The sequence below is a fragment of the Streptomyces sp. NPDC104371 genome, assembly GCF_055583785.1.
Genome location: NZ_JBVJNF010000001.1, coordinates 737,097 through 851,428, shown reverse-complemented (window position 1 = coordinate 851,428; position 114,332 = coordinate 737,097). Strand labels below are relative to the sequence as shown.

Sequence of the window (114,332 nt, the reverse complement as noted above, 5' to 3'; positions counted from 1 at the left end):
TCGACCCGGCACAGGACCCCGTGGTGGTCATGGGAGACAGGGAAGCCCTGATGTCCTAGGCCGGGCTCCGTTCCCCGTGGCCGCCGTGACGGCCATGATGACTCTCAGGGAGTGGCTCGCCGTCGAACAGGGTGTCGAGCAGGCCGCCGAGCGTCTCGCGCTGCTCGTCCGTCAGGGGAGCGAGGATCTCCTTGGCCGCGGACCTACGCGCTTCGTGCAGCGTGCGCAGCGCCTCGCGGCCCTCGTCCGTGACCTCGATCCGGATCACCCGGCGATTGGCGGGATCGGGCACCCGGCGCACCCGGCCGCTCGCCTCCAGGCCGTCGACCAGCGTGGTCACCGCCCGCGGCACCACCTCCAGCAGTTCGGCGAGATCCGCCATGCGGGGTGGTGAGCCCACGTGGGCGAGGGTGCGCAGCAGCCGGGACTGAGCCGGTGTGATGCCGAGGTCGCTCTGCGCGAGGTGGTGCTTCTGGATGCGATGCATGCGGCGGGTGAGTCGCAGAAGCTGCTCCGCGAGCAGGCCGTCGGGATCGCCAGTGGTCATACGGGACACCCTATCAGGACCCCGCTCATTGTGAGTATAGGTAACAATGAGCTAGGATCTGTATTCGGCCGTCCTGCCGTTGCCCGGCCGTCGTCGTACGGTCCGAAGTGTCGGCCGAACCGTCCTGCCCCTCCGCCGAGCCATTCCGGCAACTCCTGGACCGCCCCCCCGTCCCAGATCCGCTGAGCACCCCGTAGGAGCCCATGCATCCCGACCGATCCACGTGGACACCGCCACCTGACGGCTCGCCCGAGCAGCCGCGCCAGGTGCGCCGCATCCTGAAGCTCTTCAAGCCGTACACCGGCCGGCTCGCCGTCGTCGGCGTGCTCGTCGGCGCCTCGTCGCTGGTCTCCGTCGCCACGCCGTTCCTGCTGAAGGCGACCCTTGACGTGGCGATCCCGCAGGGCCGTACCGGACTGCTGAGCCTGCTCGCGCTCGGCATGATCCTGAGCGCCGTCGTCACGAGCGTCTTCGGCGTGCTCCAGACCCTGATCTCCACGACGGTCGGCCAGCGCGTCATGCACGATCTGCGCACCGCGGTGTACGACCGGCTCCAGAGCATGTCGCTCGCCTTCTTCACGCGCACGCGCACGGGCGAGGTCCAGTCCCGTATCGCCAACGACATCGGCGGTATGCAGGCGACCGTCACCTCCACCGCCACCTCGCTGGTCTCCAACCTCACCAGCGTGGTCGCCACCGTCGTCGCGATGGTCGCCCTCGACTGGCGGCTCACCGTCGTCTCGCTGCTCCTGCTGCCGCTGTTCGCCTGGATCAGCAGACGGGTCGGCAACGAACGCAAGAGGATCGCCACCCAGCGCCAGAAGCAGATGGCCGCGATGGCCGCCACAGTCACCGAGTCGCTCTCCGTCAGCGGCATCCTCCTCGGCCGCACCATGGGCCGCTCCGACTCCCTCACCCGGTCCTTCGCGGGCGAGTCGGAGAGCCTGGTCGCCCTCGAGGTGAAGTCGAACATGGCGGGGCGCTGGCGGATGTCCGTCATCAGCATCGTCATGGCCGCCATGCCCGCCGTCATCTACTGGGCCGCGGGCATCGCGCTCCAACTCGGCGGCCCGACCATCTCGATCGGTACGCTCGTCGCGTTCGTCTCGCTCCAGCAGGGCCTGTTCCGGCCGACGGTCAGCCTGCTGTCCACCGGGGTCCAGATCCAGACCTCGCTCGCGCTCTTCCAGCGCATCTTCGAATACCTCGACCTGCCCATCGACATCACCGAGCCCGACGCCCCGGTCCACCTCGACCAGGTCAAGGGTGAGATCCGCTTCGAGGGGGTCGAGTTCCACTACGACGACAAGAGCGGCCCGATCCTGGCGGACATCGACATCACCGTCCCGCCGGGCGGCAGCCTCGCCGTGGTCGGCCCCACCGGCTCGGGCAAGTCGACGCTCAGCTATCTGGTGCCGCGACTGTACGACGTGACGGCCGGGCGGGTCACGCTCGACGGCGTCGACGTGCGTGACCTGGACTTCGACACGCTCGCTCGCGCCATAGGGGTGGTCTCCCAGGAGACGTACCTCTTCCACGCCTCGGTCGCCGACAACCTCCGCTTCGCCAAGCCGGACGCCACCGACGAGGAACTGCGGACGGCGGCGCGGGCGGCCCAGATCCACGACCACATCGCGTCCCTGCCGGACGGGTACGACACGATCGTCGGCGAACGCGGCCACCGGTTCTCGGGCGGCGAGAAGCAGCGGCTCGCCATCGCCCGCACCATCCTGCGTGACCCGCCGGTCCTCATCCTCGACGAAGCCACCAGCGCGCTGGACACACGTACTGAGTACGCGGTCCAGGAGGCCATCGACGCCCTGTCGGCCGACCGCACCACGCTGACCATCGCCCACCGGCTGTCCACCGTGCGCGGTGCCGACCAGATCGTCGTGCTCGACTCCGGGCGCGTGGTCGAACGGGGCACGCACGAGGAGTTGCTGGAACTGGGGGGCCGGTACGCGGCCCTCGTCAGGCGGGACGCCCAACTGGAGTCGACAAGATGAAAATATGCCAGGTATGTCATGAATTGCGGGTTACCGTGCCCGCATGCAGACGAATACTCCACTGTGGAAACGCATTCGACTGACGCGCCGGAGCCGCATCGCCCTGGTCGCGACCGGAGCCGTCGTGGCGGTCGCCGGTGTGGCGGCGCCGCTCACGATCCTGCACAGGGACGAAGGGACCCGCGCGGCGCTCGTCATCCCGGAGGGCTGGCGCGCGCGCCAGGTCTACGCGGCGATCGACAAGGCCCTGAGGCTGCCGCCGGGTTCGACGAGGAAGTCCCTGACCAAGACCCATCTCGACCTGCCGGAGAGCGCGGAGGGCAATCCGGAGGGCTACCTCTTCCCGGCCACGTATCCGATCGGCGAGCGGACGACTCCGCAGTCCCTGCTGCGGTACATGGTGACCACCGCGAAGAAGAGGTTCAGCGGGGTCACGGTCGCCGCGGGTGCCCCGCGCAGCGCGATGAACGGCTACCGGACCGTCACCATCGCGAGCATCGTGCAGGCCGAGGCCGCGACCCCGGCCGACATGCGCAAGGTCGCCCGGGTCGTCTTCAACCGCCTGGAGCGCGGGATGCCGCTCCAGATGGACTCCACCCTCAACTACGCGATGAACCGCTTCACGCTGAACACCACGACCGCCGACACCCGTATCAACAGCCTCTACAACTCGTACCAGCGACTGGGCCTGCCGCCGACACCGATCGCCAACCCGGGCGAGGACGCGCTGCGCGCCGTGCTCAATCCGACACCGGGCGACTGGCTCTACTTCGTCACGGTCAAGCCGGGCGACACCCGGTTCACGGGAAGCTACGAGGAGCAGCAGCGGAACGTGGCCGAGTTCAACCGGCTGCGCGCCGGCAAGTCCCCGCCGCACTGAGCGCATGGGGCGGGGGACCGGGGCGGGGCCGCAAGACAGCCGATCGGTCAGGCATGGAAGGCACCGCATGGGCGAGGATGGAGTCATGTCCGACGTCTTCAGCACCCGTGTCCTGAACATCGCCTCCGGCTCGGCGGAGTCGGTCGTGGACCTCACCCGAGACTGCGAGGCCTTCCTCCGTGAGACGGCGCGCGGCCGGGACGGCCTCCTGAACGTCTTCGTGCCGCACGCCACGGCCGGCGTGGCGATCATCGAGACGGGCTCCGGCAGCGACGACGACCTCCTCGCGGCCCTGCACACGCTGCTCCCGGCGGACGACCGCTGGCAACACCACCACGGCAGCCCCGGCCACGGCCGCGACCACGTCCTCCCAGCCTTCGTCCCACCCCACGCAACCCTGCCGGTCCTCGACGGCCGTCTGCAACTGGGAACGTGGCAGTCGGTATGCCTGGTGGACACGAACAAGGACAACCCTGACCGTCAGGTGCGGCTGTCGTTCCTTGGGTAGCTCTGCGGTGGCCGCAACTGTTAGGAGCGATTTCCGGCTTAGCGGGTCGCGATGCCGTGGTAGTGCGCTGGTGGGCGGCCTCCTCGATGGCCCGTATCTCACCTTCGGCCGTTCCCTCGCGCTGTGATTCCGGATGCGTGCCGCCCGTGCGCGGGGCGTTTCCTTTGCCTGCCCTGGGTCCGGGTCTACACGCTCACGGCCGCGTGTCGCCGGTATCAGCCCCGGGCATGGGTGAGGTCGCGTCGAGGAGCTGTTGCAGGTCCAACGTGAGCAGGAGGGAGTACCTTCCGAGTGACGCCAGGCGAGTGTAGAGCTGGCGGGCAAGCGCCTCTTGCCTGAGGAGGTTCGAGTCGAAGTCCCGTACGGTGAAAAGGGATTCGTACCGCTCGAACGGCATCCCCTGGTCCTCCTCGTACTCGTGGGAGAACTCCACCTCGACTGCCGCATATCCCACGTTCACCGCGTAATCGATGAACTCGTCCTCGACCGGCCTCAGTCGGGCCCCACACGCCCACGACAGGTCCGAGACGAGCTGGTCGCGGGGCTGACCGGGACTGACAAAGACGTAGTGGTATTCACTCATGAGCGTTCCTAAGGCCAAGTGCAGACGTCGGCTCAAGTCCGCGGTCCTAAGGTCCTGTTGGCATGCCTACAAGCATGCCTTCCGGGCCCGGTCCGGCACGCCTCCTTCAAGGGCAACCCTCACCGTCAGGTGCGGTTGAGCTTCCTGGGCTGATCAGGAGCCGTCCGCGTGGCCGGTCAGGTGTAGGGGAGGCGAGGGAAGTCCGAAGTGGGTGGTGAGGATGCGGATGGTGTGGTGGCCGTCGGCGTTGAAGTCCGGGTTCTCGGCGTAGCCGTGTGCGTCGCGGCCGACTAGGCCTGCCGTCAGCAACTCCCGGGTCAGCAGGTCGCTTTGCGTGCCGCCTCGGCTGGACTCGCGGCGGGAGCCGAGGTTGAAGTAGAGCTGTTCCCAGCCGGCCTTGAAGTACGCGAACTGTATGGGGTGTTCGGGGCAGTGCGGGACCCGGACGTGCTGGCCGTGCGGGCAGGCGCACGCGGGCGTGGAGGCCAGGAACACGGTCTCCACGGGCGCGGCGCCCATCCGTCGGTAGCCGGACAGGGTGCGCGCCAGTCGCCAGGGGTCCTGGCCGCCGCGGCCCTCCGCGACATACGCCTCATGAGCGATCCACGACCAGCCGTCGGGCTGTTCACCGCTGTCCCGGAAGGGCTTCGCGCCTTGTTCGGCGCAGGCGGTACGGAGCGCGGGCAGCGGCAGGCCCTTGCAGAACGTGAAGTAGGTGTCGACCGCGAGTCCGCTCACCGCGTCGTCACCGCCACGACCTCGGGGGAGAGCGGCGGCGTGGGGAAGCCGAAGTAGGCCGCGAGGGTTCTCGCGAGACGTTCCTCGTCGTCGTAGTGGTGGTCCCAGCAGTCATGGTCGGCCTCCGCGGGGCAGGCGGCCTCGCTTCCTATGAGCCCGGCATCCAGCAACTCAGGTGACAGATAGTCCGGATCAGCACCGATCCGTTGCCCCAGATCCTCGAAGCTGAAGCCGAGAACCAGCCGTCCGTCGCGGTAGTAGTCGAACCACGGTGCGTGTGCCTTCGCGCTGCAGGGCTCGGTCACGAACACCACCAGCTCGGCGCCGGGCGGGCACAGGGGGCGGTAGTCCATCTCGTCGCAGTCCGGTGCGACGAGCATGTCGTGGACGGCCCATACCCATCCGGCGGACTCCCCGGTCTCCAGCGGCTCGCGCCGGGCCGCGCGAAGCCCTGCGGTGAGCGCGTCGAGATCGGTTCCACGCGCCAGTACGACGTTCACCTCATGGTCAGGATGGGAACCCCGGAATCTGATCCAACTTCGCATGGGGCGAACCCTAGTTGGGGGCACTGACATTCGATCGGTGGGGCGTTTCGACGGCACTCTCGGCGCGCCGAACGGGCTTGTCTCAGGCCGACTTGCGCCATACCGAGATGTGCTTCGCCCAGTCCTGAGTGAACGGCGTTCCGTCCCAGTCCGCCACTCGCCGCTCCAGCTCCAGCCCCGCGATCCGGGCCATCAGGTCGAGTTCCGCCGGCCACACGAACCGGTGGCGGGAGGCGTCGCGGCGGTAGCGGCCGTCGTCGCCGTCGCGGGTGAGGTGGTGCGAGACGAGGATCTGCTCGACCAAGTCGAAGGTGTCGAAGCCGAGATGGTGATCCGAGACATCGAACGGCACCGCCACCTGCCCCGGCGGCAGGAACCGCAGCGGCGGCACGCCCACCTCGATGACGAACCGGCCGCCGGGCGCGAGATGACGCGCGGCGTTGCGGAAGCACTCGACCTGCTCGTCCTGGGTGAGCAGGTTCGAGATGGTGTTGTAGACGAGATAGACCAGGCCGAACTCGCCGGGGACGACGGTCGTGGCCATGTCCCCGAGCGTGACCGGAAGCGTGTCCTCGTCGACCTTGCGTCGGAGGACCGCGGCCATGTGCGGGGAGAGTTCGATCCCGGCTACGGGTACGCCGCGTCGCCGCAACGGAACGCCCACCCGTCCGGTTCCGATGGCGAACTCCAACGCCCGGCCGTCTCCGGCGAGTTCGGCGAGGAAGTCGAGAGTCGGTCCGAGTACGGCGGCCGAGGACATCTCGTTCTCCTCGGCGTCATAGCGCTCGGCACTCGCACGGGTCCACAGCTCACTGCTCGTCACGGTCGTCCACTGTGCAGAGCGCGGCGGGAGCTGTCCACGTATTTACCTCCGGGCGTTCACCGCCCACGCGCTCCCACCCGCAGCCCGTCCATGACGAGGTCGAGGAGGCGATTCGCGCGGGGCTGCCAGTCGCCGCAGGGGTCGATCTGCCAGAGGCCGGCGATGGCGAGCAGGAAGTCGTCCGCCGTCACTCCCGGGCGGATGGTGCCCGCCTCCTCGTTGGCGCGGAGCAGGAGTTCGGCCGCGGAGGTCAGCGGCGCGTGACCCGGTTTCGCCGGGCCGCCCGGTGCGCAGGTGGCCTGGCGGAGGGCGTCCGCGAGGCCTGCCTTGGCCATGGCGAACCCGGCGAGGCGGTCCATCCACTCCCGCAGGGCGCGGTCGGGCGCCCGGCTCTCCAGCAGCTCGGCCGCGCTGTCGGCGACCTGCCGCATCTCATGGCGGTAGACCTCGAGGACGAGCGCCTCGCGATGGGGGAAGTTGCGGTAGAAGGTGCCCTGCCCGACGCCCGCCTTCCTGGCGATCACGCTCAGCGGGGCGTTCGCGGAGCAGGTCAGCTCGGCCAGCGCCACCTCCAGGATGCGCTCACGGTTTCGCTGCGCGTCCGAGCGCTGAGGCGCGTCCTTCCTCGGCTGCACCCGTCCTCCTCGTAGGCTCGTGGCCGAACCTCGGTCTTGCTGAGCGGACAACTGTCCGGTAGCTTCCCCAGTACCGGACAGTTGTCCAATTTGCTCCACCATAGCGGTGGTTGCGGCCGATGGGGACACCCTGTGGCCGTCGACCTCGGCGTTCCTTCCCCGCGCCTCGCGGGTTCCCGAAGCACTATCGCTCCGTACCCACCACTGCTTCGTACAGCACCATCGCTTCGTTCCGCACCATCACTCCGTACAGCACGCACCATCGCTTCGTACCGCACCGTCACTTCCGTACAGCGCCATCTCCTTGTCTCGTGATTCGTCTGTCTGCCGGACCGCCCCTCGCGAGGGGTTCCGGATATGCGAAGGAAGGCTGATCGTGGCCCCACCCGTGTCCAGCGCCATCACCTTGACCATCAACGGCGAGAAGCACACGCTGTCCGTCGACCACCGCACCACACTGCTCGACGCCTTGCGTGAGCGTCTCGATCTGACCGGTACCAAGAAGGGCTGTGACCAGGGGCAGTGCGGTGCCTGCACCGTCCTGCTCGACGGGCGCCGGGCCGTTTCCTGCCTCCAGCTCGCGGTGGCCGCCGAGGGGCGTGACATCACCACCGTCGAAGGCGTCGCCGAAGGCGAGCGGCTGCACCCGGTGCAGCAGGCGTTCCTCGACCTCGACGGCTACCAGTGCGGGTACTGCACCCCCGGGCAGATCTGTTCCGCCGTCGCGATGATCGAGGAACACGCGGCGGGCTGGCCGAGCGCCGTCACCGACGACGTCCGCCCCGAAGCCGGGCCGCCGCCCTTGAGCGCCGAGGAGATCCGGGAGCGTATGAGCGGCAACCTGTGCCGCTGCGGCGCGTACGTGTCGATCGTCCAGGCGGTCGCGCGCGCGGCGGCCGGGGCGGCGGCCGAGACCGAGGCCACGGAGGCGGTGGCATGAGGGAGTTCGGCTATCAGCGGGCGTCCGATGTCGCGGGCGCGGTCGCGCTCCTCGGTGCCGACCCGGACGCACGCTTCCTCGGCGGCGGCACCAACCTCGTCGACCTGATGAAGACCGGCGTCGAGCGGCCCGCCCGGCTCGTCGACGTACGTGAACTCCCCCTGGACGGCATCGAGTCGACGCAGGACGGCGGTCTGCGCATCGGCGCGACCGTCACCAACAGCGACCTCGCCGCCCACCCCGAAGTCCGCCGCCGCTACCCGGCGTTGACGCAGGCGGTCCTGTCCGGCGCCTCCGGGCAACTGCGCAACATGGCCACGGTCGGCGGGAATCTGCTCCAGCGCACGCGCTGCGGCTACTTCGCCGACGTGACCAAGCCGTGCAACAAGCGGGTCCCCGGCAGCGGTTGCCCCGCCATCGAGGGCGACCACCACAACCACGCGATCCTGGGCGCCTCCCAGCACTGCGTGGCCGTCCACCCCTCGGACATGGGCGTCGCGCTGGCGGCCTTCGACGCCGTCGTCTCGTACGAAACCACCGACGGGCCGGGCGAGTTGGCGCTCGCCGACTTCTATCTGCCGGTGGGCGACACCCCGCACCGGGAGACCGCCCTGCCGCCGGGGGCGCTGATCACGGGTGTCACCCTGCCGCCCGCCCCGGTCGCCGCCCGCTCGCGCTACCGCAAGGTGCGCGAGCGCGCCTCCTACGCGTTCGCGATCGGCTCGGTCGCCGCCGCGCTCGATGTGCGGGACGGCGTCGTACACGAGGCGCGTCTGGCCCTCGGGGCGGTCGCGTCGCGGCCGTGGCGGGCCCGGACGGCCGAGCGGGAACTGACCGGGGCACGGGCCGACGGCGAGAGCTTCGCCGCCGCCGCGGACGCCGAACTCGCCGCGGCGAAGCCGCTGTCGCACAACGGATACAAGGTGACACTGATGCGCAACCTCATCGTGGCCGTCCTGTCCGAACTCGTCGAGGAGGCCTCCCGATGACCACCGCCACCGCCGGAACCACAACGGCGCAGGGCTCCGTCGGCACCGCGCACAGCCGTGTGGAGGGGCGGGAGAAGGTCACCGGGACGGCCCGCTACGCGGGAGACCTCCCCTTCGCCGAACTCGCCTACGGCTGGCTGGTGTTGTCCACCGTGGCCCGTGGCCGTATCCGCACGATGGAGACCGGTCCCGTCCTCGCGATGCCGGGCGTCCTCACCGTCCTGCACCATCAGAACGCGCCGCGGATCGACAGCGACTACATCGGGCGGCTGGGCGTTCCGCCGGACCCGAGCGCGGCCCTCTTCCAGCATGACCGGGTGCCGCACCTGGGCTGGCCGGTGGCGCTGGTCGTCGCCGAGACCTCCGAGCAGGCCAGGGAGGCCGCCGAAGCGCTGGTGGTGCACTACGAGGAGGAGCCGCACGACATCGCCTTCGACGGCGAACGCCCGGACGCGCCCGCGCAGGACGCGGAGGAGAAGGGCGACCTGGAGGCCGAACTCGCCGCGTCCGCCGTCGTTGTGGACGCGCGGTACACCACCCCGGAAGAGCACCACCACCCGATGGAACCCCATGCGGCGACCGCCCGTTGGGAGGGCGGCCGACTCGAGATCGTCGACTCCAACCAGGGCACCCCGTGGGTCGCGGAGGAACTCGCCAGGCTCTTCTCGCTCGAGCCGAGCGCGGTACGGGTACGGTCCGAACACGTCGGCGGCGCCTTCGGGAGCAAGGGGGCCCGCGCGCACCAGGTGGCCGCCGTGATGGCCGCCACCGCCCTCCAGCGCCCGGTCCGCGTCGTCCTGACGCGCCGTCAGATGTTCTCGCTCACCGGCTACCGCAGCCCCACGTCGCAGCGGATCAGGCTGGGCGCCGACGCCGACGGGCGACTGCGCGCGCTGGAGCACCGCTCCGTGAACCTCACCTCGACCGTGTTCGAGTTCGTGGAGCCCTGCGCCGGGGTGTCACGGGTGATGTACGACGCCGCCGCCCACCACACGTCCAACGAGGTGGTACGGCTCGATGTGCCGACCCCGACGTGGATGCGCGCTCCGGGCGAGGCGCCGGGGTCGTTCGCGCTGGAGTCGGCGCTCGACGAACTCGCCGAGCGGTGCGGCATCGACCCGATCGAGCTGCGCCTGCGCAACGAGCCCGAGCTGGGCCCCGTATCCGGCCTGCCGTTCAGCACCCGCCGGCTGCCCGACTGCTTCCGGGAGGGCGCCCGCAGGTTCGGCTGGGCCGAGCGGGACCCGCGCCCCGGCCTGCGCCGTGAAGGACGCTGGCTGCTCGGCACCGGCACGGCGGCGGCGAGCTTCCCCTCCGGGGCCGCGCCCTCCACGGCGGCCGTGACGGCGCAGCCGGACGGCACCTTCACCGTGCGGATCGCCGCGGCGGACATCGGCACCGGGGCCCGTACCGCGCTCACCCTGGTCGCCGCCGACGCGCTGGAGGTGGCACCGGACCGCGTACGGGTGCGGATCGGGGACAGCGACTTCGGGCCGGCGATGATCGCGGGCGGTTCGATGGGCACCCGCTCCTGGTCCTGGGCGGTCGCGGTGGCGGCCCGGGAACTGCGCGAGCGGCTCGCCCTGGGCGGCGCCGTACCGCCGGAGGGCGTGACGGTGCGCTCCGACACCTCCGACGCCGTCCGCGCCCTCGCCCAGAAGGAGCGGCACTCCTTCGGGGCGCAGTTCGCCGAGGTCGCCGTGGACGTCACCACCGGCGAGGTGCGCGTGCGGCGCATGCTCGGCATCTTCGCGGCCGGTCGCATCGTCAACCCGCTGACGGCGCGCGGTCAGTTCGTCGGCGGGATGATCTGGGGCATCTCCATGGCCCTGCACGAGGAGGCGGTCCGGGACCGGGCCTCGGGCGGCCATGTCGGCGCCGACCTCGTGGGCTATCACGTCGCCACGAACGCCGACGTACCGCTCGTCGAGGCGGACTGGGTGGACGACCCGGACCCGGACGACCCGGTCGGGATCAAGGGCGTCGGGGAGATCGGCATCGTGGGCGCCGCGGCGGCGATCGCCAACGCGGTCTGGCACGCGACCGGCGTCCGGCACCGCAGCCTGCCCATCCGGCCCGACCGCGTCCTGGCCGCGGCCGAGGGAGCACCGGATGCTTGACATCGCCGCGGAGTTGCACCGCTGGGCCGAGGAGGGCAGGGCCTTCGCCGTGGCCACCGTCGTGGCCGTCGGCGGCAGCGCGCCCCGCGGCCCCGGTGCCGCCCTCGCCGTCGACAGCGACGGCACGGTCATCGGCTCGGTCTCCGGTGGCTGTGTGGAAGGAGCGGTGTACGACCTGTGCGTCCAGGCGCTCGAGGACGGGGAGACCGTCCTCGAGCGGTTCGGCTACAGCGACGAGGACGCCTTCGCCGTCGGGCTGACCTGCGGCGGAGTCATCGACATCCTGATCACACCGGTCGCCGTGAACGCCCCCGGCACCCCCGGCACCCCCGGTAACTCCGACACCCACGCCGGTCCGGTGTTCCGCTCCGCCCTGTCGGCCGCCGTCCGGTCCGAGCCGGTGGCCCTGGTCCGGGTGCTTCAGGGCCCCGCCGACCTCCTCGGCAGAGCCCTGCTGGTCCGCCCCGACGGCACGTACGAGGGCGGCCTCGGCGGGCACCCGCGGCTGGAGCGGACGGCGGCGGCCGAAGCCCGGTCGCTGCTGGAGACGGGCCGCACGGGCACGGTCGCCGTGTCCGAGGACGGCTCCCACTGCCCCGGTGGTCTGACCCTGTTCGTCGAGTCGAACGTGCCACCGCCCCGGATGGTCGTCTTCGGCGCGATCGACTTCGCGGCGGCGCTCGTACGGGTGGGCAGGTTCCTCGGCTATCACGTGACGGTGTGCGACGCCCGCCCCGTCTTCGCCACCCGGGCCCGCTTCCCCGAGGCCGACGACATCGTGGTCGACTGGCCGCACCGTTACCTCGAGCGCACCGCGACCGACGCGCGCACGGTCCTGTGCGTGCTCACCCACGACGCCAAGTTCGACATACCCCTGCTGACGGCGGCCCTGCGGATGCCCCTCGCGTTCGTCGGCGCGATGGGCTCGCGCCGCACCCATGAGGACCGGGTCCGGCGGCTGCGCGAAGTCGGCCTGAGCGAGCGGGAGTTGTCCCGGCTGAGGTCGCCGATCGGCCTCGACCTCGGCGCCCGGACACCCGAGGAGACCGCCCTGTCGATCGCGGCGGAGATCGTCGCGGCCCGCAGAGGAGGCACGGGCGTGCCGCTGACCGACTCCCGGACACCCATCCACCACGACCGGGGAGAGGAGGCCGTCGTCGCGGCCGCCTGACGCCACCTCGTAGTGGGAGGGCGTGCCGGGCGTCGCGCCGGGGCGAACATCGTCTGTCGGGGCACCGGCCCATCCGAACGGGTGCACCGGCCTGGGCGCGCGGGTGTTTCGCCGGGCCGGGGCACTCGGTCGGCGGCCCGGCGGCAATCCATGGCGAGGGGGCGTCGAGCGAGAACCGGCAGAAGGAGGCGTTCCATGGCCCGGACCCCGGACCGGACCCGAGGGGAACGACCCGTCGGCCGTGGCACGGGCGCCCCGTGAACGCGCGGCGCCGCCTGCCGGCTCTCCCCTCCCGCAGGGCGGGAGCCGGGCGCGCCGGGGAGCGGCTGGCCGACGCGGCGGACGGGCGGCTGCCCGTGCTGGACGGCGGCGGGCCACTGCTCCGCAAGGCCTTCCCCGACCACTGGTCCTTCCTGCTCGGCGAGATCGCGCTGTACAGCCTGGTCGTCCTCGTCCTGACCGGAGTGTGGCTGACGTTCTTCTTCACGCCGGGGATGGGCGACGTCGTCTACGACGGGCGGTACGCGCCCCTGCGCGGCGTCCTCATGTCCCAGGCGTTCGACTCGACCCTGCACGTCAGCTTCGACGTACGCGGCGGACTGCTCGTACGGCAGATGCACCACTGGGCCGCACTGGTGTTCGTCGCCGCGATCGGGGTGCATCTGCTGCGGATCTTCCTGACCGGCGCGTTCCGCAGGCCCCGGGAGATGAACTGGACCATCGGCGTCACGCTGTTCGTGCTCGCTCTGGCCGAGGGCTTCGCGGGCTACTCGCTCCCCGACGACCTGCTCTCCGGCACGGGGCTGCGCATCGCCCAGGGCATCATGCTCTCCCTGCCGATCATCGGGACGTATGTGAGCCTGTTCGTGTTCGGGTCCGCCTTCCCCGGGCACGACATCGTGTCCCGCCTGTACGGCGTCCACATCCTGCTGCTGCCGGGCGCGTTGGTCGCCCTCGTCACCGTGCACCTCATCCTGGTCGTCTACCTCAAGCACACCCAGTGGCGCGGTCCGGGCCGAACCAACCGGAACGTCGTGGGCAAGCCGCTCTTCCCGCAGTTCATGGCCTCCTCGACAGGGCTCTCGCTCATCGTCTTCGGTGTGCTCGCCCTGCTCGGCGCCCTCGCCCAGATCAACCCCGTGTGGACCTACGGCCCTTACCGGCCGGACCATGTGTCGACCGGCTCGCAGCCCGACTGGTACGTCGGCTTCCTGGAAGGCGCGCTCCGGCTCATGCCGCCCTGGGAGACGAACATCGCCGGGCACACGATCATGTGGAACGTCCTGCTCCCCGCGGTCGTCCTGCCCGCCCTGCTCTTCCTCGTCCTGTACGCCTACCCCTTCGTCGAACAGCGGCTGACGGACGAGCGGCACGAGGAGCACCACCTCTGCGACCGGCCCCGCGAACGCCCCGTCCGCACCGGCCTCTGCGCCGCCGGAGTCACCTTCTACGGCGTCCTGCTGCTGGCCGGCGCCAACGACATCATGGCGGCGAGCTTCCACCTCTCACTCAACGCCCTCACCTGGTTCCTGCGCGCGGCCCTGGTCGTGGCCCCGGTCCTCGCCTTCCTCCTCGCCCGACGCGTGTGCCACGCCCTGCTGGAGGCCGAGCAGAAGCGCCTGACCGAAGGGGAGGAGACCGGGGAGGTACGCCAGACCGTGGAAGGGGGCTACGAGAGCGGCCACGAACCCGTCACGCGGTTCCGGCCGGGCGCCCCCATGAAGCCGCTCAGTCCCGACGAGTCGCGTACTGGAAGGCCAGCCCGAAGACCCCCCGCGCCAGCACCGCGACGCCGATGAGGAACAGCCACAGCCCGTAGACCACCCCGGCGGCGGCGACGGCGAAGCCCAGCGCCGTGACCACGGGCCAGGGGCTGTGGGCGGGGAAGAACTCCAACGGGCCCGCCCCGTCCGCCACTTCGGCCTCCATACGGTCCTGTGGGCGGCGGCCCCGGCGCCGGTACTGCACCGCGCAGAAGAACGAGATCACACCGGCCATGCCGAAGGCGACGATCAGCACCGCCATCCCGGCGGGATCGTGCGACCACACGCCGTACAGCGCGGCGGCGCCGCCGAAGAACAGGGCGACGACGCCGAACAACTGGGCCTCGGCCTTCATCGCCGTCCCTCCTGGAGTTGCGGCCGGACGGCCTCGGGATGGTGCAGGTCGAAGGCGGGCGACTCGGACCGGATCCGAGGCAGGGCCAGGAAGTTGTGCCGCGGCGGCGGGCAGGAGGTCGCCCACTCGAGCGCGCGGCCGTACCCCCAGGGGTCGTCCGAGGTGACCCGCTCGCCGTGCCGGGCGGTGCGCCAGACGTTGTACAGGAACGGCAGGGTGGAGACACCGAGCAGGAACGCCCCGGCGGAGGAGAGGGTGTTGAGCAGGGCGAAGCCGTCGGAGGGCAGATAGTCGGCGTAGCGGCGGGGCATGCCCCGCGAACCGAGCCAGTGCTGCACCAGGAAGGTCAGTTGGAAGCCCGGGAACAGCAGCCAGAAGTGCAGCTTGCCCAGCCGCTCGTCCAGCATCCGCCCGGTGAGCTTGGGCCACCAGAAGTAGAAGCCCGCGAACATCGCGAAGACCACGGTGCCGAAGAGCACGTAGTGCAGATGCGCCACGATGAAGTACGAGTCGGTGACATGGAAGTCGAGCGGCGGGGAGGCGATGAGCACCCCGCTCAACCCGCCCAGCAGGAACGTGAAGAGGAACCCGAGCGCCCACAGCATCGGCGTCTCGAACGACAGGGAACCCCGGTGCAGGGTGCCGATCCACGCGAAGAACTTGATGCCGGTGGGCACCGCGATCAGGAACGACATCATGGAGAAGAACGGCAGCAGCACGGCACCGGTGGCGAACATGTGGTGCGCCCACACGACCGCGGACAACATGGTGATCGCGATCGTCGCCCCGATCATCGGCAGATAGCCGAACATCGGCTTGCGCGAGAACACCGGGAAGATCTCCGAGACGATCCCGAAGAACGGCAACGCGACGATGTAGACCTCGGGGTGGCCGAAGAACCAGAACAGGTGCTGCCACAGCACGGCGCCGCCGTTCGTCGCGTCGAAGACGTGCGAGCCGAACTTCCGGTCCGACTCCAGGGCCAGCAGCGCGGCGGTGAACGCGGGGAACGAGGGCAGCACCAGGATCGAGGTGAACAGGATGTTCCAGGTGAAGATCGGCATCCGGAACATCGTCATCCCCGGCGCGCGCAGCGACAGGATCGTGGAGATGAAGTTGACGGCGCCGAGCGTCGTCGAGACACCCGTCACCACCAGGCCCATCACCCACAGGTCCCCGCCCGCGCCGGGGGAGTGGTACGCGCTGTTCAGCGGGGCGTAGGCGAACCAGCCGAACGACGCGGCGCCGCCGGGCACCAGGAAGCCCGACATGACCAGCAGCCCGCCGAAGAGGTACATCCAGTACGACAGGGCGTTCAGCCGCGGGAAGGCCACGTCCGGGGCGCCGATCTGCAAGGGCATCACCGCGTTGGCGAACCCGGCGAACATGGGGGTCGCGAAGAGCAGCATCATCACCGTGCCGTGCACCGTGAAGAGCTGGTTGTAGACGCCCTCGGACATGAACTGAAGCCCGGGGCGCGCGAGTTCGGCCCGCATCCCCATCGCCAGCAGGCCCGCCAGGAGGAAGAAGCAGAAGGCGGTGACCATGTACAGGCTGCCGATCACCTTGTGATCGGTGGTCGTGGCCCAGCGCAGCAGCGCCCGGCCGAGCGAGGACGTGGTGGTCGTACGCCGGGCAGCGGCGACGCGGTCCGACAGTTCCGTCATCGTCCTCCTCCACGGGCCCGCGCCCGGCGGCATCACGCCCGCCGGGGCCCGCGGAACCAGCGCCGGCGCGGATCGTGATCGTGCGCCGTGACGCTATCGCCGCGCCCCCGAGGAGGCGATCACGCCACGCCCGTCGCGCCGGGGTCGCAGCCAGGAAGGAGGATCAGGAAGGGAGGTCGAGAAGGACCAGGACCGGAGGTCAGGCGCGCGGGTCGCGCTGCTCGTCGGCCTGTTCGGCCTGCTTCTGCTTGACGCGTACCGCTTCCTTGCGGACCTCGGCCTGCGTGGCGCGCTCCTTCTCCAGCCACTCGGGCCGGGCGTCCTTCAGCGCGTCGATCTGCTCGGTGGTGAGCGGCTCGACGATCCCGCCGCGCGCGAGGCCCGAGATGGAGACGCCCAGCTTCGCCGCGACCACCGGGCGGGGGTGCGGGCCGTTGCGTCGCAGGTCCCGCAGCCACTCGGGCGGGTTCGCCTGGAGTTCGTTCAGCTCGGCGCGCGAGATGACACCGGCCTGGAACGTGTCGGGGGTGGCGGGGAGGTACACACCCAGCTTCTTCGCCGCGGTCGCGGGCTTCATCGTCTGGGCGGTCTGGTGCGACTTCATGATGTCAAGACTATCGGCCGTGTACGGGGTCTCCGACCACGCCCGGTGACCTGGCGGCGACCACGCCCGGTAACCTGGCGGAGTGACAGGCACGGAAGCACCCCCCTCGTTCCGGCTCGCGTACGTCCCCGGGGCGACGCCCGCCAAATGGGCCCGGATCTGGAACGAGCGCCTGCCCGATGTCCCGCTGACCCTCGTCCAGGTGTCGGCCGCCGAAGCAGCCGACGCGCTGCGCGGCGGAGCGGCGGACGCGGGGCTCGTACGGCTCCCGGTCGACCGCACGGTGTTCAGCGCGATCCCCCTCTACACCGAGGCGACCGTGGTCGTGGTCCCCAAGGACCACGTCGTGACGGCGGCCGACGAGGTGTCCCTGGCGGACCTCGCCGACGAGGTGGTCTTCCATCCCCTCGACGACGTCCTCGGCTGGGAGCAGCCCCCGGGCCTGCCCGCGTTCGAGCGGCCCTCCACGACGGCCGACGCCGTCGAACTCGTGGCGGCGGGCGTGGGCGTGCTCCTCGTCCCGCAGTCACTGGCGCGCCTGCACCACCGCCGGGACCTCACGTACCGCCCGGTGGTGGACGCCCCTCAGTCGAGCGTCGCGCTGTCGTGGCCCGAGGACGCGACCACCGATCTGGTCGAGGAGTTCATCGGGATCGTCCGCGGGCGAACGGTCAACAGTTGGCGGGGCCGTACCCCGGCCCAGACCGCGGCGGGATCGGAGCGCGGACGCTCCGACACGGGCGGCGCCCGACGGAAGCCGACGGCCGGGAAGCCCGCGTCCGGGAAGACCACCGCGGGGAAGTCCGCGGGCCGAAGCCAACGGAGTGCTCCCAAGGCACCCAAGGGCGGCAAGCGCGGCAAGCCCCGGCGCCGGTCCTAGCCGCCCGTACGACGTGCTCAGCCCGCGGCGGTGCGGGCGATCGACTCCACCAGCGGCAGCAGCCGGTGCGGGACGCGCTCGCGCAGCGCGACCTCCGTACGGGTGCGGACGACCCCGGGCATGTTGATCAGCTTCTGGATCACGTCCTCCAGATGCGCGTTGTCCCGCGCCACCACGCGGGTCATCAGATCGCCGCCCCCGGTGATCGAGAACGCCTCGACGATCTCCGGTACGGCCGCGAGGGCGTCGCCGATCTCGTCCAGATGCCCCTGGGTGACCTCGATGTGGACGAACGCGAGCACGGGATGCCCGAGCGCCGCGGGGGACAGGGCGGGACCCATGCCGGTGATCACCCCGTCGCGCTCCAACCGGTCCAGCCGGGCCTGGAGCGTGCCGCGCGCGATGCCCAGGATGCGCGCGTACTCACGCACGCTGGTGCGCGGCTGTTCGAGCAGCAGTCGCAGGATGCGGGTGTCGAGTGCGTCCACGGCCATGGACCGATGGCCTCCCTGTTCGTATCGGTGGATCTCCCTGACTGTACCAATGGCTCAGTGAAGAGCGTGCAGGTTGAGCCATCAGTGCCTATCCGCTTACCTTGTCTGTGTCAATGGCGCCGCGTAGCGCAGGACCGGCAACGAAGCCGGAATCCGTGCCCGTGGCGCCTTTCCATGTCCTGACACGGCACCGAACACGAGACGGGGGCGGGTTGCCGACGGTGAAGAAGATGTTCACGGCTCCGGATCCGGGGCTGTTCCGGCTGCGCGTCTCCCTGCGCGCGGTGCTCGGTATCGGCCTCGCGGTGACGGTGTGCGAGCTGGCCGGACTGTCCCGGCCCGCCTCGATCACCGGTGGGCTGGCCGCCCTCCTCGCGCTGTTCACGGTGACCGACCCGACCGTGCGGCGCCAGGCGGCGACCACCGCGCTGCTGCCCGTCGTCGGCCTGCCCGTGCTCGCGCTCGCCTCCACCCTGCACGGGGCGCCGGTGCTGCGGGACGCGGCCTGGCTGGCCGTGGTCTTCGCCGGTGTGTACGCGCGCCGCTGGGGCCCGCGCGGCCATGCGCTCGGCGTCTTCGCGTTCATGGCCTTCTTCATCGCGCTGCTTCTGCACGTCGTTCCCGGTGGGCTTGCGGAACTGTGTGCCGCCGTGATGCTGTCGCTGGTCACCGCCGCGGCGGTGCGGTTCGGCGCGTGGTGCGTCGAGCGTCGTACGCCGCCGCCCGCCGCGCCCGCCCCGCTCGACGGGCGCGGACTCGCCCGCCCCGCCACCCGCCAGGCGTTCCAGGCCGTGGCCGCCTGCGCCGTCGCCATCGCCGTGGGCGAGGCCGTGTCGCACGAGCGCTGGTACTGGGCCGTGGCCACGGTCTGGTGGATCTTCGTGAACACCGCCTCGCGCGGCGAGACGCTGGTACGCGGCTTCCGGCGCGTCGTCGGCACGGTCACCGGGATCGCCGCCGGAGTGCTGGTCGCCCTGCCGCTGCACGGAGACCCGGCACTCTCGGCCGTGCTCGCCGCCCTCTGTGTCTTCGGGATCTTCTACACGGCGGCGCTGTCCTACAGTTGGATGATCTTCTTCGTGCTGTCAAGGGAGGCGCAGTGTGGCAACCCCGGCATGCCTGGGTTTCTCCCAGGCCAGCGGCCCCTTCAGAGGGCTCTCCTCATTCCCAAGTTTCAGCAGGTTCGATCACCTGTGATCGGACTCATGCTGACGCGATGCTGACTCTCCTGATATGCCGTCAGGTTCGTTCGAGGGGGCGCTGGCGGACCTTCGCAAGTTCTTGCGTGCCGAACTGACGGTTGCGAGTGCCCGCCAGCCACTTTGCGGCAGAGCGAGGTGTCGTGCGGCAGAGTTCTCCCCCGGGCCGGGCGCACACCTGGCGCACTCGGCTGCCCGCGCAGCCGCGCTCCGCACCATTGTGAAAATGGGCTGGCTGGCGTAGCGCCTGATGGCGCAGACCGCCGATGGCGCGCTTACTGAGGGCTTCCTGCTGGACTGTGCGCGACGAGTCGCGTGAACGGGGGGCCACCCGTCGCCGTGGCCGAGCGCGCCTGGGGCTGCCGGCCTGGCCAGGATTTCAGGGGCTTTCGTGGCCGGGGCCCGCACGTCCTCGCGGGCGAGGGCCGCGACGGTGCCTCCGGCCAGGATGGTGAGACGGCGGCCGTCGCTGAGGTGGTGGTGGACCTGGTAGGTCTCATTCTTGGTGGCGTTGTGCACCCGAAGGCGGGGTTCGGCTCCGGGTGCGAGTGCGGCGTGCAGGTTCTCCAGCCGGAGGCGGTCGCCGGCATCGATGCGGTGGTAGTCGGCCGGGTCGGTGAACTCCAGCGGCAGGACGCCGAAGTTGGCCAGGTTCTGCCAGTGGATACGGGCGTACGAAGTGGCGATCACGGCACGCAGGCCCAGGTGACGTGGGGTGATGGCGGCGTGCTCGCGGGAGGGGCCCTGGCCGTAGTTCTCGCCGCCGACGACGAAGTGCGGGCCGGGTCGGCCCCCGGTGACCAGTTCGGCGGCCCGCCGGGGGTAGTCGGGGTCGATGCGGGTGAAAGTGAACTCGGCGAGCTTGGGGATGTTGGAGCGGTAGGGCAGCGCTTTGGCGCCGGCGGGGGAGATCTCGTCGGTGGAGACGTTGTCGCCGCACTTCAGCAGGACGGGGCCCTGCAGCACGTCGGGCAGCGGGTCGAAATCGGGCAGGCCGGAGATATTGGGTCCGCGTTCCAGCCCGATCAGCACGGCCTGCTCGGGCGGCAGCGGGGGCTCGAGCATCGCGCGGTTGACCGACGCGCGCTCCGGCAGACGCACACGCGGGTAGGACCCGGGCCGCCCACTCCCGGGCGTCGGTGATCTCCCCGGTGAGGGCGGAGACGGCGGCGGTCTCTGGGGAGCACAGCCAGACCGCGTCGTCCTCCGTGCCGGAGCGGCCGGGAAAGTTGCGCGGGAAGGTACGCAGGCTGTTGCGGCCAGAGGCGGGGGCCTGGCCCATGCCGATACAGCCCGGCGGCGATCAGGTCGAACGTGGAACCCATCCCGGTCAGGTCGGCGAGGATCTCCCGGGAGGTGGGGTTCACGTCGAAGCAATGCCCGATCGGTTCGCCCGCGACCTTGCGCACCGGCACTACGTTGCCGGGCGAGGTGGGCCGGGCGATGAGGGGTTCGAGCGCGGAGAGGTCGATCTCGTCGGTGAGGTCGTAGACGGCGTCCGGGTCGGCGGTCAGCTTCCGGTAGTCGGCCTCTCGGTCCTCGGCGCGCAGGAAGTCGCGCACTGCGGCGTCGGAGGGGAAGACGGAGGTGGTGGCGCCCAGCTCGGCGCCCATGTTTGCGATGACGTGCCGGTCCATGGCAGTCAGATGGGCCAGGCCCGGACCGTGGTACTCCAGGATCCGGCTGACCGCGCCTTTGACGCCGTGCCGCCGCAGCAGCTCCAGCACCACGTCCTTGGCACTCACCCAGTCCGGCAGGCGGCCGGTCAGCCGGATGCCCCAGATCTCCGGCATGGTGACGTGCAGGGACCGTCCGGCCATGGCGAGTGCCACTTCCAGGCCGCCGGTGCCGAGGGCGAGCATGCCGAGCGACCCGGCGGCGCAGGTGTGGGAGTCGGATCCGGCCAGCGTCTTGCCGGGAATGCCGAAGTACTGCATGTGCGTGGGGTGGGAGACGCCGTTGCCGGGCTTGGAGTACCAGATACCGAAGCGGCGGCAGGCGGAACGGAGGAAGGCGTGGTCCTCGGCGTTGCGCTCGTCCGCCTGGAGCAGGTTGTGGTCGACGTACTGCACGCTGACCTTGGTACGGACCCGGTCCAGACCGAGGGCCTCGAGTTCCTGCATCACCAGGGTGCCGGTGGCGTCCTGTGTGAGGGTCTGGTCGATCCGCAGCCCGATCTCGCAGCCCGGTTCCATCCGGCCGTCGACGAGATGATCGACGATGAGCCGGTGCGCCAGCGTGCCGTGCGAGAGCGTCACAAGGCCCAGACTGCGCGCCAGGCTCCCATGCGGCAATCCGACACCGATCCACTGCGAACAGCGCGGAAGGCGCCCGAGCGGGCACGGGATGTGCCCTTGCCCGCTACGGCTGTTCGGAAACCTGCCCGGGGCCGGGGAGCGGTTCCAGATCGGTCACCGCGTACTCGATGCGGACGTCTTCAGCCAGTTTCAGCGCCCCCAGGAACGCACTGTACGGCTTGATCCCCCAGCTGGATTGGGTGATGGTCGCTCAGCCGCACATCATCCCATCCCCGTCACTGCCCCCGTGCACGGTCACCGCGTGGCTCTGACCCTTGATGGTGAGGTCCCCCGTGATCTCAAAGGACTGGGGCGTTCCCGTGATGCTCGTGGAGCGGAAGGCGATGACGGGGTGCTGTACTGCGTGCAGCAGGCCGTCGCCCTCCAGCGTCCGCTTGATCTCCGCTTTGTCGGCGTCGGTGAGCGGTTTGAGCCCTCCCGTCCCCTCCCGGACGGTCAGCGATCCCGCCTCGACCATCACAGTCACCGACGACTTGTCCGGATCGTCTGTGACGACCACCGCGTTCCCGGACCATCGGGTGGCCTCGATCGTGAGGTCGTGCCCCACCTTCCGGCCGAGCCCGGCACGGCTGGTCTTGATCAGCAGGCGGCCGGTCGGTGGCCCGAACCGGTACGTTCCATCACTCAGTGCCACAAAGTTGACTGTACGTGATGAGAGTGGTCCGTGCCCTGAGTGGAAGTAGTGGAAGTTGGTCGCCGGGTGGTGTCGGTTCGTCGGTCCACTGGGTAACTGGGCTGATCGGGCAGAGCCATGAGGGACAGGCCCAGTCGGTCGCGGTCTTCGCCCGAGCGTCGCAGCGGCTCGATCACGCATCGTGTGGGCAACTCGGCCATCGTTCAATTCTCAGCAGGCGTCCGACCAATCCGTCGGCATCCTGTGCGAGACCGAGTTGAAGCTCGGTGTTGTACAAAGACGTGCCGCCGCGGTTGCTGTACGTGTCGTAGACCGTGACTCCGGTGTTGGGGCCGGCGACCGCAGCCACATCAACCACGGTGCGCTTGGCACACGCTGAGCGAGACGCCGATGGCAACGTCAATTGTGAGGTCATCGGGTTTGTGCTGCCGAGCAAGGGCTTCCGACCGTGTACGTCAGCGGCGACAACGCCTCCCCCGCCGCACGGTTGCGGAGATCTACCGCCGGGTCCCGGACATCGACGCGGCCGTCCTGCGCGCGGGAGCGGCACGCGTCCCGACTAGGTTCGACGGGCGGCCGCCCCTGTCGCTGGATAGCCGCAGCGTCGCCGCGGCGGCAGCCGGTCACGGGCGCGGACACCGTGGTTCCGGCCCACTACGACGGCTTGGCCCACTTCTCCGAAGGGCTGCCGGAGATCGAGTCGGCCTTTTACGAGACCGGCCTGTCCGCTCCTGCCGCGGGTCTGCCTCATGGAACGTGGGTGCCGCTGACTCCCCAGGATCGGAGGCAGCCTGGCGGGTCTTGCGTGGTACATGCGGCCAGCGGCTGCAGAGACCGTCCCGACGGCCACGGGCGAGACTGGTAAGTTCCCGCATCACGTCAACATGCGCGAGTAGAGGCGGAATTCGCAGTGGTGTCGTTCTTAAGCAGCCGTGGCGGGTCCAGCCACTCGTCCGGGCCCTATCGAGCCGTTCCTTCCCGGCTGTGGGTCGGTGACGGGGGCCGGGTCAAGGTGCATGAAATCGTCGAGGAGCGGTCTGGAGAACCGGATTTCGGCGCGTTTCACGAGGTGACCCGGTCGGCCCTGTCCGAGGGGGGCCTCGTCGTCGTCCGGCAGCCCCACACGCACTACGGGGCGACCGATGTGCACCACTGGCTGGACTGCATCGGTGACTGTGCGCGTGTTGAACAGGGTCACCTCGGGCTCGGGGCCGGCGGCAACTCGTACGTCCCCTATCTGATGGGGCCGAAAGCCGCCGTCACAGACCTCTGTTCGACGCAGGGGGTCGCGTCCGAAGCCGTCGAGGAGTCCGATCCGGTGGTCACCGACTTCAGCCGGTTCAGCCGTCTCTGGAACGGAAGTGAGCAGCCGACGGGACTCGATCGGGCACGCTTCGGCGCGAGCATCGGCCGGGCCTTCGGGGAGTTGCACGGAAAGGGCTTCATTCATGGCGACGCACGCCCTGACACCGTGCTCGTCGGAGACGACGGACGGGTCACGTTCCTCACTCTCGGCAGCGAAAAATTCAAGATCGTCTGTCCGTCAGCCCCCGCGGCCTTGTTCGCCACCGATCTGGAACCGCTCCTGGGCATGCTGAACCCGGCGGTCTGGCACCAGTTCCGGGCGGCGTACACGGCGAAGTGGCCGGGCGGCCGCCGCGTCATCCAATTTATCGAGCAGTCCGGTCATCCGGGCTGGCAGGCCGCAATCGATGCCGGGAACTTCCTGGACGGCCTGAAGCGCATCGACGCGGTGCTCGCCCATCGACTGGGGATGAGCGACATCGAGACGATGACCCTACTGGTCAGCAAGGCCAGGTGCCTCAGCGAACTGGGCCGCCACCAGGCCGCGGTGGAGGCGCACAAGGAGGCCATCCGCATCGCGACCAAGGAGAAACTGCCGGACGACGCACTCGACATGATGCGGTTCAGCCTCGCCACCGCGCTCAGCCTTGCCGGCGACCACGCCGCCGCCCTGTCGGCCTTGACGGCCCTGATGGCCAAGGCGAAGAGGGGAAGCCTGAGCCCAAAGGTCCAGCCACTCGTCGAGAAGGTCCTCGGCAACATCAGGCGGAACATGTGACACGGAACCGGCCGCGGATACCCAGACTGGTTTCGCAACCGGCTTATCCTCTCGCTACATTCGGGCCACGGAGCTGTCGCGGACGCCGTCGGTCGAGGTCCGAGCCGGGGGGGGGAAGCGTGACTGAAGCAGTAGTGCCGTATGGCGAGTTGTTCATCCGTAACGAGGTCATGGGAAGCGACCGGGAGCTGTTGTCGCGGGCCATGGCCGAACTGGGCGTCTCTGTACGGCTGCTTTCCGCCCCCGCCCTGCGCGGGCCGGACACCGCTACCTGGGTCGTTCTGGCGTTGCTTCCCCTGCAGACTGTGCTCAGCACCGTCGGCGCCAAGGCCGGTGAGGATGCCTGGGCAGGTCTGCGCCAGGCGCTCGGCTCACTCACCGCCAGACGTCGCGGCGCCGCTCCGCCCGACCCGCCACGCGGTACGCCGAGACCCCTGGTGCTCCAGGACACGGTCACCGGCATCCAGATCCTGCTGGAGCCGGACCTGCCGGACGCCGCGTACGCGGGGCTCCAGGAGCTGGATCTGAGCCGGTTCAGACGCGGGCCGCTCCACTACGACCGTGCCGAACAGCGGTGGCGCAGTATCGCGGACGAGGCCGCGGAGTATGGGGTCTGAGGTGCCCGTGCGGTCGCTGGAGGCACTGTGGAGACGGCTGGCGGCGTACCGGCAGCGCGGGGAGGCGGCGCAGGTCACCGATGTCGACGCCCTCAGGGACGGTGTCGGAGCGCTCGGCGAGGCACTCGCCGAGTATCACATCACGGGCACGTACGACGGCGAGGCGTTACGCGCCTTCGTCGAGCTGTTCGAGTACCGCGCCCGCGAGGCGGGTACGCCAGAGCAGGCCCGCGACGAACGGGCCACCGCACGCAAGATGGTCGAGGCAACGGCCGACTTCATGTCTCCCGCTCTGCGCGCGGAGTTCGGTCTGCCCGTGGACGGTCCTTGTTCGCCCGCGAGCGACCTTAAGGCCCGGCACGAGGTGGGGCTGCGGCTGCTCAGCGCTGCGCAGGCGAAGGACACTCGGGTGGCGGCCCTCGGTGCCGTGGCCGTCTTCACGGAGCTGGAGTGGCAGGTAACGGTCGACGACCCTGTCTTCCGGGCTGCCGTGCTGTCGCACCTCAGCGTGGCCCTGATGCTGCGCTACGAGTACGGCAGGGGAGAGGCCGACGACCCGGCCACCGCGCTGCGGCACGCGCGGACAGCGGTCAGGCTCAGTGCCGACGACCCTCAGGTGCAGCGGCACGTGACGTATACGGCCAACCGGGCGCAGACCGCTCATTGGGCGTTCCACCGTACACGGAACCCGGCTCTGCTGGCCGAGGCGGCCGCGGCCCACCGTAAGGCGTACGACTTGCATACCGACCCGGGCTGGAAGAAGGAGAACCGTGCGGCGGCGATCCGCTGCGCTTCCCTTCTGGTGCAGGAGACGGATTCCGCGCCGGCCCTCGACGCGGCCGTCGCGTTCTGCCTCCGAACCCTGCCCGCGGAGACCGACGAGACGTACGCGGAGAATGTGCGCACCATCGCGGCGCTGCATCTGACCGCGTACCGGCGGCGCGGGGAGGCACCGCTGCTCCAACAGGCCCAGCGGTACTTCGCCTCGGCCCTCGACCACGCGCCGCCTGGTCATCCCGCGCGTGCCGAAATCCTCAGCGGGCTAGCGCTCGCCAACCGGCTCCGATACGAGCTGTCCGAAGACCCGGCGCATCTGGAAGCCTCTCTCGCCGCCGGACGCGAGGCCGTCGCGGCCAGCGGCCCGGACGGCTACTCCGACGAGTCCTTGCACCTGCTGGATCCCTGGGAGCTGATCGAGAAACTGGGCACGCACTACGCGAACAGCGTCGATCCCGGCGCACTCGTGGAGTCGGTCGACTTCGCGCGTCAGGCCGTGTCCGTCGCACCGCCGGGCCGGGAGCGGGGACGCAGATCACTGGTCCTGTGCCTCGTGCTGCTCCTGCAGTACCAGCGCACTGAGGATCCGCTCGACCTCGGCGAGGCGGTCGAGGCCGGCCGGGAGGCCGTGCGCGAGCCGTCGCTGGATAGCCCGGAGCGAGTGCTCGCAGCCTGCTCGCTCGGCGCGGCGCTGCTGCTCGTCGACACCGCGGAGGCACTCGACGAGGCGAGGGGCAAACTGATCCATGCCCGACGGCTGCTGAGGCCGGATCACCTCTACGCGCAACGGTGCGCGGTGGACCTGTGTGCGGTGCTCCACGAGCGGTACCTCAAGACCGGCTGGTCCGTGGACCTCGACGAGTCGATCAGAGCCGGCTGGCAGGCCGTCGCCGCGGCCGCCGACGGCCCGCACGGCGCCGCGGCGCGGTTCCGCCTGGGCAGAGCTCTGGCCACGGCCCGGACGACTGGACCGCAGCAGGACGCGGACAGCCGCCTCCGCCCGGCCGCGGGGACTCAGGCCCGGACCGCACCCGTTGCACAGCGCCTCCCCCACGCCCGCTCCGACGCCGAGGCCCTGGCCCAGTTCCGTTCCGGTGCCGCGCTGTCCTCGGCCACGACCGACGACCGGCTGATGTGCGCCCATGCGTGGGGGAGCGTCGCGGCGGCGGCCGGCAGCTGGGCGGATGCGGCGGAGGGATACACATACGCGGTCGGTCTCTTCGCCGAGCAGTCCGTACGGCGTCTGCGCCGCCCTGACGAGAAGCAATTGCCGACGGCGGCCGGGCACGACGGCCTCGTGCGCGACGCCGTGGCCGCCGCGATCCGTGCCGGGGACCCGGTGCGGGCCCTGCGGCTGGCCGAGCAGGGGCGGGCCATACTGATGGGTCAGGCGCTCGACTCCCGCAGCGATCTGTCGCTGCTGGAAGCCGTGGCACCCGATCTCGTTCCCCGCTTCCAGGCCCTGGGGTCGGCACGGGGCGCCCTGGGGACGAGCGGCAGATCCGGCACCGCCCTGTCGGCTGCCGCGGAGCGCGCGGAGCGGGCGGCGCTCAGCCGGGACTGGGGTGCGCTGCTGACCGAGATCCGCGGCCGCGGGCACGGTCTGGAGCGGTTCCTGCGGCCTCCCGACGAGGCGGAACTGCGCGATGTCGCCGACGACGGTCCGATCGTCCTGCTCAACGTCAGCCGGCACGGCGCGGGCGCCGTCGTTCTCCAGGCCGACCGCGTCTTCTCCGTGGCGCTGCCGAAGGTTTCGCTGGCCGGGGTCAGCGGGCCGGCCGGGTGGGTCGCCACGTTCATCCGCGCCATGGAGACGTTCACCGGCATTCCGGGCGAACCCGCGGCCCGGGACATGAGGGCCGTGTTCACCTGGCTGTGGGAGGCAGTGGCGGAACCGGTCCTGTCGGCGCTCGGGTTCGACGCCCCCGTTCCCGCAGACCTGTGTGAGCGCCGTCTGTGGTGGTATCCGACCGGCCCTCTGGCCCTGTTGCCGCTGCATATGGCCGGTCGGCACGACGGCAGCGGGGACAACGTCATCGACCGCGTCGTCTCCTCCTATGCGACGACCATACGAGCGCTGCGGCACGCCCGGTCCAGGCCGCTCACGGAAAGCCGGTGGCCGTCGCCGGGGGTCGTGATCTCCCAACCGTTCACTGCGCGTGGGGACTTCCTGGCCGAGGCGGACGCCGAGGCCCGGATGGTGCGGGCAGCGATTCCGCACAGCAAGGTGCTCGACGTCGTCACGGCGACACGGGAGAACATCCGCGAAGCCCTCCGAAGCGCACCGTGGGTTCACTTCGCCTGCCACGCCAAGAGTGATCCGGCCAGCCCGGGCACCGCGTACATCCAGGCCGTCGATGGGCGGTTGACGCTGGCCGACATCTCCCAGCTGTGGCTTGAAGACGCCGGGTTCGCCTACCTGGGCGCGTGCGAGACCGCGCGGGGCAGCGGGGACGTGACCGACGAGGCTCTGCACGTGGCTTCGGCTTTCCAGCTCGCCGGTTACCGGCATGTTGTCGCGGCCCAGTGGTCGCTGGCCGACGACATCGCGCTCGACGTGGCCAGGGCGTTCTACGATCGTTTCGATCCCCGCCAGTCCGCTGCTGTCGCCGACAGCACCGCCGTCGCCCTGCACGCGGCCCTCCACCACGTCCGCGCGGAACACCCCGGATGCGAGGAGCAGTGGGGCGCGTTCGTGCACATCGGCCCCTGACGACCCCGCTTAAGACCAAGCCATCAAAGCCTCGCTAGACCGCCGAACGAGCGCGGGGCCGATCCTGTCGTGTCGGCCGGCGCGAGCTCTCGTGTCCAGCGGCGCCCGGGGATCCGTTCGGCGCGTTGCCGTTCATTCGGGCCAGACCGTCGATCCACGATCACACCCACAGCGCACTCACATGGCCGGTACAGAGCCGAAAGAGTGACTCCCCGCAGGTCACGGCGTTGGCTGGTCCACTGCTCGAACGGCTCGCAGCCGCTGGTGAGCATTCCGCAGCCTGGGCGCCGGGGGATTGGCGGCCGGCTTATGCCTTGCATGATCGAGCGTTGTAGGGGTCAGTCGGAGCGGCAAGGAAGCGCTCGTGGGGGTCACCGAGGACGGCCTCTACTACCTTCGTGAGGGGTTGACGCCGGCTGAAGGGGGCGACCAGGCGGCATCCGGCGGACATGCTGGACGCAGGCGTAAGTCCGTGCCCTACGCCGAACGGCCCGTCGCTCGTGCGCGACGAGCCAAGGCGACCGAATTGGTCGAACGGCTTCTTACCAAAGGGGCGGTTCCGTGTCGCCGATGACGATCAGTTCGCCGAGTGGCGAAAGGTCATCGATTATTCGAAGTGGCACGGACTGGAACCTCCCGGCAAACGCATCCAGAAGGTATGCCTTCGGGTAAGTGGGCGGAAGCTATACCTCGCAGAGGGATCACACCCCGACTCGCGGAGCCGGAAGCCCGGCGGGCGACGCCTCGGTGGTTCCGGTTCCCGTGCGGCCTACTTCTCCTCATCTCATCGTCGCCGCGCTCAGAGACATGGAGGAGCGGCTCGTGATGCCTAGGCCCGTGATCCGCGTCGAGTTCCCCACCCCCGGCCAACGTCTCGCCACCAACCGTGCACGAGCTCGTTGAATTTGACGTTCAACCCCGACTCATCTCGCGCTGGAGTTGAACGTCAAGGTCACAGCAGGTACGAGAAGCGCAGTGCCCCGCCCTCCTCGCGGTAGCGGCCCCGGCCGCGCTTTCCGTAGGGGTTGGGGAGCATCTGGATGGCCATCTTGTGAGGGGTGAGGGCGTGTGTGACCACCAGGAGGCGCCAGCGGTCGTTGCCCGCGTGCTGGCGGGCCGCGCGGACCTCACTCTCTCCCAGCTCGAAGCGGCCGCCTTCGCCCCCGGTCGCCTTCACCTCGTACAGGTAGGGCTGACTGCCGGAACCGACCCGGAAGTCGAAGCCGAGGCCATCGTCGCCGGACGGGCCGGGGAAGGCCTTGCGGCGGTTGCTCGACACCCAGCAGGTTTCGTCCATGCGGTCCGGGTAGCACGCACACAGCCACTGGTACGCGTACCACTCGCCCACGTACCCGATGGCCTCCCGCTGGGCCGTGGTCAGCCCGCTGTCCGTGCCGCCCCCGTACCGCCGCCCGCGCGTACGACTGGTGGCCTGAGTGCGCTCGGTCTGGGGACGGGGGTCCGTGAAGCGGAGCGGCCCGGGGGCGGTGATGCCTGGCGCCGAGCCGCTCTGCAGGACCCGGTCAAGTTCGCCGGTGAGGGCGGTGAAGTCGCCTGAGTGGACGTCGAAGTCGCGGCCGCCGACGGAGATCGACCGCCGTTTGCGCTCCCGTTCGCGGCGCTCGTGTTCCGCTGCGTTGCGCACCCGGTCCAGGTCGGCCCCGGACAGCCCGTGCCGCTCGGGTTTCGTCGCCAGCGCCATCCCGTCGGGCCACTGGCCGAGAGCCGCCAGCCAGCCGACGACGTCGGTGGGGGACAGGGGCCGGAAGTCGAGCGCGCCCACGGCCTCCAGCCGCGCGGTGACCTCCTCGGCGGGCTCGGCTGCCTTCAGGGCCGCGGGCAACGGGTGTCCGGCCGCCCTGACCAGGACCGCGAGGTCGACGGCCAGGCCGGTGATCGTACGGAGGTTCGCGCCGCGTACCTGGTCGGGGGCGGGCAGGCGTTCGCCCGACCGGGGCAACGGCACCGGGTGGCCCAGGCGCAGCGCCAGCTGCTCCTCCACGTGGGCCTCCAGGCTCCCCGTGTCGGCCGTGTCCATGGTGTACTCCCAGGCTTCCGGCGTGTTGATCCAGTCCAGGGCCCGGACCGAGGGCCAGTCGGGCATCGGACGGCGCGCGTCGAAGTCCTCCAGCACCGCCCAGCGCAGCCGGTCGACGAGCTCCTTCCTGCGCAGGTCCAGGTAAGTGCGGAGCGCTTCCTCATGCTCGGCGGCGTGGCTGATCGGTTCCAGGGGTGGGCTCATCGCGCGCAGGGTGTCGTTCAGCTCGGCGAATCCGATGCCCAGGTCGCGCCGCAGTTCGTCCGTACCGTGGGCCGCGCGGGCTCTGGCGATGAACTCGGATACGGGGACCGGGAGCTCGGCGGCGTACTCCTCGATGTGAGCCTGAAACTCCCGAGTGTCGCCCGGCGGTGGAAGGAACAGCGAGTTCGCCGCCTCCGTGCCGAGCAGGTGGACGAGGAAGGGCCGGCAGCGCTCCAGGACCACGCCGATGGCCCCGTCGATCCGCTGGCTTGTCTCCTCGACCTGGTGGACTGTGACTTCCAGGGCGTCGGCGAGCTCCTCCTGGCCCGGGTCGCGCAGGTCGGCGTGGCGGGAAGCAAGCTGGTGGGCGGCGAGGCGCAGCCGGTCGCCGAACTCCCGCCGTCCCAGCAGCTCGGCGACCGCCATCACGATGCGGGTGGTCTCGGGCCAGCCCGGCTCGCCTGCCGGGGCGAGGACGAGCGGATGCTTCGGATCGGGCAGTGGCAGCACTCCGCCGAGGCGGCCCGGCAACGTCACGGGTCGGCCGTCGAGCTCGATGTTCCAGGAGCGGTAGCGGTGCAGACGTACGCTCCGGACCAGGGACGTCAGCTCGCTCAGCTCGGCCTCGCTCGCCCGGGGGCCGCGCGCCAGGTGGTCAGAGAGGACGCTCACGGCCAGCGTGAGCCAGGGCAGTTGCTGGACCAGCGGTTCTCCCATGGCCGCGGGGTTAACCCGTGTGCCGTCCACGGTCACGGTAAACGTCAGGTCGTCGGTGTGCCGGACGGTGGTGGAGTGTTCGGCCGCCAGCAGCTCGGCGGCCTCCGCCGAGACACCAGGAAGGGTGAGTAGGGGGCGCGCCATCTCCCGTATCAGCAGGGGCGTCAGACTGTCGCGTTCCCCGCTGACGTAGAGCACGGTCCCGGCATCACCATCGCCATCGCTCTCCCCGCCGTCCAGGGCGGACAGCGGTACGCTGATCAGCCGGTCCCCGGACTCAGCGAGCAGACTGGAGCCCTCGGGCAGTGCGGGACGGGGACGCCGTACGAGGTGCCTCCAGGCGCGTTCGTTGGCGCGCTGCGCGGCGGGCCGGTCCTCGGCGCCCAGCGCGCCCTCCGCCGCAAGCCGTCCCAGCGCGGCGATGAGGCGGGCGCTGTCCCGCGGGTCGTCCCACGTCGGCAGCCGCATTTCCCGCAGGCGGTCGCCCGCCTTCCCGCGTTCCAGAAGGTGGCGCAGCCGATGGTCGACGGTCGGCGCGTACGAGGGCTCCTCCTCCAGCCCGGGCGGGCAGTGCCAGGCGTCGGCCGGCCGGACGAACCGGACGGCCCGGTCGCGGTCCCGCACCGGGAGCCACGGCTGCTCCCGGACGAAGGCGCCGAGCGGGGTCGGGACCCGTTCCCTGTCCGGGGAACTCTGGCTGCCAGCACTGCTCCAGACGCTGGCGAACCTCGCGTCCTCCCAGCTGGCCAGGCCATGCAGGACAAGCCTTGCGTACGCCAGCCGGGCCTCCTGCCCGAGGCGTCCGACGACGTCTTGGCCGGGGAGCCGCCAGGCGGGCGTTCCCCGGTACGGCGTCCGGGGGTAGTAGACACCGGGCCAGTAGACGTACGGCTCCCACTGCTCCTGCACCTCGGCAGACACCCTCGCCATGCGCACCAGCTGCCGAGCGCTGAGCCCCCGACCTTGCTCTACCCGGCTCAAGGCGTCGGAGGACCTGACCGGGACCAGCCCGTCGGCCACCCCGGCCTCCAGCAGGAACGCCCGCCACTCCTCGGTCTCGCCCCGCTTGGCAAACTCCTCGGGCGCGGCAAGGAGGCGTCCAGCGATCGCCTTGAGGCTCTTCGACACGTCCTGCCCGGCGGCGACCACCGCTGCTAGGTCCTCACCGACGGACGCGCGGCCCCAGCCCCGGCCGAAGAGGGCGTCGCTCGCCCTGATCAGCCGGCCGTCCGTCGACGGTACGTACAGTCCGAGCGAGGAGATCTCCGTCCCGACCAGCGAACGCCGCGGCTGCCACAGCCGGAAGACGAACCGAAGGGTCTGGAGCCGCAGTCGGCGATCTGTGCTCGCGCTGAGTGCCTGCCGTACGTGGTCCAGCAAGCCCCTCGCGTCGTACGGCCGGACGAGCCCCTCCTGCTCGAGGAAGGCGCGGGCGGACCGCCCGCGCGTACGCTCGCCGCGGTCCTTCCATACCAGCCCCGGGTGCAGGGAGAACAACCGCTTGCCGAGCAGGGCAGGGACGGACGGGGCCTCGGTCTGGTTCGCCTCCGTCCGCACCGGCTGGAAGAACGCCTCACGGCGGACACCCTGACCGCTCGGCTTGCCCTGTGTACGTGTACTTGTGCCCGTACCCGCCCTGCCGAGGGGACGGTTGGTGTGCCGCAGTCTGCAGTCCTCCGCGAGCAGCAACTGCCTGCCGTGCAGGACGTGCCCGTCGTCCTCGAAGAGGGCAGCCAGATCCTCGTAGAGCGCGCTCCACTGCTCGGGGGACTCACCGTGCCGGGGTAGGGGAAGGCCCCCGACGATCCGTTCCACGTACTCGGCGAGGATCTCCGGGCCCGGCTCCCACGGGCACGCGAGGGCCTTGCACAGGGTGGCCAGCCGTTTCAGCCGGTCGCCACCGATCTCGGGATCAGCCACCACGATCCCGGCCTCGTGCGCGCGGTGTGCCGTGAGAACGGTCAGGTCGAGGTCCGGCCACAGGGCCGCGCCCCGGGGCGCGGCCCAGCTCGTCTCCGGCAGGGCGCCGTCCGTGGCGAGGACGGGCACGAGCGGTACGTCGGCGAGTTCGCTCCCGTGCACGCGCAGAGCCGCCGCGCGGAGCCGCCCCGCCGAGCCCTTCTCACTCTCCCAGCTCACCAGGTCCACGGCCAGCTGCCGCATGGACAGCTCGGGCACGGTACGCAGTACCGCGGCGGCCACCAGACAGGTCTCGGCGACCGCGTCGAGCAGCAGCAGGTTGAGGGGGTTGTCGGGGGGAAGCCCGGTTCGGTCGAACTTGGTGAAGAACGGGGCGTTCACGTGTCCCGGGAACGGCGCGGCCTGGTCCTCACCCATCGGCAGGAATGTGTAGATCTGCCCGCGTCGAGGTCGGCGCGGGGCGGGCAGCGGGAGTGCGACCTCGACGACGGCGGACCGCTTCCACTCCTGCCACGTGTCGTCGAGGAGCCCGGAACCCACGGCCTCGGCGAGGGTGCTGTTCAGCCGTTCCTTCTCCACGGTGCCCCGTACTACGAGAAAAGTGCCGGACGGCCCCAGGTCCACGGTTGCGCAGGAGACGGGGAATCCGTGCCCGGTGCCCTCTTGCGCAACCGCGAAGCGCTCCTCGGAGCGGGTCAGTTCGTGCCGCTCGAGCGCCTCGTGGCAGTCGTCCAACTCGCCTGCCTCGCCACCGACGGCCCGCCGTTCCAGCGTCAGGCCAGCGAGCCGGTCGAGGAACAACATCACGGGCACCTTCGCCTCCGCGAACTCGCCGATCCGCAGCCGGACCTCGGCTCGGGCGGCCTCGCTCAGCAAGGGCAGCCGGACGATGGTTACGTACCCCTGGGCGGCGAGCTGCCGACAGGTCGCGGGCACATCGTCCAGCGGCAGGGGCGCCTGGAGCGGTGGATACTTGGCGGCCACCTCGTGGGCGTTGTCCTCACCGGCGAGGAACTCCTCCACGTCGACCTTCTGCGCGAAGCGGAAGCAGTACCCGTCCAATTCCGGGCCGAGCGGGCTGTCGGGGTCTGCGCTGTAGATCTCGGGTGTTTCGCTGATCAGCAAGATGCTGCGGAACCCGACGCCCTTGTTCCCGATGCCCTCACCGACCTCCTTCGAGCTCTGCGCGAGCTCGCAGACCCGCTCGACGTCCCGCCAGGTGAAGGGCGTCCCGCCGTTGGCGACGTACAACGTCCCCCACTCGCCCTCCGCCTCGTCCAGCAGGACGTGGACCCGTCCGTCGCGGCGGTCCCTCGGATGCGCGTCGTAGCCGTTCTGCAGCAACTCGAAGAGCGAGCGGCCGGCGTACTCCCGCGCGCTCGTGTACGACACGGCGTTCACCTGGCGTGCCATGCGCAGGACTTGCTCCGACCGGGCCCCCTCCAGCACGGACCGGCCGTACTCCCGCAGCTGCTCGGCCCGGGCGTTCCTCGCCATGGTTCTCCCCTCACCTCAGCGTGATGAGGACGGTATCCCGCCGCACTGACATCGGGGGGCGCGAGGACCACCGTGTGGAGCGCTGCTCGGAGCTGAGCTTGACGTTTTGGTCCGTCGTCGCACGGGCTCGAATTTGTTTAGGTTTCCCCTGTTCACGGCGTGTCTGTGAGGCCGGGGCCTGATCCTGCGAGGAGAGGTCGGCGCAGCGTGTGGAGGCCAGATCGTGGAACGGGTTGAGCACGGGGTCAACGGGACGCGTTCGCAGCGGTGACGGCATTTCGGACCGAGTTGTACTCCTGCCTGCTTTCGCGCGGCGATACCCGGGTCCGGTCCGCACGCTCGTGGAGCTGGTCCTCGCCCCGAGCACCGGCGTGGACGTGCCCTCTACTCCGGGCTGAACCAGGGCCGGATCGCTGCTCGGCTGGGCAGGCTCTGGTCGGGGTTCCGTTGCCCCGGGCAGCTGACGGCCGCCTGCCACGCCTTCGACCGGGGCCTAGCTAGCCACGGAGAGCACGGCTGCTGGCCTACCTGGGTGTGCCGGTTCAGCTTCGCCGTGCAGCGTCCGCTTTCCGCACCATCTTCGCCGCGTGGTCAGCCGAGTCGGCCAAGTTCCGGAGTGTGCGGGAGACCCGGCTGAGGAACTCCACAACGTGGTCGGCGAGGGTGTCCTGCTTGGTGCTGGTGCGGAAGGTGGTGCTCTGGACCACGGCCGGCTCCTCGGGAAGGGTGCTGGGTGTGCTGCGTCCACTGTGGCACCGGGGACTGACATGTCGGGCGGAAACACGACACTCCCCACCCGAACCGGGTAGGGCGCTCTGGCACAAGGTGACGCAGCGAGGGCGGTCATCGGTGGCCGATGGATCACGCCTCATGCTTCCTGCGGCACGAGAAGTGCTCGGGCAGCCCTTCAGGTCCTGAAAGGCTTGCGGGCTGCCCGCAGCCGAAGCGGCAGAGCGGGATCGCTTGACCCGACGCGTCGACCGGAACCCTGGCGTCCTCGACTTCCCGGGGGCGGGACTCAAGGACGATCGCGCGGCTGCCACGTCTCTGTTTCAGTTCAGCCCGCACGTCCGAAGCCGGACGGTCCTCGGTGCACCTGTCGCGCCGGTCCCCCTGTCGAGGTACTGCTGCCACTGTTGTGCGGGGAGCCAACCATGGTGGCCGCCCCGCTGGAACGGGATCCGCTCACCGGCCGCAGCTTCCACGATGAACCGGGTGAGAGTCAGGCCGCCTTCCCCAGTGAAGGTGCTCGACTGATGGGCGGGCACGAGGACGCGGTGCCAGCCCCCGCAGTACCCGGCGTCGGTGGGGTTCTCCGGGTCGTAGGGCTTCTCCGGGCACCGGGTGAGCGCGCCGTTTTGGCTGCACTGGCCTTCCTCCAGGACGAAGTTGCCGTCCTGGACCGCGATGGGGTTCTTCTGCACGCGGATGACGGAGGCCGGCAGGTTGGGCGTGCGGACGTAAGGGACGGTGCCGATGCCGGCGTGGTCGGGGTCGGCGAAGTCCCAGACCGACTGAATACCGCCGCCTGGGCTACGAGCCTCAGCTGAGCGCCCAGACAGCTTGCGGGCGAGGTGCTCGTCGGACTCGTGGCTGATGGGCTTCTCCCGGGTTTCCGGTAGTGGGAGGCAAGCCATACGCCGTCACGCTGGACTAGGTACATGAGGACGCGCCGGCCGCGGAGGTCCCGGCAGTCGGGGCAGATGAGCCCGCGCTTTTCGATTGGGACACGTCCTCGCATGCGCAGGAGCACGTTCAGGAGGTCTTGGCCGTGCGGAACGCCGAGGTCGGGGCGGTCCAGGTCGAGGTTGCGGCCGGCCGGTTCGTAGTAGACGGGGTTACGGAAGAGGTCTTCGTCCCTGTCGATCTGAAGGTCGTCGTCCATTGGTGCTCCCCGCAGCCGCCACGAGTAGGGCTCACAACGTTACGGGGAGGGTCTGACAATCGGGGCTGAACTGCGGAAACGGGGCACACTGAGAGACACAGGGGGCAGTGGGTCTACAGCGGGTCAGGTCCGCCGCACAGCTCGCAGCGCTTCGCTGCGATGAACCGGCTGTTCGCCGACAGACAGAAATGCGTACAGGTCAGCCGCGATGAACCGGTGGGGACGGGCGTCTCTATCCATTGAGGTACGGGGTCCGCCAACACCTCGGCAATCGGCTTCATCCCGTGACCGGCGTGCTGTGCGAGTACTTCCTCTGCGAGTATCTTGCGAGTACTTCCTCTGCGAGTATCTGACGGGCGAGGCCACCAACAGCGACGCCATCGAGAACATTGACGTCATGTGGGTCCCGAGAAAGTCGGTGCCCCGCTTCATCCCTGTCGATACGATCTTTCCACCAATTTTAGCTGTCTTGGAGGGGTCGACGTGACGCAGCAGAACGCGGAGGAACGGCCAGGCATCGCCGCGGCCATCGTCGTCCACGAGCGGCGCGTGCTCATGGTCCGCCGCCGGGTCAGCGAGGGGCAGCTCTCCTGGCAGTTCCCGGCTGGTGAGGTCGAGCCCGGCGAGGCGCGTGAAGACGCTGCCGTACGGGAGACCCGGGAGGAGACCGGCCTGGACGTGGCCGCCATGGAGCTGCTCGGCGAGCGGGTCCATCCGAAGACTGGCCGGCTGATGTCGTACACGGCCTGCGAGGTGATGGGCGGCACCGCCCACCTAGCCGACACCGACGAGTTGGCCGAACTCGCTTGGATCACCCATGGCGAGATCCCGCAGTACGTGCCGTACGGGTTGTTCGAGCCGGTGCAGGAATACCTCGACGCAACCCTGACTGCCTGAGCACTCCCTTCTCAAGGTGGCGGTCTCGTGATCCCGAATGAGTGTGCTGTCGTCTTTCTCTCCGCCGGGACGTGTCCGGTCTCGGTCACCACGGGACGGGGGATCTGGAGATGCAGCTCCGTACGCCGAGCGACGTGGAGCGGGCGCAGGATCTGTTTCCGGGTGAGCTACGCGGCGTGATCGATTGCTGGCCCTCTTGGCCGTGCGCGTTTCGCGGCTGGTCTGTGGTCGTCGTCGGGCGATGCCTATCGACGTATGGGCAGGGCGTGGCGGTGGACTATCAATGATGCGCGGGATCGTCGGTTTGGCTAATCGGCGATCCCACGCTCTGTAGTCCGGCTCTGCCGTGCCGGTGATCAGCCCGCCTGGCCTTGAGATCGGCCGCTATCAGGGGCGGTTCACAGTGTCTACGACCAGTCACACGACCTGGATCAGTAACGCATGGATACGACACCGCTAACCGTCATCGGTCGGCCCAGGAGGTGGGCCGACCTTTCCTTCTGGCATCGTCGCCAGCGACGCACCCATGGGCTACTCGTGGGCTGCGTCATCTCCCTGTTCCTCGGGCGGCGCCGACCGCCGGTACTGAGGGTGGTCGAGGTCGAGCTGTTTGGCTGCGTGCAAGGGGACGGGGTAGCGGGAGCGGTCGGACCAGGCGATGGTCTGGTGACACAAGCGCGCGGTCGCCCGTGCGAGCATCGTCCGGTCGACCCCATCTGCCACACCGACTGGGTAGATCTCGGTCGCTGTGACGGCCCACCACGGAGCCTTGAGCTCATTCGTCTCCCGCTCCCCCTCCTCCCCGCCCTTGCCCGGGTCGGCATCCCAGCGAGTGATGGCTTTGCCCAGGTCTCCGCCCTTGGCTTGATAGTTGCGCGGGATATTGAACAGGATCCAGAAGGGATTCCCGAAGTCCACGTCGGCGCGGTGTAGTTTGGCCGATGCGAACAGGATGGATTCCTTCTCGGTGTCCGGATCGCTCTCGCGAGGGACGGGAACGTACTGGGGTACCTCGTCCGCCGCGACGTTCATCCGGATGACCGCGCTCGGCTTCTTGCGAGGGGCGTTCTTGCCTTTGCCGTGCCCGGGCAGCCAGGTGCGCGGATCGGTGATATCCGCTTCCTGGTAGCTCTGATTCTCGTTGTGCAGGCCCGTCCACATCCGTCGGCAGGCGTGCCCGTCGACCATGACGACATAGCCCATGCCGGGTTCCAGCTCGTCGCGGACGAGGCTGGAGAGGGCGTCTTCGACGTGTGCTGCTGCTTCTGCCCAGCGTTCCTTGTCCGTCTCGCCTTTGCCGTCGACGTGGAGTGCGTAGTCACTGGCGTGGAAGGCGGCGATTGCCTCCCGGTAGGGCACCCAGGCCCCGATTTGGGGCGTCCACGCTCGCATCGTCCAGGCGTCGTCGCCCGCCTCCTCCGGCGGGAACAGGGCGGTGGCAATGATGATGCGTTTGGTGTGCTTGCCGTCGGCGGTCTTGGCCTGCCGGCGGGCGTGGATCCCGCAGTAGACGAGTTTCCCCGCCTCGTGGCCCTTCCTATCCTTCGCGATGGCCCGCGCGAGGCGCTGGTCGATGATCCCGAGTGAGCGGTACAGGTCGAGGAGCGCCATGTAGGCGGCGTGGTCTTTCCCCGGCTTCGGAGGACTGATTTCTGTTGCGGGGTTTCCGAAGGATCCCGGTTTCATTCCCGTGGTGAACTGACAGACGAAGCCCTTCTTGGCCAGGAAGCGGCGGACTTGGAATTTCCCGTCATAGCGCTCCTTGCGTAGCAGGAATGCGTTCCGCTTCTCTCCGTCCTTCTTCTTCAGGGCGATTAACCCGCGCGTCGGGAGTCGCCGCGTCGACACATTCACAACCGGAGTGATCGAGGACTGGCTCAACCTCGCTCCCGGCATCAGCGTGGTGTTCCGCCAGGCCGAGCGCTTCCTGACACACGGCGACGACATCGACCGGACCGTGGAGTTCAAATCCCTCGAAGAGGACTTCGCCGACAGCGAGTCGCAGGTAATGGTCGGTGCCTGGTGCGAGACCGAGATCCCGTGGGTCTTGAGGCTGCCCTCGTACTGGTCGATGGTGTTGGACTCAGGCCACGCTTCCGATTCGAGATGTACCGAGCCGCGAAGTCCTCGAACCGCATCTCGGCTATCTTCTGGGCTTCTGTGTTCCCATTCTTGAGCGGCCCCTTCTTTGCCTGGTAGATCTCGGTGAGCCGAGTCGTCGCCTTGTCCTGAGTGGCGTAGCCGGCCTCTTCGCGCTGCCGACCCGTGGCATCCCGGTACCGGATTTTATAGGGGTGAGGGCACTTGGACCAGCGGCTCGGGGGATGTTCGCATTCCTTGAAGAAGGTGCCCATGCCGCGGGTGAGGGTCTTGGTGGCCACTGCTTGGTTTCTCCTGGATTGGGGTCGATTTGGTTCGAGAGGGGGGCTCAGTTGAATCGGGCGAGCCATATGGGGAATCAGGTCTGGGTTCGAAGGCGGCCCATGGCGAAGAAGGCCGTTGTGGACAATGGCCATGGTCCGGAGAATCTCCGATTTCCGTAACCGGGTATCGAGTGCTATGCGTGACCGCTTGTACGGACCTGTTGTGCGTCGGCTGCTGCCCATACGGGGCTGCGGGTCAGGCGGGAAGCCTGGGGCGTAGGAGCTGGTTGTCGAGGAGGGTGTGCCACCGCAGCGAAGGCGAACTGACCGTCAGCAGCTGGGATGGACTCGTCGTGAGGGGACACAGTTTCGCTGCGTCACGGATGACGGACCGGCCCTCAAACGCGATCGGGGTGGCGATGACTCCCGCCATCGGCGCGCGACATGCTGATGCTGACTCTTTGCTGACCCCCTCTCGGTCGGCAGCCTCTTGACCTGCGAGAACCGCTGCACCACAGCATTTATGATCTTCTTCGTCACCCTCCTGGCGGGCCTGCTCTACGGCCTTCTCGGCGTCCTCGGCACGGGGCTGCTCGCGCTGCGCCTCGCCGAGACGGGCGTCGGGGCGCTGAGCGCCGCGCTCGCCGTCGTGCTCGTACTGCCGATCACCACGCACACGGTCACCGACCAGTGGGTGCGCCGTGTCCTGCACGCCGTGCACGGGTGCGCCGCCGCGACGGCGTGGCGCCTCGCGGGTGACCCGGAGGCGGACCCCGCCTCGCACGCGGCGGAGCTCGAAGCGCTGCTGGGACGCCTGCGGGCGGCCCTCGCGCCGCTGGTGCATCCGCTGAACCCGCTGCGGGCACACAAGGCGCGGGCCCTTCGGGTGCTGGCCCTGCTCGACGAGTGCGCCCGCCGGACCCGCGGCCTCGTCGCCGTCGCGGCCAACCCGGACGCCTCGCACGACGCGCGTCTCACGGAGGCCTGCCGTCGCGTCGAGACCGCGGTGGAGACGCTGCTCGGCAGGCTCCCGGCAGGCGCCCTCACGGCCCCCTCGGGCGTCCCGGCCCGGCACCCCGGCGCCGAACGGGCCCTCGCCCAACTGCACGGTCTGGAACAGGCCCTGGTCGACCTGGCCGCACCACTGAGTGCCCCTTCGCCGGTCCGCGCCTGAAGCGTCCGTGTCATCCAAGTCATCCGAGTCGTCCGAGTCGCCCGAGCCGTCTGTGCCCTCTGAAGCGCCTGAATCCGGCGTTCTGGTCTAGACCTCCTGCTACCGTCGTCCCTCCAGGCATCGGCGGGAGGGACGGACAGCGGTGGACGGCGACCTGCGACGGGCATACATCGGCTCCTTCACGGCGGCGGGAGGACGCGGCATCCTCACGGCCGCCGTGGATCCGGACACGGGCGCGCTCACCCTGCTGAGCGCCGTGGACTCGATGCCCGATCCGTCGTACCTCGCGCTCCACGGCGGCATGCTGTACGCGGTCAGCGAGACCGCCGACGGCGCGGTCGCCGCGTACCGCCTCGACGGCGACGCGCCCGAACTCGCCGGTCCGCCCGTCGCCGTCGGCGGCAGCGGGCCCACGTACCTGAGCGTGCACGCCGGTCACCTCCTGACCGCCAACTACGGCTCCGGCAGCGTCAGTGCCGTCCCCCTGCGCGGTGACGGCACCCTGGCCGAGGCGGCGCCCGCGGTGTTCCGGCACGAGGGCGCGGGGCCGGTTCCGCAGCGCCAGCAGGGGCCGCACGCTCATCAGGTCCAGGCCGACCCGAGCGGCCGGTGGGTCGTCAGCGTCGACCTCGGGACGGACTCCGTCCGCGTGTGTGTACTGGACGGCGGCGCCCTGAGGCCGCATCACGAGACCGCGTTGCGCCCCGGCTCAGGGCCGCGGCACCTGGCCTTCCATCCGGACGGGGATCGCGCGTACGTCCTCAACGAACTGGCGCCGACCGTCACCGTCTGCCGCTGGGACACCGAGAGCGGCGTGCCGCAGCCGGTCGCCGAGACGCCGGTACTGTCCGACGCGCCCCTGGCGAACGCCTACCCGTCCGGGATCGTGGCCTCGCCCGACGGGCGCTTCGTATGGACCGCGACACGCGGCCAGGACGTACTGTCCGTGCTCGCCGTCGAGGGCGAGGGGCTGAGGCTGGTGGCCACGGTGCCGTGCGGCGGCGTCTGGCCGCGGGCGCTCACCTGGTCACAAGGCTGTCTGTACGTCGCCAACGAGAGGTCCGGGGACGTGACCTGGTTCGCGGTGGACCCGGAGACGGGCGTGCCGCGACGGGGCGGCTCGGTGCCGGCACCCGCGGCTTCTTGCGTCGTACTCGGCTGACCGGAAGGCGAAGGCCCGAGGCCCCGCACGGCGAAGGGCCCGCTCGTCAGGTGAGCGGGCCCTTTCGGCCGTTCAGAACAAGAGGTTCGGCCCGGCTCAGCGGGCCTGGGCGCCCTGCGGCTGCTGCGGGGCGATACCCAGCGCCGTCGTGTACTTGGAGAGCGCCAGCTTGCCGATGGCCGGGTACGCGCCGAGCGCTTCGGCGGCGGCGCAGTCCGCCTCCTTGGCGGCGGCGTCCAGCAGCTCCGGCTCCAGCTCCGGGCCGATCAGATACGGCGCGAGCGCCAGTTGCTGCGAACCCGAGGAACGCAACTGCTCGGCGACGGCCGCGATCGAGCCCTCCTGGTCCAGCGCGGCGGCCATGACCGGCACCGCGAGCCGCGCGGCCAGCAGCATGCCGGTGATCCCGGCCGCCTGGACGGCCTCGTCGCCCCCCACGGAGGCGAGGATGATGCCGTCCGCGGCCGTCGCCACGGTGAACAGGCGGGCCCGGTCGGCGCGGGCGAGACCGGACTCGGACAGACGGACGTGCAGGGCCTCGGCGAGCAGCGGGTGCGGACCGAGGGCATCGGTCAGGTCCGCCGCGACGCGGCTGTCCATGACGGCCTGACGGATCCGGCGCAGCAGCGCGCTGTCCGGACCGGCCAGCAGCGGCACCACCACGGCGACGGGCCCGTCGGGCTTCGTGGCCTCCACCCCGGCGGCGACAGCCCGCTCATAGCGTGCCGTGCGCTCCTCGGCGGCCTGCGCCAGAACGGCGCGCAGCGAGACGTACTCGGAGTCGTCCCCGTCCAGATAGCCGATCCGCGCGTCCAGGCCGGGCAGCTCGGAACGCGCGATGCTCGTGACCTCCTCGGCCAGGCTGCGCGTCGCGGCGCTGGGAGTGCCCGGCACCGCGAGGACGAGCGCGGGCGCGCCCTCGGGGGTCGCCAGAGGTTCCGGTCGGCGATGCCGTCCGGGCTGGCGGGGTCGCGGCATTCGTACAGGCAGGCCGGATGCGGGTCCAGTGGGGGAGCTCATGGCGCCGCATGCTACTGGTTTGGTCGGCTTCCCTGTTCAGGGAGGGGGTCCGCTGAGCGGTATCCGTCCGATTTTGTCTGATGAGTTACGTTCAGATGAGAACTGATCGTTACGATCGGACTCTCCTGCGTCTCTCGACGGCTGGTCCGCCGGTACGGATTGTCAGTGCGGGCCACTAGAGTGCGCGACGTGGCACGACGACCGTTGCATGAACTTGTAGAGGCCGGCTGGGCGAAGGCTCTGGAGCCGGTGGCCGAGCGCATCACGAGCATGGGGGACTTCCTTCGTGCCGAGGTGGCGGCCGGCCGGACGTATCTCCCGGCAGGAGCGAACGTCCTGCGGGCGTTCCAGCAGCCCTTCGACGACGTACGGGTCCTGATCGTGGGTCAGGACCCCTATCCGACGCCGGGTATGGCGATCGGCTTGAGCTTCGCGGTCGCGCCGGAGGTGAGATCGCTGCCGGGCAGCCTGGAGAACATCTACCGGGAGATGAACACCGACCTCGGCCTGCCCCGGCCCTCCAACGGCGATCTGACGCCGTGGACCCAGCAGGGCGTGCTGCTGCTGAACAGGGCGCTGACCACGGCCCCGCGCAAGCCGGGCGCCCACCGGGGCAAGGGCTGGGAGGAGGTCACCGACCAGGCCATCCGAGCGCTGGCCGCGCGCGGGCGGCCGTTGGTCTCGATCCTGTGGGGGCGGGACGCGCGCAATCTGCGCCCGCTGCTCGGGGAGTACCCGGCGATCGAGTCGGCGCATCCGTCGCCGATGTCGGCGGACCGGGGCTTCTTCGGTTCGCGCCCGTTCAGCCGCGCCAACGACCTCCTGGCACGGCAGGGTGCCCAGCCGGTGGACTGGCAACTGCCGTAGGCGGCGGGTCCTACGCGATCAGACGGTGCGTCAGCTTCATCAGGCGCTCACGGGCTCCGGGGGCGTAGGCCTGGTCATGGGCGCGTGCGTCCGTGAACCGGTCGAAGTAGCGGCCGGTGGTGGTGGCGAGTTCCGGGTCGAGGAGCAGACGCACCGTCGGCCGGACGCCCTCGTCCACACCGGTGACGGGGGTGAGGCCGTACGCGCGGACACCGTCGGTGTCCATCAGATGCGCCGGGTGGAGGGCGTTCACCGTGACGCCGCTGCCGTCCAGTTCGGCCGCCCACTCGAAGGTCGCCATGATCAGGGCCAACTTGCTTCGGCAGTAGGCGCGCAGGCCCTCGTAGTCGCGCTCCAGCATGACGTCGTCGAAGTCGATCGCCTCCTGCCCGATCGAGGCGACGTTGACCACGCGCGCGGGAGCCGAGGCGGTGAGCAGGGGCAGCAGGTCGCGGGTCAGGGCGTACGGGGCGAGGTGGTTCACGGCGAAGCGGAGTTCATGGCCCTGACGGCTCAGTTCACGGGTGAGCGGCTCGGCGCCGCCGCCCGCCACGGCGTTGTTGATCAGACCGTCGAGGTGTGTCTCCGTCGTACGGATACGGTCGGCCATCGCGTGCACCTGGTCCAGGTCGGACAGGTCGGCGAGATACGTACGGACGGTGGTGTCGGGGGCGGCGGCCCGTGTCTCCTCGGCCACGGCGTCCAGGCGAGCGCGGTCCCGGCCGTGCAGGAGGACGGTGCCGCCGCGTGCGGCCAGGTCGAGTGCGAGGGCGCGGCCCATGCCCTGGGTGGCGCCGGTGATCAATGTGGTGCGAGTGGTCATGCCGTCACCTTCGCAGTGACCGGCGAGGGACGGGAGTGCGTGGTGAGCCTGGTGTTGCCGCCACCAGGCTCACCGATCCGGGCTCAACTTTTGCGGCCCACTCCGCCGAACATGGCGACTTCCGCCGACTCGGCGTCGGCGTCGTCGGGATGCCAGCGGTTGCAGGAGACCACGCCGGGCTTCAGCAGCTCCAGCCCGTCGAAGAACCGGGTGACGGAACTCGGCGTGCGCTGGGTCAGTCTCGGTGTGCCGTGCTCGTTCCAGAACGCCACCGCGGCGTCGACGTCGGGCATGTCCGGCCGCGTGACCGTGTGCGACAGGACGAGGAAGCTGCCCCGCGGCAGCCGGTCCATGAAGCGCCGCACGAGCGCGTACGCCTCCTGGTCGTCCTCGACGAAGATGACGACGCCGAGGAGCATCAGCGCCACCGGGCGGCTCAAGTCGAGGGTGCGCGCGGCCTGTTCGAGGATGGAGTCGACGTTGCGCAGATCCTCGTCGAGGTAGTCGGTGCGGCCCTCGGGGCTGCTGTGGAGCAGGGCCGCGGCGTGGGCGAGGACGATCGGGTCGTTGTCCACGTAGACGACGCGGGACTCGGGCGCGACCTGCTGTGCGACCTGGTGTGTGTTGTCCGCGGTGGGCAGGCCCGTGCCGACATCGAGGAACTGCCGTATGCCCTGCTCACCGGCGAGATGCCGCACCGCCCGCCCGAGGAACTGCCGGTCCGCCAGGGCGTAGTCACCGATTCCCGGGTGCAGTCGGCGGATCTGGTCCCCCGCCTGCCGGTCGACCTCGTAGTTGTCCTTGCCGCCCAGCCAGTAGTTCCAGATACGGGCGGTGTGCGGCTGGTTCGTCTTGATCCTCTTGCTCAGCTCGCCGAAGGCGGGGCTGTCGGTCACGTGATGCCCTCCAGGTCGGACCGGTGATCAGTCAACCGGCGATCGGTCAACTGGCAATCTAGTACCAGGAGTTGGGGAGGGCCGTGGGATCGGTCGGCGGGGCGGTCATGCGATCACCGCCGCCCGTACGCACAGCACGTCCGGCAGATGGGCGGCGAGCCGCTGCCAACTGTCGCCGTCGTCCGCCGACGCGTACACCTCGCCGTTGCGATTGCCGAAGTACACGCCTGCCGGGTCCGCGTCGTCCGTGCACAGGGCGTCGCGCAGCACCGTGCCGTAGTGGTCCTCGCCGGGCAGCCCCGCCGTGAGCGGCTCCCAGCTCTTGCCCGCGTCCGCCGTGCGGAAGACACGGCAGCGTCGGCCGGCCGGGACACGGTCCGAGTCCGCGTTGATCGGGAAGACGTACGCCGTGTCCCCGCGACGGGGATGGGTGGCGGCGGCGAACCCGAACGTCGAGGGCAGCCCCTCGCCGATGTCCGTCCAGTGGGCGCCCGCGTCGTCGCTGCGGTACACCCCCCAGTGGTTCTGCAGATACAGCCGGTCCGGCGTCGCCGCGTCCTGTGCGACCTTGTGCACGCACTGGCCGAACTCCGGGTTCGGATCGGGCAGGAACACCGCCGAGACACCCGAGTTGGACGGCTCCCAGCTCGCCCCGCCGTCCGTTGTACGGAACACCCCGGCCGTCGACACCGCGACCGTCACGGCCTTCGGATCCCGCTGGTCGGTGAGCACGGTGTGCAGGCCCTCACCACCACCGCCGGGCACCCACCGGTCGCGCGTCGGGTGCTCCCACAGCGGGCGGACGAGCCGGAAACTCTCGCCCCGGTCCGCCGAGCGGTACAGCGCGGCCGGTTCCGTGCCCGCGTACACCACGTCCGGCTCGGCACTCGCCGGATGGAGCTGCCACACGCGCTCCAGCGAGGCACCCGTGTCCTTCGGGAACCGGACGGCGGCCCGCTCGGGCTCGGTCCAGGTGCGCCCGAGATCGTCGGAGTGGAAGACCGACGGTCCCCAGTGCGCGCTGTCCCCTCCGGCCAGCAGCCGGGGGGTGCCCGCGCGGGTGTCGATCGCGACCGAGTAGACGGCCTGCGCGTTGAAGCAGGGACGCTCGTCGAACGTCCAGACACCGCCCCGTCGCCGCCCGATGAACAGCCCTTTGCGCGTGCCCACGGTGAGTAGTACGTCGGTCATACCGATTCCTCCCGAAACGCCGTTGTTCCAGCACCGGTCAGTGTGCACCCCACCACTGACAGTGACCGCCGGGCGCCCGCTCCCCGCAGGTCAGGGCCCGTGTCGCGGGAGATGGGGCGTGGGGAGCGTCCCCGAGGTGGGGGCGGTTCGGCGTCCCGGTCGAAGGGGCGCGGAACGCGGACTAGCGTGGAGTCATCGCCCCGGTGCGCGCGCCGTCATCGGCGCCGGGCGCGCGCCGAGCGCCCCCTCGCCCTGCCGAGCCCGCCGAGCCTGTCAGGCGCCCGTCGAGTCGCCCTCCGCAGCCACCTCCGGAATACCCCCGGGGGTAATCGTGCTAGCCTTCCCATATACCCCAGGGGGTAATTCAGAGGAAGGGAGCGTCCGGTGTTCTTCGTCGACACCCTCGAGCTGCCGGGGCTCGGCAACCGCAGCTATCTGGCAGGCGGCGCGCACACAGCCGTGGCCGTCGATCCGCCCCGGGACATCGACCAGGTCATCGCCGCGGCAGCGCGCCGCGGTGTGCGGATCTCACATGTGGTCGAGACACATGTGCACAACGACTATGTCTCCGGTGGGCTGGAACTCGCCCGTGTCACCGGCGCCACCTATCTGGTCCCGGCCGCCGCACACGTCTCGTTCGAGCGTACGCCCGTGCACGACGGCGACACGGCGGAGATCGACACGGGCCTGACGCTCCGCGCCCTGGCCACCCCCGGACACACCCCGCACCACACCTCCTACGTCCTGGAGGACTCCGGTACGGCCGTGGCGGCCTTCACCGGAGGTTCCCTGCTCATCGGCACGGTCGGCCGCCCCGATCTGGTCGAGCCCCGGCTGACCGAGCGGCTCGCCCGCGCCCAGCACGCCTCCGCCCACCGGCTGGCCACCGAACTCGCCGACGACACCCCGGTCCTGCCCACACACGGCTTCGGCAGCTTCTGCTCCTCGGCCCAGGCCGCCGGAACGTCCACCACCATCGGCAGGGAGAAGGAGGTCAACGACGCCCTCGTACGGGATGTCGACACCTTCGTCGCCGACCTGCTGGCCGGGCTGGAGGACATACCCGCCTACTACGCGCACATGGGCCCGGTCAACGCCGCCGGCCCCGCGCCCGTCGACCTGACCCCGCCCGCGCTCGCCGACGCCGAGGGCATCGCCGCGCGCCTGGCTGCGGGGGAGTGGGTGGTGGACCTGCGCAGCCGTGTCGCGTTCGCGGAGGGGCATCTGGCGGGCTCGTACAACTTCGACGCCGACGGGCAGCTCGCCACCTACCTGGCCTGGCTGATCCCCTGGGGCAAGCCCGTCACCCTGCTCGCCGCGTCGCCGCAGCAGCTCTCGGCCGCGCAGCGCGAACTGGCCCGCGTGGGCATCGACCGCCCGGCCGCCGCGGCCGTCGGCGGACCCGCCTCCTGGATACGCGCGGGCGAGCGGCCTGCCTCCTTCCGCCGAGCCACCTTCGCCGACCTCGCGGACCGGTACGCCGACGGCGAGGTGGTCGTCCTGGACGTCCGCCGCGACTCCGAACGAGCCGACGGCCAGGTCGAGGGGTCGGTGCACATCCCGATCCACACCCTGCACCGCCGACTCGACGAGATACCCGCGGGCGAGGTCTGGGTGCACTGCGCGGGCGGCATGCGCGCCGCGATCGCCGCGTCCCTGCTCGACGCAGCGGGCCGTGACGTCGTCGCGGTCGACGACGGGTTCGACTCGGCGGTGACGGCCGGTCTCACCACGCGCGGGAGCCGAGGCGACGGCGGTCCGGCCGCGTGACCACTGTGCTCATCGCGCTCGTCGCCGGTGCCCTCGTCGGACTGGCCCTCGGCGCGCTCGGCGGCGGCGGAAGCGTCCTGGCCGTCCCCGTCCTGATCCATGTACTCGGCTTCACCCCGGTCGCGGCCACCACCGCGAGCCTGCTCATCGTGACCGCGACCTCGGTGACCGCCCTGATCGCCCACGCCCGCGAGGAGAACGTGAGCTGGCGGACCGGAAGCCTGTTCGCCGCCGCGGGCATCATCCCGGCCATGCTCACCGGAGTCCTGGCCGCCCGCGTGCCCGACGCCGTCCTGACCGGCGCCTTCGCCGTCATCGCCCTGGTGGCCGCCCTGCGCATGCTGAGGCCCGCGGCCGTGGTCGACGGCGAGCGCGAGATACGGATGGCACCGGCCGCCGCTGCCGGAGCGGGACTCGGCGCGGTCACCGGCTTCCTCGGCGTCGGCGGCGGCTTCCTCGCCGTACCCGCGCTGGTGGGCGTCCTCGGCCTCAAGATGCGGCTCGCGGTGGGCACCAGCCTGCTGGTCATCACGATCAACTCGCTGGCCGCGCTCGCGGCGCGCACGGGGACGGCCCACGGGCTCGACTGGTCGGTCATCGCCCCCTTCACCGGGGCGGCCATCCTGGGCGCCTGGGACGGCAAGCGGCTCGCCGCACGCCTGTCCGGCGGCCTGTTGCAGCGGGTCTTCGCGGTCCTGCTGCTGGCTGTGGCGATCTTCATGCTGGTCGGTGCGATCGTCTGAGCACGGCGGCCCCCGGGCGGTGAGGCCGGGCATCGGTGTCATCCTTGGTAGTCGCACACGTCCCCAGGCGAGGTAGATTACCCCCAGGGGTATTTCTTAGGAGTGGATCGTGGACCTGGATCTCGCGGGCGCCGAGCTTCGCGCCGTGCTGAACCGACTGCGCCGTGCGCAGGGCCAGATCTCCGGTGTGATCCGGATGATCGAAGAGGGCCGCGACTGCGAGGAAGTGGTCACCCAGCTCGCCGCCGCGTCCCGGGCTCTCGATCGCGCGGGCTTCGCGATCATCGCGACCGGTCTTCAGAAGTGCCTGGTCGACGGCGACGGCGGCATCAAGTCGACGGAGGACCGCGAGGAACTGCGCGCGCGACTGGAGAAGCTCTTCCTGTCGCTGGCCTGAGAACGCGGCTGTGAGAAGAGGGCCTCGCTCACGGGACCTCGGTGTGCGCGGCGGCCATGAGGGACTGCCAGTCCGGCAGCTTCACCACGTTCCGCCCGAGCGACGCCCCCAGCTCCGCCTCCGCCCGCTCGATCGCCAGCCAGCCCGCCCAGTCGACGGGCGCGAGGCCGTCCGCGCGCAGCGCCGCGACCGCGTCGTCGGGCACGTCACGCCGTACGAGGCCGGGCAGGTCCTCGAGCAGTGAGGCCACCGTCTCCTTCGCGCACGGCCGGTTGGAGCCGATCACGCCCGTCGGGCCCCGCTTGATCCACCCCGCCACGTACTCACCGGGCGAGACCGCCCCGTCCCGCAGCACGCGCCCCGCCCGATGCGGCACGGTCGCGGTCCCCGGGTCGAACGGGAGCCCCTCCAGCGGCACTCCGCGATAGCCGACCGAGCGCAGCACGAGCTGGGCCTCGATCTCCTCGTACCGCCCGCTGCCCGTCACGCCGTCGCCCTGTCCGTCGGGCAGCGTCCGCTCGAAGCGCACCGCGCCCACCCGGCCCGCCTCGGCGAGCAGCTCGACGGGGCGCAGGAAGAAGCGCAGCCGGATCTGGCGCGCGGCCCCTCGCGGGGGAGCCGCGGCCCAGCCGCGCAGCACCTCGATGTTGCGGCGCTGCGGGGCGGGCAGCGCGGACGGATCGGCGTAGGCCGGATCGAGCGCCAGCTCCCGCTCGTCCACGACGACGTCGGTGTCCGGCAGGCTGCCCAGCTCACGCAGTTCCTTGGTGGTGAAGCGGGCCTGCGAGGGGCCGCGCCGCCCCACCATGTGGATCTCGGTGACCTTGCCGGCCGCCAGCGCGGTCAGTGGCGCCTGCGGCATGTCGGTGGGGCTCAGCTCCTCCACCCCGCGGGCGAGCATCCGGGCCACGTCCACCGCGACGTTCCCGACGCCGATCACGGCCGCCGCCCGCGCGCCGGGCAGGAAGTCCTCGACGGTGGCATCGGGATGCGCGCTGTACCAGGACACGAACTCGGTCGCCGACCAGCTTCCGGGCAGGTCCTCGCCCGGGATGCCGAGATGCCGGTCGGTCGCGGCGCCCACGCAGTAGACCACCGCGTGATACAGCTCGCGCAGTCGGTCGGTCGGCACACCGCCCGCGCCGACGTGGATGTCGCCCAGGAAGCGGATCCGCTCGTGCTCCAGGACCGCGCGCAGGCTGTTCTGCAAGGACTTGATCTTCTCGTGGTCCGGCGCCACGCCGTACCGCACCAGTCCGTACGGGCACGGGAGCCGGTCGAGGACGTCGACCCGTACCTCCGGATCCTGCTCGACAAGGTTCTGCGCGGTGTAGACCCCGCTGGGTCCGGAACCGACGACGGCGACATGCAGCACGGACGGAACTCCCTCGGGGAGGAGGTCGCTGGTGGGGTCCAGCATGGCACCGCGTGCGCCGAGAGGGGAGCAGTGACGGGGGAGTGGCGCTGGGCCGACGGGGTGCGATGCCCCCGGTCCGCGCGTGGCTCCCCGGTCCGGGTTTGATCGTTCACTTACGTTGCGTCTGTGCTGGAAGCTTCCCTTGAGAAACCTTCTGATCACTTTCGATCGGGCGGGGTCGTCTCCGTGTGGCCCGCCTGGGAAGTGCAGGACCACGAGCGGACCACGTCGTGGTTCAGCCTGCGACTGGACCTTCCCCAGGGGGCCGTGGTCGACGTCCTCGCCGTCGTGTCCGGCGGCTGCGTGGCCATCGAGGAGGTACGGGCGGAGCCGCCCCTCTCGCTCGACGACCTGGCGGCGCTCGCCGACCGGATCGAGGAACCGCTGCTCACGGCGTGCGGCGCCTGGCTCGATCCCGCGGAGGAGGCGGAGAGCACGGGCCGCCTCGATGTGCCGCGTGGCGTCGAGGGATGGCGTCTCGTGGCCGAGGAGTACCGCGCGGCGCAGGAGAAGGGCGCCGACCCGGTGCTCGCGGTGATGTCCGCGACGGGGCACAGCCGCCGCAGATCGCTGAAGCTGATCGGCGCGGCGCGCGACGCCGGATTCCTGACACCGCGGCACATCCGCCGCTGAGCAGGCGCCCTGCGGCGCGGGCTGTACGACCCGGCCGGTCTACTTCGGGTGACGGCGCTCCGTGGCGAAGAACCGCGCGAGATCCGCGGCGCACGCTTCGGCCGCCGCCTCGGAGTCCGGCGGGGTGCCCAGCTTCTGGTCGAGGTCGTACCGCCGGAACAGCTCGGCGCGCAGGACGGGCAGCGGCATCGGGGCGCCCGGCACCAGCGCCGCGTAGACCGAGCCCATCAGCAGGGCCCGCAGGGTCGGGTAGTCGGTGCCGGGATGCGCCGAGCCGTGCCGGGTGACCGTGTCGCGCAGCAGCTCCGCGAGGCGCTGCTGCTCGGGGCACTGCACGAACCCCTCGGCCTGCAGGATGCCCGCCATGTGCTGGCGCATGAGCACGGGGTGGTCGACGGTGAGGCCCAGGATCGCGTCGATGGCCCGCGCCATCCGCTCCCCGCCGTCCTCCGTGCGCGGCTCGCGCTCCAGGGCCTCCTCCAGCGTGCGGTGCATCAGCCGGTGCACGGCGGACTGGAGGAGCTGGCGCTTGCCGGGGAAGTAGTACGAGACCAGGCCCCGGGCGGAACCGGCGCGGTCCGCGATGTCGCCGAGCGTGGTCGCGTCGTAGCCGCGCTCGCTGACCAGTTCGACGGCCGCCTGGAGGAGCCGTTCGCGAGAACGGCGCCGCAGTTCTTCATTGACCGCGGCGCTGCGAGGGGACATCCTGGACTCCTGCGTTGACTGGCTGACAGCCAACTATACTCAGCACGTCCGGCCCGGCGTTTCGCGCTGTGGTCCGGGTGGCGGCTGCTCTGGGTCACGCGGGGGATGGCCCAGAGCAGCCGCATGTTCCACTGACGGCTCAGCCGAGCAGGTCCAGCACGGGCCGCAGTCCGTCGGGGCGTTCGGTGACCGGGCGGTGGTCGACGAAGTGCACCGCGCAGCCCAGGTCCGCCGCGCCACCGTCCGCGCGGCGGTCGTCACCGACCATCAGCGTGTCCTGCGGGGCGACGGCGAGTGCGTCACAGGCCAGGGCGAACAGCCGGGTGTCGGGCTTCTGGACGCCGTGTTCGTACGACAGCAGGTACGTGTCCACGTACGGGTCGAGGCCGTGCTCCCGGAAGACCGGCCGCAGGTCCCAGCCGATGTTGCTGACCACACCGACGGGTACCCCGCGCTCGCGCAACGCGCCGAGCACCTCGGCGGTGTCGGGGTAGGGCCGCCAGGCGGCGGGCGTCATATGGCGGTCGTACAGCGCGTCGTGGAGCCGCGGGTCCGGCAGGGGCACCTGGCGTGAGACGCCGGTGAACGCGGCCCGGTGCGCCTCGCTGCTGCGGTCACGGACCGCCCAGAGCGCGGCGAGGTCCTCGGGCAGCGGCTCCGCGGGGTGGGCGCCGCCCGCCTGCGCGCCCACCGTCTCCAGTCGCTCGGCGGCGCGCAGCAACTCCGGCTCGGGCAGGGTGATATGGGCTTCCGTCAGGATCGCGCGGAGCCACGATTCGGTCGGTTCGATACGGAAGAGGGTTCCGGAGAAGTCGAAGAGCACACCTTTGATCGTCATGGCGCCGATCCTCCGGGCGGTGTCTTCCGTGGGTCAAGAGTGGCCTTCGGGTCAAGAGTGCCCTGTGGGCCGGGCGTTGCCCGGACCGTGCCACCGCTCGTACGACGCCACCGCGAGCACGACCAGCAGCGCCCCGAACAGCCAGCCGCCCACCACGTCCGACGCCCAGTGCACACCGAGCCACACCCGGGTCAGCCCCACACCCACGACGGAGACCACGGCCACCGCGCGCGCCGTGGACCACAGGGCGCGTCCGGCGCCGTACCGGCGAAGGAGCCACAGCAGCAGGCCGCACACCACCGTCGCCGTCAGGGCGTGCCCGGAGGGGAAGGCCGCGTAGTGCGCCGAGTCGACCGGGTCGGGCCACACCGGGCGGGGTCGGCCGACCGCGGCCTTGACGGTCTGCTGCACCAGTGTGCCGAGCGCACATGTGGCCGCCACCCACAGTGCGAGCCACCAGGCCCGGTGCCGCCACACCAGCCACCCCACGGCAACCGCACAGAGGATGCGCATGGTCGTCGGGCCCCACACCCAGTCCGTCAGGATGCGGAAGGTGTGCGTGACCCCGCGGTCGGTCACCGCCCAGCGGTGCGTGGTGCGCGCGATGTCGCCGTCCAGCGCCGTCAGCGGGTGCCAGGAGGCGGCGACCAGTGCCAGGAGCAGCAGCGACGCGGCTGCCAAGGCCGTCACGGTGAGGGCCGTGGTCCGTGGGCTTCGCCGAGTCGGCGGTGGGTCGACGCGCGCGGGATGCATACGGCGATCCTCCCCGATCCGCGAGGCCGAGGGCCACCGACTCCCCTGGTCCGGCGGGTTACCTCAGAGCCCGCAGCCCCGGGACGAACGCCACCAGGACCGGGATCGCCGGCACCAGGGCCGCGGTCGCCGTCAGCCCCAACCGGTGTACCGCCGGGAGTCGTTCGGGGGGAGCGAGGAGGCGCTGGACGCGCTGGGGCACATGGGCCTCCGGGACGGCGCCGGGGCCGAACACGCCCCGGTCCTCGTTGAGTTCGACCAGCGCGAGCGCGGTTGTGAGGCGGCCGAAGCGGCGGGAGGCCACGTCGTCGGCGGCGAGTTCGACCAGCCGGTGCATCTCGTCCCGGAACGCGGCGAACACCGGGACCTGCGGGAACCCCTGGGCGAGCGCGGCCGAGGTGTGCAGCAGCCAGTCGTGGCGGGCGCGCGCGTGGCCCTGCTCATGGGCGAGTACGGCGTCCAGTTGCTTGCCCTTGAGGCGGCGCAACGCGGCCGTGGTGATGACCAGTCGAGGGGCGGCGCCGGGCAGCCACCGGGCATCCGGACGCTCCCCCTCCAGGACCACCAGCCGGTCGCCCTCGGGCTCCTCGCCGGGCAACAGCGGGGCGCGCACGAGGAGTTCGGCCCGGTCGTGCCGACGGCGCGCCCGCGCCCGCGCGATCTCCCGGATCAGCATCGCGGCGCTCCACGCCCCGCCGCAGGCCAGCAGCACGGCGATCGTCGCGGCCCAGGGGCTCCCGGTGCTCAGCGCGTAGGCGTCCACGACCGCGTGCGGCGCGGGGGCGAACACCTGGCCCCGTACCGCCACCCAGGCGGCGGCGGCGCTCAGCGTCATCGACAGCACGCAGCACACCAGGACGGCCGCCACCACGCACTGCCACACCCACAGGGCGACCACGGGTTCCCGGTCCGGCCAGTGCGCCCGTGTGAGCAGCCGCGGAGCGAGGAGGGCGGTCAGGGCGCCGAGCAGAAGCAGTGCCGCGGGGACCATCATGGGCGAAGCCTATGAGCGGTGCGACGCGGGAGATACGCGCTGTCACGGCAAAGTGACGTTCGCCACGGACGTGTCCGGCCTTGAGACGGGCGGAAGTTGGGTAAGGCGGGCGGTGCTCAGACGGTGAGGAGCATCGCCAGCATCCCGATGGCCATGGACAGGCGGCACACGCGCGCGAGTTCGGGCCGGTCGCCCCAGTTCGCGGAGTGCGTGCCCCCGGCCACCGCCGCGGCCGGTACCAGCCGCGCCCCGGACCACAGCACGTACCCGGCGAAGTAGAGCAGGAACACCCCGGTGAGGAGCGGGAGTCCGCTGGGCCCGCCGTGTCCGTGGTGGCCGGGGGAGACGGCCATCGTCGCCGCCATGTAGATCATCGCGACCGCGCCCACCAGATGGTGCAGATGGTGGGGGCGCGCGCGGGCGGCGAACAGTGCGTGGACGGCAGCCGCGCCGAAGACCACCAGGTAGGCGATCCAGGCCCAGCGCGGCGGCGCCACCACGGCGGGGGGCACGGCCATCGCCGCCATGCCGAACCCCATCAGGGCCTCGCCCCCCGCGGCCCGGCGCTGCTCCTCGACGGTGCTGCGCATGCGCAGCAGACAGTAGGCGCCGGTCGCCGCGCACAGCGCGACGAGCAGCAGGCCGGGTGCGGCCGGTCCGTGCACCGCGCAACCTCCCCGCTCGACGGGACTCGGACGGTCCCCGGGGGCATGCCCGGCACGGACGGTGCGCACCCGAGCGCACAGGGGTACGGGGGGAGCGCGGGCCGGTCCGACGCGGGTCGCGGCGCTTCGGCCTGCCGTCTTCACCGAAACCTTTTACTAGTAAAACACCTGCTAACATTATGGAATGCCCAGTGCGACTCCCCAGACCTCCCGTGTGCGCCCGCTCCCTCTCTCCGGGCTGCTGCGCCTCGGCAGGCCTTCCGACATCTGGTACAAGCCCGCGCTGAGCGTGGTCGTCGCGGTCGCCCCGCCGAACCTGACCCTGCTCGCCCTCGGCCGCCTCGACCTGGCCGCCTACACGATGGCGGGCTCGCTCTGCGCGCTCTACGCGCACAACCGGCCGTACGCGGCCCGTGCCCGCACCCTCGCCTGGGTCGTGCTCGGCATGGTCGCCGGACTCGCCGTCGCCCTGGCCACCGCGTCGCTCACCACGGACGCCGTGGTGCTCGTGACCGTCGGCGCCCTGCTCGCGGCCGTCCAGAAGATGCTCTGCGACGCCACCCGGATCGGGCCCCCCGGCAACGTCATCTTCACCTTCATCACCTCGGCGAGCCTGTTCGTCCCGCAGACCCTCGGCCAGGTGCCCGGCCATGTCGGCCTGGCCGCCGCGGCGGGCGTCTGGTCCTGGCTCGTCGGCATGGCGCCCGGCCTCCTGCGCCCGCACGGGCCCGAGCGCCGCGCCACCGCACACGCCCTGCTCGCGACCGCCGCGTTCGCCGAGACCCGGACGGCCGCGGCCCGAGCCGGTGCCGCGGCCGTCGTGCACACCGCCTGGCAGACCCTGCTGTTCACCGGCGCCCGCTCCGCGCCCCGCCGCGCCCTCGAACGGCTCGTCGTCCGTGCCGAGGTGGCGCTCGCCGCGCCCACCGACAGCGACCCGGAGCGGCTGCGCGCCTGGGCCCGCGCCCTGCGCGGCACCGGGCCCGTCCCGGAGCCGGACGACCTCGGCGACGCCGCCGACGACCTCCTCGGCGTCGAGGCCGAACTCGACAGCCCGGCCCGCCCGCTGCACCGCAGGCTCGGCCCGCTCGCCCCCCTCGCACTGCGCACCGCACTCGGCTGCGCCCTCGCCGGGTACGTCTCCCTCGCGCTCGGCATCGGCCGCCCGTACTGGGCGCTGGTCACCGCCGCCGCGCTCTACCAGGCCAATGTCACCCTCACCTGGCGCCGCGGCGTCCAGCGCGTCGTCGGCAACCTCGTCGGCGTCCTGCTCTTCGCGGCCATCGCCCCGCTCGCCCACCTCAGCGACCTCGCCCTCATCCTGTGCGGGCTCGCCTTCAACTTCGGCGCCGAGGCGCTGATCAGCCGCAACTACTGGCTCGGCAGCGTCTGTGTGACCCCGATGGCGCTGCTCATCACCGAGTTCGGCCACTACCAGGAGCCCGGCGCGCTGATGGCCGACCGCGTCCTGGACACCCTCGTCGGGGCCCTGATCGGCTTCGTCGCCGCCATCGCCGTCACCAACCGGCGCGCCGGGGACCGTATCGAGCACGCGCTCGCCACCGTGGACAGCGCCCGGGAGCGCGCCGCCGCGGTCGTGTCCGCCGAGCGGCCCGACCCCGGTGCCCTGGAGGCCGCGCGCCGCGCCCTGGTCGCCGCCGTCGTGGATCTGCGCGCCGCCGCCGACGCCGCGGCCGGTGAGTGGTGGCTCGCCGCCCTTCCCGAGGAGCGGGTGCTGCGCGCCGAGCAGGCCGGACACCGTACGCTCGCGGCGACGATACGGCGGCAGGGACTGCACATCTCGGAGGGCGCACGGACATGACGGCAGTGAACGGACGGGCGAGCACGACGGCGAGCGGCGCGGGCGCCGGGGCCGCCGGAGGGGGCGCTGCGGCCGGACGCGGTCCCGCGGGCGACACCGTCGCCGGAGTCGTGCGGCAGTGGCAGGTCGTGCACCCCCGGATCGACACCGCCCCCATGGAGATCATCGGCCGTATCAACCGCTGTGCCGCCCTGCTCCAGCAGGCCGAGGACGCACCGCTGCGCCACGCCGGGCTCACCCGGCCCGAGTTCGACGTCCTCGGCACCCTGCGTCGTACCGGCCACGCGCTGACCCCCGGCGAGATCGCCCGGGAGACGTTCTCCTCCGGCGCCGCCGTCACCAAACGCCTCAAGCAGCTCGGCGAGCGCGGCCTGATCGAACGGCACGGCGACACCCGCGACCGCCGGGTCACCCACGTCCATCTCACGGACGCGGGCCGCGACCTCGTCGACCGTGTCCTGCCCGAACAGCTCTCCTACGAGCGGACCGCCCTGTCCGGCCTCGACGACGACGCGCAACGGGGCCTCGCCACCGCCCTCGGCGAGCTGCTGGTCCAGTTGGAGGGCCGCCTCGGGGCGCCGCGCGGCTGACCGCCCCCCGCGCCGCCCACTCCGTGGACCGTTCGAACGCGGCGCGGCCGGACGATTACCCTCGTGGCTGCCCCAGCCGCGCCATCGCATCGGAGAAGCCGCCCATGGACCGTCTCACCAGCGCCGTCAGCACCGCGGACGCCCCCACCGACGTGTTGTTCCGTGACGCCGTCGAGGCCGACGCCGACGCGCTGGTCGCGCTGATCGACTCGGCGTACCGCGGCGACTCCAGCCGGGTCGGCTGGACCACCGAGGCGGATCTCCTCCAGGGGCCGCGGACCGACGCCGAGGGGGTGCGCGAGGTCATGCGGACGCCCGGCAGCAGACTGCTCGCCGTCGAGCGCGACGGCGCGATCATCGCCTGCTGCCAGCTCGAACACCGCGGTGCGCACGCCTACTTCGGCATGTTCGCGGTCAGCCCCGGTCTGCAGGGCGCGGGGCTCGGCAAGGCGGTCCTCGCCGAGGCGGAGCGGACGGCCCGTGCGGCCTGGGGCGTCCGTGAGATGCACATGACCGTGATCTCCCTGCGCCTCGACCTGATCGCCTGGTACGAGCGGCGCGGCTACCGCCGTACGGGACGGATGAGCCCCTTCCCCTACGGCGAGGAGCGCTTCGGGATCCCGCAGCGCGCCGACCTTCAGTTCGAACTGCTGGTCAAGCCGTTGGTCTGACGGCCCGCGCCGGGGCCCGGTACGCGGCTCACGCGGTGAAGCGGCCGGTGCGCTTGATCTCCGGGTGGTCCGTGGTCGCGCCGTCCAGCGCCAGGGCGCGCACGAGCCGCAGATGGTCCTGGGTGTTCACCACCCAGCCGATGATCCTCAGATCCGCCTTGCGCGCATGCTCGACCACTTCCAGGGTCAGCCGGCGGATGTTGAGGCAGACGGTCGCGGCACCGGCCGTCACGGCGCGCTCCACGATGTCGGTGCCGTAACGGCTGCCGATCAGCGCCGTGCGCACACCGGGCACGAGCCGGGCGATCTCCGCGATCGCCTCGTCGTGGAACGAGGACACCTCGACCCGGGCGACCAGGTCCCGGCGCAGCATCACCTCGGCCAGCGCCCGCGCCGCGGCCACGTCCTTGATCTCCGCCTGGAGCGGCGCCCGCACCGTGTCCAGGACCTCTTCGAAGACGGGGACCCGCTCCCCGCGGCCCGCGTCGAGCGCGCGCAGCTCGGCGAGGGTCTTCCCGGCGATCGGGCCGGTGCCGTCGGTCGTACGGTCCACCTCCGTGTCGTGCATGACCACGAGCGCGCCGTCCTTGCTCAGATGCAGATCGAGTTCGATCACATCGAGGCCCGCGCGCTCGGCGGCGATGAAGGACCGGAGGGTGTTCTCGGGCTCGACACCCATGACTCCGCGGTGACCGATGGTGAGGAAGTTCAAGGTTCAGCTCGCTTCCGTCGGCGACGACTCGGCTTGCGTGCACGGCGTTCCCCTACCCGCGGCACGGCCGCAGCCTAACGGCCCGGCCCCGCGTGAGAACCGTCCTCGCACGGCCCGAGGGGTGAGCGGACGGTGTGATTCCGGGCCGTGGGACCGGCGGTGGATCACCCCTGGGTGGGCGCGCCACACCACCGTTGACCTCACGCACCGCTGCTCTGACGGCACCTCCTGTGATGCATGACAGGAAGATGAACGGCGAGGTGGGGGCACGGCAGGATAATTTCCTGATCGTCCTCTTGCTGGGAGAAACCCTGTATGCATACGGTGTCTTAACGCGAGGTTCTCCCGTGGAGGATGGATTATGACGGAAATTCTTGTGCAGGCGGGTTCCGAAGGACAGGTTCCTTCACCTGAGAGGGTGGTCGACCATCCGGCCTGGCCCGTGCTCAAGGATGCCGTGGAGCGGATCCGGCCCTGGCAGTCCAAGGACGGTTCCATCGACTTCGACGCGGAGGGCGCGCCGGAGCGCGCGGAGGCCGACCTCGCCGTGAGCCAGGTGGCGCGGGCCGTGGAGGAGCTCTCCCCGCTGCTGCCGCACGACGCCGCGTACCACGAGGCGCTCGTGAAGGACCTGCGCCGCTGGGCCGACGAGGGCTTCAAGGTGCCCGACTTCCTGGACGCGCTGCTGGCCTTCCAGCCCGCCGCGCACCGCGAGGACGGCAGGCAGCACCTGGTCGTCTTCCCGATGTACACGCAGAACGGCAACCTCGACCGCAACCTCGAAGCGGTCGTCCTGCGCATGGTCTGGCCCGAGTGGCTCGCCGAGCTGGAGGCCACCCGCTACGACAACCCGCTGTTCTGCGGCATCACGTTCGAGGACTTCACCGGCGGCTACGACACCAACTCGGCCGTCCTGTTCCCCGAGACCGTCGCCGTGCGCGAGGCCCCCGAGAGCTTCAGCTGGGGTGCCATCTTCTGCGACCGCGAGGCCGCCCGCTTCCGCCGGGTCACCGCCGCCGCCGTCGACATCCTGGGCCTCGAACTGCCCGAGGACATCGCCGCGATGGTGCACGACCAGAAGCGCTGCCAGCAGGCCTTCGTCCTGTGGGACATGATCCACGACCGCACCCACAGCCATGGCGACCTGCCGTTCGACCCCTTCATGATCAAGCAGCGCCAGCCGTTCTGGATGTACGGCCTGGAGGAGCTGCGCTGCGACCTCACCTCCTTCAAGGAGGCCGTGCGGCTCGAGGCCGACGGCTTCCCGCAGGGCCGCGATGTGCAGTACGCGGTGCTCTTCGACCGGATGTTCCGCTTCCCGGTCACCGGCGAGCGCGTGCGCAACTACGACGGTCTCGGCGGCCAGCTCCTCTTCGCCTACCTGCACCAGCACGACGTCGTCCGCTGGACCGACAACAAGCTGCACATCGACTGGCAGCGCGCCCCCGAGATCACCAACCAGCTCTGCGCCGAGATAGAGAAGCTGTACCGGGACGGCATCGACCGCCCCAAGCTCGTGCACTGGTTCAAGGCGTACGAGCTGGTCTCCACCTACCTCGCCCCGCACCCGGCCTCCCGCTGGGCCAAGGGCCCGGACGCCCTGGACCTCACGCTGCCGCCGCGTAAGCTCGTCGACGACGTGCTGGTGGACGAGTTTCCGCTGAGCATGTTCTACGAGGCGCTCTCCAAGAAGATCAAGAAGGTGATCGCCTCGACCAAGGGCATCACCGCGGAGACCCCCGAGCAGGTCGCCGCATGAGCGTCGACGCTGTAGGTACGGGTGAGGCAGCGCAGGCTGCTCAGGAGGCGAGGATCATGCACAACGGGAACGGTCCGCTCAGCGGCGCGGTGATCGCGGTGGCCGGGGCCGGCGGGCCCGCGGGCAGGGCGACGCTGATGCGGCTCGCCGAGGCCGGGGCGACCGTCGTCGGGTCGGACAACAACCCCGAGCGGCTCGCGGAGGCCGTGGACGCCGCCTCGTACGCGCACGGCGGCGCCAGTGTCGTGGGGGAGACGGTCGACCTGCTCGACCTGCAGTCGACCCGCGACTGGGCCGACCACATCGAGAAGGAGTACGGCCGCGTCGACGGCCTCGTCCACCTCGTCGGCGGCTGGCGCGGCGGCAAGGCCTTCACGCGCAGCGGCATCGAGGACTGGGACCTGCTGGAGAAGCTCCTCATCCGCACCGTGCAGCACACCTCGCTGGCGTTCTACGACGGGCTCCAGCGCAGTGACCGCGGCCGGTACGTGCTGATCAGCGCGGCCGGGGCGTCCCAGCCGACCGCCGGGAACGCGGCCTACTCCGCCGCGAAGGCCGCCTCCGAGGCCTGGACGCTGGCCATGGCGGACGGCTTCCGCAAGACGGCCGACGAGAGCGGCTTGACGTCCGCGGCTACGATCCTGATCGTCAAGGCGTTGGTGCACGACGCGATGCGCGCCGAGCGCCCCAACGCGAAGTTCGCGGGCTTCACCGACGTCAACGATCTGGCCGAGGCCGTCGCCGGAGTATGGGACAAGCCCGCCGCGGAAGTGAACGGAAACCGTCTGTGGCTGACCGAGAAGCCGTGAACCGTCCCCGGACCGACGCGCGTCGTCACCACGACCCGCAGGTCCGCGGTTTCGCCAGCGACAACTACGCCGGGGCCCACCCGGAAGTGATGGCCGCCCTGGCGCTGGCCAACTTCGGCCATCAGGTCGCGTACGGCGAGGACGCGTACACGGAGAACCTCCAGGCGATCATCCGCGGCCACTTCGGTGCCTCGGCGGAGGCGTTCCCGGTCTTCAACGGCACCGGCGCGAACGTCATCGCGCTCCAGGCGGTCACCGACCGCTGGGGCGCGGTGATCTGCGCCGAGTCCGCGCACATCAACGTGGACGAGGGCGGCGCCCCCGAGCGGATGGGCGGCCTCAAGCTGCTCACCGTGCCCACCCCCGACGGCAAGCTCACCCCCGAGCTGATCGACCGCCAGGCCTGGGGCTGGGAGGACGAGCACCGCGCGATGCCGCAGGTCGTCTCGATCACCCAGAGCACCGAACTGGGCACGCTCTACACTCCCGACGAGATCCGCGCGATCTGCGAGCACGCCCACGCGCGCGGGATGCGGGTGCATCTGGACGGCTCCCGCATAGCCAACGCCGCCGCGTCCCTGAACGTACCGATGCGGACGTTCACCAACGCGGTCGGCGTCGACATCCTCTCCCTGGGAGGGACGAAGAACGGCGCGCTGTTCGGCGAGGCGGTCGTCGTCCTCAACCACGACGTCGTCAGCCATATGAAGCATCTGCGCAAGCTGTCCATGCAGCTCGCCTCCAAGATGCGCTTCGTGTCGGTGCAGTTGGAGGCCCTGCTCGCCAAGGACCTGTGGCTGCGCAACGCCCGCCACGCCAACGAGATGGCGCAGCGCCTGGCGGAAGGCGTGCGCGCGGTCCACGGCGTCGAGATCCTCTACCCGGTGCAGTCCAACGCCGTCTTCGCGCGCCTGCCGCACGAGGTGACCGAGCGCTTGCAGAAGCGCTTCCGGTTCTACTTCTGGGACGAGGCCGCGGGCGACGTCCGCTGGATGTGCGCCTTCGACACGACCGAGGACGACGTGGACCGGTTCGTGGCGGCGCTCAAGGAGGAGATGGCGCGCTACACGCCCTGACCGGGCGGTAGGAGCCGAACGCGTACGCGGCCGGTCAGCAGTCCGTCGACTGCTGACCGGCCGCGTATCGGCGTGTCCGGGGGCGTTCCGTCAGTGTGCGCCGGCCGTGCGGAGCTGCTCCGGGGTGGGGGCCGTGCCGCCGAGGTGGGCGGGCATCCACCAACTGTCCTCCGGGCCCTTGGGGCGGCCGGGGTAGGCGCGCTGCGCGGTCTCCAGCAACTCCTGGACGCGCTCGCGCAGTTGACGGGTGAGCGCGCCCGCGTACGTGTCGCGCGGGGCCTCCATCGCCTCGCCGACCCGGATGGTGATCGGGGTGTGGCTGCGCTTGAAGTTGCGCGGGTGCCCCTTCGTCCACAGCCGCTGCGTGCCCCACACCGCCATCGGGACCAGCGGGACGCCCGCCTCCTGGGCCAGGCGCGCGGCACCCGACTTGAAGCCCTTGAGGGTGAACGACTGCGAGATGGTGGCCTCGGGGAAGACGCCGATGACCTCGCCGGACTTCAGTGAGTCCAGCGCGTGCGCGTACGCGGCCTCGCCCTGCTTGCGGTCCACCGGGATGTGCTTCATGGCGCGCATCAGCGGGCCGGAGATCCGGTGCCGGAAGACGGACTCCTTGGCCATGAAGCGCACCAGACGCTTCTGCGGCAGCGCCGCCAGGCCGTTGAAGATGAAGTCCAGATAGCTGATGTGATTGCTCACCACCACCGCGCCGCCGGACCGCGGGATGTTCTCCGAGCCCTGGCAGTCGATCTTCAGGTCCCATGCCTTGAACATCGTGAGGGCAAGGCCGACAACAGGACGATAGACGAGCTCAGCCATGGACGGGACGGACCCTTCTCTCTGCCTGGGAAGGGGCTCCCGGCGAAAGTTACGCAGCCGTAGGTTTACGGCACGTTGCCGATCGTGCCCCAAGAACGCGTGCGGGGCCAGTCCTGATGCCGCTGAACAGCGAGATCCTCGTCACGTCAGCCGTATGGACCACCGCGGCCCCCGCTCCGAGGTGCGGGAATGTCCCCGGCCCCGTGGACGCTGGAGGAGGACGCGGGGTTGCGCTCGTGCCGACGAGCATGTACGGAGCCGGGTACCGGCGAGAGAGAGCGGGAGAGCGGACGTGGGTGGAGCGGACGACGGCGGGCGGCTCGGTGCGGGCGAGTTGGGGCAGGGACTCGGCGGACGGGCCACCCTCGTGCAGTTCTCGAGCGCCTTCTGCGCCCCCTGCCGCGCGACGCGGCGGATCCTCGCCGAGGTGGCGGCCATGGTGCCCGGCGTCGCCCATGTCGAGATCGACGCCGAGCAGCGGCTCGAACTCGTGCGCGCCCTCGGCATCCTGAAGACACCGACCGTCCTCGTCCTCGACGCCGAGGGGCGGATCGTGCGCCGCGCGACCGGACAGCCGCGCAAGGCGGACGTGATCGCCGCGCTCGGCGCGGCCGTCTGACGTCCCATCGGCCCAGGTGGGTGACGTACGAGGCGGCCCTGCGGCGGCGGGTGAGACATCTCCCAGATCCCGGGGCGCACTTGACTCTGCGCCCCAGCTATCGTCAGCTTGACCCTATGCCCCCGGAATTCCTTCTCCCCGAGCGTGTCCACGTGGTCCCGGCCCGCACCGCGAGTGGGCGCGCCGTCCGGGCTGAATGAGCAGCCACGGATCCTCCCCCCTCCGCGGGGTCCCCCACGTCGTCTCTCGCAGAAGGACAACTCCATGACGGCCACGCCCGACCTCGGCACCCCCCGGCTCGCCTCCCCGGACCTGTTGCGCTCCGTCTTCCGCCGACACGCGGCGGGAGTCGCCGTGATCACGGCCCAGTTGGGCGGCAGCCCGGTCGGCTTCACCGCCACCTCCGTCGCCTCCGTCTCCGCCGAGCCCGCGCTCGTCTCGTTCGGCATCGGGACCGGCGGCTCCAGTTGGCCCGTCATCTCCGAGGCCCGCCATGTCGGGGTGCACATACTCGGCGAGCACCAGGAAGCCCTGGCCCGTACGTTCGCGAGGAGCGGCGCGGACCGCTTCGGGCCGCCCACGGGCTGGCGCGAGGGGCCGGAGGGTGTGCCCGTACTGGACGGCGTCCTCGCCTGGCTCGTCTGCCGTGTGGTGGCGCGGGTGCCCGCCGGGGACCATCGCATCGTCGTGGGCGAGGTCGTGGCCGGTGACCCTTCGGGTGAGGGGCGCCCGCTTGTCTACCATCAGGGGCACTTCAACGGTCTTCGCGACTGACCCTACTGGCCGGTTACACAGCGTTGCCAAGGTCACAGTGCAAAGCGCTTGCTTAGCGGGCGCTCGCTGGGTGTACTACTGACGAGTAATATCTCGTTCGGAGCGCGGGGTCGCCCCGATCGGGATCGGCCGCTTCAGGCGCCTATGCTGCCTGCAAGAAGGCAGCCCAGAACTGACGATGCAGTAGGAGAGCCGGCGTGAGCTTGAGGATCGTTGTCACTGTGAAGTACGTGCCCGACGCCACTGGCGACCGGCACTTCGCCGATGACCTGACCGTGGACCGCGACGACGTGGACGGTCTCCTCTCCGAACTCGACGAGTACGCGGTCGAGCAGGCGCTTCAGATCGCCGAGGAGGCGGACGACGCCGAGGTCACCGTGTTGACCGTGGGCCCGGAGGACGCCAAGGACGCGCTGCGCAAGGCGCTGTCCATGGGTGCCGACAAGGCGATCCACGTGGAGGACGACGACCTGCACGGCACGGACGCCATGGGCACCTCGCTGGTGCTGGCCAAGGCGATCGAGAAGGCCGGCTACGACCTGGTGATCTCCGGTATGGCCTCCACCGACGGTGCCGCCGGTGTCGTCCCGGCGCTGCTGGCCGAGCGCCTGGGCGTCCCGCAGGTCACCCTGCTGTCCGAGGTCGCGGTCGAGGACGGCGTCGTCACGGGCCGCCGCGACGGCGACACGGCCTCCGAGCAGCTTCAGGCGCAGCTCCCGGCCGTGGTGTCGGTGACCGACCAGTCGGGCGAGGCGCGTTACCCGTCCTTCAAGGGCATCATGGCGGCCAAGAAGAAGCCGGTTCAGGCCTGGGACCTGTCGGACCTCGACATCGAGGCCGAGGAGGTCGGCCTGGAGGGTGCCTGGACGAAGGTCGAGTCCGCGACCGAGCGTCCGGCGCGCACCGCGGGCACGATCGTCAAGGACGAGGGCGAGGGCGGCAAGCAGCTCGCTGAGTTCCTCGCGAGCCAGAAGTTCATCTAAGGCTCACCCCCCTTATCGCCCCTCAGACTTCGCAATCCGCAAGGAGATCCATTCCCATGGCTGAAGTTCTCGTCTACGTCGACCACGTGGACGGTGCCGTCCGCAAGCCCACCCTGGAGCTGCTGACCCTGGCCCGCCGCATCGGCGAGCCCGTCGCCGTCGCCCTCGGCGCGGGCGCGGAGAACACCGCGTCCACGCTGGCCGAGCACGGCGCCACGCGCGTCCTCACGCACGACGCCGCCGAGTACGCCGACTACCTGGTCGTCCCGAAGGTGGACGCGCTCCAGGCCGCCCACGAGGCCGTCTCCCCGGCCGCCGTCCTCGTCTCGTCCTCCGCCGAGGGCAAGGAGATCGCGGCCCGGCTGGCGCTGCGCATCGGCTCGGGCATCATCACCGACGCCGTCGACCTGGAGGCCGGTGCCGAGGGTCCGGTGGCCACCCAGTCGGTGTTCGCCGCCTCGTTCAGCACCAAGTCCCGTGTGTCCAAGGGCACTCCGGTCATCACGGTCAAGCCGAACTCCGCCGCGGTCGAGGCCGCCCCGGCTGCCGGTGCGGTCGAGGCCCTGGCGGTGTCCTTCTCCGCCCAGGCCACCGGCACCAAGGTCACCGCCCGTACGCCGCGCGAGTCGACGGGCCGTCCGGACCTGACCGAGGCCGCGATCGTCGTCTCCGGTGGCCGTGGTGTCAACGGCGCGGAGAACTTCTCGATCATCGAGGCGCTGGCCGACTCCCTGGGTGCCGCGGTGGGCGCGTCGCGTGCCGCCGTGGACGCGGGCTGGTACCCGCACACCAACCAGGTCGGCCAGACCGGCAAGAGCGTGTCGCCGCAGCTCTACATCGCCTCCGGTATCTCGGGCGCGATCCAGCACCGCGCCGGTATGCAGACCTCGAAGACGATCGTCGCGATCAACAAGGACGCCGAGGCGCCCATCTTCGAGCTGGTCGACTACGGCGTCGTGGGTGACCTGTTCGAGGTCGTCCCGCAGCTCACCGAGGAGATCAAGTCCCGCAAGGGCTGAGCCACTTCATGAGCGGCAGCCCCCGTGACCGCCTCGGCGGCCCCGGGGGCTGCGCTCTGTTGTGGGCCGGGCGCCTTTCGGACACGGCTTCACCGTACGGTCGTTGACCGGCCGCGGGGCCCGCGGATAGCGTCGCTCGACACGTTCTTGATTCCGGTCGGCGGAAGACGGAGGCCGTGCGATGGGGCGAACGAGGGTGGCCACGAGTCTCGCGGGTGCCGTCAGCGAGGAGATCGGCGCCTTCCTGGCCCCGGTCGACGCCGCGTTGGCACGCCACTACCCCGGCGACCCCGGCACCCGTCAGCCCGTCCACACGGTCTACGTCCCCGGTGACACCTTCGCCGCCGACACCGTCCGCGCCTGGGGCGAGCGGGCCCTCGCCGCCCTCGACGAACACGCCCCGGACGCCGCCTCGTTCGCCGCCGTCCTCGGCCTCGCGGACGATCTCGCCGGGCCCGTGTACGAGCGCGTGCGCGCGAAACTGGCGCGCGAACCGATCGAAGACCTGCGCGTCGACTTCGAGGACAGCTACGGATCGCGCCCGGACGCCGAGGAGGACGAGCATGCCGCCCGCGCCGCCCGGCTGATCGCGCAGACCCGCGCCGAGGGCGGGACCACCGCCCCGTACGTGGGCATCCGGATGAAGTGCATGGAGGCGCCCGTACGGCGGCGGGGCATCCGTACGCTCGACGTCTTCCTGACCGGCCTGATGACGGCGGGCGGTCTGCCGGACGGGCTCGTGCTCACGCTGCCGAAGGTGACGTATCCCGAGCAAGTCGCCGCCATGGCACGGCTGTTGGGGGAGTTCGAGCAGGTGCACGGACTCGCGCCGGGGCGGCTCGGGTTCGAGATCCAGATCGAGACCAGTCAGGCCGTCCTCGCGGCCGACGGCACCGCGACCGTCGCCCGGCTGATCCGCGCCGCCGAGGACCGCGCCACCGGGCTCCACTACGGCACCTTCGACTACAGCGCCTGCCTCGGCGTGTCCGCCGCCTACCAGGCCAGTGACCATCCGGCCGCCGACCACGCCAAGGCGATCATGCAGGTCGCCGCGGCGGGCACCGGAGTACGCGTCAGCGACGGCTCCACCAACGTCCTGCCGACCGGCCCCAGGGAGCGGGTCCACGACGCCTGGCGGCTGCACCACCGGCTCACCCGCCGCGCGCTCGCCCGCGCCTATTACCAGGGGTGGGACATGCACCCCGGCCATCTCCCGACCCGGTACGCGGCCGTCTTCGCCTTCTACCGCGAGGGGTACGAGCAGGCCGCGGCCCGCCTCGCCCGCTACGTACGCCGAGTCGGCGGCGACGTCATGGACGAACCGGCGACCGCCCAGGCCCTCGGCGGCTATCTGCTGCGGGGCCTGGACTGCGGCGCCCTCGACGACGCGGAGGTCACCGAGGCGAGCGGGCTGAGCCGGGCCGAGCTGGAGGCGTTCGCGACACCGCGTAGGGGCGCTGCGGACCGCCTTACGACGGCGGCAGTTCGCCCGAGCCACGGGTGATCAGCCGCGTCGGCAGCTCGATGCGCTCCGGGGTGAGCAAGGAGCCGTCGAGTTGGCCGAAGAGACGCTCGGCGGCCGTGCGGCCGAGCGCGGCGGCGTCCTGGGCGACCACCGTGACACCGGGATCGAGCAGATCCGCCAGCTCGAAGTCGTCGAAGCCGACGAGGGCGACGGAGCGGCCACGCCCGGCGAGGACCCGGACGACGGTGACCGTCACCCGGTTGTTGCCCGCGAAGATCGCCGTCACGGGCGCGGGACCCGCGAGCATCTCCTCGGCGGCCCGCCGCACCCGCTCGGGGTCGGTGACCCCGAGGGACATCCAGGAGTCCTCGACCGGTATGCCCGCGTCCGCCATGGCGGCCCGGTAGCCGCGCAGCCGTTCGGCCGCGGTGTGGATGCGCGGCATGTCCCCGATGAAGCCGATCCGTCGGTGGCCGTGTGCGAGCAGATGCGCGACCCCGTCGCGGGCGCCGCCGAAGCTGTCGGACAGCACCGCGTCGGCGTCGATCTTCCCGGCCGGGCGGTCCACGAACACCGTGGCGACCCCGGCCCTCATCTCGGGCTCCAGATAGCGGTGGTCGTCACCGGCCGGGATGACGACCAGACCGTCCACACGGCGCGCGCACAGTGCCAGCGCCAGTTCCTGCTCGCGCTCCGGGTCCTCCGCGCTGGAACCGTTGATGAGCAGGGCGCCGTGGGCGCGGGCGACCTCCTCGACCGCGCGGCTCAGCGGCCCGTAGAACGGGTCCGCGAGGTCCTCCAGGACCAGGCCGATGCTCGCGGTACGGCCCTTGCGCAGCACGCGCGCGCTGTCGTTGCGGCGGAAGCCCAGGGCCTCGATGGCCTCCTGGACCCGGCGTTCGGTGTCCGGGGTGACCCCGGGCTCACCGTTGACCACGCGCGAGACCGTCTTCAGTCCGACACCGGCCCGTGCCGCCACGTCCTTCATGGTCGGACGGCTGCCGTAGCGGGTTCCGGTGCCGGTTCCGGAGAGACGGTCTGGTCGCGGGGCTGTCTCGGGCACGATGCGCTGTCCTGTCCGGTCGTCCATGGAGAGGTGACGCTCCATGAGGTCCTATGAGGCTGTGGGGCCTTGTGGTGTCTGACTGTGTGGCGTGCGGCTATGGGGGATCGGTACGGCTGTGTGGCGAGGGGCTGTGTGGCGTGAGGCTGTGTGGGACTGTGTGGCGTCGAGCATAGAGCCTGGACAACGTTGTCAGAGCGGGGGAAACTGTCCTCCGCGAATCTGCGGCTCACGCCCTTGGGGAGATCTGACACTGATGCACACCGACCTAGTGCCGCTAGTGGCCGCCCTCGACATCGGCGGCACCAAGATCGCCGGAGCGTTGGTCGACGGCCACGGCCGGATCCTGCTGCGCGCCCAGCGCGCGACGCCCGCGCGCGAGCCCGGCGACACCGTGATGGACGCCGTCGCGGACGTCCTGACGGAGTTGGCCGCCTCCCCGCTCTGGCGCGGCGTGCGTGCCGTCGGCATCGGCAGCGCCGGACCGGTGGACGCCTCCACGGGCTCGGTGAGCCCGGTCAACATACCGGGCTGGCGGGCGTACCCCCTGGTGGAGCGGGTCCGGGCCGCGACGAACGGTCTGCCGGTCGAGCTGATCGGCGACGGCGTGGCCATCACGGCCGCCGAACACTGGCAGGGCGCCGCCCGCGGCCACGACAACGCGCTGTGCATGGTGGTGTCGACCGGTGTCGGCGGCGGTCTGGTGCTGGGCGGACGGCTGCATCCGGGCCCGACGGGCAACGCGGGCCACATCGGGCACATCAGCGTCGACCTGGACGGCGCCCCGTGCCCGTGCGGCTCGCGCGGTTGTGTGGAGCGCATCGCGAGCGGGCCGAACATCGCACGCCGCGCCCTGGAGGGCGGCTGGCGACCGGGCCCCGACGGCGACACCTCCGCCGCGGCGGTGGCCGCCGCCGCCCGCGAAGGACATCCGGTGGCCGTGGCCTCCTTCGAGCGGGCCGCGCGGGCGCTGGCCGCGGGCATCGCGGCGACGGCGACCCTCGTCGAGATCGACATCGCGGTCATCGGCGGGGGCGTGGGCAAGGCCGGTGACGTCCTGTTCACCCCGCTGCGCGCGGCCCTGGCCGAGTACGCCACGCTGTCCTTCGTCCAGCGCCTGACCGTGGCCCCGGCGCTGATGGGCACGGACGCGGGCCTGGTCGGCGCGGCGGCAGCGGCGCTCACGGCCACGCCCCCGCGGCCGAACGCGACGGCGGCCGGAGTCTGACAAGAGGGGTGTCTGACAACAGGCCGGTGGGCCAGGGCTGTTCGGACACCCCGGCCACCGGCCACCCCATGCGACCGTGCCCCGGTCAAGGCCTCATGCGTCAACGCCTCGTGCGTCAACGCCTCATGTGTGACGGCCTCATACGTCCAGGCCTCATACGTTCAAGCCTCATGCTCCGCACGTCAGCTTCGCGTCCGCCCAGTCCGCGTGGTCGGAGTCGATGCCGTCGCCGCCGTCGGTGACGACGAGATGGACCACCTGAGCGCCGGTCACATCGGCGGTGAGCTGCTGTGCGGGCATCCCGTCGGTCAGCACCCCGGTGGCGGCGGCCGTCGTGTCGTCCGCCCGGATCGCGAAGGCGACCGTCCCCGCGCCGCCCTTCTCGTCGTCCACGCCGACCCGCGCCGAGACCGTGCGGCACAGCCCGCCCGTGTAGAACGCGACGTCGCTCTCGGCGTGGACCCCGAGCCCCTTGGCGTACACGGTCCCGCCGATGGTGATCGGATGACCGTCACCCGCGGCGCTCTCGCCGTTGCTGGTGTCGCGCTCCACGGGACCGTAGCCGTTGACCGTCGAGATCCACGGCAAGTCGCCGAGGTACGAGACCCCGTCGGGCGGCGGCGCGACCACCGTCGCCGTGACCGGTACCTCGCTGCTCGCCCGTACGCCGTTCGGCGCGCGGTAGTCCGTCCTCAGCGTCAGGTCGTACGACCCCGTCGCCGTGCCCTCGGGCACGGTCACCCGCCAGGTCGTCCGCAGCGTGTGTCCCGTCGGCAGCGCGCCCGCGGTCGTCGGGGACGTGGGCCGCACTGTCCATCCCGAGGGCCCGGCCAGGGACACGGACACCCGCTCGGCCGGGGTGCGGCCGAGGTCCGTCACCGCCGAGGTGAAGTCGGCCGTCCGGCCCGCCTCGGTGAACGGGCTGCCGTCCAGGCGCAGTTCGACGGCGGGCGGGTGCTCGGCCCACTTCCGGTCGGCCGTGACGCGGACGAGGAGCGTGCTGTGCGCGGGCACCGTCGCCGAGATCGTGCCCGCGGTGTTGGCGGTCGTGTGCCGCCACAGGTCGCGCAGGGTGTACGCGCTCGCCCGCGGCAGGCCGACCGCCGTCGCCGTCGTACTGATCCGCTGGGCGGTGTTCGTCTCGTTGAACAGGGCCACGGCACGGCTGCCGTCCGCCATCTCCTTGGCGACCGCCCAGCGCCCGCCCTCGGACGAGACCACCGCGCCCTGCTTGCCGAGCGGGTCCTGGTCGACGGCGATGACCTCCTTGTTGCCGAGGATGTCGAAGGTCGCCGGGGAGGCCGTACGCAGATCGGAGCCGATGAGCAGCGGCGCGGCCATCACCGACCACAGGGAGAAGTGGGTGCGGTACTCGGTGTCCGTCATACCGCCGTTGCCGACCTCCAGCATGTCGGGGTCGTTCCAGTGCCCGGGACCCGCGTACGGCGCGAGCGGAAGGTTCTGCTTGAGGATCGACAGCATCGAGCCCCAACTGTCGCTGATGTCACCCGTGGTGCGCCACGACTGCCCGAGGTCGGGGGCCCATTCCCAGGGCTTGTTCGCGCCCCACTCGCAGATGCTGTAGACGATGGGCCGACCGGTCGCCTTCAGGGCGTCGCGCATCGTCGTGTAGCGCTGCTTGGCGTCCACGCCTTGGTTGTTGCAGTTGTCGTACTTGAGGTAGTCCACGCCCCAGTCGGCGAACTGCCGCGCGTCGCTGTACTCATGGCCGAGCGCGCCGGGGAACCCCGCGGGGTTGCAGGTCTTGGTGCCCGCGCTGGTGTAGATACCGAGCTTGAGCCCCTTGGCGTGGACGTAGTCCGCAACTGCCTTGATCCCGTGGGGGAAACGGGCCGGGTCGGGGACGAGCTTGCCGTCCGCGTCCCGCGTCGGCAGGGCCCAGCAGTCGTCGAGGTTGACGTACTGGTACCCGGCGTCCTTGAGCCCCTTCGCCACGAACAGATCCGCGATTCCTTCGACCATCGACTCGTCGAACTCCGCACGGCACTGCGTGGAGTTCCAGTTGTTGAAGCCCATCGGCGGGGTGAGAGCGAGTCTGTCGGCCTGTGCGGGCGCCGCCGCCGGGGTCGTACGCGGGCCGGCCAGGGCCGGTGTGGCGAGTCCGGCCGTGCCCAACAGCCCTGCGGTGAGCGCTCCGATCACTCTTCGACGGATGGTGCGGGTGAGAAGGTGACGCATCATGACGTTCCTCCGTACTCGCGACAGAAGGGATGTCTTCCAGCTCGCATCAGCGTGCGCGTTTACGGTAGGCCGTGTTGGACTGTGTTGGAAGGGATGTGGGTAACAGTTGATCGGTATCTCGTCAGAACCCTTGACGACGCCCCTACAGGGGGGTGAGATCCAAGCCTTGCGTTCGGTTGTGTTGAGTGGCATTCCGAGGAGAGCGACATGGCACAGTCATCGTTGGAGGGACCCACGTCGTCCGGGAGCCCGACCGGACATCGGATGTCCCGGCGAACTCTCTTACGGAGCACGGCCGTCGGCGTCGGTGCCGTCACCCTGCCGACCCTGCTGGCCGCCTGCGGAAGCGGACCGGGCGGCGACAAGAACGAAGTCACCGTGGGGTCCAACGCCTCGGACGCGGTGCCCAAGACGGCGTTCCAGGCCGCCTTCGACGCCTATGAGAAGGAGTCGGGCAAGAAGGTCAAGGTCAACACCAAGGACCACAACGACTTCCAGGAGAACATCAACCGCTATCTCCAGGGAACGCCCGACGACGTCTTCATGTGGTTCGCCGGATACCGCATGCAGTACTTCGCCGAGAAGGGACTGCTCACCGACATCAGCGACGTGTGGCAGGGCTTCACCGGATTCTCCGACGCCCTCAAGGCCCAGTCCACGCACGCGGGCAAGCAGTACTTCGTGCCGTACTACTACTACCCCTGGGCCGTCTTCCACCGGAAGAGCCTCTTCGTGAGCAAGGGCTACCAACAGCCCAAGAACTGGGACCAGTTCATAGCCCTGGCCAAGCAGATGTCCAAGGACGGGACACCGGTCGCCTTCAGTGACAAGGACGGCTGGCCCGCCATGGGCACCTTCGACTACATCGACATGAGGCTGAACGGATACGACTTCCACAAGTCCCTGATGGCGGGCAAGGAAGCGTGGACCGACCCGAAGGTGCGCAACGTCTTCGACACCTGGCGCGAACTCATGCCGTACTACCAGAAGGGCGCTCTCGGCCGCACCTGGGAGGAGGCCGGGCAGAGCCTCCAGCAGCGCAAGACCGGCATGGCCGTCTTCGGAATGCCGCACCCCGGCAGCCAGTTCCCGGAGAACGAACGGGACGACATCGACTTCTTCGCCTTTCCCGAGATCGACCCGCAGCACGGACAGGGCGCCGTCGAGGCACCTATCGACGGGTTCCTGATCGCCCGCAAGTCGAAGAACATGTCCGGCGCCAAGAACCTGCTGACCTGGCTCGGCAAGCCCAAGGCCGAGGACGTCTACCTCCGGCACGACCCCAACAACGTGGCCGTGAACTCCGGTGCGGACACCTCCGGTTACAGCGCCCTTCAGAAGAAGTCCGCTGAACTCGTCGCCGGTGCCCAGCAGATCTCGCAGTTCCTGGACCGCGACACCCGGCCCGACTTCGCCTCCACCGTGATGATCCAGGCGATCCAGGAGTTCATCGGGAACCCGAAGGACGTCGACGGGCTGTGCAACAAGATCGAACGACAGAAGAAGACCCTCTTCTCGCAGGCCGCCGACTGATACACAAGGGGATACGTTCCGTGGCGCTCACCTCTCCACGGCGCGCCCGCCGACGGCTGCGCCGGTACACCCGCCGCGACCTCGTCGTCCTCGGCGTGCTCCTCGGCATTCCCGTCCTGCTGGACCTCGCCATCGTATGGGGCCCGACCCTGGCCTCCATCGGGCTCTCCTTCACCTCCTGGGACGGCGTCGGTGACATCCACTGGGTGGGAACCGACAACTACCGAAACCTCTTCACCAACTACCCGCCATTCTGGCCGGCCGCCCGCCACAACGTGCTGTGGCTGCTCTTCCTCGGTCTGGTCGCGACGCCCTTCGGGCTGCTGCTCGCGGTGCTCATCGACCGGGGCGTCCGCTTCAGCCGCTTCTACCAGTCCACGATCTATCTGCCGGTCGTGCTCTCGCTCGCCATCGTCGGCTTCATCGCCCAACTGATCCTGGGCACCGACCAGGGCGTGGTCAACACGATCATCGGTCCCCGGCAGAGCCCGATCGACTGGCTCGGCGACTCCGACCTCAACATCTGGATGATGATGATCGCGGCGAGCTGGCGGCACACCGGGTACGTGATGATCCTCTATCTCGCGGGCCTCAAGTCCGTCGACCCGGCGCTGAAGGAAGCGGCGGCGATCGACGGGGCCAACGCCCGTCAGACGTTCTTCCGCGTGGTGTTCCCCACCCTGCGTCCGGTCAACGTCATCGTCGGCGTGATCACGGTCATCGAGGCGCTCCGGGCCTTCGACATCGTCTACGCGGTCAACAAGGGCCGCAACGGCCTGGAACTGCTGTCCGTGCTGATCACCGACAACATCATCGGCGAGGCCGGCCGCATCGGGTTCGGCTCCGCCATCGCGGTCGTCCTGCTGACTGTCTCCCTGGGGTTCATCGTGACGTTCCTGGTCCAAGAGCTGCGAGGTGCGCGCGAGCGATGAGCGCCGACCTCCGTACCGCCGCGCCGCCCCGTCCGGCCGCGGGGCCCGTCACCGCCCCGAAGTCCCGTCCGCGTAAGGGCCGTTGGGGTGTGCACATCTTCCTGATGGCCGTGTCCCTGGCGTTCCTCGCCCCGCTCCTGCTGGCGGTCTACGCCTCCCTGCGGCCCTACGAGGACACCGCGCGGTACGGCTACTTCTCCTGGCCCCACCATCTGTCCTTCGACTACTACCGCCGGGCCTACACCGAGTCCGGCATGGGCAAGTACTTCACGAACACCCTGCTGATCGCCGTCCCCGCCGTGCTCGTCACCCTGTTCCTCGCGTCCTTCGTGGCCTTCGCGGTCTCCCGGCTGAAGCTGCGCGGCGGGCTGGTCCTGCTGCTGTTCTTCACGGCGGGCAACCTGCTGCCCCAGCAGGTCATCGTGACCCCGCTGTATGTGCTGTTCAACAGGATCCCGCTGCCGTGGTGGATGTCCGACTCACTGATGATGTACGACTCCTACTGGGCCGTCATCGTCGTCAACATCGGGTTCCAACTGGGCTTCTGCGTCTTCGTCCTGGCCAGTTTCATGCGCACGCTCCCGCAGGAGATCATGGAGGCGGCGATCGTCGACGGCGCGGGTGTGTGGACCCGCTTCTGGCACATCACCCTGCCGCTGTGCCGCCCGGCCCTGGCGGCGCTCGCCACGCTCGAATTCGCCTGGATCTACAACGACTTCCTCTGGGCCCTGATCTTCATCTCCGACCCGGACAAGCTGCCGATCACGTCGTCGCTCAACAACCTCAGAGGCCAGTTCTTCACCGACTACAACCTGCTGGCCGCGGGCTCGATCCTGGTGGCCCTGCCGACGATCCTCGTCTTCCTGCTGCTGCAACGGCAGTTCATCGCGGGGCTCACGCTGGGGTCGACGAAGGGGTAGGAGTTCTGAGGAGGCGCAGCGCGCCACACGAAGGGGTGAGGCGCGGGGGCGGGAAGTGTCCGGGAGGGCCGAGCCCCGTTACCAGGACATGATCATCTCTCGTACCTCACAGCAGGCCACCTCGATCCGCCGGGTCGCCGCCGCGCTCGCGGCAGCCGCGGCGCTCGGCGGCCTCACCGCGGTCCCCGCCACCGCGACCGAGTCCCGCGCGTACGGCATGACCTCGTCCTTCGTCGCCTACGAAGGGACGAGCTACTCGGGGCGGTCGGCCGACATCAACGGCTGCGGCCAGCACGCGATCCCCTTCCACGGCTCCTACAAGTGGATCCCGCGCGGCCAGGACGGCCGGATGCACAACGCCGCCGACGGCCGCGACCCCGTCCACACGGTCCTGCGCAGCAACAGGGACGCGGAGATGTCCACCCCCTTCGGCTGGCGGACCATCTACATCGTCTGCTGACGCGTCGATGAGCTGAGCGACGGGCGCGCCGGGTACGGTCTTCGGCCCGGCGGCTCGGGATCCGCCGGGTTCGATGCCGTCAGGCACAGTAGCTTCCCCAACTCCAGCGCGGCCCGGGGGTCGCCCGCGGTCGCCCTGCCACGCAGCTCTGTGATCAACTCGTCGGTGATCGCCATGAGGTGACGCTACAACCCGCCACTGACAGCGAGACCCGCGCGCGTGACCCCCGGTGGGGTTTCGCCGTTGGGCCGGGTATGAAGAAGCGCAGCATGCTCGCCATCGCCTCCCTCGCCGCCGGATTCGTCGTGGCCGCCGTCACCCCCTCGCACGCCGCCGACCACGAGACCTTCGGTGGGCTGAACGTCAAGGACGCCCTCAGCACCGTCGACCACACCGTCGACCAGGACGGCCTCGCCGGGGACGAGGGTGCCCTCGGGCAGAACGGCTGACGGGCGGCAGCTTCGACGACGCGGCGCCGGTGTCCTCAAGGGCACCGGCGCCATCGTGCGCGGGACGGCGGACGCGCACTCATCAGCAGCGGGTTTCCATGGCAGGGTGGAGTGGGCAAGCCCCAGGGGGCCAACAGAAGAGGGGGAACCGTGACCGTCGTCTGGATCAACGGTGCGTTCGGTGCGGGGAAGTCCACGACCGCACGCGAACTGGTCGAACTGATCCCGAACAGCGCGCTCTTCGACCCCGAGGTCATCGGCGGAGCGCTCCCGCACCTGCTGCCGCCCAAACGCCTCGCCGAGGTCGGCGACTTCCAGGATCTGCCGATCTGGCGACGGCTCGTGATCGACACCGCCGCCGCGCTGCTCGCGGATCTCGGCGGTGTCCTGGTCGTGCCGATGACCCTGCTGCGCCAGGAGTACCGCGACGAGATCTTCGGCGGCCTCGCCTCCCGCCGTATCCCCGTACAACATGTGCTCCTCGCCCCGGCTGAAACGATCCTGCGCGAGCGCATAGCCGGGCGGGAGGTCCCGCCGGACCTCCCCGACGGGGAGATGGGCACCCGCCAGTGGTCCTACGACCACATCGAGCCCTATCGCACCGCCCTCGGCACCTGGCTCGCCGCGGACGCGCACCCCGTCGACACCAGCGCCCTCACCCCGTACGAGACCGCCCTGCGGATCGCCGAGGCCGTCCGGACCGGCGACGCGCCCGTCTGCGACATCGTGCAGACCCCGGAGCCGACCGCCGAGACCGTCGCCGCCGGTGTGCTCCTCTTCGACGAGCAGGACCGTGTGCTGCTCGTCGACCCCACCTACAAGGCCGGTTGGGAGTTCCCCGGCGGCGTCGTCGAACCCGGCGAGGCTCCCGCCCGCGCCGGTATGCGGGAGGTCACCGAGGAGACCGGCATCGTCCTCGCCGAGGTTCCCCGGCTGCTCGTGGCCGACTGGGAGCCGCCCATGCCGCCCGGCTACGGCGGACTGCGGCTCCTCTTCGACGGCGGTCGGCTCGACAGCGCCGAAGCGGGCCGCCTGCTGCTGCCCGGACCCGAGCTGCGCGGCTGGCGGTTCGTCACCGAGGCGGAGGCGGCGAATCTCCTTCCGCCCGTGCGCTACGAACGGCTCCGCTGGGCGCTGCGGGCCCGTGAACGCGGCGCCGCGCTCTATCTGGAAGCGGGCGTCCCGGTCGGCTGACCCGCCCGGCGGCCATGACCCGCGTGAGGTCGACGGTGCCTCTGGCGCGACGGCGCCGGGTCTGACGCGTGCGCCACCTGCTGGCTTTGCCTGGCGTGTGCGGTTCCGAGTCGAAAGCACGGCCGAATCGATGCTGTCCCGGTATCCATCGAGGCGTGGCGAAGGAACGCCACCGCCTTACCGTGAAGTGCAGCTCCTCTCTCTGGCGGCCGTGGAGCCGCCCTGACAAGCCGGATGCATCATCGGCCAAGGAGGGACATGCGCGTGCACTCATCGGCCCTGACGAAGGGCCTCACGCTGGCCGCCGGGCTCACTCTGGTCCTGACCGCCTGTAGCGGTGGCGGTGGTGGCAACGGAAGCTCCCACAAGGGCAGTGCGGCCGCCGGGCTGTCGTCCTGCGCCACCCAGGGCAAGGCCAACACCTGCAACGCCGCCGCCACCAAGAGCGGCGGAACGTTCACCTATGTGCTGGAGAAGAACATCCAGCAATGGCTCGTCCAGGACTCCAACGGCAACAGCTTCGAGAACGGCGAGGCGATCAGCGTCGTCCTGCCCCAAGTGTTCGTCCCGCTACCGGACTTCAGCGTCACGCTCAACACCGACCTGGTGACCTCGGCGACCCAGACGAGCACCAGCCCGCAGACCTTCGTCTACAAGATCAACCCGAAGGCGTCGTGGAACGACGGCACACCGATCACCGCCGACGACTTCGTCTACTACTGGCGCACCAACAACGGCAAGGACTGCCCGCCGCCCCCGGCCAGTGACTCCACGCAGACCAAGGGGTGTCTGCCGCAGAGCACGGCCGGATACGACCGGGTCAAGTCCGTCACCGGGTCCGACGGCGGCAAGACCGTCACCGTCGTGATGAACAAGCCCTTCGCCGACTGGAAGCAGCTGTTCGGCGCGGGCTATCCGCTCTACCCGGCGCATGTCGCCGAGAAGCTCTCCGGCGCCAAGGTGGGTGACGCCGCGCATATGACAGCGGCTCAGATGGCCCAGGGCTGGCAGTACTTCCTGAAGACACCGCCCAGCAAGTACCCGACCGCCGGTCCGTACAAGATGCAGGACTGGACGGACAACGACCATGCCACCTTCGTCCCCGACCCCAAGTGGTGGGGCGCGCACAAGGCGAGCCTCCAGCGGCTCATCTTCAAGGTGATCACGGACGCCACCCAGGAGCCGACCGCGCTGCGCAACAACGAGGTGCAGGGGATCTACCCGCAGCCCGAAGTGGACCTGGTCAACCAGATCAAGGCCATCCCGAATGTCACCTACACCATCGGCGCCGGTCTCACCTGGGAACACTTCGACCTCAACCTGCACAACCCGGTGATCGGCAAGTATCTGGCGCTGCGCAAGGCGATGTTCACGGCCATCAGCGTCAAGGACATCATGGCCAAGACGGTCGGCCAGTTCGATCCGGACGTGAAGCCGCTCGGCAGCCACAACTACGTGCCCGTACAGTCGGGTTACCAGGACGTCGTCACCGGCACCGGACAGGGCTCGGGTGATCTCGCCAAGGCCAAGCAGTACTTGACCGACGCCAAGTTCACCGGCATCGGCACGGCACTGAAGACCCCGGACGGCAAGGCCGTCGGACCCTTCAACTGCCGCTACACGACGGGCAATCAGATCCGGCAGAGCGAGTGCCAGATCCTGCAGAGCGCCCTCGCGTCCCTCGGTGTCAAGGTCACCATCAAGCCGATCGGCGCCGCCGACCTCGGCACGGTGCTCACCGGGCACCAGTACGACATCATCGTCTTCGCCTGGGTCGGCTCCCCGTTCCCGGGCGCCAACGCGCAACAGAACTGGACCACCGGAGGCGGTGGCAACTACGGCGGCTACAGCAACAAGGAGGTCGACAAGCTCATCGGCCAGGCGGTGGGTGAGGTCGACTCCGGCAAGGCGGCGAGCCTCCTCAACCAGGCGGACGCGCTCATGGTGAAGGACGCCTATGTCCTGCCGCTGTACCAGAAGCCGACGATCCTCGCGGTGCAGACACGGTGGGTGAACATGCGGGACAACGCCACCAACGTGGGCCCGCCGTACAACGTCGCCGAGTGGGGCCTGAAGAAGTAACGGCCCCGGCTCGGTCCACGCTCAGGCGCGGGTGTCCGGCCCCGACTGCCCCGGGGCCGGGCCTCTCGTACCGACTGACGTCCTCCCAGCGGCACTTCGAGAGAAGACGTCCGAGAACTCCGCAGAGAAGCTCTTCGAGAGAAGACCGCATGCTCGCCTACACCGTGCGCCGCCTCCTCGTCTCCCTCCCCGTCCTGATCGTCTCGACGTTCGTGGTGTTCCTGGTGGTCGTCAACGCCGGGGACCCTGTGGCCAACTTCGCCGTCTCACGGCAGCCCGCCCCGAGCAAGGCCGCCGTGGCCGCGTTCGCGCGGCACATCCACGCCGACCAGCCGGTCGCGGAACGCTACTGGAACTGGATCACCGGAGTCCTGCACGGCGACTTCGGCCCCTCCGTCCAACCCAACCTGGACATCGGGCACGACCTGTTCACCCGGTTCCGGGTGACCCTCACCCTGGTCGCCGCCGCGATGGTCCTCGCCCTCCTGATGGCCGTGCTGTTCGGGGTGTTCAGCGCGCTGCGCCAGTACTCCGTCGCCGACTACGTCATCACCTTCCTCGGCTTCCTGTTCCTCGCCATGCCCGTGTTCTGGTTCGCCGTGCTGCTCAAACAGGCCGGTATCTGGTTCAACCAGCAGACCGGCAGTCAGTTCCTCGGCACGATCGGCGAGAAGTCGCCGTACCTCGAAGTCGACACCACCTGGAACCAATTCTCCGACCGCATCGGCCATCTCACCCTGGCCACCATCACGTTGGCCCTGGTCTCCTTCGCCTCCTGGACCCGCTACACCCGGGCCTCCATGCTGGAGGTCCTGGACAGCGACTATGTGCGCCTGGCCCGCGCCAAGGGGCTGCGCCGGGGCCGGGTCATGACCCGGCACGCCCTGCGCACCGCCCTCATCCCGCTCACCACCGTCGTCTCCCTCGACATCGGGATCATCCTCGGCGGGGCCGTGGTCACCGAGACGATCTTCCAGTGGCACGGCATGGGCGAGATGCTCGTCCAGGCGGCGACCTCCATCGACGTCTACCGGACCATGGCCTGGCTGCTGCTGTCCGCCGTGATCGTCATCGGGCTCAACCTCATCGCCGATCTTCTCTATGCCGTACTCGACCCGAGGATCCGCTATGACTGACCTCAAGGCCCCCGGCTCCCCGGGCACCGAAGTGCCGCGCGCCGACCATGAGTTCACGGTGCAGCAGCGCAGCCAGACCCAGTTGATCCTGCGCCGCTTCCTGCGCCACCGGGCCGCGATGATCAGCCTGGTCGTCTTCCTGCTGATCCTGCTGTGGGCGTTCGTCGGCCCGCATCTGTGGCACTACTCGTACCAGAAGTACACCCCGGACAACTCCCAACCACCCTCGGCCAAGCATCCGTTCGGCACGAACGCCGCCGGATACGATGCCTACGCCCAAGTCATGCGCGGCACCCAGACCTCGCTCAAGATCGCCCTCCTGACCGCCCTCGGGTCCACCCTGCTCGGCGCGGTGTGGGGTGCCGTCGCGGGCTTCTACCGGGGTGTGGTCGACGCGGTCATGATGCGTGTCACGGATCTCGTCCTGACGCTGCCGCTGTTCGCGATCGCCCTGGTCATCTCCTCGCGCACGGGCGGCGACTGGTACTGGATCGCGATCGTCATCGCGGGCTTGACCTGGGCGTACGTGTCCCGGGTCGTACGGTCCACGGTGCTGTCGCTGCGGGAGAAGGAGTTCGTGGAGGCGGCACGGGCGCTCGGCGCCTCCGACGCGCGCATCATCTTCCGGCATCTGCTGCCGAACACACTCGGCCCGATCATCGTGAACGCGACCGTGCTGGTGGCCACCGCCATCCTCACGGAGACCGCGCTGTCGTTCCTCGGCTTCGGTGTCCAACCGCCCGACACCTCCCTGGGGTTGCTGGTCTCCCAGGCCCAGACGGCGGTCGACACCCGGCCCTGGCTCTTCTACATCCCCGGCGCCTTCATCATCGCGATCGCCCTCACCATCAACTTCATCGGTGACGGGCTGCGCGACGCCTTCGACCCCCGGCAGCAAAGGGTGCGACAGTGACGACCACGAGCAGTGAGGGCGTCCGGGCGGGCGCCGCCACCGACGCCGTTCTCGAAGTCGACGGCCTCGGCGTGGAGTTCCCCACCGAGGACGGGACCGTACGGGCCGTACGCGGGGTCGGCTACCGCCTCGGCCCCGGCGACTCGCTCGGCATCGTCGGCGAGTCCGGGTCCGGGAAGTCCGTCACCGCCACGGCCGTGATGGGGCTGCTCCCGGCCACCGCGAAGGTACGCGGCTCGGTGCGGTTCGAGGGCACCGAACTGCTCGGTCTGTCCGACGCACGGCTGTCGGACATCCGCGGCAAGGGCATCGCGATGATCTTCCAGGACCCGATGACCTCCCTCAACCCCGTCTACACCGTGGGCTATCAGATCGCCGAGACCCTCCTGCGGCACCACCCGGACATGAAGGCGAGGGAGGCCCGGGTGCGGGCGGTCGACCTGCTCGGCACGGTCGGCATCCCCGGCCCCGAGCGCCGCGTCGACAGCTATCCGCACGAACTGTCCGGTGGCATGCGCCAACGGGTCGTCATCGCTATCGCGATGGCCAACGACCCCGACGTGATCATCGCCGACGAGCCGACCACCGCGCTGGATGTGACCGTACAGGCGCAGATCCTGGACGCGCTGGAGACCGCGCGCGCCGAGACCGGAGCGGCCCTGGTCCTCATCACCCACGATCTGGGTGTGGTGGCCGGACACACCGACCGGGTCGCGGTGATGTACGCGGGCCGGATCGTGGAGACGGGCTCGGTCGAGGACATCTTCTACGCCCCGCGCATGCCCTACACCCTCGGCCTGCTCGGCTCGCTGCCCCGGCTGGACCGTGAGGAGGAACGACTCACCCCCATCAGCGGATCACCGCCGTCACTGCTGAACCTGCCACCGGGCTGCCCCTTCGCACCCCGCTGCCCGATGCGCCAGGACGTCTGCGACCGCGACGAGCCGCCGCTGCGTCCCGCGGGGCGCGACGGCCATCTCAGCGCCTGCCACTTCGCCGAGGACCTCGTCGGCACCGGAGCCGAGCAGGTCTTCGACGCGGTCGGCGCCGACTCCGAGGCCCTGGCCCGCTTCGCCGACGCGACATCCACCGGCAACCGCGAGGAGGACTCCGTATGAGCGCGCCCGCGCGGACAGCAGCCACCGTGCTGCCCCCGCTTCCCGGCCATGGCGGCACCGGCGAACCCGTCCTCCAGGTCCGCGACCTCGTCAAGCACTTCCCGGTCATGTCCCGTGGTGTCGTCCGCCGACGCGTGGGGGACGTCCACGCGGTCTGCGGGGTCTCCTTCGACCTGTTCGCGAACGAGACCCTCGGCCTGGTGGGGGAGTCGGGCTCCGGCAAGACGACGACCGCGCGCACCGTACTGGGACTCGAGCAGGCGACCTCGGGCCAAGTCCGCTACGACGGCCAGGAGTTGACCGAACTGAGCCGCCGCCGCATGCGCCCGCTGCGGCGCGAGTTGCAGATCGTCTTCCAGGACCCCTACGCCTCCCTGGACCCGCGGATCACCGTGCACGAGATCGTCGCCGAGCCCCTGCGCATCCACGGCCGCTACGGCCCCGGGGCCCGCGACGACGTACGCGAACTGCTGCGCCTGGTCGGCCTCAACCCCGAGCACGGCAACCGCTTCGCCCACGAGTTCTCCGGTGGCCAGCGCCAACGCATCGGCATCGCACGGGCGTTGGCCCTGCACCCCAAGGTGATCGTGCTGGACGAACCGGTGTCGGCCCTGGACGTGTCGATCCAGGCGGGCGTCCTCAATCTGCTGATGGACCTGCAGAGCGAACTCGGCCTGTCCTTCCTCTTCGTGGCCCACGACCTGTCGGTGATGCGCCATGTGGCCCGCCGGGTCGCCGTCATGTACCTGGGCCGCCTGGTGGAGATCGCCCCCGCACGCGACCTGTTCGCCCGCCCCGCACACCCCTACACCCAGGCCCTCGTCTCCGCGATCCCCCTGCCCGACCCGCGCAAGGAACGGGCCCGGAGGCGGATCACCGTCCACGGTGACGTACCGAGCCCCGTCCACCCGCCGAGCGGCTGCCGCTTCCGCACCCGCTGCCCCAAGTTCGCCCATGACCTGACCGACCCCGAACGCACCGCCTGCGTCGAACAGCCCCCGGAACTCATCGACCGCGGCAACGGCAACCCGGTCGCCTGCCACTACGCGGAGACGGTGCGCCTGTTGTAGAGGTCCCGGAGTCTCTCGTGCGGGTACGGGGTCCACCGGCTCTCGTCCTGGAGGCGGCGGACGAAGTCGGCACGGGCGGCGGTGAGCGGCGCGTAACGGGTGATGATCCGGGCGGCGGTGGGCGGGACACCCTGGGGACGTTCCCCCTCGGCGCAGGCGCGCACGAAGGCGTCACGCTCCTTCCTGCCGTACCCGTACAGGGCGGTCACCAGCCAGTTCACGAAGTGGGCGGCCGAGTACGCGTGGTCGTAGCCGCGGTGTCGGTTCAGGAACTCGCGCTCGTCACCCGCTAGTCGGAAGCGGGAGGACAACGTGAGGCCGTAGTCGCAGAGGAAGAGACGTCGGCCGTCGGTGAGGACGTTCTCGAAGTGGGCGTCGAAGTGCACGACTCCCTGGCCCTCCAGGAAGTCGGCACTCTCCCTCAACTGCCGCTCGACCAGAGCACATGCGGCGTCGGCGTCGCCCGAGGCGAGCTGTGCGCCGAGCCACTCGTGGACGGTGTGGGGCAGATACTCCAGGAACAGCGTCACGTTCGCGGTGGCGGTGCGCAGCGCCTCGAGCCGTTCACGCACCTGTGGAGCGCCACCCCAGTAGGCGACGACTCGTTCCACGTCCGCCAACTCCTCGTGCAGGGGTTGAGGCGTGTCACTGAGCACTCGCCAGTGGTGCATGAGCGGGAAGCCGGAGAAGCGACCGGCCAGCACCCAGTTCGTGGTCATCGTGTGCACGGCCAGTTCACGCCAGGCACCGAAACCCGGATTGCCGAGGCCGTAGTGGAAGACGGGCGGCACATGGAGGAGGTTCGCGGTGGACCGCGCGTTCTCGGGCAGCCGCTCCACATCCGTCAGCGGCACCCGCTTCACGAAGACCTTCCTGCCCTCCACCTCGATCAGGACGGAACGCCCGCCGATCCCGACGCCGAGTGGTGTGCCCGATGCCACGAGTCCGGCGAGATCGCGATCGCTGACGAGGGCGAGCGCGGTGGCGATGTCGCTGTGGGCGGCGAGGCGCGCGGCAGGGGACATGACCTCCATCCTCAGGGACCGGCCCGGTAACCGTCCGCCGCTTCGCGAAGTACGTCCGCCGCCTTCTGCCTGACCGGCTCACCATGACCGAAGCACGCCATGTCCGTGTCGAGCGCGGCGAGTTGCCGGAACGAGCGGATGGCCTGGGCCCGGTCGAGGTTGAACACACCGAGGATGACCGTGCCGTCCGCGGGGGAGACGGCCACCGCGTCGCCCGTGAACAGGACGCCGTGCTCGGGGAGATGGAGCGCGATGCTGCCGTGCGTATGGCCGGGGGCGTGAACGACCCGGGCGCCGCCGCCGAAGTCGAGGACGTCTCCGTCCTCCAGGCCGCTGACACGGTCCGGTCGGACGGGTTCGCCCTGCGGCAGGTGCCGGGCGACCGCCGCGTGCACCGGCCGCTCCCACTCCTCGAAGACCGGTGGCGGGGCGGGCAGTTGCCCCAGGACGACCGGTGCGTCCAGGCGATGGGCCAGGACCTCCGCGCCGCTCAGCGCGGCGAGTTCGGCCGCTCCGCCCATGTGGTCCTCATGGAAGTGGGTGAGCACGATGCGCCGTATCCGCGACAGGCCCCGGCCGAGTGCCGTGATCGCCTCGGCGATCGGTGCGCCGGACCCCTTCGGACCGGCGTCGACGAGGGTCAACTCGTCGTCGTCGCACCAGAGATAGGCCTGGCCGACCGCGAAGCGCAGGAGGTGAAGACGGGGAAGGAGCGGGATGACGTCCATGCCCCGACCGTAGGCAAGGCCCCCGCCCAAGAGGCAGGGGCCTTAGCTACGAGCAGAGGGGATCAGCCCGCCGCGTAGTTGCGCAGGAACAGCGCCTCCGTGACCGACAGGCGCTCCAACTCCTCAGGGGACACGCTCTCGTTGACGGCGTGGATCTGCGCCTCCGGCTCGCTCAGGCCGATGAGGAGGATCTCGGCCTGCGGGTACAGAGAGGCCAGCGTGTTGCACAGCGGGATGGAGCCGCCCTGGCCCGCGTACTGCATCTCCTCACCGGGGTAGGCGACCGCCATCGCCTCGGCCATCGCCGCGTACGCCGGGCTCGAGGTGTCCGCGCGGAACGCCTGCCCCTGCCCCACCTGCACCGTCCGCACCCGGGCACCCCACGGCGTGTGCGCCTCGAGGTGGGTCTGGAGCAGCTTCGTCGCCTCCGCCGCGTCCGTGCCCGGCGCCACCCGCAGGCTCACCAGCGCGCGGGCGCTCGCCTGCACCGACGGCGTCGCGCCGACGACCGGCGGGCAGTCGATACCGAGGACGGTCACCGCGGGGCGCGCCCAGATGCGGTCGGCGACCGATCCGGAACCGATCAGCTCCACCCCGTCGAGCACCTTGGCGTCCGCGCGGAACTGGTCCTGCGCGTACTCCACGCCCTCCCAGTGCGTCTCGGAGGACAGCCCGTCGACGGCCGTCGAACCGTCCTCGGCCCGCAGCGAGTCCAGGACCCGGATCAGCGCGGCCAGCGCGTCGGGCGCCGCCCCGCCGAACTGACCGGAGTGCAGATTGCCCTCCAGCGTGTCGATCGCGACCTGCACGAGGGTCATCCCGCGCAGGGTCGAGGTGACCGTCGGCAGGCCGACCCGGAAGTTGCCCGAGTCGCCGATGACGATGGCGTCGGCCGTGAGGAGGTCGGGGTGTTGCTCGGCGTACCGCTCCAGACCGCCCGTGCCCTGCTCCTCCGAGCCCTCCACGATGACCTTGACGTGCACGGGCACGCCGCCGTTGGCCTTGAGCGCACGCAGCGCCAGCAGATGCATGACGACGCCGCCCTTGCAGTCGGCGCTGCCCCGTCCGTACCAGCGGCCGTCCCGCTCGACCAGCTCGAAGGGCGGCGTGGTCCAGCCGGCCTCGTCCAGCGGCGGCTGCACGTCGTAGTGCGCGTACAGCAGGACCGTCTTCGCGCCCTCGGGGCCGGGCAGGAAGCCGTACACCGACTGAGTGCCGTCCGGGGTGTCGAGGACCGCCACGTCCTGGAAGCCCTCGGCGCGCAGGGCGTCGGTGATCCAGCGCGCGGCGCCCTCGCTCTCGGCCCTGGCGAACTGGTCGAAGTCCGCCACCGACTTGAAGGCCACCAGTTCGGTGAGCTCCTCCTTCGCCCTGGGCATCAGAGAGGCGACGGTCTCGGCGACCGGATTCGACGACATGGGCACGCTCCTTGTAGGTGCGATGGTGTACCGACGGGTACCGCGGTGTATCGATGTACGTGATCCTATGGGTGTACGCGCGTCCTGGTCGGTTGTGCGTACACAATGCCGATCCTCCCACAGCGGTCCGTACGGACGTCGCCGTAGGATGCGGGGGACAGGTGCGGCAGGTGGCTTGATCGGAGCAGTAGACCATCGTGAGCAGCGACAACTCTTCGGCGGACGACGTGCAGCGGGTGTGGGACGTCGTCGTGGTGGGCGCGGGACCCGCGGGAGCGTCGGCCGCCTACGCGGCGGCGGTCGCGGGGCGCAGCGTGCTGGTGCTGGAGAAGGCGGAACTGCCGCGCTACAAGACATGCGGAGGCGGCATCATCGGCCCCTCGCGCGACGCGCTGCCGCCCGGCTTCGAACTCCCGCTGCGCGACCGGGTGTACGCGGTCACGTTCGCCAACAACGGCCGCTTCACCCGTACCCGCCGCTCCAAGCAGATGCTGTTCGGGCTGATCAACCGTCCCGAGTTCGACCAGCAACTCGTCGAGCACGCGCAGAAGGCGGGCGCGGAGGTGCGGACGGGGGTGACGGTGTCCCGCGTCGAGCAGCACGGCTCGGCGGTGCCGGACCGGCGCACGGTCGCCGTCGTCCTGCAGAGCGGCGAGACGGTGCTGGCGCGGGCGGTCGTGGGCGCGGACGGCAGCGCGAGCCGGATAGGCGCGCATGTCGGAGTGAAGCTGGACCAGGTCGATCTGGGCCTGGAGGCGGAGATCCCGGTACCCGAGACCGTCGCCGAGGACTGGAAGGGGCGGGTGCTCATCGACTGGGGCCCGCTGCCCGGCAGTTACGGCTGGGTCTTCCCCAAGGGGGACACGCTGACCGTCGGTGTGATCTGCGCGCGCGGTGAAGGCGCGGCCACCAAGCGGTACTTGGAGGACTTCATCGGCCGGCTCGGGCTCGCCGGTTTCGAACCGAGCATCTCCTCGGGGCACTTGACCCGTTGCCGTGCCGACGACTCGCCGCTGTCACGTGGGCGGGTGCTGGTGTGCGGCGACGCGGCCGGGCTGCTGGAGCCGTGGACGCGCGAGGGGATCTCGTTCGCGCTGCGGTCGGGGCGGCTCGCGGGGGAGTGGGCGGTACGGATCGCGGAGGCCCATGACGCGGTCGACACCCGCCGCCAGGCTCTGAACTACGCCTTCGCCATCAAGGCGGGCCTGGGTGTCGAGATGAGCGTCGGCAAGCGGCTGCTCACGGTGTTCGAGCGCCGCCCCGGCCTCTTCCACGCGGGCCTGACCGGCTTCCGCCCCGCCTGGAAGGCGTTCAAGGAGATCACGCAGGGTGCCACGACCCTGGGGGAGATCGTCCGCTCCCATCCGATCGCCCAGCGCGCTCTGGTCGGGGTGGACCGGACGCCTTCCGGCGACGCGGCCGGTTCCGCCGACGCGGCCGGTTCCGCTGACAAGGCCGGTTCCTGAGGCTGTTCCCGCGTCACTTCGTGACGGTGATACGGAAGACCGGGTGGTCGGGCGCCGCCGCGATCAGTTCCTCGTCGGAGGACTTCGCCGTGACGCCCTGGAAGAACTGGTTGACCTCCCAGCCCCACCGCTCCAGATAGGTCCGCAGGATCGGGAGCTTCTCCTCGTCGGGAAGCTCCACCGCGGTGAACGCGCGGACCTTGCGCCCCACGCGCAACTCCCCGCCACCGGCGGCCCGCATGTTGCGCACCCACTGCGAGTGCCCGCGGGCCGAGACGAGGTACTGCGTGCCCTCGTACGTGTGCGGGTTGACCGGGATGCGCCGCAACTCCCCGGACGTGCGGCCGCGCACGGACAACTCCGCCGCGCCCGCGAGGCTGATCCCATGACGGGCGAGCCAGCCGATGGCGTTGTTGAAGCGGTCGTTCATCGGCGTGCCCTTGCGGTAGTACGGCGAGGACGGGGTCGGCGAGGACGAGGACGAGGACGAGGACGAGGGCGAGGACGACATGGGGACCCCCACGGGTTGATGTGCGTGAGCAGTGCTCTCGCGGGATTCCGAGAGCGGTGCTCTCGCTTGCGAGAAGTATGCAGGGAAGCGGCGCTTCAAAGCAAGAGCGGTGCTCTCTAATGTGGGCGCCGCTCCAAAACGTGTGCACCGCTCCGAAAGCTGGCAGACTGCCCCTATGAACACCCCCCGAGGAGCCCGCGCCCGCGCCCGGATCGAAGTCACCGCCGCCATCAAGGACGAGGCGCGCAGACAGCTCGCGGCGGAAGGCGCCGCCAAGCTCTCCCTGCGCGCCGTCGCCCGCGAGCTAGGCATGGTCTCCTCCGCGCTCTACCGCTACTTCCCGAGCCGCGACGAGCTGCTGACGGCGCTCATCATCGACGCGTACGACTCCCTCGGCGCGGCGGCCGAGGCCGCGGACGCCAAGGCCGGTGGCGCGATCCCCGCGGAGCGGTGGGTCGCGGTGTGCGAGGCCGTGCGCGGCTGGGCGCTGGCACATCCGCACGAGTACGCGCTGATCTACGGTTCACCCGTGCCCGGGTACTCCGCGCCCGAGACGACCATCCCGCCGGCCGCGCGCGTAGGGCTGCTGCTGATCGACATCGTGCGCGACGCGTACCGGCGGAACGGCGTGGCCCGTACCCCGCTGCCCGCCGAACTGAGGCCCGAGGCGCAGCGCATGGCCGCCGCACTCGCGCCCGACCTCCCGCCGGAGGCCATCGCGAGCATGATCGCCGCGTGGGCGCAGCTCTACGGACTGGTCGGCTTCGAGCTGTTCGGGCAGTTCAACAAGGTCGTCGAGGACCGCGAGGCGTTCTTCCGGCACGCGGCTTCCCGGCTCGCCCACGAAGTCGGGCTGGTGTTCTCGTAGGAGACGTAGGAGAAGCGGCGCGCCCGAAGCGCAGCAGCACGCTGACGACGCGTACGACGAAGAGCACGGCGGCCACGACGGCGCCCGAGACGACGAGCGCATGCCGCGTCGCGCCGGACAGATGGAAGGCGAACGCCGGTCCTGCCACGGCCCCGAAGGCCAGCGCGGCGGCGAACGCCGCGCTGCACAACGCGTATCCGATCTCGACGGTGATCGCGTCCCGCTCCGCCTGACTACGACGCTGTGCGCGCCCGGTCGTACGCCCGCTGCTCCCCATGTGCCGAGTCAAGCAGGCGGGCGCCCGGCGAGGCAACAACGCCAAGGGCGTTCGGGCGGACGTCAGCCCAGCGCGCGGTCCAGGTTGAACGCCGCGCTGATCAGCGCCAGATGCGTGAACGCCTGGGGGAAGTTGCCCTGTTGCTCCCCGGTGTGGCCGATCTCCTCGGCGTACAGGCCCAGATGGTTGGCGTAGGTCAGCATCTTCTCGAAGGCCAGGCGCGCTTCGTCGACGCGGCCCGCGCGGGCCAGCGCCTCCACGTACCAGAACGAGCAGATCGAGAACGTCCCCTCGTCGCCCCGCAGTCCGTCCGGGCTCGCCTGCGGGTCGTAGCGGTAGACCAGCGAGTCGGAGACCAGGTCCTGGGTCAGCGCGTCGAGTGTGGAGAGCCACTTGGGGTCGGTGGGGGCGATGAACTTGGCCAGCGGCATCATGAGCACCGCGGCGTCGAGCACCTCGCCGTCCTCGTGCTGGACGAAGGCCTGACGCGCCTCGCACCAGCCCCGCCGCATGATGCGCCGGTAGATCGTGTCGCGGCACTGCTGCCAGCGGAGCAGATCGGCGGGCAGGCCGCGGTGGCGGGCCATCCGGATGCCCCGTTCGATCGCCACCCAGCACATCAACCGCGAGTACAGGAAATTCTTGCGCCCGCCCCGGGTCTCCCAGACACCCTCGTCGGGCTGGTTCCAGTGGTCGCAGACCCAGTCGACCAGCGCGCAGACATCGTCCCACTCGGCGCTGGAGATGGGCTGCGCCCACTTGTCATAGAGGTAGATCGAGTCGATGAGGGCGCCGTAGATGTCGAGTTGGAGCTGGTCGACGGCGGCGTTGCCGATGCGGACCGGTGCGGAGCCCTGATGGCCCTCCAGATGGTCGAGTCGGCGCTCGGGCAGGTCCGTGCGGCCGTCGATCCCGTACATGACGTGCAGAGGGCCGGTGGCTCCGCTGTTGCCCGGAGTGATGTGCCGGGTCACGAACTTCATGAACGCCTCGGCCTCGCCGGCGAAGCCGAGCCGCAGCAGGGCGTAGACACAGAAGGCCGCGTCGCGTACCCAGACGTACCGGTAGTCCCAGTTGCGTTCGCCGCCGATCCGCTCGGGCAGGCTGGTGGTCGGCGCGGCGACGATCGCGCCCGTCGGGGCGTAGGTGAGCAGCTTCAGCGTGAGGGCGGAGCGGTGCACCATCTCCCGCCACCGGCCGCGGTACCGCGACGCGGAGATCCAGCGCCGCCAGTACGTCACCGTGGTGTTGAACTGCTTCTCCGCCTCCCTGCGCGCGCACATGCGCGGCGGCAGCTCGTCGTTGATCTGGTCCAGTGAGAACACCGCCGTCTCGCCCTCGGCGAGCTTGAAGTCCGCCCAGACGTCACGCTCGTCGCCCTCGAGCGGCATGGTGGACGTGAGGGCCAGCGACAGATCGGCGGAGTCGAAGACCGCGACGTTGCCGAGCAGGCGGACCGTGTGGGGCTGGGAGCCGTAGTCGAACCGGGGCGCCACCCGCACCCTGAACGGCAGCGAACCGCGGACGCACAGGACCCGCCGGATCAGCCGGTGCCGCTCGGTCTCGACCGACTCCGCGCCGACGGGCATGAAGTCCTGCACCTCGCCGAGGCCGTCCTCGGTGAAGAACCGGGTGATCAGGACGTTGGTGTCGGGGAAGTAGAACTGCTTCGTCCGCGCGGCCACGGTCGCGCCCAGCTCGAAGGACCCGCCCCGCTCCGCGTCCAGGATCGAGGCGAAGACGCTCGGGGCGTCGAAGGCTCCGGCGCAGTACCAGTCGATCGTGCCGTTGGTTCCCACCAGGGCCACGCTGCGCAGGTCGCCGATCAGACCGTGCTCGGCGATCGGGAGATACCCGGAGGCACCGTTCAAGGGCCGGTCCTTCGGCGATTCGGTCATCGCACCCTCCTGACCAGCCGATACGTGCCTCGCGTCCGCCAGCTCGTCCCGCAGCTCCCAGCTTAGGCGCAGCGGGGGAGGGGAGCACCAGGCGTGGAGCAGGAGGATGGTGGACCACCTCGTGCACCACCACGGCCGCGCGCGAGACCGTGCACCACCACGGCCGCGCCTCGGGCCGTGAACCACCACGGCCGCGCCTCAGACCGTGATCACCGCCTCAGACCGTTATCACCCGCAGGCCGGCCTCCTCGAACCGCCGCACCGCGTCCGCCTCCGCCGCCGTGTCCGTGACCAGCGTGTCCACGGACTCCGCCGCGCAGATCCGGGCGAACGCGCGCTGCCCCAGCTTGCTGGAGTCCGCCGCCACGATCACGCGGTCGGCGCGCTCGCACAGCAGACGGTTGATGGCCGCCTCGGCCTCGTCGTGCGCCGCCGCGCCGTGCGTGACGTCGAAGGCCACCACGCCGAGCACCGCCACGTCCAGGGTGATCTGGCCGAGCACACCGTCCGCGAGCGGGCCGATGAGTTCGTACGACTGCGCACGGGCCACCCCGCCCGTCACCACGATCTTGAACTGGGGGCGTACGGCCAGTTCGTTCGCGATGTTCAGCGCGTTGGTGACGACGGTCAGCGCGGGGGATCCCGACGCGAGATCGCCGCGTACCGCGAGGGCCCGCGCCACCTCGGTCGTGGTGGTGCCGCCGGTGAGGCCCACCGCCTCGCCGGGCGCGATGAGATCGGCCACCGCCTGCGCGACGCGCTGCTTCTCGGAGGCGTGGCGGGCCGTCTTGTAGCGCAGCGGAAGCTCGTACGAGACACCGTGCACCACCGCGCCGCCCCGGGTGCGTACCAGCATCTGCTGCTCGGCGAGCCGGTCGAAGTCGCGGCGGATCGTCGCGGCCGACACCGCCAGCTCGGCCGCGGCCTCCTCGACGTCCAACCGGCCCCGCTCGCCCAGCAGTTCCAGCAGCGCCTGCCAGCGGGCGTCGCGGGACATCCGCACTCTCCGTTCCTCGGTCTCCCGGCGACCCTAACGCACCCCGTTCCGCGCCCGTTCTGCTCCTGTTGCGCCCCTTTATGCGGCTCCTTGTTCCGGTCGACGCGCGCACCCACCTCGGCGTGGGCCGGGAGGCGATGGCCGGGCCGTGGCCCGCCTCATCAGGGTGCTCGGGGCTGTCCCGTGATCCCGGCGGCGCGTCCTACCGCTTGACGGCCTTCAACACCACGAACTTCGCGTCGCTCGCGACCAGTTCGCAGGCGCCGAACAGACGGCGCAGCGTGATGTGATAGCCCAGATGACGGTTGCCGATCACCCACAGCTCGCCGCCCGGCCGCAGGGCGCGCCGCGCCCCGGTGAACATGCGCCGGGCCGTGGCGTCCGTCGTCGCTTGATGGGAGTGGAACGGCGGGTTGTTGAGGACGAGGTCGACACTTCCGTCGGGCACGCCCGCCAGCCCGTCGCCGACCCGGAACTTTGCCGCTCCGTCCGCGTTCTCCCGGTAGGTGGCCTCGGCCGAGGCCACCGCCTGGTACGACTCGTCGACGAACAACACCTCTGCTTCGGGGTGGGCCAGCGCGGCGGCCAGACCGACGATCCCGTTGCCGCAGCCGAGGTCCACGATCCGCTCGGCGCCCCGGTCGTGCGGCAGGTGCCGCAGGAAGAACCGGGTGCCGATGTCGAGCCGGTCGGCGCAGAAGACGCCCGCGTGGTTGGTGACGGTCCGGCCGGACAACGGGCCGATGTCGTCGGGGAGTTGATAGCGGTACGGCCAGGGGTTCGCGCCCCGCTCCCGCCCTGCGCCGGGGGTGCAGAAGATGAGCCGCGCCTTCTGCTCGGCGAGCGAGGTGCGGGTCGGGCCGAGGATCCGCTCGAACAGCTTCAGCGTCGAGGTGTGGATCTCCTTGACCATCCCGGTGCCGACGATCACCGTCCCCTCGTGCACCGCGGGCGCCAGCCGGTGCAACTGGTCCTCCAACAGCGCGAGGCTCTTCGGCACCCGGACGAGCAGGACGTCGATACGGTCGGGGGGCGCGTCCCGCGTGGTGAGCAGGCGCACCGAGTCGCTGTCCACGCCGTTGCGCCGGAGGTTCGCGCGGGTGGCCTCGTGGGCCAGGAACGAGTCGGTGATCTGGGTCGGCCGATGGTCCGCGAGCGCCGTGGTGAGCGCACCCCACCGGTCACCGAGGATGACCACCGTGCCGGTCAACGGGGTGCCGCTCGCGGCCAGATGCCGCAGCAGATACGCGTCGGAGGCGTCCCAGGCGCGCAGCCGGTCACGGGGATCCTCGGGGAATCGGGTCAGCGCGTACGCGCCCCACGGCGTGGTCATACGGTCGTTCATCGTGCGTCCAGGCTATGCGACCGGGGAGGAGGTCCGGGCACCTGCCCGGCTGGGGGGTACGTGATGATGGGGTGATGGACGCCGAGCTGTTCCCGCGAAGCCGCAGGGAGATCGCGCCCGGCGCGGTCCATGTGCCGGACTGGCTGGACACGGACCGTGGGCGGCGCCTCCTCGAAGCCTGCCGGGAATGGGCCAGACCGCCCGCCGGTCTGCGTACGGTGCGCACCCCCGGCGGCGGCACGATGACCGCCCGGCAGGTCTGCCTCGGCCGGCACTGGTATCCGTACGGGTACGCCCGCACGGTCGTCGACGGCGACGGCGCCCCCGTCAAGCCGATGCCCGACTGGCTGGCCGCGCTAGGCCGTGCGGCGGTCCGGGCCGCGCTCGGCCCCCGGGCGGTGCCCTCCGAGCCGTACGACATCGCGCTGATCAACTTCTATGACGCGGACGCCCATATGGGCATGCACCGCGACAGCGACGAGAGGTCGGACGCCCCCGTCGTCTCCCTCACCCTCGGCGACTCCTGCGTCTTCCGCTTCGGCAACACCCGGACCCGGACGCGTCCGTACACGGACGTCGAACTGCGCAGTGGGGACCTGTTCGTCTTCGGCGGCGCGGCACGGCTCGCTTATCACGGGGTGCCGCGCGTGCATCCGGGAACGGCGCCGCCCGAGCTGGGGCTGGCGGGGCGGCTGAACATCACGCTGCGAGTCAGCGGCCTGGGACCGGCCCGGAAGGGATGAGCGGCCCCGGACCCCCGGACCGGTCCGGAAGGGATGGCGGCCCCGGACCGGTCCGGAAGGGATGGGCGGTCCGGGATCGGCGCGGAAAGGGTGGGCGGTCCGGGATCGCCCCTGGTAGGGATCATGGGAGACTCGCCCTCATGAACGGAAAGGCGGGCCCCCGCGCGGCGACCACACGGACGCGGCTGGACCGGGGGCGCGGGGCGCTCGGACCCGCGTTGGAGCTGGTGCACACCGGACGTGCGCCGACGCGTGCCGTGCTCACGGCGGAGCTGGGCATCACCCGGGCCACCGCCGGAGCGGTGGCCGCCGAACTGGAGGCGCTCGGGCTGATCCGGGTCGACGCGCACCCGAACGCCGCCGGTGCGCAAGGCCGCCCCTCGCACCGGCTGGAGGTCGCCGAGGACGGGCCCGTCGCGCTCGCCGCCCAGGTGCACGCCGACGGCTTCCGGGCCGCGCTCGTCGGGCTCGGCGGCCGGATCGTGGCGACCGCGCCCGGCTGCGGGACCGTCGGCGCCGACCCGGCGAAGGTGCTCGGCTCGGTGGTCGAGGCGGGCGCCGAACTGCTGCGCCGGACCGGGCGGCGCTGTGTGGGCGCCGGGCTCGCCGTGCCGTCCGCGGTCACCGAACCCGAGGGCCTCGCGCTCAACCCCCTGCATCTGGACTGGTCGGCGGGCGCGCCCGTGCGCGAGGTGTTCGCCGAGCGGGTACGGGCCGCGGGCATCACCGGGCCCGTCTTCGCCGCCAACGACATCAACCTGGCCGCGCTCGCAGAGCACCGGCACGGCGCGGGCCGCGGCTCCCGCCAGTTGCTGTGCGTGGCCACCGGGCACCGGGGTGTCGGCGGCGCGCTGGTGCTCGACGGCCGTCTGCACACGGGCAGTTCGGGCCTGGCCCTGGAGGTGGGGCACCTCACCGTCCAGCCCGAGGGGCACCCCTGTCACTGCGGCAGCCGCGGCTGTCTGGACGTGGAGACGGACCCGCCCGCGTTCCTCATGGCGGCCGGCCGCGCCGAAGGCCCCGAGGTCTCGCAGCTCCAGCAGGCGGTCGACCTGATCCGTACGCGGTATCCGGCCGACCCGGCGGTGCGTACCGCCGTCGAGAAGCTGATCGAGCGGCTGGGCCTCGGTCTCGCCGGGCTGGTCAACATCCTCAACCCCGACCGCATCATCCTCGGCGGGCTGCACCGCGCCCTGTTCGAGGCCGCCCCCGAGCGCCTGCGCGCCGTCGTCGCCGACCGCAGCCTGTGGGGCCGCAGCGGCGGCGTCCCCATCCTCGCCTGCACGCTGGACCACAGCAGCCTGGTGGGCGCGGCCGAGGTGGCCTGGCAGCCGGTGCTGGACGACCCGCCGGCGGCGCTGGCCTGAGCACAACCGCCCTACGGCACACGGACGTTGGCGATAACAGCCGGTCTGCCCCCTTTCTCCTCATCGGACACATGTTCACCATCGGTCTCTGATTTGCCCCGCACGGTCTGGGCAGAGAATGATCGGCGGCCCGCCAGCCAGATCTGACGGATCGTCACGTCGTGAGTTCTCGCGCTCGACAAGGGGGCAAACAGTGGCTGAGTTGACACGTCGTAGACTTCTGGGTTCGGCCGCGGGCGCGCTGGGCGGCGCCGCGGCGCTCTCCCTTCTTCCACCGAGTGTCCAGAAGGCCGTCGCCGCCGAGCCGCCCCGGCGCGGCTCGTTGAACGAGATCGAGCACGTCGTCCTGCTGATGCAGGAGAACCGGTCGTTCGACCACTACTTCGGCACGCTGGCGGGGGTCCGGGGCTTCGACGACCCGCGCGCCCTCAAGCTCGCGGGCGGACGGTCCGTCTTCTACCAGCCCGATGCTGAGAACCCGAAGGGCTATCTGCTGCCCTTCCACCTCGACACCCATACCTCGAACGCGCAGGCCATCCCGTCCACCAGCCACGCCTGGTCCGTGCAGCACCAAGCGTGGAACGGCGGCAAGATGGACCAGTGGCTGCCCGCCCATCGCAAGGCCGACGGGGTCAACGGGCCCTACGTGATGGGCTATTACACACGCGAGGACATCCCGTTCCAGTTCGCCCTCGCCGAGACCTTCACCATCTGCGACCACTCCTACTGCTCGGTGCTCGGCCCCACTTGGCCCAACCGCCTGATGTGGATGACCGGTTCGATCGACCTGGGCGGCACCCGGGGTGGTCCGGTCATCAGCAACGCCGCGCCGACTCCGTACCGTTGGACGACATACGCCGAACGACTCCAGACGGCGGGCGTCAGTTGGAAGGTCTACCAGCAGAACGACAACTACGGCTGCAACATGCTGGAGCGGTTCGCCGCGTTCAAGAACGCCAAGCCGGGCTCCGAGCTGTACGAGCGGGGCGTACGCCCGCAGCCCGAGGGCACGTTCGAGGACGACGCCCGCGCGGACCGTCTCCCGGCGGTGAGTTGGCTCATCCCGACGAGCCAGCAGTCGGAGCACCCCGACTATCTCCCGGCGGCCGGTGCCGACTTCGTGGCCTCGAAGATCGAGGCGATCGCGTCGAACCCGAAGGTGTGGCGCAAGACCGCCTTCATCCTCAGCTACGACGAGAACGACGGCCTGTTCGACCACGTGGCCCCGCCGACCGCACCGCCCGGTACCCCGGACGAGTACCTCCAGGGCCAGCCGATCGGCGCCGGGTTCCGCGTCCCGACCATCGTCATCTCGCCCTGGACGGTGGGTGGTTGGGTCGCCTCCGAGGCCTTCGACCACACCTCCGCACTGCGGTTCCTGGAGCGGTTCACCGGGGTGGCGGAGCCGAACATCAGCGCCTGGCGGCGCCGCACCTTCGGTGACCTCACGAGCGCCTTCCGCTTCCGCGACGCCGGCTCCCGCCCGCCCGCGCTCCCTGACGACACCGCCGAGCAGTTGACGAGGGCGAAGGCGGAGGCGGCGAAGCTGCCGAAACCGACGTTCCCGGGCGCGACACAGACCGTCCCACACCAGGAGAAGGGCCGTCGTCGGCGCGTGTGACCACTGAGTGACCTGTGGCCCCTGAGCGACGTGTGACCCCTGAACACCCTGGCGAGGCGCGTCACGCGAAGGTGCTCACCGCCCGGTCAGCCGACGACGGCGGACCGGGCGGGAGCGTGACACGGCCGATGATCGTCGACCGCGTGTCCCGGGGCGGGCGGCTCCAGCGCCAGGTCGTACGGGGTGACACCGTCGTACGGGGTGACACCGCGTATCGGCCGGGTCGGCGTGGAGACGCGCGCCGGAAGCGTGAACCAGACGACCTTGCCCGAGTCGCCGTCCGGGCGCGCTCCCCAACTGTCGGCCACCGCCGCGACCATCGCGAGCCCGCGTCCACAGGTGGCGGAGAGATCCACCTCGCGCACCACCGGCAGGCGAGGATCGTGGTCGTGCACGGAGACGGTCAGCCGGTCGAGCAGCAGTTCCATCTCCACGGTGCAGGTCTTGTCGGGCCGGGCATGCAGGTGGACGTTGGTCAACAACTCCGTCACACCGAGCGCCGCCCGGTCGATCAACGGATCGAGATGCCAGTAGCGCAAGTGCGCCGATACGATTCTGCGGACCTGACCGATCCGCGACGGCAGGGCTTGGAGCTCCACCGTGTACTGCCTGCTTGGCTGGCTGATCACGGCTGCGACTCCCCGAATTGAGGTCCGGAAGAAGACGGAGAACGGATCCAGCAGGATGGCCGGACATGCGTGCCGCCTGCTGTGCGGCTGAGTGCTCCGGCCGCCTGGTGCGAACGGCTCCGCACGAGGGCCGCCCGCTGTCCTGACCGGCGGGCTGGTTCTTCAGCGTGATCGCCGGTAAACCCAGAGTGATGTGAGACCAGCGTGACCTATGGGGTGAAGTCCCGCAACTCGCGTGCGACGCCAGGCGTCCGCGCCCGGCCGCGCTGTGTCAACCGCCGTGCCCGGCCGCCCTGCGCACCGCCTCGATGAACCGCCGTGCCGACGGGGGCCCCGACTGTCCCGGCGAGGGGTCGCGGTCGCCGAGCGTCAGTGAGTAGCGGGTGCCGTTGAGATCGGCCAACGCCTTGTCCTCCGGCGCGAACCAGGGCCGCGACGCGCGCACCGCCTGGACCGGCGCGCTGTCGATCTCGCTGCCGTAGCTGGTGAGCAGCCGCAGCCTGCCGTCGCTGATCCGCACCTGCCCGGCCCGGGTGAGCGACCGCAGCCTCTTCCCGATCCGCACACCCGTGGCCGTGAACTCCGGTTCCGCCATGATGTCCGCCCCCTTGCGCCTTCGGCTGTGCCGGTCCGGATCCGCGGTGGGACGCGATCCGGCACGGCCCGATCGAGTTCGCTCGCGTCCAGTCTGCACCCCGTACGGGCCGGTGTCCCGCGCGGGTTCCGACGACAGCCCGACCGTCGTCCTGTGCCGTGCGGCGTGCCCGACTGTCGTCCGTGCGGTGCAGTGTGGCCGGACCCGGCGCCGGGCGCCAGTGCGCACGGCGGGGTCACGCCGGGCGCTCGGGCGCACGCGCGTGGACGCGCTCGCGCCCTGATCGGCCGCACGCCCGCCGCGATCGCCGCGCGCCGCAGGAACACCTTTGAGCCACCCAAAGCATCGTTTATGCAAACAGGATTTGCACCAAGCCCTGCTTATCATCAAGGTGTCCGACCGCGCGAACACGGCGTCGCCGCATTCCCGTAAGGAGCCCTGGCGTGAGCACTCCCCGGCCGACCCACCCGACCCACTGCGGTGGGACCCTCGACGTCGACCGCAGCGACGCGGAGTACCGGTCCTGGCTCAAGGAGGCCGTCCGCAAGGTCCGGGCCGACGCCAACCGCTCGGCCGACACCCACCTGCTGCGCTTCCCGCTGCCCGAGCACTGGGGCATCGACCTCTACCTCAAGGACGAGTCGACCCACCCCACCGGCAGCCTCAAGCACCGCCTGGCCCGCTCCCTGTTCCTGTACGGCCTGTGCAACGGCTGGATCCGCCCGGACCGCCCGGTGATCGAGGCCTCCAGCGGCTCCACGGCCGTCTCCGAGGCGTACTTCGCGAAGCTCATCGGTGTGCCGTTCATCGCGGTCATGCCGCGTACGACGAGCGCCGAGAAGTGCCGCCTCATCGAATTCCACGGCGGGCGCTGCCACTTCGTGGACGACTCACGCAAGATGTACGAGGCCTCGGCCGCCCTCGCGGCGGAGACCGGTGGCCACTACATGGACCAGTTCACCTACGCGGAACGGGCCACGGACTGGCGCGGGAACAACAACATCGCCGAATCCATCTTCCGCCAGTTGGAGTTGGAGCGCTTCCCCGAGCCCACCTGGATCGTCGCCACGGCAGGCACCGGCGGCACCTCGGCGACCATCGCCCGCTACGCCCACTCCATGCAGTACGACACCCGCGTGTGTGTCGCCGACCCCGAGAACTCGTGCTTCTTCGAGGGATGGACGGCCGACGATGTCGACGTCACGTGCGAGCGCGGCTCGCGTATCGAGGGCATCGGCCGGCCCCGGATGGAGCCCAGCTTCGTACCGGCCGCCATCGACCGGATGATGAAGGTCCCGGACGCCGCCACCGTCGCCGCGCTGCGGGCGCTCGAAGCGGCCATCGGCCGCAAGGCGGGCGGCTCGACCGGCACGGGGCTGTGGAGTGCGCTGAAGATCGTCGCGGAGATGGTCGCCCACGGCCGTACGGGCAGCGTGGTGACCCTGCTGTGCGACTCCGGCGACCGCTACCTGGACAAGTACTACTCGGACGCGTGGCTCGCCGAGCAGGGCCTGGACATCGCCCCGTACACGGCGGCGATCGAGTCGCTGCTGGCGACGGGGGTGTGGCCGAACTGACCGGCCCTCGGCCCGCCGGGCGGACCTGACCGTCCTCGGTCCGGCGGGCGGGCCCTCAGGCGCCCGTACCTTCTCCGGGCTCCCCGGGCTCACCAGGCTCTCCGGCGATCACGAGCTGCCTGAGGTGGTCCGAGACCTCCGCCCGCGCCTCCGCGGGCAGCCCGGCGTCCGTCACCAGCGTGTCGACCTGCTCCAGCGCCGCGAACGAACTGAGGCCCACCGTGCCCCACTTGGTGTGGTCGGCGACCACCACGACCCGCCGCGCCGACTGCACGAGCCGCCGGTTGGTCTCGGCCTCCGCCAGGTTCGGCGTCGACAGGCCCGCCTCGACCGATATGCCGTGCACCCCGAGGAGCAGCACGTCGAAGTGGAGCGAGGCGATCGCCTGGTCGGCCACGGGCCCCACCAGCGAGTCGGACGGCGTCCGCACCCCGCCGGTCAGCACCACCGTGGCCGCGCCCTGCCGTTGGCCCGAGGTGCGCTGCGCCGAGTGGAAGACATCGGCCACGCGCACCGAGTTGGTGACGACGGTCAGATCCGGTACGTCGAGGAGGTGTTGGGCCAGCGCGAACGTCGTCGTGCCCCCGGACAGCGCGATCGCCCGGCCCGGCGCGACCAGTTCGGCCGCGGCCCGCGCGATGTCCTCCTTGGCCGTCAGCTCCAGACCCGACTTGGCCTCGAACCCCGGCTCGTGCGTACTGGCCTCCACCACCGGCACCGCGCCGCCGTGCACCTTCGCCAGCATCCCCTGGCGGGCGAGCGCGTCGAGATCGCGACGGATCGTCATGTCGGAGACGTTGAGCTTGCGCGTCAGCTCGTTCACGCGGACACCGCCGCGCCGCCGCACCTCGTCCAGGATCAGGGCCCGGCGCTGCTCCGCGAGGAGGTGCTGATTCTCACTCACGTCCGCTCCGCTCCCATTCGTCCGATGCGTGCCCGATGCTCCGTGGCACAGCGGCTCCGACGAGACCATGTCCCGCCGTCCTTGCCGAGGAAGCCTCATCCTCGCACGCGCCGTCCCCCATCGCGCCACCGCCCATGTCTACGGGAGCCACCCCGGCGAGCCACCGCGCGCGAAGCACGGACCGCTTTCCGCCATCCGTCACACATATCGGGGAGATTTACGGGGCAACAGGTGTGCCCTCCCACGAGAGCGGAGATCCTGTGCCTGCGCATGCCGTACCGTCCGCGCGCGGGGGATGCAGACCAGTGGATCTCACACAGGAACACAAGGAAGAACGCGACGGCGCGAGACAGCCGTCCGAAGAGTCCGGAGCGGCCCTGGAACTCCTGGTCCATGGAGTCGGCGGCACCACTCCCGAGGAGATGCTGGGCGATCCGCGCACGGTCCGGGTCACCGGCGACAAGACCGCCGCCGTCTACCGGCGCGCCGACGACGCCGACGCGGAACAGCACCCGCGGGACCAGCGGGACGGGCCGATCCCGGAGGCGTACGTCTGGTGCAACCTCACCTCCGGGAACGCCGCCCGCGCCCTGTGGCTGTTGCTGCTGCCCTTCATGGTGGCCAACCTGGCGCACTGGATGCACCCCACGACGAGCGACCACCGACGATGGGTCCGCCTGTACGGCGTGATCGTCCGCCTGGTCGGCCTCACGCTCACGGTGCTGCTGGTCGCCGCCGCCTGCGAAGTCGCCCTCGACCTGGCCGTCTGGCAGTGCGCGGGCTCACGGGCCTGCGCCGAGCGCCACTCCTGGCTCGGCTTCCTCTCGCCCGCCCTCTCCGGCCACGGCTGGTGGAGCCTGCCGGGGCGGCGCCTCGCCCTGGCCTCGCTCGTCCCCCTCGCGCTCACCGGCCTGCTCTGGTATCTCTCCCGGCGCACCTGGAGCGCGTACGAGTCACAGCGACCGCTCGCCCCGCGCTCCGAACCCGACGAGGAAGCCCACCGCGCGGGGCTCGGCAGCCCCGGCTTCTGGTACGGGCGGCGGCTGGTGGCCCGGCTGCGGGCCGCGCACACCGCCGCGGGGTTCCTGACCGTCGCGGCCGTACTCAGCCGCCCCGCCGCGCACTACGACCAGGGCCACGACTCCGTCGCCCTGGAGGTGCTCAGCCGACTCCTGGAGGCAACTCTCCTCGGCAGCGCGGTGGTTGTGGTGTGGGTGGTGTGCCGCCGGGGCCGCACCGAGAACCTGCTCGACCAGGAACTCGACCGCGTACTGGTGCGCGTGCTGCCGCTGATCGCGCTCACGGTGCTCGTCCTGACCCTGGTGTACGCGAGCTGGGCGCGCCCCGGCTGGCGCTCGACCGGACGGCTCGCGGGCGACGCGACGTTCGGCACGATCACCCTGGCGCAGGGCCTCCTCGTCGTCGCGCTCGGCGTCGTCGCCCATGTCCTGCACCGCGCCCACCCGGACGCGCGCGCCGCGATGCGCGGACTGGCCGGACCCGCCGTGGCGATGCTGGCCTGCGCGCTCGGCGGCGTGATGACCGGCGGCGTGGCCCAGCGGGTCGCCGACTGGCTGGACGGCACCGGGCACGCCCTGGCAGGCCCGCCCGTCCTGCTCACCTGGCAGGCGTCCGTGATCCCGCCGCTGCTGCTCGTCCTGCTGGCCGTCGTCGGCTGGCTGATCTGGCGCGCCCTGCGGCTGCGCCGCGCCGAGAAGCCCGAGGTCGAGGCCGACTACCCGGGCGAGCCCATGGACCCGGCCCGCACACAGCGCATCGCGAGCACGCGCGCGATGGCAAGCCTCACCGACCGGGCCCCGCGCGTCGTCGGCATCACCTCCGCCGTGACGCTGCTGCTGGGCGCGGCGGCCCTGGCGGGTGCCTTCGCCACGGGAGACACGCCGAGCGGTGCCGCGCACGGCACCCCACCCGTCCTCCAGGGCTGCGCCGAGGCCGCGCAGGCGCTCGGCTCCTGGCTGATCGGCATCGGCTTCCTCCTCTTCGTCACCTCGGGGCGCCGCGCCTACAAGGACCCGTCCGCGCGCCGCACCATCGGCATCCTGTGGGACGTCGGCACGTTCTGGCCGCGCGCGGCCCATCCCTTCGCCCCGCCCTGCTACGCCGAGCGCGCCGTGCCCGACCTGACCTGGCGCATGGCCACCTGGACGCGGAGCACGGGCGGGCGGCTCGTCCTCTCCGGCCACTCCCAGGGCAGCGTCCTCGCGGCAGCCGCGGCCTGGCAGCTCGAACCCGCCGTGCGCAGACGCGTGGCCCTCCTGACGTACGGGTCACCGCTGGAGCGGCTCTACGGGCGCTGGTTCCCCGCGTACTTCGGCCGGGCCGCGCTCAGCTCCCTGCACCGCGAGGTCGACTGCTGGCGCAACCTCCACCGCCTCACCGACCCCATCGGCGGCCCGATCCTGCTGCCCGGCGAGTGCGGTCCGCAGGTGGACCGGGCGCCGCTGAAGGACCCGCTGGTGTACGGCCGCACCCAGGAGCACCCGCTGCCCGCCCCGATCCTCGGACACGGCGACTACCAGGCGGATCCGGCCTTCGCCGAGGAACGCGAGCGGCTGCTGGCACGGCTGCGGTCGGGGCTGCCGGGGCCGCGGCCGGGTGCGGCCGCTCAGGGCAGTTCGGGCAGATCCTCCGGGTAGAGCAGGGACAGGTCGTCCGTACTCGGCTCCGTGAGCTGGGCGACCCGGCCCGCGTGCCGCTCCACCATGGCCTCGAAGGTCTGGCGCGCGGTGCGGCCGTTGCCGAACGCGGGCCCCTTCGGGAGCACCGTGAAGTACTTCAGCAGGGCCTCGGCCGTCCCCGGGCCCAGCCGGTACTCTTGCTCCTCGGCCTGCTGCTCCACGATCCGCAGCAGCTCCTCGGGGTCGTAGTCGCCGAAGGTGATGGTCCGCGAGAAGCGGGAGGCCACCCCGGGGTTGACCGACAGGAACCGCTCCATCTCGGCCGTGTAGCCCGCGACGATCACCACGACCGCCTCCCGGTGGTCCTCCATCAGCTTCACCAGGGTGTCGATCGCCTCGCGCCCGAAGTCACGCCCGGAGTCCTCCGGCGAGAGCGCGTACGCCTCGTCGATGAACAGGACGCCGCCGCGCGCCCGGTCGAAGGCCTCCTGGGTGCGGATGGCGGTGGAACCGATGTGCTCACCGACCAGGTCGACCCGCGACACCTCCACGAGGTGCCCCTTCTCCAGCACGCCGAGCGAGGCCAGGATCTCCCCGTACAGCCGGGCGACCGTCGTCTTGCCGGTGCCGGGGGAGCCCGTGAACACCAGATGCCGTCGCGCGGACGCCGCCTTCAGGCCCGCCTGCTGGCGACGGCGCCCCACCTCGATCATGTCCGTGAGGGCGCGCACCTCGCGCTTGACGCTCTCCAGGCCCACCAGCGCGTCGAGTTCGCCGAGCACGTCCGCCGACGCGCGCGCGGGCTGCTCCGGTGTCCGCGCCGCCTCGGCCACCGGCTCCCGCTCGCCGGTCCGCTGGCCGGGGATGGAGCCCAGCAGGCCCAGGGACCCGCCCGCCGGTTGCGCGGCGGTCTCCCGGACCACCGGGGGCCGCAGCCCGGCGCTCTCGTCGCTGGTGCAGTCCTCCACCACTGCGCTGCCACCGCCGGGCGCGCTCGGACCGCCGTCCGCGAACTCGTAACCCGCGCGCGCACACCGCTCCGTACGGCACTTCCGCAGCGTGGCGCGGCAGCCGTCGATCACATGGAAGCCGTAGCCGCCGCTGTCGGTGACCCGGCAGTTCAGGAAGCTGCCCCGGCCGCCCGCGGAGACGTAGAAGCCCGCCTCGGACGGCGAGGTCACGGTGCAGCGCTCTACGGTGGGGTCGGCGCCCTTGGTGACGATCACACCGGTCTGCGTGCCGTCGATGGTGCAGTTGGACAGCGTGCCGCCGCTGCCGTGGTCCCGGAACCAGGCGCCCGTCGACGCCTCCCGGATCCGGCAGTCGTCCAGTTGCGCTATGGCACCGTCGCTTACCGACACCGCCGTGTTGCGCACCTGACCGAAGTCGCTGTCCACGACGTCCGCGCGGGAGCCGCGGTCGAGGACGAACAGGGCGTCCGGCACGTCGTGCACCCGGCAGGCGTCGAGCACCGTCGTCGCGCCGTCGCTGACCCACACCGCCGGGTAGTCACCCGTACTGTCGGAGATCTCGCACTGGTTGGCGTCCACCCGCGTGCCCGGGTCCCACACCGACAGGCCGTTGCGCCCGAACTGCCGCACCGTCGTACGGGTCAGCGTGAGCACCGAGCGGGACCGCAGGTCGACCGCGTTCTCCGGGATGTCGTGGATGCGGCAGTCGGCGAGCGTCAGCACCGCGTCCGTGTCCAGCGTGATGCCGTCCGCGGTCGTGCGGTGCACCTCGCAGTCCGTCAGATGCGCCGCGGCGTGCCCGGCGATCTGCACACCCGAGCCCCGGATCTCGTACATCTCGCAACCGACCGCTTCCAGCAAGGAGTTCTCACCGGTGACGGACAGCCCCGCGCCCGAGGTGTGGTGCACCCGGCAGCGCTCCAGCCGGGGGTGGGCTCCGCCGCGGACCGCGACGCCCGACTGGGCCGCGGCCAGCACCTCGCACTCCTCGAAGACGCCACCCGCGCCGTCCACGACCGCGATGCCGATACCGGCGGGGTTGTCGACGGTGCACCGCCGGACCGTGGGACGGGCGCCCGCGCGGACCTCGATGCCGGCCGCGGACCGCGTCATGATCCGTACGTCCACCAGCTCCGGGGCGCCCTCTTCGACCAACAGCGCGGGCGCGGACGAGTCCTGACCCTCGATGTGCAGGTCCTGGACCACCGCGGAGGCCCGCACGGTCAGCGGGACGCCGTCCACCGGCGCGATGCGCACCGAACCGGGGGAGCCCTCGGATCCGCGCAGCCTCACCGCCCGTTGGACGACCAGGTTCTCCCGGTAGATCCCCGGCGCGATGGTGAGCACGTCCCCGTCACCCGCGGCCTCCAGAGCGGCGGTGAGCGAGGGGTACTCGCCCGTGCGGCGTCGCCACCGCGATGTTCCGGTGTGCGTCACCTGGACCGTGCCCTGTGCCATGGCGTTGCTGTGCCCCCACCTCGTACTCACGCGGGTTCTCGCGAAGATGCCGGACAGCCCGAGAGTCCGGCCGGTCCACCGTAGCGTGCGGGACGGCGGGTGGTTGACCGGAGCCCGAAGGCGGTCAACTGCCCGTGCCCGTCCGGCCCCAGTCGGGGCCCGCCTTCGCCCAGGCCTGGTCCCATCGCGCGTACCGACGCCGGACCAGGCGCCAGACGATCAACCGGCGGCAGGTCTCGACGAAGGCCACGACCAGCGCGGCGGCACCGACACCGGCCAGCACGGCGTGCGTTGTCGCGGTGGCGTGGTCCAGCGGCCGGTCGGCTATTCGGCCGTGGTCGTCGGTCCAGAGCGTGAACCGGTCCCCGGGGTGCGGCGATCGGAGGTCGGTGAGGACCGCGCCCTGCCGCGTGGTGCCGTCGGCCCCGGTCCAGTCGGCGAGTACACGATCGCGGGTGTCGCGCGTCGACGTACTCGACGGATCGGGGTCCAGCAGGCCGCGGCCGAGCTTCTCCACGACCGTGGCCGTCACGAGGTGATGGGTGCGCTGCTGCTCCCGTACCGACCGTTGCAGGGAGTCCTGGACGCGCGATCCCGTCACGACCCCGGCGAGGGGCGCGCAGGCGAGGATCAGCACCAGGGAGGCGAGCGCCACCCAGGCTTCGGCCAGATCGGTCGTACGGCGCAGCGGATTGCCGCGCCAACGCCAGAGCCCCCCGATTGCACGCACCGCCCCGTATCCCCCTTCTTCGCCCCCGACAGCCCCGCGCCGCCGCCGTTCACCCCGGGCGGCAGGACGGGAGAGGGCACCCCCCTCTCGCGTCCCGCGGGTCTCTCATGAACGTCTCATGCACACTCAACGACCGTGCCCATGGCCCTGGTTCCCACCCGTGCTCCGTTTGTGGATCCGCCCCGTCACTCCAGGATCGTGACCGGGTCGCCGACCCGTATCGTGCCGGGCGTCTGCGGGACCACGTACCGTCCGAAGACCAGGCGGTGGCCGATGCGGTGGTGGCGGGCGAGGGTGCGCAGCGGTTCCTTGCCGCGCTCGGTGGTGTTCTGGTCGGTCGTCGCCACCACGCAGCGGCCACAGGGCTTGGCGGCCCGGAAGACGACATCGCCCAACGCGACGCGCTGCCAGTCGTCCTCGGCCCAGGGCGCGGTGCCGGACAGCACGACGTTCGGCCGGAAGCGGTTCATGGGCAGCGGGCCCTCCTCGGGGTGATCGCCTTGCGCGATCAGGGAGTTGAGGGCGGCGAGCGAGGCGAGGGTGGTGATCAGCAGGGGATAGGCGTCGGCCAGGCTGACCGTCTGGTCCGGGCGTTCGTGCGCCCAGTCGGCGAGCGGGCGGCGCGTGGCGGGGTCGTCGAGATGGACGAGGGTGACGTCCGCGCCGAGATACGCGCTGAACCATCGGCTCGCCTCGGCGGCGGCGGGCACCGTCTCGATCTTCTCGCTCTTCCACGTCGCGGTCCGCGTGCCGACACCGTCGGGCACGGCGACGTCCAGCGGCTCCAGGTCGGGCGCGGACAGGCGGAGGCCGCCGCCGGACAGAGGTGCGGCGGCGGCCAAGGCCAGGCGCGGACACTCGCGTTGGGTGACGAGCTTGCCTTCGTCGTCGATCACTGCCCAGCGCCGGTCCCCGGCCAGCCCCCATGGCTCCACCGCGGCTTCGCGAAGTGCGTGACCGCGCAGTGCTTTGACCGGGTGAACGTGAATCGACTGCAGCGCTGGTGTCGGCATGAGGCCCATGGTGCCATCGGGCACCGACAGCCTCCTGCCGAGAGGTGGATCAGTATCCGCGGTACTGCTGCCCGTTGTTGTACGGGTCCGGGTACGGCATCGGAGCCGGGGCGGGGGCCGGGCGCGGCGCGGCGGGGCGCATCGCCTCGTAGCCCGTGCCCGCGCCCATCGGGTGCGGCGGGGGCGCGGGCTGGAGCCCCGGCTGGGGTCCCGGATAGCCGCGAGGGCCGCCCGTCTGCTGCGGGATGTACGCCGTGGGAGCCTGCTGCGGCGCCGCGGGCTGCGGTGGCTGCGGGTAGCCGTAGGCGGGCGGCTGCGGAGACGGCGCGGCCGGCAGCGCGGGCAGCGCCGACGGCAGGGCGGGCAGCTGGGAGGCCGGTGTCTCGTACGGGGAGGAGACACGGATCGGAGCGATCTGAGGCGTTCCCCGTTCGGCGACGAGCGAGTCGTAGATCGGAGTGTCCCGGAAGGGCGACGCGGAGTGATAGCCGCCGCCGTAGGTGGAGCGGGGGGAGGTCATGGCACATAAGGTAAGCCCACGATGTGGTGGTTGGGGAGACCGATTAGAGGGTTGTTTGCCGTGTCCGTCGTGACCTGAGATCGCTAATCCGAGCGAACTTGGTGAAATAGGGCGGCAAACGATGTTTAGATCGTGTAAGGGCCACGTTCTTGCGGGTCATCCGCGGTCGGCTCTCCCGTCTCCCGCTACGGGTCAGGGGAGTTCGGGGGCGCGGAAGGAATAGGTTGGCCGCGACGGAAACGACCGACCGCCCGGGGCGCGGCCCCGGCGCGGTGACATGTGAGGGGGCGGCCATGTCGATGCCCAAGGGATCCAACGTTCAGGTGCCGACAACGGCTCTACGGGTCGAGTTGGGGTGGCACGCCGGGCCCGGTGTGCCCGACGCGGACGCCTCGGCGCTGCTGCTGGCCGCCGGACGGGTCCGCAGCGACGGCGACTTCGTCTTCTACAACCAGCCCGCGCATTCCTCCGGTTCGGTGCGTCACGAGGGCAAGCGGAAGGCGGGCGACCAGGTCACGGACACGCTCCTCGTCGACCTCGCGCGCGTGGAGCCCGCCATCGAGACCGTCGTCCTCGCCGCCTCCGCCGACGGCGGACCGTTCGGACGCGTGCCCGGCCTGTACATCCGGGTGCTCGACGCGCAACGGGGCACCGAGCTGGCCCGCTTCGACCCCGCCGCGAGCGTCGAGACCGCCTTCGTGCTCGGGGAGTTCTACCGCCGCCAGGGAGCCTGGAAGTTCCGCGCCGTCGGGCAGGGGTACAGCAGCGGACTGGAAGGCCTCGCCACGGACTATGGGATCACGGTGGACGAACCGCAGCACGCGGCGCCGCAGCCCGCGCCTCCGGTCACCCTGCCTCTGCCTCCGGTCACCATGGCCCCGCCGCCGGTCACCCTGCCTCCGCCCCCGGCCGTAGCGCCCGGCGCCGTGCCGCCTCCGCCGCCCGTCCCGCCGGTCGTGCCCCCGGCCCCCGTACGCCTCACCAAGGTCACTCTCACCAAACACGCCCCCTCGGTCTCGCTGACCAAGCAGGGCGGCACCTCCGGCGCCCTGCGCGTGAACCTCAACTGGCAGACGCGCAAGCAGTTCTCGGGCTGGGGCGCCAAGCGCGGCCGGGCGGTGGCCCAGCACGCGGACCTCGACCTGGACCTGTGCGCCCTGTACGAACTGACCGACGGCAGCAAGGGAGTCGTACAGGCCCTCGGCAACGCCTTCGGAGCCCTGCACCAGCCGCCGTACATCCACCTCGACGGCGACGACCGCACCGGAGCCGTGGAGAGCGGGGAGAACCTCACCGTCAACCTCGACCACCAGCGGAACTTCCGGCGCATCCTGATCTTCGTGACCATCTACGAAGGCGCCCGCTCCTTCGCCGACCTGCACGCCACGGTCACCCTCCAGCCCCAGCACGGAGCGCCCGTCGAGTTCTCCCTCGACGAGTGCACGGTGCCCTCGACGGTGTGCGCGCTCGCGCTCATCACGAACACCGGAGGCGACCTCGTCGTCCAGCGCGAGGCCCGCTACCTCGTGCCGGACCGCGGCGTCAGCCCGCAACGCACCATCGACCACGCCTACGCGTGGGGCATGAACTGGACCCCCGGCCGCAAGTGACCGACCCGTTCACCGCTCCTCGAACGCGGCGTCCGGACGCGCGTAGGTGCGGCCCTTCCAGGCCGCACCGCGCCCCCGGTAGTGCTGCACCGCCGAATCGACGGTCATCAGCAGATAGAGGACCGCGGTGAACGGCAACGACAGCGCGAGCCAAGCCGGTTGACGGTAGTAGCGCAGCATCGGCAGATACGTCACCGTCATCACCAGCTTCGCCAGCCCGCCGACCACCATCGCCGCCACGTCGCCGGTGACGATCCCGGCGATCAGGGCCGCGCTCGGCACGAGGTAGACGAGGGCCAGTCCGAGCACTGTCCCGAGAAGCAGCGGCGGACTGTGCCGCAACTGCGCGTACGCGCTGCGCGAGACCATCCGCCACAGGTCGTGCAGCCGCGGATAGGGACGCACGCTCTCGACCCGGTCGGCAAGCCCCAGCCAGATGCGGCCACCGCTCGTCTTGACCGCCCGCGCGAGCGCCACGTCGTCGATGACGGCCTGACGGATCGCGTCGGGAATCCGCGCCCGCTCGGCGGCGTCGGCGCGCAGCAGCACACAGCCGCCCGCCGCCGCCGCGGTCCGCGAGCCCCGCACCGCGATCCAACGGAAGGGATAGAGCTGGGAGAAGAAGTACACGAACGCGGGCACGACCAGCCGCTCCCACACACTCTCCACCCGCAGCCGGGCCATCTGCGAGACGAGATCGAAGCCGCCGCCGTGCGCGGCGGCCACCAATTCCCGCAGACTGTCGGGCGCGTGGGCGATGTCCGCGTCCGTCAGGAGCAGGTACTCGGGCTCACGCGCGCGTGCGAGAGCGATGCCGTGACGCACGGCCCACAGCTTGCCCGTCCAGCCCGCGGGCGGCTCGCCGGGGGAGTCGACGGTCAGCGGAAGTCCGCCGTGCCGCCGCGCCAGTTCCCAGGCCAGCTCCCCGGTGCCGTCCGAACTGCCGTCGTCGACCAGGAAGACCTCGGCGCGTCCGGGATAGTCCTGCGCGAGCAACGACGGGAGGCTGTCGGGGAGTACGGCGGCCTCGTCGCGCGCCGGTACCACGACACAGACGGACGGCCAGGAGCCGGGCTCCCGGCGCGGCGGCAGCCGCAGATCCGTACGCCAGAAGAAGCCCTGGCCGAGCAGCAGCCACAACCAGGCGACCAGAGACACGACGGTGATCCACACAAGGGCACTCACCCCCCGCAGTCTGCACCACCACGAGGGCCCGTTCGAGACCATCGACTATGGTTGCCGCGTGAAGATCGCGCTTATGGACTCCGGAATCGGCTTGCTACCCGCTGCTGCCGCAGTACGGCGTCTGAGGCCCGACGCGACCCTCGTGCTCTCCCTCGACCCCGACGGGATGCCCTGGGGACCTCGCACCCCCGAGGACCTCACCCAGCGCGCCCTCGCCGTCGCCGAGGCCGCCGCCGCGCACCGGCCCGAGGCGCTGATCGTCGGGTGCAACACCGCCTCCGTGCACGCCCTGCCCGCCCTGCGCGCCCTCCTCGAACCCGGCCTTCCGGTCATCGGCACGGTCCCGGCGATCAAGCCGGCCGCGGCGGGGGGCGGCCCGGTCGCGATCTGGGCGACCCCGGCCACCACCGGCAGCCCCTACCAGCGCGGCCTCATCCGTGAGTTCGCGGACGGGGTGGCGGTCGCCGAGGTGCCCTGCCCCGGGCTCGCCGACGCCGTGGAGCACGCGGACGAGGCGGCGATCGACGCGGCCGTCGCCGCCGCGGCGGCGCGCACTCCGGCCGAGGTGACGACGCTCGTCCTGGGCTGCACCCACTACGAACTGGTCGCCGACCGCATCCGCGCCGCCGTCCAGCGGCCGGACCGTCCGCCGCTCGTCCTG

At 70.8% G+C, this 114,332-nt stretch carries 98 protein-coding genes and 4 pseudogenes (2 of these 102 cut by a window edge); 55 read left to right on the top strand and 47 right to left on the bottom strand.

Annotated elements, in window-relative coordinates; all coding sequences use genetic code 11:
- Positions 1-59: the end of a hypothetical protein gene (locus ACZ60T_RS03960; protein WP_365630856.1), read on the top strand. It extends 709 nt beyond the left edge of the window; the window shows 59 of its 768 coding nt (coding positions 710-768); its start codon lies off the left edge, out of view; it ends in the stop codon at positions 57-59.
- Here ACZ60T_RS03960 and ACZ60T_RS03955 read toward each other — a convergent pair.
- Complete coding sequence (locus ACZ60T_RS03955) at positions 56-547, bottom strand: MarR family winged helix-turn-helix transcriptional regulator (RefSeq protein ID WP_469664187.1); 492 nt, start codon at positions 545-547, stop codon at positions 56-58. The genes ACZ60T_RS03960 and ACZ60T_RS03955 overlap by 4 nt on opposite strands.
- Before the next feature lie 203 nt (positions 548-750).
- On the opposite strand from ACZ60T_RS03955, the gene ACZ60T_RS03950 reads away from it, so the two are divergent.
- From ACZ60T_RS03950 to ACZ60T_RS03940, 3 genes are all read left to right on the top strand, one after another.
- Positions 751-2,553 (top strand): ABC transporter ATP-binding protein, encoded by a 1,803-nt coding sequence (locus ACZ60T_RS03950; RefSeq protein ID WP_469664185.1) that lies wholly within the window; start codon positions 751-753, stop codon positions 2,551-2,553.
- A 43-nt stretch (positions 2,554-2,596) separates the two neighbouring features.
- The gene (mltG, locus tag ACZ60T_RS03945; RefSeq protein ID WP_365630850.1) at positions 2,597-3,433 is read left to right on the top strand and encodes an endolytic transglycosylase MltG; all 837 of its coding nucleotides are present in this window, start codon (positions 2,597-2,599) and stop codon (positions 3,431-3,433) included.
- Positions 3,434-3,518: 85 nt separating this feature from the next.
- Positions 3,519-3,941 carry a secondary thiamine-phosphate synthase enzyme YjbQ gene (locus tag ACZ60T_RS03940; protein WP_469664183.1) on the top strand — a complete coding sequence of 141 codons (423 nt, stop codon included), beginning with the start codon at positions 3,519-3,521 and terminating at the stop codon, positions 3,939-3,941.
- Positions 3,942-4,134: 193 nt separating this feature from the next.
- On the opposite strand, the gene ACZ60T_RS03935 is transcribed toward ACZ60T_RS03940, so the two are convergent.
- The 5 genes from ACZ60T_RS03935 to ACZ60T_RS03915 all read right to left on the bottom strand — a co-directional run bounded on the left by ACZ60T_RS03935 (position 4,135) and on the right by ACZ60T_RS03915 (position 7,265).
- Positions 4,135-4,524 carry a hypothetical protein gene (locus ACZ60T_RS03935; protein ID WP_469664181.1) on the bottom strand — a complete coding sequence of 130 codons (390 nt, stop codon included), beginning with the start codon at positions 4,522-4,524 and terminating at the stop codon, positions 4,135-4,137.
- A 153-nt stretch (positions 4,525-4,677) separates the two neighbouring features.
- On the bottom strand, positions 4,678-5,262 hold the full coding sequence (locus tag ACZ60T_RS03930; RefSeq protein WP_469664180.1) for a hypothetical protein: 585 nt from the start codon (positions 5,260-5,262) through the stop codon (positions 4,678-4,680).
- Positions 5,259-5,807, bottom strand: coding sequence for a hypothetical protein (locus tag ACZ60T_RS03925; protein ID WP_469664178.1), 549 nt, complete (start codon positions 5,805-5,807; stop codon positions 5,259-5,261). Before ACZ60T_RS03925 ends, ACZ60T_RS03930 begins: the two co-directional genes overlap by 4 nt.
- An 82-nt stretch (positions 5,808-5,889) precedes the next feature.
- Positions 5,890-6,630, bottom strand: a complete 741-nt coding sequence (locus ACZ60T_RS03920; protein WP_469664176.1) for a class I SAM-dependent DNA methyltransferase — start codon at positions 6,628-6,630, stop codon at positions 5,890-5,892.
- A gap of 56 nt (positions 6,631-6,686) precedes the next feature.
- Positions 6,687-7,265, bottom strand: coding sequence for a TetR/AcrR family transcriptional regulator (locus tag ACZ60T_RS03915; RefSeq protein ID WP_469664174.1), 579 nt, complete (start codon positions 7,263-7,265; stop codon positions 6,687-6,689).
- A gap of 376 nt (positions 7,266-7,641) precedes the next feature.
- Between ACZ60T_RS03915 and ACZ60T_RS03910 the strand changes: the two genes are divergently transcribed.
- The 5 genes from ACZ60T_RS03910 (at position 7,642) to qcrB (ending at position 14,284) form a co-directional block, all read left to right on the top strand.
- Positions 7,642-8,205: a 2Fe-2S iron-sulfur cluster-binding protein gene (locus ACZ60T_RS03910; RefSeq protein WP_469664172.1), complete on the top strand. Its 564-nt coding sequence runs from the start codon at positions 7,642-7,644 to the stop codon at positions 8,203-8,205.
- Positions 8,202-9,194 (top strand): FAD binding domain-containing protein, encoded by a 993-nt coding sequence (locus tag ACZ60T_RS03905; RefSeq protein ID WP_469664170.1) that lies wholly within the window; start codon positions 8,202-8,204, stop codon positions 9,192-9,194. The genes ACZ60T_RS03910 and ACZ60T_RS03905 overlap by 4 nt, the downstream gene beginning before the upstream one ends.
- The gene (locus tag ACZ60T_RS03900; protein WP_469664168.1) at positions 9,191-11,314 is read left to right on the top strand and encodes a xanthine dehydrogenase family protein molybdopterin-binding subunit; all 2,124 of its coding nucleotides are present in this window, start codon (positions 9,191-9,193) and stop codon (positions 11,312-11,314) included. The genes ACZ60T_RS03905 and ACZ60T_RS03900 overlap by 4 nt, the downstream gene beginning before the upstream one ends.
- Positions 11,307-12,485 carry an XdhC family protein gene (locus ACZ60T_RS03895; RefSeq protein ID WP_469664166.1) on the top strand — a complete coding sequence of 393 codons (1,179 nt, stop codon included), beginning with the start codon at positions 11,307-11,309 and terminating at the stop codon, positions 12,483-12,485. The genes ACZ60T_RS03900 and ACZ60T_RS03895 overlap by 8 nt, the downstream gene beginning before the upstream one ends.
- Before the next feature lie 257 nt (positions 12,486-12,742).
- Positions 12,743-14,284, top strand: coding sequence for a cytochrome bc1 complex cytochrome b subunit (qcrB, locus tag ACZ60T_RS03890; RefSeq protein ID WP_469664164.1), 1,542 nt, complete (start codon positions 12,743-12,745; stop codon positions 14,282-14,284).
- Here the strand turns inward: qcrB and ctaF are convergent.
- From ctaF to ACZ60T_RS03875, 3 genes are all read right to left on the bottom strand, one after another.
- A complete protein-coding gene (gene ctaF / locus ACZ60T_RS03885; protein ID WP_469664162.1) occupies positions 14,214-14,603 on the bottom strand; it encodes an aa3-type cytochrome oxidase subunit IV in 390 nt (129 codons plus the stop codon). The two genes, qcrB and ctaF, sit on opposite strands and share 71 nt — an antisense overlap.
- Complete coding sequence (ctaD, locus tag ACZ60T_RS03880) at positions 14,600-16,270, bottom strand: aa3-type cytochrome oxidase subunit I (RefSeq protein WP_469664160.1); 1,671 nt, start codon at positions 16,268-16,270, stop codon at positions 14,600-14,602. The genes ctaF and ctaD overlap by 4 nt, the downstream gene beginning before the upstream one ends.
- A 199-nt stretch (positions 16,271-16,469) precedes the next feature.
- The gene (locus ACZ60T_RS03875; RefSeq protein ID WP_365630824.1) at positions 16,470-16,874 is read right to left on the bottom strand and encodes a DUF5997 family protein; all 405 of its coding nucleotides are present in this window, start codon (positions 16,872-16,874) and stop codon (positions 16,470-16,472) included.
- Between the two features lie 82 nt (positions 16,875-16,956).
- Here ACZ60T_RS03875 and ACZ60T_RS03870 point away from each other — a divergent pair, with 82 nt between their 5' ends.
- Positions 16,957-17,754 (top strand): LysR substrate-binding domain-containing protein, encoded by a 798-nt coding sequence (locus ACZ60T_RS03870; RefSeq protein ID WP_469664158.1) that lies wholly within the window; start codon positions 16,957-16,959, stop codon positions 17,752-17,754.
- Positions 17,755-17,771: 17 nt separating this feature from the next.
- Here ACZ60T_RS03870 and ACZ60T_RS03865 read toward each other — a convergent pair whose 3' ends face one another.
- Positions 17,772-18,248: an Lrp/AsnC family transcriptional regulator gene (locus ACZ60T_RS03865; RefSeq protein WP_469664156.1), complete on the bottom strand. Its 477-nt coding sequence runs from the start codon at positions 18,246-18,248 to the stop codon at positions 17,772-17,774.
- Between the two features lie 230 nt (positions 18,249-18,478).
- Between ACZ60T_RS03865 and ACZ60T_RS03860 the strand changes: the two are divergent.
- Positions 18,479-19,330, top strand: a pseudogene (locus ACZ60T_RS03860) (FUSC family protein); the annotation flags it as partial.
- 510 nt (positions 19,331-19,840) lie between these two features.
- Here the strand turns inward: ACZ60T_RS03860 and ACZ60T_RS03855 are convergent.
- Positions 19,841-21,741, bottom strand: a pseudogene (locus ACZ60T_RS03855) (aconitate hydratase); the annotation flags it as partial.
- 214 nt (positions 21,742-21,955) lie between these two features.
- On the bottom strand, positions 21,956-22,399 hold the full coding sequence (locus tag ACZ60T_RS03850) for a YceI family protein (RefSeq protein WP_469664154.1): 444 nt from the start codon (positions 22,397-22,399) through the stop codon (positions 21,956-21,958).
- A 1,012-nt stretch (positions 22,400-23,411) separates the two neighbouring features.
- On the opposite strand from ACZ60T_RS03850, the gene ACZ60T_RS03845 reads away from it, so the two are divergent.
- The 3 genes from ACZ60T_RS03845 (at position 23,412) to ACZ60T_RS03835 (ending at position 28,589) form a co-directional block, all read left to right on the top strand.
- Positions 23,412-24,482, top strand: a complete 1,071-nt coding sequence (locus ACZ60T_RS03845; protein ID WP_469664152.1) for a tetratricopeptide repeat protein — start codon at positions 23,412-23,414, stop codon at positions 24,480-24,482.
- Positions 24,483-24,601: 119 nt separating this feature from the next.
- Positions 24,602-25,099 carry a hypothetical protein gene (locus ACZ60T_RS03840; RefSeq protein ID WP_469664150.1) on the top strand — a complete coding sequence of 166 codons (498 nt, stop codon included), beginning with the start codon at positions 24,602-24,604 and terminating at the stop codon, positions 25,097-25,099.
- A gap of 1 nt (position 25,100) precedes the next feature.
- Complete coding sequence (locus tag ACZ60T_RS03835; RefSeq protein WP_469664148.1) at positions 25,101-28,589, top strand: CHAT domain-containing protein; 3,489 nt, start codon at positions 25,101-25,103, stop codon at positions 28,587-28,589.
- Positions 28,590-29,541: 952 nt separating this feature from the next.
- Here ACZ60T_RS03835 and ACZ60T_RS03830 read toward each other — a convergent pair.
- The 3 genes from ACZ60T_RS03830 to ACZ60T_RS03820 form a co-directional block, all read right to left on the bottom strand.
- Positions 29,542-34,965 carry a sacsin N-terminal ATP-binding-like domain-containing protein gene (locus ACZ60T_RS03830; RefSeq protein WP_469664146.1) on the bottom strand — a complete coding sequence of 1,808 codons (5,424 nt, stop codon included), beginning with the start codon at positions 34,963-34,965 and terminating at the stop codon, positions 29,542-29,544.
- Positions 34,966-35,507: 542 nt separating this feature from the next.
- Positions 35,508-35,672 carry a hypothetical protein gene (locus ACZ60T_RS03825; RefSeq protein ID WP_469664144.1) on the bottom strand — a complete coding sequence of 55 codons (165 nt, stop codon included), beginning with the start codon at positions 35,670-35,672 and terminating at the stop codon, positions 35,508-35,510.
- Between the two features lie 345 nt (positions 35,673-36,017).
- Positions 36,018-36,602 (bottom strand): hypothetical protein, encoded by a 585-nt coding sequence (locus tag ACZ60T_RS03820; protein WP_469664142.1) that lies wholly within the window; start codon positions 36,600-36,602, stop codon positions 36,018-36,020.
- A 499-nt stretch (positions 36,603-37,101) separates the two neighbouring features.
- Between ACZ60T_RS03820 and ACZ60T_RS03815 the strand changes: the two are divergent.
- Both ACZ60T_RS03815 and ACZ60T_RS03810 read left to right on the top strand, forming a co-directional pair.
- Positions 37,102-37,337: pseudogene (locus tag ACZ60T_RS03815) on the top strand (hypothetical protein); the annotation flags it as partial.
- Positions 37,334-37,747, top strand: a complete 414-nt coding sequence (locus ACZ60T_RS03810; protein WP_469664140.1) for an NUDIX hydrolase — start codon at positions 37,334-37,336, stop codon at positions 37,745-37,747. The pseudogene ACZ60T_RS03815 and the gene ACZ60T_RS03810, both read left to right, overlap by 4 nt.
- Before the next feature lie 531 nt (positions 37,748-38,278).
- Here ACZ60T_RS03810 and ACZ60T_RS03805 read toward each other — a convergent pair.
- Complete coding sequence (locus tag ACZ60T_RS03805) at positions 38,279-39,628, bottom strand: RNaseH domain-containing protein (protein ID WP_469664138.1); 1,350 nt, start codon at positions 39,626-39,628, stop codon at positions 38,279-38,281.
- A 999-nt stretch (positions 39,629-40,627) separates the two neighbouring features.
- Here ACZ60T_RS03805 and ACZ60T_RS03800 point away from each other — a divergent pair.
- Together ACZ60T_RS03800 and ACZ60T_RS03795 are read left to right on the top strand one after the other, a co-directional pair.
- A pseudogene (locus ACZ60T_RS03800) lies at positions 40,628-41,284 on the top strand (FUSC family protein); the annotation flags it as partial.
- A gap of 142 nt (positions 41,285-41,426) precedes the next feature.
- Complete coding sequence (locus tag ACZ60T_RS03795; protein WP_469664136.1) at positions 41,427-42,446, top strand: lactonase family protein; 1,020 nt, start codon at positions 41,427-41,429, stop codon at positions 42,444-42,446.
- Positions 42,447-42,542: 96 nt separating this feature from the next.
- Here ACZ60T_RS03795 and ACZ60T_RS03790 read toward each other — a convergent pair whose 3' ends face one another.
- Complete coding sequence (locus ACZ60T_RS03790; protein WP_365630814.1) at positions 42,543-43,466, bottom strand: sirohydrochlorin chelatase; 924 nt, start codon at positions 43,464-43,466, stop codon at positions 42,543-42,545.
- A 189-nt stretch (positions 43,467-43,655) separates the two neighbouring features.
- Here ACZ60T_RS03790 and ACZ60T_RS03785 point away from each other — a divergent pair, with 189 nt between their 5' ends.
- Entirely contained in the window at positions 43,656-44,333 is a 678-nt protein-coding gene (locus ACZ60T_RS03785) for a uracil-DNA glycosylase (RefSeq protein WP_469664134.1), read from the top strand.
- A gap of 10 nt (positions 44,334-44,343) precedes the next feature.
- On the opposite strand, the gene ACZ60T_RS03780 is transcribed toward ACZ60T_RS03785, so the two are convergent.
- From ACZ60T_RS03780 to ACZ60T_RS03770, 3 genes are all read right to left on the bottom strand, one after another.
- Positions 44,344-45,156, bottom strand: coding sequence for an SDR family NAD(P)-dependent oxidoreductase (locus tag ACZ60T_RS03780; protein WP_469664132.1), 813 nt, complete (start codon positions 45,154-45,156; stop codon positions 44,344-44,346).
- Between the two features lie 83 nt (positions 45,157-45,239).
- A complete protein-coding gene (locus tag ACZ60T_RS03775) occupies positions 45,240-46,052 on the bottom strand; it encodes an SAM-dependent methyltransferase (RefSeq protein WP_469664130.1) in 813 nt (270 codons plus the stop codon).
- A gap of 105 nt (positions 46,053-46,157) precedes the next feature.
- Positions 46,158-47,243 (bottom strand): WD40/YVTN/BNR-like repeat-containing protein, encoded by a 1,086-nt coding sequence (locus tag ACZ60T_RS03770; RefSeq protein WP_469664128.1) that lies wholly within the window; start codon positions 47,241-47,243, stop codon positions 46,158-46,160.
- A 384-nt stretch (positions 47,244-47,627) separates the two neighbouring features.
- Between ACZ60T_RS03770 and ACZ60T_RS03765 the strand changes: the two genes are divergently transcribed.
- The 3 genes from ACZ60T_RS03765 (at position 47,628) to ACZ60T_RS03755 (ending at position 50,153) form a co-directional block, all read left to right on the top strand.
- A complete protein-coding gene (locus tag ACZ60T_RS03765) occupies positions 47,628-49,013 on the top strand; it encodes an MBL fold metallo-hydrolase (protein WP_469664126.1) in 1,386 nt (461 codons plus the stop codon).
- A complete protein-coding gene (locus tag ACZ60T_RS03760; protein WP_365630802.1) occupies positions 49,010-49,756 on the top strand; it encodes a sulfite exporter TauE/SafE family protein in 747 nt (248 codons plus the stop codon). Before ACZ60T_RS03765 ends, ACZ60T_RS03760 begins: the two co-directional genes overlap by 4 nt.
- A gap of 109 nt (positions 49,757-49,865) precedes the next feature.
- Complete coding sequence (locus ACZ60T_RS03755) at positions 49,866-50,153, top strand: metal-sensitive transcriptional regulator (RefSeq protein WP_469664123.1); 288 nt, start codon at positions 49,866-49,868, stop codon at positions 50,151-50,153.
- Between the two features lie 28 nt (positions 50,154-50,181).
- Here the strand turns inward: ACZ60T_RS03755 and ACZ60T_RS03750 are convergent, their stop codons facing one another.
- A complete protein-coding gene (locus tag ACZ60T_RS03750; protein ID WP_469664753.1) occupies positions 50,182-51,528 on the bottom strand; it encodes an FAD-dependent oxidoreductase in 1,347 nt (448 codons plus the stop codon).
- Positions 51,529-51,756: 228 nt separating this feature from the next.
- Here ACZ60T_RS03750 and ACZ60T_RS03745 point away from each other — a divergent pair, with 228 nt between their 5' ends.
- Positions 51,757-52,203, top strand: a complete 447-nt coding sequence (locus ACZ60T_RS03745) for a DUF6214 family protein (protein ID WP_365630798.1) — start codon at positions 51,757-51,759, stop codon at positions 52,201-52,203.
- 39 nt (positions 52,204-52,242) lie between these two features.
- On the opposite strand, the gene ACZ60T_RS03740 is transcribed toward ACZ60T_RS03745, so the two are convergent.
- From ACZ60T_RS03740 to ACZ60T_RS03720, 5 genes are all read right to left on the bottom strand, one after another.
- Positions 52,243-52,908 (bottom strand): TetR/AcrR family transcriptional regulator, encoded by a 666-nt coding sequence (locus ACZ60T_RS03740; RefSeq protein WP_469664121.1) that lies wholly within the window; start codon positions 52,906-52,908, stop codon positions 52,243-52,245.
- A gap of 139 nt (positions 52,909-53,047) precedes the next feature.
- On the bottom strand, positions 53,048-53,746 hold the full coding sequence (locus ACZ60T_RS03735; protein WP_469664119.1) for an HAD family hydrolase: 699 nt from the start codon (positions 53,744-53,746) through the stop codon (positions 53,048-53,050).
- 51 nt (positions 53,747-53,797) lie between these two features.
- Positions 53,798-54,499 (bottom strand): phosphatase PAP2 family protein, encoded by a 702-nt coding sequence (locus ACZ60T_RS03730; protein ID WP_469664117.1) that lies wholly within the window; start codon positions 54,497-54,499, stop codon positions 53,798-53,800.
- 58 nt (positions 54,500-54,557) lie between these two features.
- Complete coding sequence (locus tag ACZ60T_RS03725; RefSeq protein ID WP_469664115.1) at positions 54,558-55,493, bottom strand: M56 family metallopeptidase; 936 nt, start codon at positions 55,491-55,493, stop codon at positions 54,558-54,560.
- Between the two features lie 116 nt (positions 55,494-55,609).
- A complete protein-coding gene (locus ACZ60T_RS03720) occupies positions 55,610-56,158 on the bottom strand; it encodes a DUF5134 domain-containing protein (protein WP_469664113.1) in 549 nt (182 codons plus the stop codon).
- 184 nt (positions 56,159-56,342) lie between these two features.
- On the opposite strand from ACZ60T_RS03720, the gene ACZ60T_RS03715 reads away from it, so the two are divergent.
- The 3 genes from ACZ60T_RS03715 (at position 56,343) to ACZ60T_RS03705 (ending at position 59,241) form a co-directional block, all read left to right on the top strand.
- Entirely contained in the window at positions 56,343-57,980 is a 1,638-nt protein-coding gene (locus ACZ60T_RS03715; RefSeq protein WP_469664111.1) for an FUSC family protein, read from the top strand.
- Complete coding sequence (locus ACZ60T_RS03710) at positions 57,977-58,570, top strand: MarR family winged helix-turn-helix transcriptional regulator (protein ID WP_469664109.1); 594 nt, start codon at positions 57,977-57,979, stop codon at positions 58,568-58,570. Before ACZ60T_RS03715 ends, ACZ60T_RS03710 begins: the two co-directional genes overlap by 4 nt.
- 104 nt (positions 58,571-58,674) lie before the next feature.
- Positions 58,675-59,241: a GNAT family N-acetyltransferase gene (locus ACZ60T_RS03705; protein ID WP_469664107.1), complete on the top strand. Its 567-nt coding sequence runs from the start codon at positions 58,675-58,677 to the stop codon at positions 59,239-59,241.
- A 28-nt stretch (positions 59,242-59,269) separates the two neighbouring features.
- On the opposite strand, the gene ACZ60T_RS03700 is transcribed toward ACZ60T_RS03705, so the two are convergent.
- A complete protein-coding gene (locus tag ACZ60T_RS03700; protein WP_365630780.1) occupies positions 59,270-59,953 on the bottom strand; it encodes a glycerophosphodiester phosphodiesterase in 684 nt (227 codons plus the stop codon).
- Between the two features lie 361 nt (positions 59,954-60,314).
- Here ACZ60T_RS03700 and ACZ60T_RS03695 point away from each other — a divergent pair, with 361 nt between their 5' ends.
- From ACZ60T_RS03695 to ACZ60T_RS03685, 3 genes are read left to right on the top strand one after another with little or no spacing between them, the layout of a single operon-like run.
- Complete coding sequence (locus ACZ60T_RS03695; protein ID WP_365630778.1) at positions 60,315-61,712, top strand: DUF6421 family protein; 1,398 nt, start codon at positions 60,315-60,317, stop codon at positions 61,710-61,712.
- Positions 61,713-61,768: 56 nt separating this feature from the next.
- Positions 61,769-62,521 carry an SDR family oxidoreductase gene (locus ACZ60T_RS03690; RefSeq protein WP_365630776.1) on the top strand — a complete coding sequence of 251 codons (753 nt, stop codon included), beginning with the start codon at positions 61,769-61,771 and terminating at the stop codon, positions 62,519-62,521.
- A complete protein-coding gene (locus ACZ60T_RS03685; protein ID WP_469664104.1) occupies positions 62,518-63,597 on the top strand; it encodes a threonine aldolase family protein in 1,080 nt (359 codons plus the stop codon). Before ACZ60T_RS03690 ends, ACZ60T_RS03685 begins: the two co-directional genes overlap by 4 nt.
- Positions 63,598-63,687: 90 nt before the next feature.
- Here ACZ60T_RS03685 and ACZ60T_RS03680 read toward each other — a convergent pair whose 3' ends face one another.
- Positions 63,688-64,416, bottom strand: coding sequence for a lysophospholipid acyltransferase family protein (locus tag ACZ60T_RS03680; protein ID WP_365630772.1), 729 nt, complete (start codon positions 64,414-64,416; stop codon positions 63,688-63,690).
- A 292-nt stretch (positions 64,417-64,708) separates the two neighbouring features.
- Between ACZ60T_RS03680 and ACZ60T_RS03675 the strand changes: the two genes are divergently transcribed.
- The 5 genes from ACZ60T_RS03675 to ACZ60T_RS03655 all read left to right on the top strand — a co-directional run bounded on the left by ACZ60T_RS03675 (position 64,709) and on the right by ACZ60T_RS03655 (position 69,315).
- On the top strand, positions 64,709-65,035 hold the full coding sequence (locus ACZ60T_RS03675; RefSeq protein ID WP_469664101.1) for a TlpA family protein disulfide reductase: 327 nt from the start codon (positions 64,709-64,711) through the stop codon (positions 65,033-65,035).
- A gap of 264 nt (positions 65,036-65,299) precedes the next feature.
- Positions 65,300-65,809 (top strand): flavin reductase family protein, encoded by a 510-nt coding sequence (locus tag ACZ60T_RS03670; protein WP_365630768.1) that lies wholly within the window; start codon positions 65,300-65,302, stop codon positions 65,807-65,809.
- Positions 65,810-66,006: 197 nt separating this feature from the next.
- Entirely contained in the window at positions 66,007-66,792 is a 786-nt protein-coding gene (locus ACZ60T_RS03665; RefSeq protein WP_252422716.1) for an electron transfer flavoprotein subunit beta/FixA family protein, read from the top strand.
- Between the two features lie 56 nt (positions 66,793-66,848).
- Entirely contained in the window at positions 66,849-67,811 is a 963-nt protein-coding gene (locus ACZ60T_RS03660; protein WP_365630764.1) for an electron transfer flavoprotein subunit alpha/FixB family protein, read from the top strand.
- 181 nt (positions 67,812-67,992) lie between these two features.
- On the top strand, positions 67,993-69,315 hold the full coding sequence (locus tag ACZ60T_RS03655; RefSeq protein ID WP_469664098.1) for a DUF6986 family protein: 1,323 nt from the start codon (positions 67,993-67,995) through the stop codon (positions 69,313-69,315).
- Here the strand turns inward: ACZ60T_RS03655 and ACZ60T_RS03650 are convergent.
- Entirely contained in the window at positions 69,281-70,366 is a 1,086-nt protein-coding gene (locus ACZ60T_RS03650; protein ID WP_365631024.1) for a LacI family DNA-binding transcriptional regulator, read from the bottom strand. The two genes, ACZ60T_RS03655 and ACZ60T_RS03650, sit on opposite strands and share 35 nt — an antisense overlap.
- Positions 70,367-70,595: 229 nt before the next feature.
- Between ACZ60T_RS03650 and ACZ60T_RS03645 the strand changes: the two genes are divergently transcribed.
- A complete protein-coding gene (locus tag ACZ60T_RS03645) occupies positions 70,596-71,567 on the top strand; it encodes an ROK family protein (protein ID WP_469664096.1) in 972 nt (323 codons plus the stop codon).
- 168 nt (positions 71,568-71,735) lie between these two features.
- On the opposite strand, the gene ACZ60T_RS03640 is transcribed toward ACZ60T_RS03645, so the two are convergent.
- On the bottom strand, positions 71,736-73,766 hold the full coding sequence (locus tag ACZ60T_RS03640) for an NPCBM/NEW2 domain-containing protein (protein WP_469664751.1): 2,031 nt from the start codon (positions 73,764-73,766) through the stop codon (positions 71,736-71,738).
- A gap of 267 nt (positions 73,767-74,033) precedes the next feature.
- On the opposite strand from ACZ60T_RS03640, the gene ACZ60T_RS03635 reads away from it, so the two are divergent.
- The 4 genes from ACZ60T_RS03635 (at position 74,034) to ACZ60T_RS03620 (ending at position 77,614) form a co-directional block, all read left to right on the top strand.
- Entirely contained in the window at positions 74,034-75,302 is a 1,269-nt protein-coding gene (locus ACZ60T_RS03635; protein WP_469664094.1) for an ABC transporter substrate-binding protein, read from the top strand.
- Between the two features lie 20 nt (positions 75,303-75,322).
- Positions 75,323-76,234, top strand: a complete 912-nt coding sequence (locus ACZ60T_RS03630) for a carbohydrate ABC transporter permease (RefSeq protein ID WP_469664092.1) — start codon at positions 75,323-75,325, stop codon at positions 76,232-76,234.
- Complete coding sequence (locus ACZ60T_RS03625; RefSeq protein WP_469664089.1) at positions 76,231-77,154, top strand: carbohydrate ABC transporter permease; 924 nt, start codon at positions 76,231-76,233, stop codon at positions 77,152-77,154. The genes ACZ60T_RS03630 and ACZ60T_RS03625 overlap by 4 nt, the downstream gene beginning before the upstream one ends.
- A gap of 88 nt (positions 77,155-77,242) precedes the next feature.
- Positions 77,243-77,614 (top strand): MiAMP1 family antimicrobial peptide, encoded by a 372-nt coding sequence (locus ACZ60T_RS03620; protein ID WP_365630752.1) that lies wholly within the window; start codon positions 77,243-77,245, stop codon positions 77,612-77,614.
- On the opposite strand, the gene ACZ60T_RS03615 is transcribed toward ACZ60T_RS03620, so the two are convergent.
- A complete protein-coding gene (locus ACZ60T_RS03615) occupies positions 77,599-77,790 on the bottom strand; it encodes a hypothetical protein (protein ID WP_365630750.1) in 192 nt (63 codons plus the stop codon). The genes ACZ60T_RS03620 and ACZ60T_RS03615 overlap by 16 nt on opposite strands.
- 78 nt (positions 77,791-77,868) lie before the next feature.
- Here ACZ60T_RS03615 and ACZ60T_RS03610 point away from each other — a divergent pair, with 78 nt between their 5' ends.
- The 7 genes from ACZ60T_RS03610 to ACZ60T_RS03580 all read left to right on the top strand — a co-directional run bounded on the left by ACZ60T_RS03610 (position 77,869) and on the right by ACZ60T_RS03580 (position 85,576).
- Positions 77,869-78,063, top strand: a complete 195-nt coding sequence (locus ACZ60T_RS03610) for a hypothetical protein (RefSeq protein WP_469664087.1) — start codon at positions 77,869-77,871, stop codon at positions 78,061-78,063.
- A gap of 150 nt (positions 78,064-78,213) precedes the next feature.
- The gene (locus ACZ60T_RS03605; RefSeq protein ID WP_469664085.1) at positions 78,214-79,257 is read left to right on the top strand and encodes an NUDIX hydrolase; all 1,044 of its coding nucleotides are present in this window, start codon (positions 78,214-78,216) and stop codon (positions 79,255-79,257) included.
- 258 nt (positions 79,258-79,515) lie between these two features.
- Complete coding sequence (locus tag ACZ60T_RS03600; RefSeq protein ID WP_469664083.1) at positions 79,516-81,339, top strand: ABC transporter family substrate-binding protein; 1,824 nt, start codon at positions 79,516-79,518, stop codon at positions 81,337-81,339.
- 149 nt (positions 81,340-81,488) lie between these two features.
- Entirely contained in the window at positions 81,489-82,475 is a 987-nt protein-coding gene (locus ACZ60T_RS03595) for an ABC transporter permease (RefSeq protein WP_469664081.1), read from the top strand.
- Positions 82,468-83,388, top strand: coding sequence for an ABC transporter permease (locus ACZ60T_RS03590; protein WP_469664079.1), 921 nt, complete (start codon positions 82,468-82,470; stop codon positions 83,386-83,388). Before ACZ60T_RS03595 ends, ACZ60T_RS03590 begins: the two co-directional genes overlap by 8 nt.
- Complete coding sequence (locus tag ACZ60T_RS03585) at positions 83,385-84,506, top strand: ABC transporter ATP-binding protein (RefSeq protein WP_469664077.1); 1,122 nt, start codon at positions 83,385-83,387, stop codon at positions 84,504-84,506. The genes ACZ60T_RS03590 and ACZ60T_RS03585 overlap by 4 nt, the downstream gene beginning before the upstream one ends.
- Positions 84,503-85,576 (top strand): ABC transporter ATP-binding protein, encoded by a 1,074-nt coding sequence (locus ACZ60T_RS03580; RefSeq protein ID WP_469664076.1) that lies wholly within the window; start codon positions 84,503-84,505, stop codon positions 85,574-85,576. The genes ACZ60T_RS03585 and ACZ60T_RS03580 overlap by 4 nt, the downstream gene beginning before the upstream one ends.
- On the opposite strand, the gene ACZ60T_RS03575 is transcribed toward ACZ60T_RS03580, so the two are convergent.
- The 3 genes from ACZ60T_RS03575 to ACZ60T_RS03565 form a co-directional block, all read right to left on the bottom strand.
- Positions 85,549-86,601, bottom strand: a complete 1,053-nt coding sequence (locus ACZ60T_RS03575; RefSeq protein WP_469664074.1) for a protein kinase family protein — start codon at positions 86,599-86,601, stop codon at positions 85,549-85,551. The two genes, ACZ60T_RS03580 and ACZ60T_RS03575, sit on opposite strands and share 28 nt — an antisense overlap.
- An 11-nt stretch (positions 86,602-86,612) precedes the next feature.
- On the bottom strand, positions 86,613-87,329 hold the full coding sequence (locus ACZ60T_RS03570; protein WP_469664072.1) for an MBL fold metallo-hydrolase: 717 nt from the start codon (positions 87,327-87,329) through the stop codon (positions 86,613-86,615).
- A 62-nt stretch (positions 87,330-87,391) separates the two neighbouring features.
- Complete coding sequence (locus ACZ60T_RS03565) at positions 87,392-88,747, bottom strand: M20/M25/M40 family metallo-hydrolase (protein ID WP_469664070.1); 1,356 nt, start codon at positions 88,745-88,747, stop codon at positions 87,392-87,394.
- A gap of 197 nt (positions 88,748-88,944) precedes the next feature.
- Here ACZ60T_RS03565 and ACZ60T_RS03560 point away from each other — a divergent pair, with 197 nt between their 5' ends.
- Entirely contained in the window at positions 88,945-90,213 is a 1,269-nt protein-coding gene (locus ACZ60T_RS03560; RefSeq protein ID WP_469664068.1) for a geranylgeranyl reductase family protein, read from the top strand.
- Positions 90,214-90,226: 13 nt separating this feature from the next.
- Here the strand turns inward: ACZ60T_RS03560 and ACZ60T_RS03555 are convergent, their stop codons facing one another.
- Positions 90,227-90,724 carry a nitroreductase family deazaflavin-dependent oxidoreductase gene (locus tag ACZ60T_RS03555; RefSeq protein WP_469664066.1) on the bottom strand — a complete coding sequence of 166 codons (498 nt, stop codon included), beginning with the start codon at positions 90,722-90,724 and terminating at the stop codon, positions 90,227-90,229.
- A gap of 175 nt (positions 90,725-90,899) precedes the next feature.
- Here ACZ60T_RS03555 and ACZ60T_RS03550 point away from each other — a divergent pair, with 175 nt between their 5' ends.
- Positions 90,900-91,592 carry a TetR/AcrR family transcriptional regulator gene (locus tag ACZ60T_RS03550; RefSeq protein ID WP_469664064.1) on the top strand — a complete coding sequence of 231 codons (693 nt, stop codon included), beginning with the start codon at positions 90,900-90,902 and terminating at the stop codon, positions 91,590-91,592.
- Here the strand turns inward: ACZ60T_RS03550 and ACZ60T_RS03545 are convergent.
- The 4 genes from ACZ60T_RS03545 to ACZ60T_RS03530 form a co-directional block, all read right to left on the bottom strand.
- Positions 91,507-91,869, bottom strand: a complete 363-nt coding sequence (locus tag ACZ60T_RS03545) for a DUF6332 family protein (protein ID WP_469664062.1) — start codon at positions 91,867-91,869, stop codon at positions 91,507-91,509. The genes ACZ60T_RS03550 and ACZ60T_RS03545 overlap by 86 nt on opposite strands.
- Before the next feature lie 62 nt (positions 91,870-91,931).
- On the bottom strand, positions 91,932-93,767 hold the full coding sequence (locus ACZ60T_RS03540) for a glycoside hydrolase family 15 protein (protein WP_469664060.1): 1,836 nt from the start codon (positions 93,765-93,767) through the stop codon (positions 91,932-91,934).
- Positions 93,768-93,984: 217 nt separating this feature from the next.
- The gene (locus ACZ60T_RS03535; protein ID WP_469664058.1) at positions 93,985-94,764 is read right to left on the bottom strand and encodes a DeoR/GlpR family DNA-binding transcription regulator; all 780 of its coding nucleotides are present in this window, start codon (positions 94,762-94,764) and stop codon (positions 93,985-93,987) included.
- 202 nt (positions 94,765-94,966) lie between these two features.
- Positions 94,967-96,109 carry a methyltransferase gene (locus ACZ60T_RS03530; RefSeq protein WP_469664056.1) on the bottom strand — a complete coding sequence of 381 codons (1,143 nt, stop codon included), beginning with the start codon at positions 96,107-96,109 and terminating at the stop codon, positions 94,967-94,969.
- A gap of 74 nt (positions 96,110-96,183) precedes the next feature.
- On the opposite strand from ACZ60T_RS03530, the gene ACZ60T_RS03525 reads away from it, so the two are divergent.
- From ACZ60T_RS03525 to ACZ60T_RS03515, 3 genes are all read left to right on the top strand, one after another.
- Positions 96,184-96,852 carry an alpha-ketoglutarate-dependent dioxygenase AlkB family protein gene (locus tag ACZ60T_RS03525; protein ID WP_469664054.1) on the top strand — a complete coding sequence of 223 codons (669 nt, stop codon included), beginning with the start codon at positions 96,184-96,186 and terminating at the stop codon, positions 96,850-96,852.
- 140 nt (positions 96,853-96,992) lie between these two features.
- Entirely contained in the window at positions 96,993-98,219 is a 1,227-nt protein-coding gene (locus tag ACZ60T_RS03520; RefSeq protein WP_469664052.1) for an ROK family protein, read from the top strand.
- A gap of 193 nt (positions 98,220-98,412) precedes the next feature.
- Entirely contained in the window at positions 98,413-99,840 is a 1,428-nt protein-coding gene (locus ACZ60T_RS03515; protein WP_469664050.1) for an alkaline phosphatase family protein, read from the top strand.
- Positions 99,841-99,926: 86 nt separating this feature from the next.
- Here the strand turns inward: ACZ60T_RS03515 and ACZ60T_RS03510 are convergent, their stop codons facing one another.
- The gene (locus ACZ60T_RS03510; protein ID WP_469664048.1) at positions 99,927-100,469 is read right to left on the bottom strand and encodes an ATP-binding protein; all 543 of its coding nucleotides are present in this window, start codon (positions 100,467-100,469) and stop codon (positions 99,927-99,929) included.
- A 271-nt stretch (positions 100,470-100,740) separates the two neighbouring features.
- Positions 100,741-101,064 (bottom strand): hypothetical protein, encoded by a 324-nt coding sequence (locus ACZ60T_RS03505; RefSeq protein ID WP_252422762.1) that lies wholly within the window; start codon positions 101,062-101,064, stop codon positions 100,741-100,743.
- A gap of 443 nt (positions 101,065-101,507) precedes the next feature.
- Between ACZ60T_RS03505 and ACZ60T_RS03500 the strand changes: the two genes are divergently transcribed.
- A complete protein-coding gene (locus ACZ60T_RS03500; protein WP_469664046.1) occupies positions 101,508-102,641 on the top strand; it encodes a PLP-dependent cysteine synthase family protein in 1,134 nt (377 codons plus the stop codon).
- Positions 102,642-102,696: 55 nt separating this feature from the next.
- On the opposite strand, the gene ACZ60T_RS03495 is transcribed toward ACZ60T_RS03500, so the two are convergent.
- Positions 102,697-103,545, bottom strand: a complete 849-nt coding sequence (locus ACZ60T_RS03495; RefSeq protein ID WP_469664044.1) for a DeoR/GlpR family DNA-binding transcription regulator — start codon at positions 103,543-103,545, stop codon at positions 102,697-102,699.
- 305 nt (positions 103,546-103,850) lie between these two features.
- Between ACZ60T_RS03495 and ACZ60T_RS03490 the strand changes: the two genes are divergently transcribed.
- On the top strand, positions 103,851-106,202 hold the full coding sequence (locus ACZ60T_RS03490; protein WP_469664042.1) for a hypothetical protein: 2,352 nt from the start codon (positions 103,851-103,853) through the stop codon (positions 106,200-106,202).
- Here the strand turns inward: ACZ60T_RS03490 and ACZ60T_RS03485 are convergent.
- From ACZ60T_RS03485 to ACZ60T_RS03470, 4 genes are all read right to left on the bottom strand, one after another.
- Entirely contained in the window at positions 106,172-108,613 is a 2,442-nt protein-coding gene (locus ACZ60T_RS03485) for a right-handed parallel beta-helix repeat-containing protein (protein ID WP_469664040.1), read from the bottom strand. The genes ACZ60T_RS03490 and ACZ60T_RS03485 overlap by 31 nt on opposite strands.
- 124 nt (positions 108,614-108,737) lie before the next feature.
- Complete coding sequence (locus tag ACZ60T_RS03480) at positions 108,738-109,343, bottom strand: Rv1733c family protein (protein WP_469664038.1); 606 nt, start codon at positions 109,341-109,343, stop codon at positions 108,738-108,740.
- 185 nt (positions 109,344-109,528) lie between these two features.
- Positions 109,529-110,356 carry an MOSC domain-containing protein gene (locus tag ACZ60T_RS03475; protein ID WP_469664036.1) on the bottom strand — a complete coding sequence of 276 codons (828 nt, stop codon included), beginning with the start codon at positions 110,354-110,356 and terminating at the stop codon, positions 109,529-109,531.
- 49 nt (positions 110,357-110,405) lie between these two features.
- Positions 110,406-110,876 (bottom strand): DUF6643 family protein, encoded by a 471-nt coding sequence (locus ACZ60T_RS03470; protein WP_469664034.1) that lies wholly within the window; start codon positions 110,874-110,876, stop codon positions 110,406-110,408.
- A 299-nt stretch (positions 110,877-111,175) separates the two neighbouring features.
- Between ACZ60T_RS03470 and ACZ60T_RS03465 the strand changes: the two genes are divergently transcribed.
- Positions 111,176-112,486: a TerD family protein gene (locus ACZ60T_RS03465; protein WP_469664749.1), complete on the top strand. Its 1,311-nt coding sequence runs from the start codon at positions 111,176-111,178 to the stop codon at positions 112,484-112,486.
- A gap of 9 nt (positions 112,487-112,495) precedes the next feature.
- On the opposite strand, the gene ACZ60T_RS03460 is transcribed toward ACZ60T_RS03465, so the two are convergent.
- Positions 112,496-113,713, bottom strand: a complete 1,218-nt coding sequence (locus ACZ60T_RS03460; RefSeq protein ID WP_469664032.1) for a glycosyltransferase — start codon at positions 113,711-113,713, stop codon at positions 112,496-112,498.
- Between the two features lie 16 nt (positions 113,714-113,729).
- Between ACZ60T_RS03460 and ACZ60T_RS03455 the strand changes: the two genes are divergently transcribed.
- Positions 113,730-114,332: the 5' portion of a glutamate racemase gene (locus tag ACZ60T_RS03455; RefSeq protein ID WP_365630690.1), read on the top strand. Its footprint extends 183 nt past the window's final position; only the first 603 of its 786 coding nucleotides appear in the window; its start codon is at positions 113,730-113,732; the stop codon falls past the right edge of the window.

Bases quoted from the DNA above. Each gene is read 5' to 3' on its own strand.
- ACZ60T_RS03575 (WP_469664074.1), bottom strand. From the start codon at position 86,601: ATGTCCCCTGCCGCGCGCCTCGCCGCCCACAGCGACATCGCCACCGCG.
- ACZ60T_RS03565 (WP_469664070.1), bottom strand. From the start codon at position 88,747: ATGTCGTCGAATCCGGTCGCCGAGACCGTCGCCTCTCTGATGCCCAGG.
- ACZ60T_RS03730 (WP_469664117.1), bottom strand. From the start codon at position 54,499: ATGCATCCCGCGCGCGTCGACCCACCGCCGACTCGGCGAAGCCCACGG.
- ACZ60T_RS03740 (WP_469664121.1), bottom strand. From the start codon at position 52,908: ATGTCCCCTCGCAGCGCCGCGGTCAATGAAGAACTGCGGCGCCGTTCT.
- ACZ60T_RS03790 (WP_365630814.1), bottom strand. From the start codon at position 43,466: ATGAGCTCCCCCACTGGACCCGCATCCGGCCTGCCTGTACGAATGCCG.
- ACZ60T_RS03955 (WP_469664187.1), bottom strand. From the start codon at position 547: ATGACCACTGGCGATCCCGACGGCCTGCTCGCGGAGCAGCTTCTGCGA.
- ACZ60T_RS03640 (WP_469664751.1), bottom strand. From the start codon at position 73,766: ATGCGTCACCTTCTCACCCGCACCATCCGTCGAAGAGTGATCGGAGCG.
- ACZ60T_RS03770 (WP_469664128.1), bottom strand. From the start codon at position 47,243: ATGACCGACGTACTACTCACCGTGGGCACGCGCAAAGGGCTGTTCATC.
- ACZ60T_RS03590 (WP_469664079.1), top strand. From the start codon at position 82,468: ATGACTGACCTCAAGGCCCCCGGCTCCCCGGGCACCGAAGTGCCGCGC.
- ACZ60T_RS03875 (WP_365630824.1), bottom strand. From the start codon at position 16,874: ATGAAGTCGCACCAGACCGCCCAGACGATGAAGCCCGCGACCGCGGCG.
- ACZ60T_RS03540 (WP_469664060.1), bottom strand. From the start codon at position 93,767: ATGACCGAATCGCCGAAGGACCGGCCCTTGAACGGTGCCTCCGGGTAT.
- ACZ60T_RS03670 (WP_365630768.1), top strand. From the start codon at position 65,300: ATGACGGCCACGCCCGACCTCGGCACCCCCCGGCTCGCCTCCCCGGAC.
- mltG (WP_365630850.1), top strand. From the start codon at position 2,597: ATGCAGACGAATACTCCACTGTGGAAACGCATTCGACTGACGCGCCGG.
- ACZ60T_RS03465 (WP_469664749.1), top strand. From the start codon at position 111,176: ATGCCCAAGGGATCCAACGTTCAGGTGCCGACAACGGCTCTACGGGTC.
- ACZ60T_RS03530 (WP_469664056.1), bottom strand. From the start codon at position 96,109: ATGAACGACCGTATGACCACGCCGTGGGGCGCGTACGCGCTGACCCGA.
- ACZ60T_RS03460 (WP_469664032.1), bottom strand. From the start codon at position 113,713: ATGGTCTCGAACGGGCCCTCGTGGTGGTGCAGACTGCGGGGGGTGAGT.
- ACZ60T_RS03725 (WP_469664115.1), bottom strand. From the start codon at position 55,493: ATGATGGTCCCCGCGGCACTGCTTCTGCTCGGCGCCCTGACCGCCCTC.
- ACZ60T_RS03690 (WP_365630776.1), top strand. From the start codon at position 61,769: ATGCACAACGGGAACGGTCCGCTCAGCGGCGCGGTGATCGCGGTGGCC.
- ACZ60T_RS03735 (WP_469664119.1), bottom strand. From the start codon at position 53,746: ATGACGATCAAAGGTGTGCTCTTCGACTTCTCCGGAACCCTCTTCCGT.
- ACZ60T_RS03625 (WP_469664089.1), top strand. From the start codon at position 76,231: ATGAGCGCCGACCTCCGTACCGCCGCGCCGCCCCGTCCGGCCGCGGGG.
- ACZ60T_RS03545 (WP_469664062.1), bottom strand. From the start codon at position 91,869: ATGGGGAGCAGCGGGCGTACGACCGGGCGCGCACAGCGTCGTAGTCAG.
- ACZ60T_RS03950 (WP_469664185.1), top strand. From the start codon at position 751: ATGCATCCCGACCGATCCACGTGGACACCGCCACCTGACGGCTCGCCC.
- ACZ60T_RS03830 (WP_469664146.1), bottom strand. From the start codon at position 34,965: ATGGCGAGGAACGCCCGGGCCGAGCAGCTGCGGGAGTACGGCCGGTCC.
- ACZ60T_RS03635 (WP_469664094.1), top strand. From the start codon at position 74,034: ATGTCCCGGCGAACTCTCTTACGGAGCACGGCCGTCGGCGTCGGTGCC.
- ACZ60T_RS03655 (WP_469664098.1), top strand. From the start codon at position 67,993: ATGGGGCGAACGAGGGTGGCCACGAGTCTCGCGGGTGCCGTCAGCGAG.
- ACZ60T_RS03615 (WP_365630750.1), bottom strand. From the start codon at position 77,790: ATGGCGATCACCGACGAGTTGATCACAGAGCTGCGTGGCAGGGCGACC.
- ACZ60T_RS03715 (WP_469664111.1), top strand. From the start codon at position 56,343: ATGCCCAGTGCGACTCCCCAGACCTCCCGTGTGCGCCCGCTCCCTCTC.
- ACZ60T_RS03610 (WP_469664087.1), top strand. From the start codon at position 77,869: ATGAAGAAGCGCAGCATGCTCGCCATCGCCTCCCTCGCCGCCGGATTC.
- ACZ60T_RS03600 (WP_469664083.1), top strand. From the start codon at position 79,516: ATGCGCGTGCACTCATCGGCCCTGACGAAGGGCCTCACGCTGGCCGCC.
- ACZ60T_RS03645 (WP_469664096.1), top strand. From the start codon at position 70,596: ATGCACACCGACCTAGTGCCGCTAGTGGCCGCCCTCGACATCGGCGGC.
- ACZ60T_RS03935 (WP_469664181.1), bottom strand. From the start codon at position 4,524: ATGAGTGAATACCACTACGTCTTTGTCAGTCCCGGTCAGCCCCGCGAC.
- ACZ60T_RS03905 (WP_469664170.1), top strand. From the start codon at position 8,202: ATGAGGGAGTTCGGCTATCAGCGGGCGTCCGATGTCGCGGGCGCGGTC.
- ACZ60T_RS03525 (WP_469664054.1), top strand. From the start codon at position 96,184: ATGGACGCCGAGCTGTTCCCGCGAAGCCGCAGGGAGATCGCGCCCGGC.
- ACZ60T_RS03595 (WP_469664081.1), top strand. From the start codon at position 81,489: ATGCTCGCCTACACCGTGCGCCGCCTCCTCGTCTCCCTCCCCGTCCTG.
- ACZ60T_RS03555 (WP_469664066.1), bottom strand. From the start codon at position 90,724: ATGTCGTCCTCGCCCTCGTCCTCGTCCTCGTCCTCGTCCTCGCCGACC.
- ACZ60T_RS03570 (WP_469664072.1), bottom strand. From the start codon at position 87,329: ATGGACGTCATCCCGCTCCTTCCCCGTCTTCACCTCCTGCGCTTCGCG.
- ACZ60T_RS03520 (WP_469664052.1), top strand. From the start codon at position 96,993: ATGAACGGAAAGGCGGGCCCCCGCGCGGCGACCACACGGACGCGGCTG.
- ACZ60T_RS03505 (WP_252422762.1), bottom strand. From the start codon at position 101,064: ATGGCGGAACCGGAGTTCACGGCCACGGGTGTGCGGATCGGGAAGAGG.
- ACZ60T_RS03895 (WP_469664166.1), top strand. From the start codon at position 11,307: ATGCTTGACATCGCCGCGGAGTTGCACCGCTGGGCCGAGGAGGGCAGG.
- ACZ60T_RS03620 (WP_365630752.1), top strand. From the start codon at position 77,243: ATGATCATCTCTCGTACCTCACAGCAGGCCACCTCGATCCGCCGGGTC.
- ACZ60T_RS03710 (WP_469664109.1), top strand. From the start codon at position 57,977: ATGACGGCAGTGAACGGACGGGCGAGCACGACGGCGAGCGGCGCGGGC.
- ACZ60T_RS03660 (WP_365630764.1), top strand. From the start codon at position 66,849: ATGGCTGAAGTTCTCGTCTACGTCGACCACGTGGACGGTGCCGTCCGC.
- ACZ60T_RS03485 (WP_469664040.1), bottom strand. From the start codon at position 108,613: ATGGCACAGGGCACGGTCCAGGTGACGCACACCGGAACATCGCGGTGG.
- ACZ60T_RS03925 (WP_469664178.1), bottom strand. From the start codon at position 5,807: ATGCGAAGTTGGATCAGATTCCGGGGTTCCCATCCTGACCATGAGGTG.
- ACZ60T_RS03680 (WP_365630772.1), bottom strand. From the start codon at position 64,416: ATGGCTGAGCTCGTCTATCGTCCTGTTGTCGGCCTTGCCCTCACGATG.
- ACZ60T_RS03535 (WP_469664058.1), bottom strand. From the start codon at position 94,764: ATGTCCCGCGACGCCCGCTGGCAGGCGCTGCTGGAACTGCTGGGCGAG.
- ACZ60T_RS03650 (WP_365631024.1), bottom strand. From the start codon at position 70,366: ATGGACGACCGGACAGGACAGCGCATCGTGCCCGAGACAGCCCCGCGA.
- ACZ60T_RS03550 (WP_469664064.1), top strand. From the start codon at position 90,900: ATGAACACCCCCCGAGGAGCCCGCGCCCGCGCCCGGATCGAAGTCACC.
- ACZ60T_RS03580 (WP_469664076.1), top strand. From the start codon at position 84,503: ATGAGCGCGCCCGCGCGGACAGCAGCCACCGTGCTGCCCCCGCTTCCC.
- ACZ60T_RS03900 (WP_469664168.1), top strand. From the start codon at position 9,191: ATGACCACCGCCACCGCCGGAACCACAACGGCGCAGGGCTCCGTCGGC.
- ACZ60T_RS03780 (WP_469664132.1), bottom strand. From the start codon at position 45,156: ATGACCACTCGCACCACATTGATCACCGGCGCCACCCAGGGCATGGGC.
- ACZ60T_RS03695 (WP_365630778.1), top strand. From the start codon at position 60,315: ATGACGGAAATTCTTGTGCAGGCGGGTTCCGAAGGACAGGTTCCTTCA.
- ACZ60T_RS03705 (WP_469664107.1), top strand. From the start codon at position 58,675: ATGGACCGTCTCACCAGCGCCGTCAGCACCGCGGACGCCCCCACCGAC.
- ctaF (WP_469664162.1), bottom strand. From the start codon at position 14,603: ATGAAGGCCGAGGCCCAGTTGTTCGGCGTCGTCGCCCTGTTCTTCGGC.
- ACZ60T_RS03940 (WP_469664183.1), top strand. From the start codon at position 3,519: ATGTCCGACGTCTTCAGCACCCGTGTCCTGAACATCGCCTCCGGCTCG.
- ctaD (WP_469664160.1), bottom strand. From the start codon at position 16,270: ATGACGGAACTGTCGGACCGCGTCGCCGCTGCCCGGCGTACGACCACC.
- ACZ60T_RS03865 (WP_469664156.1), bottom strand. From the start codon at position 18,248: ATGGCCGTGGACGCACTCGACACCCGCATCCTGCGACTGCTGCTCGAA.
- ACZ60T_RS03470 (WP_469664034.1), bottom strand. From the start codon at position 110,876: ATGACCTCCCCCCGCTCCACCTACGGCGGCGGCTATCACTCCGCGTCG.
- ACZ60T_RS03475 (WP_469664036.1), bottom strand. From the start codon at position 110,356: ATGCCGACACCAGCGCTGCAGTCGATTCACGTTCACCCGGTCAAAGCA.
- ACZ60T_RS03820 (WP_469664142.1), bottom strand. From the start codon at position 36,602: ATGGCTTGCCTCCCACTACCGGAAACCCGGGAGAAGCCCATCAGCCAC.